At 67.5% G+C, this 111,784-nt stretch carries 108 protein-coding genes, 4 tRNA genes and 3 rRNA genes (2 of these 115 cut by a window edge); 62 read left to right on the forward strand and 53 right to left on the reverse strand.

Annotation, left to right across the window (positions count from 1 at the left end; all coding sequences use genetic code 11):
* The 3 genes from hemL to hemB all read right to left on the reverse strand — a co-directional run.
* Positions 1–859, reverse strand: the 5' portion of a protein-coding gene (gene hemL / locus DU502_RS01405) for a glutamate-1-semialdehyde 2,1-aminomutase (RefSeq protein ID WP_121921052.1). The gene continues 476 nt to the left of window position 1, outside the view; the window shows 859 of its 1,335 coding nt (coding positions 1–859); the start codon lies at positions 857–859; its stop codon lies off the left edge, out of view.
* Between the two features lie 97 nt (positions 860–956).
* Positions 957–2,600 carry an ammonium transporter gene (locus DU502_RS01410; protein ID WP_121921051.1) on the reverse strand — a complete coding sequence of 548 codons (1,644 nt, stop codon included), beginning with the start codon at positions 2,598–2,600 and terminating at the stop codon, positions 957–959.
* 329 nt (positions 2,601–2,929) lie between these two features.
* Positions 2,930–3,910: a porphobilinogen synthase gene (hemB, locus tag DU502_RS01415; RefSeq protein WP_121921050.1), complete on the reverse strand. Its 981-nt coding sequence runs from the start codon at positions 3,908–3,910 to the stop codon at positions 2,930–2,932.
* Between the two features lie 86 nt (positions 3,911–3,996).
* On the opposite strand from hemB, the gene DU502_RS01420 reads away from it, so the two are divergent.
* Positions 3,997–4,518 carry a DedA family protein gene (locus tag DU502_RS01420; RefSeq protein WP_121921049.1) on the forward strand — a complete coding sequence of 174 codons (522 nt, stop codon included), beginning with the start codon at positions 3,997–3,999 and terminating at the stop codon, positions 4,516–4,518.
* 18 nt (positions 4,519–4,536) lie between these two features.
* Here DU502_RS01420 and DU502_RS18035 read toward each other — a convergent pair whose 3' ends face one another.
* Positions 4,537–4,701, reverse strand: a complete 165-nt coding sequence (locus DU502_RS18035; protein ID WP_166033601.1) for a DUF6757 family protein — start codon at positions 4,699–4,701, stop codon at positions 4,537–4,539.
* Positions 4,702–4,726: 25 nt separating this feature from the next.
* Positions 4,727–5,518, reverse strand: coding sequence for a PHP domain-containing protein (locus tag DU502_RS01425; protein WP_121921048.1), 792 nt, complete (start codon positions 5,516–5,518; stop codon positions 4,727–4,729).
* Between the two features lie 144 nt (positions 5,519–5,662).
* Between DU502_RS01425 and DU502_RS01430 the strand changes: the two genes are divergently transcribed.
* The gene (locus DU502_RS01430; RefSeq protein ID WP_121921047.1) at positions 5,663–5,947 is read left to right on the forward strand and encodes a DUF5789 family protein; all 285 of its coding nucleotides are present in this window, start codon (positions 5,663–5,665) and stop codon (positions 5,945–5,947) included.
* Between the two features lie 103 nt (positions 5,948–6,050).
* Here DU502_RS01430 and DU502_RS01435 read toward each other — a convergent pair whose 3' ends face one another.
* Positions 6,051–7,052, reverse strand: coding sequence for a DUF5784 family protein (locus tag DU502_RS01435; RefSeq protein WP_121921046.1), 1,002 nt, complete (start codon positions 7,050–7,052; stop codon positions 6,051–6,053).
* A 132-nt stretch (positions 7,053–7,184) separates the two neighbouring features.
* Between DU502_RS01435 and DU502_RS01440 the strand changes: the two genes are divergently transcribed.
* Positions 7,185–8,666 carry an MATE family efflux transporter gene (locus DU502_RS01440; protein ID WP_121921045.1) on the forward strand — a complete coding sequence of 494 codons (1,482 nt, stop codon included), beginning with the start codon at positions 7,185–7,187 and terminating at the stop codon, positions 8,664–8,666.
* Positions 8,667–9,012: 346 nt separating this feature from the next.
* Here the strand turns inward: DU502_RS01440 and DU502_RS01445 are convergent, their stop codons facing one another.
* The gene (locus DU502_RS01445; protein ID WP_121921044.1) at positions 9,013–9,858 is read right to left on the reverse strand and encodes an arsenite methyltransferase; all 846 of its coding nucleotides are present in this window, start codon (positions 9,856–9,858) and stop codon (positions 9,013–9,015) included.
* Positions 9,851–10,210, reverse strand: coding sequence for an ArsR/SmtB family transcription factor (locus tag DU502_RS01450; protein WP_121921043.1), 360 nt, complete (start codon positions 10,208–10,210; stop codon positions 9,851–9,853). Before DU502_RS01450 ends, DU502_RS01445 begins: the two co-directional genes overlap by 8 nt.
* 449 nt (positions 10,211–10,659) lie before the next feature.
* On the opposite strand from DU502_RS01450, the gene DU502_RS01455 reads away from it, so the two are divergent.
* Entirely contained in the window at positions 10,660–12,999 is a 2,340-nt protein-coding gene (locus DU502_RS01455; RefSeq protein WP_124896990.1) for a DEAD/DEAH box helicase, read from the forward strand.
* A 10-nt stretch (positions 13,000–13,009) separates the two neighbouring features.
* Here the strand turns inward: DU502_RS01455 and DU502_RS01460 are convergent, their stop codons facing one another.
* The gene (locus tag DU502_RS01460; protein ID WP_121921041.1) at positions 13,010–13,648 is read right to left on the reverse strand and encodes an HAD family hydrolase; all 639 of its coding nucleotides are present in this window, start codon (positions 13,646–13,648) and stop codon (positions 13,010–13,012) included.
* A gap of 75 nt (positions 13,649–13,723) precedes the next feature.
* On the opposite strand from DU502_RS01460, the gene DU502_RS01465 reads away from it, so the two are divergent.
* The 7 genes from DU502_RS01465 (at position 13,724) to DU502_RS01500 (ending at position 23,975) form a co-directional block, all read left to right on the forward strand.
* Entirely contained in the window at positions 13,724–14,443 is a 720-nt protein-coding gene (locus tag DU502_RS01465) for a topoisomerase DNA-binding C4 zinc finger domain-containing protein (protein ID WP_121921040.1), read from the forward strand.
* A gap of 75 nt (positions 14,444–14,518) precedes the next feature.
* Positions 14,519–15,565 carry a tRNA-intron lyase gene (gene endA / locus DU502_RS01470; RefSeq protein ID WP_121921039.1) on the forward strand — a complete coding sequence of 349 codons (1,047 nt, stop codon included), beginning with the start codon at positions 14,519–14,521 and terminating at the stop codon, positions 15,563–15,565.
* Between the two features lies 1 nt (position 15,566).
* Positions 15,567–17,168: a tryptophan--tRNA ligase gene (locus DU502_RS01475; RefSeq protein ID WP_121921038.1), complete on the forward strand. Its 1,602-nt coding sequence runs from the start codon at positions 15,567–15,569 to the stop codon at positions 17,166–17,168.
* 254 nt (positions 17,169–17,422) lie between these two features.
* On the forward strand, positions 17,423–18,928 hold the full coding sequence (pheS, locus tag DU502_RS01480) for a phenylalanine--tRNA ligase subunit alpha (RefSeq protein WP_121921037.1): 1,506 nt from the start codon (positions 17,423–17,425) through the stop codon (positions 18,926–18,928).
* Positions 18,928–20,646, forward strand: coding sequence for a phenylalanine--tRNA ligase subunit beta (gene pheT, locus DU502_RS01485; RefSeq protein ID WP_121921036.1), 1,719 nt, complete (start codon positions 18,928–18,930; stop codon positions 20,644–20,646). Before pheS ends, pheT begins: the two co-directional genes overlap by 1 nt.
* A gap of 246 nt (positions 20,647–20,892) precedes the next feature.
* The gene (locus tag DU502_RS01490; RefSeq protein WP_121921035.1) at positions 20,893–23,505 is read left to right on the forward strand and encodes a valine--tRNA ligase; all 2,613 of its coding nucleotides are present in this window, start codon (positions 20,893–20,895) and stop codon (positions 23,503–23,505) included.
* Positions 23,506–23,684: 179 nt separating this feature from the next.
* A complete protein-coding gene (locus DU502_RS01500; RefSeq protein WP_121921033.1) occupies positions 23,685–23,975 on the forward strand; it encodes a universal stress protein in 291 nt (96 codons plus the stop codon).
* Here DU502_RS01500 and DU502_RS01505 read toward each other — a convergent pair whose 3' ends face one another.
* Together DU502_RS01505 and DU502_RS01510 are read right to left on the reverse strand one after the other, a co-directional pair.
* The gene (locus DU502_RS01505) at positions 23,976–25,031 is read right to left on the reverse strand and encodes a quinone-dependent dihydroorotate dehydrogenase (protein ID WP_121921032.1); all 1,056 of its coding nucleotides are present in this window, start codon (positions 25,029–25,031) and stop codon (positions 23,976–23,978) included. It abuts the gene before it with no gap.
* A gap of 65 nt (positions 25,032–25,096) precedes the next feature.
* Positions 25,097–25,294, reverse strand: a complete 198-nt coding sequence (locus tag DU502_RS01510; RefSeq protein WP_049937926.1) for a hypothetical protein — start codon at positions 25,292–25,294, stop codon at positions 25,097–25,099.
* A gap of 202 nt (positions 25,295–25,496) precedes the next feature.
* Between DU502_RS01510 and DU502_RS01515 the strand changes: the two genes are divergently transcribed.
* The 6 genes from DU502_RS01515 to DU502_RS01540 all read left to right on the forward strand — a co-directional run bounded on the left by DU502_RS01515 (position 25,497) and on the right by DU502_RS01540 (position 31,810).
* Complete coding sequence (locus DU502_RS01515) at positions 25,497–25,808, forward strand: non-histone chromosomal MC1 family protein (RefSeq protein WP_121921031.1); 312 nt, start codon at positions 25,497–25,499, stop codon at positions 25,806–25,808.
* A gap of 736 nt (positions 25,809–26,544) precedes the next feature.
* Positions 26,545–28,015, forward strand: a 16S ribosomal RNA gene (locus DU502_RS01520).
* A gap of 145 nt (positions 28,016–28,160) precedes the next feature.
* Positions 28,161–28,232: transfer RNA gene (locus DU502_RS01525), tRNA-Ala, on the forward strand.
* A 210-nt stretch (positions 28,233–28,442) separates the two neighbouring features.
* Positions 28,443–31,358 (forward strand): 23S ribosomal RNA (locus DU502_RS01530).
* Positions 31,359–31,481: 123 nt separating this feature from the next.
* Positions 31,482–31,603 (forward strand): 5S ribosomal RNA (gene rrf / locus DU502_RS01535).
* Together the 16S, 23S and 5S rRNA genes with 2 tRNA genes alongside form the textbook arrangement of a ribosomal RNA operon.
* 131 nt (positions 31,604–31,734) lie before the next feature.
* A tRNA-Cys gene (locus DU502_RS01540) sits at positions 31,735–31,810 on the forward strand.
* Between the two features lie 129 nt (positions 31,811–31,939).
* Here the strand turns inward: DU502_RS01540 and DU502_RS01545 are convergent.
* On the reverse strand, positions 31,940–33,013 hold the full coding sequence (locus DU502_RS01545; protein ID WP_121922189.1) for a succinylglutamate desuccinylase/aspartoacylase family protein: 1,074 nt from the start codon (positions 33,011–33,013) through the stop codon (positions 31,940–31,942).
* 69 nt (positions 33,014–33,082) lie between these two features.
* On the opposite strand from DU502_RS01545, the gene DU502_RS01550 reads away from it, so the two are divergent.
* Positions 33,083–33,403 carry a hypothetical protein gene (locus tag DU502_RS01550; RefSeq protein ID WP_124896991.1) on the forward strand — a complete coding sequence of 107 codons (321 nt, stop codon included), beginning with the start codon at positions 33,083–33,085 and terminating at the stop codon, positions 33,401–33,403.
* A gap of 5 nt (positions 33,404–33,408) precedes the next feature.
* On the opposite strand, the gene DU502_RS01555 is transcribed toward DU502_RS01550, so the two are convergent.
* The 3 genes from DU502_RS01555 to DU502_RS01565 all read right to left on the reverse strand — a co-directional run bounded on the left by DU502_RS01555 (position 33,409) and on the right by DU502_RS01565 (position 37,174).
* Positions 33,409–33,726: a hypothetical protein gene (locus DU502_RS01555; protein ID WP_121922187.1), complete on the reverse strand. Its 318-nt coding sequence runs from the start codon at positions 33,724–33,726 to the stop codon at positions 33,409–33,411.
* A gap of 75 nt (positions 33,727–33,801) precedes the next feature.
* Positions 33,802–35,694 carry an ABC transporter ATP-binding protein gene (locus tag DU502_RS01560; RefSeq protein WP_121922186.1) on the reverse strand — a complete coding sequence of 631 codons (1,893 nt, stop codon included), beginning with the start codon at positions 35,692–35,694 and terminating at the stop codon, positions 33,802–33,804.
* A 46-nt stretch (positions 35,695–35,740) separates the two neighbouring features.
* Positions 35,741–37,174 carry a PAS domain-containing protein gene (locus DU502_RS01565; protein ID WP_124896992.1) on the reverse strand — a complete coding sequence of 478 codons (1,434 nt, stop codon included), beginning with the start codon at positions 37,172–37,174 and terminating at the stop codon, positions 35,741–35,743.
* A 143-nt stretch (positions 37,175–37,317) separates the two neighbouring features.
* Between DU502_RS01565 and DU502_RS01570 the strand changes: the two genes are divergently transcribed.
* From DU502_RS01570 to DU502_RS01580, 3 genes are all read left to right on the forward strand, one after another.
* A complete protein-coding gene (locus DU502_RS01570) occupies positions 37,318–38,325 on the forward strand; it encodes an alcohol dehydrogenase (protein ID WP_121922190.1) in 1,008 nt (335 codons plus the stop codon).
* Between the two features lie 157 nt (positions 38,326–38,482).
* The gene (locus DU502_RS01575) at positions 38,483–39,946 is read left to right on the forward strand and encodes a methyl-accepting chemotaxis protein (RefSeq protein WP_121922184.1); all 1,464 of its coding nucleotides are present in this window, start codon (positions 38,483–38,485) and stop codon (positions 39,944–39,946) included.
* A gap of 58 nt (positions 39,947–40,004) precedes the next feature.
* Positions 40,005–40,202 carry a hypothetical protein gene (locus tag DU502_RS01580; protein ID WP_124896993.1) on the forward strand — a complete coding sequence of 66 codons (198 nt, stop codon included), beginning with the start codon at positions 40,005–40,007 and terminating at the stop codon, positions 40,200–40,202.
* Here the strand turns inward: DU502_RS01580 and DU502_RS01585 are convergent.
* The 4 genes from DU502_RS01585 to DU502_RS01600 all read right to left on the reverse strand — a co-directional run bounded on the left by DU502_RS01585 (position 40,178) and on the right by DU502_RS01600 (position 44,995).
* A complete protein-coding gene (locus tag DU502_RS01585) occupies positions 40,178–40,624 on the reverse strand; it encodes a dCTP deaminase/dUTPase family protein (protein ID WP_121922183.1) in 447 nt (148 codons plus the stop codon). The two genes, DU502_RS01580 and DU502_RS01585, sit on opposite strands and share 25 nt — an antisense overlap.
* A gap of 40 nt (positions 40,625–40,664) precedes the next feature.
* A complete protein-coding gene (locus tag DU502_RS01590) occupies positions 40,665–42,029 on the reverse strand; it encodes an ATP-binding protein (RefSeq protein ID WP_121922182.1) in 1,365 nt (454 codons plus the stop codon).
* Between the two features lie 79 nt (positions 42,030–42,108).
* Entirely contained in the window at positions 42,109–43,977 is a 1,869-nt protein-coding gene (locus tag DU502_RS01595) for a cation:proton antiporter domain-containing protein (RefSeq protein WP_199722796.1), read from the reverse strand.
* A gap of 121 nt (positions 43,978–44,098) precedes the next feature.
* Positions 44,099–44,995: an MBL fold metallo-hydrolase gene (locus DU502_RS01600; RefSeq protein WP_121920104.1), complete on the reverse strand. Its 897-nt coding sequence runs from the start codon at positions 44,993–44,995 to the stop codon at positions 44,099–44,101.
* Between the two features lie 83 nt (positions 44,996–45,078).
* On the opposite strand from DU502_RS01600, the gene serS reads away from it, so the two are divergent.
* The gene (gene serS / locus DU502_RS01605) at positions 45,079–46,464 is read left to right on the forward strand and encodes a serine--tRNA ligase (protein WP_121920103.1); all 1,386 of its coding nucleotides are present in this window, start codon (positions 45,079–45,081) and stop codon (positions 46,462–46,464) included.
* A 386-nt stretch (positions 46,465–46,850) separates the two neighbouring features.
* Complete coding sequence (locus DU502_RS01610) at positions 46,851–47,144, forward strand: amphi-Trp domain-containing protein (protein ID WP_121920102.1); 294 nt, start codon at positions 46,851–46,853, stop codon at positions 47,142–47,144.
* Here the strand turns inward: DU502_RS01610 and DU502_RS01615 are convergent.
* The gene (locus DU502_RS01615; RefSeq protein WP_121920101.1) at positions 47,141–47,473 is read right to left on the reverse strand and encodes a nuclear transport factor 2 family protein; all 333 of its coding nucleotides are present in this window, start codon (positions 47,471–47,473) and stop codon (positions 47,141–47,143) included. The two genes, DU502_RS01610 and DU502_RS01615, sit on opposite strands and share 4 nt — an antisense overlap.
* Before the next feature lie 83 nt (positions 47,474–47,556).
* On the opposite strand from DU502_RS01615, the gene DU502_RS01620 reads away from it, so the two are divergent.
* From DU502_RS01620 to DU502_RS01635, 4 genes are all read left to right on the forward strand, one after another.
* Positions 47,557–48,660, forward strand: coding sequence for a patatin-like phospholipase family protein (locus DU502_RS01620; protein WP_121920100.1), 1,104 nt, complete (start codon positions 47,557–47,559; stop codon positions 48,658–48,660).
* A 41-nt stretch (positions 48,661–48,701) separates the two neighbouring features.
* Positions 48,702–49,196, forward strand: coding sequence for a DUF367 family protein (locus tag DU502_RS01625; protein ID WP_121920099.1), 495 nt, complete (start codon positions 48,702–48,704; stop codon positions 49,194–49,196).
* Between the two features lie 41 nt (positions 49,197–49,237).
* Complete coding sequence (locus DU502_RS01630) at positions 49,238–49,711, forward strand: hypothetical protein (RefSeq protein WP_121920098.1); 474 nt, start codon at positions 49,238–49,240, stop codon at positions 49,709–49,711.
* Between the two features lie 94 nt (positions 49,712–49,805).
* Positions 49,806–50,810 carry an NOG1 family protein gene (locus tag DU502_RS01635; RefSeq protein WP_121920097.1) on the forward strand — a complete coding sequence of 335 codons (1,005 nt, stop codon included), beginning with the start codon at positions 49,806–49,808 and terminating at the stop codon, positions 50,808–50,810.
* Here DU502_RS01635 and DU502_RS01640 read toward each other — a convergent pair.
* Positions 50,807–51,508, reverse strand: coding sequence for an SIMPL domain-containing protein (locus DU502_RS01640; RefSeq protein ID WP_121920096.1), 702 nt, complete (start codon positions 51,506–51,508; stop codon positions 50,807–50,809). The genes DU502_RS01635 and DU502_RS01640 overlap by 4 nt on opposite strands.
* Positions 51,509–51,693: 185 nt before the next feature.
* Positions 51,694–52,398, reverse strand: coding sequence for a 5-formyltetrahydrofolate cyclo-ligase (locus tag DU502_RS01645; RefSeq protein WP_121920095.1), 705 nt, complete (start codon positions 52,396–52,398; stop codon positions 51,694–51,696).
* Positions 52,399–52,477: 79 nt separating this feature from the next.
* Between DU502_RS01645 and engB the strand changes: the two genes are divergently transcribed.
* Positions 52,478–53,092, forward strand: coding sequence for a GTP-binding protein EngB (gene engB / locus DU502_RS01650; RefSeq protein WP_121920094.1), 615 nt, complete (start codon positions 52,478–52,480; stop codon positions 53,090–53,092).
* Between the two features lie 18 nt (positions 53,093–53,110).
* Here the strand turns inward: engB and ddh are convergent, their stop codons facing one another.
* From ddh to DU502_RS01665, 3 genes are all read right to left on the reverse strand, one after another.
* Positions 53,111–54,046, reverse strand: coding sequence for a D-2-hydroxyacid dehydrogenase (gene ddh / locus DU502_RS01655; RefSeq protein ID WP_121920093.1), 936 nt, complete (start codon positions 54,044–54,046; stop codon positions 53,111–53,113).
* Positions 54,047–54,206: 160 nt separating this feature from the next.
* On the reverse strand, positions 54,207–54,794 hold the full coding sequence (locus DU502_RS01660; protein ID WP_121920092.1) for an NADPH-dependent FMN reductase: 588 nt from the start codon (positions 54,792–54,794) through the stop codon (positions 54,207–54,209).
* Positions 54,795–54,870: 76 nt separating this feature from the next.
* Positions 54,871–55,791, reverse strand: a complete 921-nt coding sequence (locus tag DU502_RS01665) for a winged helix-turn-helix domain-containing protein (protein ID WP_121920091.1) — start codon at positions 55,789–55,791, stop codon at positions 54,871–54,873.
* A gap of 250 nt (positions 55,792–56,041) precedes the next feature.
* Between DU502_RS01665 and DU502_RS18040 the strand changes: the two genes are divergently transcribed.
* Positions 56,042–56,473: a hypothetical protein gene (locus DU502_RS18040; RefSeq protein ID WP_133412383.1), complete on the forward strand. Its 432-nt coding sequence runs from the start codon at positions 56,042–56,044 to the stop codon at positions 56,471–56,473.
* A 3-nt stretch (positions 56,474–56,476) separates the two neighbouring features.
* Entirely contained in the window at positions 56,477–56,644 is a 168-nt protein-coding gene (locus DU502_RS18045) for a hypothetical protein (protein WP_158601153.1), read from the forward strand.
* Here the strand turns inward: DU502_RS18045 and DU502_RS01675 are convergent.
* Positions 56,624–57,874 carry an NUDIX domain-containing protein gene (locus DU502_RS01675; RefSeq protein ID WP_121920089.1) on the reverse strand — a complete coding sequence of 417 codons (1,251 nt, stop codon included), beginning with the start codon at positions 57,872–57,874 and terminating at the stop codon, positions 56,624–56,626. The genes DU502_RS18045 and DU502_RS01675 overlap by 21 nt on opposite strands.
* 157 nt (positions 57,875–58,031) lie before the next feature.
* Between DU502_RS01675 and DU502_RS01680 the strand changes: the two genes are divergently transcribed.
* The 4 genes from DU502_RS01680 to DU502_RS01695 all read left to right on the forward strand — a co-directional run bounded on the left by DU502_RS01680 (position 58,032) and on the right by DU502_RS01695 (position 60,638).
* Positions 58,032–58,535, forward strand: a complete 504-nt coding sequence (locus DU502_RS01680; RefSeq protein WP_121920088.1) for a metallophosphoesterase family protein — start codon at positions 58,032–58,034, stop codon at positions 58,533–58,535.
* An 8-nt stretch (positions 58,536–58,543) separates the two neighbouring features.
* A complete protein-coding gene (locus DU502_RS01685) occupies positions 58,544–59,296 on the forward strand; it encodes a coenzyme F420-0:L-glutamate ligase (RefSeq protein WP_121920142.1) in 753 nt (250 codons plus the stop codon).
* A 107-nt stretch (positions 59,297–59,403) separates the two neighbouring features.
* Positions 59,404–60,384: a 5,10-methylenetetrahydromethanopterin reductase gene (locus DU502_RS01690; RefSeq protein WP_121920087.1), complete on the forward strand. Its 981-nt coding sequence runs from the start codon at positions 59,404–59,406 to the stop codon at positions 60,382–60,384.
* A gap of 29 nt (positions 60,385–60,413) precedes the next feature.
* Positions 60,414–60,638, forward strand: coding sequence for a DUF7573 domain-containing protein (locus DU502_RS01695; RefSeq protein ID WP_121920086.1), 225 nt, complete (start codon positions 60,414–60,416; stop codon positions 60,636–60,638).
* A gap of 14 nt (positions 60,639–60,652) precedes the next feature.
* On the opposite strand, the gene mutL is transcribed toward DU502_RS01695, so the two are convergent.
* The 5 genes from mutL to DU502_RS01720 all read right to left on the reverse strand — a co-directional run bounded on the left by mutL (position 60,653) and on the right by DU502_RS01720 (position 68,316).
* Positions 60,653–62,302 carry a DNA mismatch repair endonuclease MutL gene (gene mutL / locus DU502_RS01700; RefSeq protein ID WP_121920085.1) on the reverse strand — a complete coding sequence of 550 codons (1,650 nt, stop codon included), beginning with the start codon at positions 62,300–62,302 and terminating at the stop codon, positions 60,653–60,655.
* A 79-nt stretch (positions 62,303–62,381) separates the two neighbouring features.
* Positions 62,382–65,090, reverse strand: a complete 2,709-nt coding sequence (gene mutS, locus DU502_RS01705; RefSeq protein ID WP_121920084.1) for a DNA mismatch repair protein MutS — start codon at positions 65,088–65,090, stop codon at positions 62,382–62,384.
* A gap of 38 nt (positions 65,091–65,128) precedes the next feature.
* Positions 65,129–67,357, reverse strand: a complete 2,229-nt coding sequence (locus DU502_RS01710) for an amino acid permease (RefSeq protein WP_121920083.1) — start codon at positions 67,355–67,357, stop codon at positions 65,129–65,131.
* Positions 67,354–67,815: a universal stress protein gene (locus tag DU502_RS01715; protein WP_121920082.1), complete on the reverse strand. Its 462-nt coding sequence runs from the start codon at positions 67,813–67,815 to the stop codon at positions 67,354–67,356. The genes DU502_RS01710 and DU502_RS01715 overlap by 4 nt, the downstream gene beginning before the upstream one ends.
* A gap of 84 nt (positions 67,816–67,899) precedes the next feature.
* On the reverse strand, positions 67,900–68,316 hold the full coding sequence (locus tag DU502_RS01720) for a hypothetical protein (RefSeq protein WP_121920081.1): 417 nt from the start codon (positions 68,314–68,316) through the stop codon (positions 67,900–67,902).
* 109 nt (positions 68,317–68,425) lie between these two features.
* On the opposite strand from DU502_RS01720, the gene DU502_RS01725 reads away from it, so the two are divergent.
* Together DU502_RS01725 and DU502_RS01730 are read left to right on the forward strand one after the other, a co-directional pair.
* Complete coding sequence (locus DU502_RS01725; protein ID WP_121920080.1) at positions 68,426–69,118, forward strand: type 1 glutamine amidotransferase domain-containing protein; 693 nt, start codon at positions 68,426–68,428, stop codon at positions 69,116–69,118.
* Between the two features lie 101 nt (positions 69,119–69,219).
* On the forward strand, positions 69,220–71,001 hold the full coding sequence (locus DU502_RS01730; RefSeq protein WP_121920079.1) for a site-2 protease family protein: 1,782 nt from the start codon (positions 69,220–69,222) through the stop codon (positions 70,999–71,001).
* 70 nt (positions 71,002–71,071) lie between these two features.
* On the opposite strand, the gene DU502_RS01735 is transcribed toward DU502_RS01730, so the two are convergent.
* Positions 71,072–71,314, reverse strand: coding sequence for a zinc ribbon domain-containing protein (locus DU502_RS01735; protein ID WP_121920078.1), 243 nt, complete (start codon positions 71,312–71,314; stop codon positions 71,072–71,074).
* Between the two features lie 97 nt (positions 71,315–71,411).
* Between DU502_RS01735 and DU502_RS01740 the strand changes: the two genes are divergently transcribed.
* The 5 genes from DU502_RS01740 to DU502_RS01760 all read left to right on the forward strand — a co-directional run bounded on the left by DU502_RS01740 (position 71,412) and on the right by DU502_RS01760 (position 76,617).
* Positions 71,412–72,884: a heme-binding protein gene (locus DU502_RS01740; protein WP_121920077.1), complete on the forward strand. Its 1,473-nt coding sequence runs from the start codon at positions 71,412–71,414 to the stop codon at positions 72,882–72,884.
* An 86-nt stretch (positions 72,885–72,970) separates the two neighbouring features.
* Entirely contained in the window at positions 72,971–73,870 is a 900-nt protein-coding gene (locus DU502_RS01745; RefSeq protein ID WP_121920076.1) for an acyltransferase, read from the forward strand.
* Positions 73,871–73,900: 30 nt separating this feature from the next.
* Positions 73,901–74,986 (forward strand): PQQ-dependent sugar dehydrogenase, encoded by a 1,086-nt coding sequence (locus tag DU502_RS01750; RefSeq protein ID WP_121920075.1) that lies wholly within the window; start codon positions 73,901–73,903, stop codon positions 74,984–74,986.
* On the forward strand, positions 74,983–75,705 hold the full coding sequence (locus DU502_RS01755; RefSeq protein ID WP_121920074.1) for an Nmad3 family putative nucleotide modification protein: 723 nt from the start codon (positions 74,983–74,985) through the stop codon (positions 75,703–75,705). The genes DU502_RS01750 and DU502_RS01755 overlap by 4 nt, the downstream gene beginning before the upstream one ends.
* A 141-nt stretch (positions 75,706–75,846) precedes the next feature.
* Positions 75,847–76,617, forward strand: coding sequence for a response regulator (locus tag DU502_RS01760; RefSeq protein ID WP_121920073.1), 771 nt, complete (start codon positions 75,847–75,849; stop codon positions 76,615–76,617).
* Positions 76,618–76,885: 268 nt separating this feature from the next.
* Here the strand turns inward: DU502_RS01760 and DU502_RS01765 are convergent.
* Positions 76,886–76,956 (reverse strand) — tRNA-Gly (locus tag DU502_RS01765).
* Between the two features lie 109 nt (positions 76,957–77,065).
* Between DU502_RS01765 and DU502_RS01770 the strand changes: the two genes are divergently transcribed.
* From DU502_RS01770 to DU502_RS01790, 5 genes are all read left to right on the forward strand, one after another.
* Positions 77,066–77,488 (forward strand): hypothetical protein, encoded by a 423-nt coding sequence (locus DU502_RS01770; protein WP_121920072.1) that lies wholly within the window; start codon positions 77,066–77,068, stop codon positions 77,486–77,488.
* A gap of 50 nt (positions 77,489–77,538) precedes the next feature.
* Positions 77,539–77,847, forward strand: coding sequence for a hypothetical protein (locus tag DU502_RS01775; RefSeq protein WP_121920071.1), 309 nt, complete (start codon positions 77,539–77,541; stop codon positions 77,845–77,847).
* Positions 77,848–77,952: 105 nt separating this feature from the next.
* Positions 77,953–78,810, forward strand: a complete 858-nt coding sequence (locus DU502_RS01780) for an NAD+ synthase (RefSeq protein ID WP_121920070.1) — start codon at positions 77,953–77,955, stop codon at positions 78,808–78,810.
* 108 nt (positions 78,811–78,918) lie between these two features.
* The gene (locus DU502_RS01785) at positions 78,919–79,578 is read left to right on the forward strand and encodes a DUF7114 family protein (RefSeq protein WP_121920069.1); all 660 of its coding nucleotides are present in this window, start codon (positions 78,919–78,921) and stop codon (positions 79,576–79,578) included.
* 43 nt (positions 79,579–79,621) lie between these two features.
* Positions 79,622–79,693, forward strand: a tRNA-Thr gene (locus tag DU502_RS01790).
* Positions 79,694–79,881: 188 nt separating this feature from the next.
* On the opposite strand, the gene DU502_RS01795 is transcribed toward DU502_RS01790, so the two are convergent.
* Positions 79,882–80,367 (reverse strand): hypothetical protein, encoded by a 486-nt coding sequence (locus tag DU502_RS01795; RefSeq protein ID WP_121920068.1) that lies wholly within the window; start codon positions 80,365–80,367, stop codon positions 79,882–79,884.
* A complete protein-coding gene (locus tag DU502_RS01800; protein ID WP_241966789.1) occupies positions 80,368–80,556 on the reverse strand; it encodes a UPF0175 family protein in 189 nt (62 codons plus the stop codon). It lies immediately after the preceding gene.
* A 109-nt stretch (positions 80,557–80,665) separates the two neighbouring features.
* On the opposite strand from DU502_RS01800, the gene DU502_RS01805 reads away from it, so the two are divergent.
* From DU502_RS01805 to DU502_RS01815, 3 genes are all read left to right on the forward strand, one after another.
* Entirely contained in the window at positions 80,666–81,748 is a 1,083-nt protein-coding gene (locus DU502_RS01805; protein ID WP_121920066.1) for a hypothetical protein, read from the forward strand.
* A gap of 360 nt (positions 81,749–82,108) precedes the next feature.
* Positions 82,109–82,669, forward strand: coding sequence for a hypothetical protein (locus tag DU502_RS01810; RefSeq protein ID WP_121920065.1), 561 nt, complete (start codon positions 82,109–82,111; stop codon positions 82,667–82,669).
* Positions 82,670–83,065: 396 nt separating this feature from the next.
* Complete coding sequence (locus DU502_RS01815) at positions 83,066–83,536, forward strand: DUF7384 family protein (protein WP_121920064.1); 471 nt, start codon at positions 83,066–83,068, stop codon at positions 83,534–83,536.
* Between the two features lie 21 nt (positions 83,537–83,557).
* Here DU502_RS01815 and DU502_RS01820 read toward each other — a convergent pair whose 3' ends face one another.
* Both DU502_RS01820 and DU502_RS01825 read right to left on the reverse strand, forming a co-directional pair.
* Entirely contained in the window at positions 83,558–84,148 is a 591-nt protein-coding gene (locus DU502_RS01820; RefSeq protein ID WP_121920063.1) for a hypothetical protein, read from the reverse strand.
* A gap of 40 nt (positions 84,149–84,188) precedes the next feature.
* Positions 84,189–84,863, reverse strand: coding sequence for a non-canonical purine NTP pyrophosphatase (locus DU502_RS01825; protein WP_121920062.1), 675 nt, complete (start codon positions 84,861–84,863; stop codon positions 84,189–84,191).
* A gap of 103 nt (positions 84,864–84,966) precedes the next feature.
* Between DU502_RS01825 and DU502_RS01830 the strand changes: the two genes are divergently transcribed.
* The 7 genes from DU502_RS01830 to DU502_RS01860 all read left to right on the forward strand — a co-directional run bounded on the left by DU502_RS01830 (position 84,967) and on the right by DU502_RS01860 (position 89,935).
* Positions 84,967–86,199, forward strand: coding sequence for a translation initiation factor IF-2 subunit gamma (locus tag DU502_RS01830; RefSeq protein WP_121920061.1), 1,233 nt, complete (start codon positions 84,967–84,969; stop codon positions 86,197–86,199).
* 17 nt (positions 86,200–86,216) lie between these two features.
* Positions 86,217–86,582 carry a DUF188 domain-containing protein gene (locus DU502_RS01835; RefSeq protein WP_121920060.1) on the forward strand — a complete coding sequence of 122 codons (366 nt, stop codon included), beginning with the start codon at positions 86,217–86,219 and terminating at the stop codon, positions 86,580–86,582.
* Position 86,583: 1 nt separating this feature from the next.
* On the forward strand, positions 86,584–87,156 hold the full coding sequence (locus tag DU502_RS01840; RefSeq protein WP_121920059.1) for a DNA-directed RNA polymerase: 573 nt from the start codon (positions 86,584–86,586) through the stop codon (positions 87,154–87,156).
* Positions 87,156–87,353: a transcription elongation factor subunit Spt4 gene (gene spt4, locus DU502_RS01845; RefSeq protein ID WP_121920058.1), complete on the forward strand. Its 198-nt coding sequence runs from the start codon at positions 87,156–87,158 to the stop codon at positions 87,351–87,353. The genes DU502_RS01840 and spt4 overlap by 1 nt, the downstream gene beginning before the upstream one ends.
* 2 nt (positions 87,354–87,355) lie before the next feature.
* A complete protein-coding gene (locus DU502_RS01850; protein WP_121920057.1) occupies positions 87,356–87,886 on the forward strand; it encodes a GTP-dependent dephospho-CoA kinase family protein in 531 nt (176 codons plus the stop codon).
* A 73-nt stretch (positions 87,887–87,959) separates the two neighbouring features.
* Entirely contained in the window at positions 87,960–88,286 is a 327-nt protein-coding gene (locus tag DU502_RS01855; protein ID WP_121920056.1) for a 30S ribosomal protein S24e, read from the forward strand.
* Between the two features lie 14 nt (positions 88,287–88,300).
* A complete protein-coding gene (locus tag DU502_RS01860; protein ID WP_121920055.1) occupies positions 88,301–89,935 on the forward strand; it encodes a bifunctional N(6)-L-threonylcarbamoyladenine synthase/serine/threonine protein kinase in 1,635 nt (544 codons plus the stop codon).
* On the opposite strand, the gene DU502_RS01865 is transcribed toward DU502_RS01860, so the two are convergent.
* The gene (locus DU502_RS01865; protein ID WP_121920054.1) at positions 89,932–90,249 is read right to left on the reverse strand and encodes a hypothetical protein; all 318 of its coding nucleotides are present in this window, start codon (positions 90,247–90,249) and stop codon (positions 89,932–89,934) included. The two genes, DU502_RS01860 and DU502_RS01865, sit on opposite strands and share 4 nt — an antisense overlap.
* Before the next feature lie 130 nt (positions 90,250–90,379).
* Here DU502_RS01865 and DU502_RS01870 point away from each other — a divergent pair, with 130 nt between their 5' ends.
* A complete protein-coding gene (locus tag DU502_RS01870; protein ID WP_121920141.1) occupies positions 90,380–91,345 on the forward strand; it encodes an AAA family ATPase in 966 nt (321 codons plus the stop codon).
* On the opposite strand, the gene DU502_RS01875 is transcribed toward DU502_RS01870, so the two are convergent.
* The 4 genes from DU502_RS01875 to DU502_RS01890 form a co-directional block, all read right to left on the reverse strand.
* Entirely contained in the window at positions 91,342–92,874 is a 1,533-nt protein-coding gene (locus DU502_RS01875; RefSeq protein WP_121920053.1) for a hypothetical protein, read from the reverse strand. The two genes, DU502_RS01870 and DU502_RS01875, sit on opposite strands and share 4 nt — an antisense overlap.
* Positions 92,875–92,986: 112 nt before the next feature.
* Positions 92,987–94,309 carry a DUF58 domain-containing protein gene (locus tag DU502_RS01880; RefSeq protein WP_124896994.1) on the reverse strand — a complete coding sequence of 441 codons (1,323 nt, stop codon included), beginning with the start codon at positions 94,307–94,309 and terminating at the stop codon, positions 92,987–92,989.
* Positions 94,306–94,974 carry a DUF7269 family protein gene (locus DU502_RS01885; RefSeq protein WP_449271753.1) on the reverse strand — a complete coding sequence of 223 codons (669 nt, stop codon included), beginning with the start codon at positions 94,972–94,974 and terminating at the stop codon, positions 94,306–94,308. The genes DU502_RS01880 and DU502_RS01885 overlap by 4 nt, the downstream gene beginning before the upstream one ends.
* Positions 94,975–94,979: 5 nt before the next feature.
* Positions 94,980–97,670, reverse strand: coding sequence for a transglutaminase domain-containing protein (locus DU502_RS01890; RefSeq protein WP_121920051.1), 2,691 nt, complete (start codon positions 97,668–97,670; stop codon positions 94,980–94,982).
* Positions 97,671–97,766: 96 nt separating this feature from the next.
* Between DU502_RS01890 and DU502_RS01895 the strand changes: the two genes are divergently transcribed.
* Positions 97,767–98,045, forward strand: a complete 279-nt coding sequence (locus DU502_RS01895) for a DUF5808 domain-containing protein (RefSeq protein ID WP_121920050.1) — start codon at positions 97,767–97,769, stop codon at positions 98,043–98,045.
* Positions 98,046–98,102: 57 nt separating this feature from the next.
* A complete protein-coding gene (locus DU502_RS01900) occupies positions 98,103–99,080 on the forward strand; it encodes a DUF5787 family protein (protein ID WP_121920049.1) in 978 nt (325 codons plus the stop codon).
* Here DU502_RS01900 and DU502_RS18050 read toward each other — a convergent pair.
* From DU502_RS18050 to DU502_RS01935, 8 genes are all read right to left on the reverse strand, one after another.
* On the reverse strand, positions 99,073–99,234 hold the full coding sequence (locus tag DU502_RS18050) for a hypothetical protein (protein ID WP_158601152.1): 162 nt from the start codon (positions 99,232–99,234) through the stop codon (positions 99,073–99,075). The two genes, DU502_RS01900 and DU502_RS18050, sit on opposite strands and share 8 nt — an antisense overlap.
* A 22-nt stretch (positions 99,235–99,256) precedes the next feature.
* Positions 99,257–100,081 (reverse strand): MBL fold metallo-hydrolase, encoded by an 825-nt coding sequence (locus DU502_RS01905; protein WP_121920048.1) that lies wholly within the window; start codon positions 100,079–100,081, stop codon positions 99,257–99,259.
* A 55-nt stretch (positions 100,082–100,136) separates the two neighbouring features.
* Entirely contained in the window at positions 100,137–100,364 is a 228-nt protein-coding gene (locus tag DU502_RS01910) for a hypothetical protein (protein WP_121920047.1), read from the reverse strand.
* Between the two features lie 74 nt (positions 100,365–100,438).
* Positions 100,439–101,140, reverse strand: coding sequence for an ABC transporter ATP-binding protein (locus DU502_RS01915; protein ID WP_199722690.1), 702 nt, complete (start codon positions 101,138–101,140; stop codon positions 100,439–100,441).
* A gap of 2 nt (positions 101,141–101,142) precedes the next feature.
* Positions 101,143–101,856, reverse strand: a complete 714-nt coding sequence (locus DU502_RS01920; protein ID WP_199722689.1) for an ATP-binding cassette domain-containing protein — start codon at positions 101,854–101,856, stop codon at positions 101,143–101,145.
* Entirely contained in the window at positions 101,853–102,860 is a 1,008-nt protein-coding gene (locus DU502_RS01925; RefSeq protein ID WP_121920046.1) for a branched-chain amino acid ABC transporter permease, read from the reverse strand. Before DU502_RS01925 ends, DU502_RS01920 begins: the two co-directional genes overlap by 4 nt.
* Positions 102,860–103,720 (reverse strand): branched-chain amino acid ABC transporter permease, encoded by an 861-nt coding sequence (locus tag DU502_RS01930; protein WP_121920045.1) that lies wholly within the window; start codon positions 103,718–103,720, stop codon positions 102,860–102,862. The genes DU502_RS01925 and DU502_RS01930 overlap by 1 nt, the downstream gene beginning before the upstream one ends.
* Positions 103,721–103,732: 12 nt before the next feature.
* A complete protein-coding gene (locus DU502_RS01935) occupies positions 103,733–105,070 on the reverse strand; it encodes a substrate-binding protein (RefSeq protein WP_121920044.1) in 1,338 nt (445 codons plus the stop codon).
* A 69-nt stretch (positions 105,071–105,139) separates the two neighbouring features.
* Between DU502_RS01935 and DU502_RS01940 the strand changes: the two genes are divergently transcribed.
* Both DU502_RS01940 and DU502_RS01945 read left to right on the forward strand, forming a co-directional pair.
* Positions 105,140–106,399, forward strand: a complete 1,260-nt coding sequence (locus tag DU502_RS01940) for a Zn-dependent hydrolase (protein ID WP_121920043.1) — start codon at positions 105,140–105,142, stop codon at positions 106,397–106,399.
* 48 nt (positions 106,400–106,447) lie between these two features.
* Positions 106,448–107,389 (forward strand): nitrilase family protein, encoded by a 942-nt coding sequence (locus DU502_RS01945; protein WP_121920042.1) that lies wholly within the window; start codon positions 106,448–106,450, stop codon positions 107,387–107,389.
* A gap of 8 nt (positions 107,390–107,397) precedes the next feature.
* Here DU502_RS01945 and DU502_RS01950 read toward each other — a convergent pair whose 3' ends face one another.
* The 3 genes from DU502_RS01950 to DU502_RS01960 are packed head-to-tail and all read right to left on the reverse strand — an operon-like array spanning position 107,398 to position 110,834.
* Complete coding sequence (locus tag DU502_RS01950; protein ID WP_121920041.1) at positions 107,398–109,857, reverse strand: heavy metal translocating P-type ATPase; 2,460 nt, start codon at positions 109,855–109,857, stop codon at positions 107,398–107,400.
* Complete coding sequence (locus DU502_RS01955; protein WP_121920040.1) at positions 109,854–110,651, reverse strand: sulfite exporter TauE/SafE family protein; 798 nt, start codon at positions 110,649–110,651, stop codon at positions 109,854–109,856. Before DU502_RS01955 ends, DU502_RS01950 begins: the two co-directional genes overlap by 4 nt.
* Before the next feature lie 3 nt (positions 110,652–110,654).
* Complete coding sequence (locus DU502_RS01960) at positions 110,655–110,834, reverse strand: hypothetical protein (protein ID WP_121920039.1); 180 nt, start codon at positions 110,832–110,834, stop codon at positions 110,655–110,657.
* A 173-nt stretch (positions 110,835–111,007) separates the two neighbouring features.
* Between DU502_RS01960 and DU502_RS01965 the strand changes: the two genes are divergently transcribed.
* Positions 111,008–111,784, forward strand: partial view of a halocyanin domain-containing protein gene (locus DU502_RS01965; RefSeq protein ID WP_124896996.1) — the 5' portion only. It continues 573 nt past the right edge of the window; 777 of the gene's 1,350 nt are visible here — the first part of the coding sequence; the start codon lies at positions 111,008–111,010; its stop codon lies beyond the right edge, outside the window.

The raw sequence follows: 111,784 nt of genomic DNA on the forward strand, positions 1-111,784 counted from the left end.
CGGGGGTGAGGTGTTCGACGATTTCGGCCCGGCCGCCGACGGCGCCGACGGGGAAGCCACCGCCGACGATCTTCCCCAGCGTCGTCAGGTCGGGTGTGACGCCGAACTCGCTCTGGGCACAGCCGAGGCCGCCGACGCGGAAGCCCGTGATCACCTCGTCGAAGATCAGGAGCGAACCGTGTTCGTCACAGAGTTCGCGGAGCGTCTCGTGGAAGCCGTCGACGGGCATCACGACGCCCATGTTGCCGAGGATGGGTTCGGTGAGGACGGCCGCGATTTCGTCGCCGTGTTCCTCGAACACGTCGGTCACCGTCTCGGGATCGTTGAACGGGACGGGGAGGGTGTGCTCAGCGAAGGAGTCGGGGATGCCGGGCGAGGAGGGCTGGGCGCCCTCCGGTCCGCCTTCGACGAGTGTCGACTCCTGGGCACCGTGGTAGCCGCCCTGCATGACGACGATCTTGTCGCGGCCGGTGTACGCCCTCGCGAGGCGGACCGCCGAGACGGTCGCCTCCGTCCCCGAGTTGACGAAGCGGATCATCTCGACGGATGGGACGTGTCGCGCGACGAACTCGGCGAGGTCGACTTCCACCTCGGTCGGCGCGCCGTACATCGGCCCGGAACTGACGTGTGACTGGACCGCCGCCTCCACCGAGTCGGGGAGGTCGTGGCCGTACAGCAGGGGACCGTAGCCCATCACGTAGTCGAGATAGCGGTTGCCGTCGGCGTCGATAACGTGCGCGCCGTCGCCGCGTTCGACGAAGAAGGGGTACGGCATCGACGCCCGCACCGACGAGTTGACGCCACCGGCGAGCACCGACAGTGCTCGGTCGTACAGCTCCCGCGATTCGTCGTGGCTCATAGCTACCGCTGTGTGCCACTGGGGAAAGAATGTACGGGGTTTCGTCGAAAAAGCCGCGTGGTGCTCCGGGGCCGTATCGCGCCGAGAGGTCCGTCGATCAGACCGCGTCCGGACCCGTCTTGCCCGTGCGGACCTGAATCGCGTCGTCGACGGGCATGATGAAGATCTTGCCGTCGCCGGGTTCGCCAGTGTTGGCGCTCTCGCGGATGGCGTCGGCCACGTCCTCGGCCGGCACGTCCGCGACGACGCACTCGATTTTCACCTTCTGGTGCAGGTCGACGGTGTACTCCTCGCCGCGCCACTGGCCCTTCTTCGCGGGCTGGGAGCCGCGGCCGGAGACGTTCGTCACCGTGATCGAGGGCGCACCGACTTCCGCGATGGCCTGTTTCACGTCACCGAGTTTCTCCGGGCGGAGCATGGCGACGACCATCTTGATGTCGCGCTCGCCGCCGTCCGTGCGGATGATCTGGTTGTCGCCGCCGTCTGCCATCACGTCGGGTTCGCCGAATTCGGGGTAGGTGTTGACACCGTGTTCGGCCACGTCGAGACCTTCACGCTCGTGTTCGGGGTCGACACGAGCCTGACCCAGCATCTTGAGGACGCCGAACACCAGCGCCGTCGCGACGATGGTCCAGCCGGCGATGACCGCGACGCCGGCGATCTGGCCGACGAAGCTGACCGAGTAGCCGGGGATGGCAAAGAGCGGGAAGAGGATCGCACCGAGCACGCCGGCGGAGCCGTGGACCGGGAACACCGCACACACGTCGTCGATCTTGAGGCGCTTCTCGACGAACTCGAAGACGATGGGGAGCTGCGCGCCGGCGAGGCCGCCGATCACGAGGGCACCGACCCACGTGATCGCGTTGGTGTTGCTCGTGATGCCGACGAGGCCGGCGAGCATCCCGTTCGCGACGTACAGCGTGTCGACCTTACCGGTCTTGCCCAGGGCGGCGGTGCCGGCGCCGATGGCGCCTGCGGCCATGCCGAGGGTGGTCGTCAGCGCGACGCGGCCGACCGTGTCGGCGAAGGCGCCGAGGGCGACGGAGCCCTCCTCGACGACGAACACCGAGGCCGCCGTGCCGACGTTGAAGCCGTACCAGCCGAAACAGAGGATGAGCGTCCCCAGCACCGCGAAGGTGAGCGAGTGACCGGGGATGATGTTCACCGAGCCGTCCTCGTTGTAGCGGTCCATCCGGGGGCCGAGCACCCACGCGGCCGTGAGGCCGGCGATGCCGCCCATGCCGTGAACGATCATGCCGCCCGCGAAGTCTTGGAAGCCCGGTCCGATAGTGGTCAGGAAGCCGCCGGCCCAGGTGAGACCGGTGACGACCGGGTAGATGACCGCCGACAGGAGAATGGTGTACGTGACGTACGCGCGGAGTTTCGCGCGTCCCGCCACGGCCCCGCTGACGATGGTCGCCGCCGTCATGGCGAACACCGCACCGAAGAGCCAGCCGATCCACGCGTCGGAGCCGCCGGCGATGTAGCCGAACGGATCGGCGTTGCCGCCGACGATGCTGGAGACGCCCGCACCGACCAGGAAGTAGACGATGACGCCCACGCTCCAGGTCAGCATGTTCTTCGTCAGCTGGTTCGCCACGTTCTTCGAGCGTACCTGCCCCGCCTCGAGCATGGCGAAGCCGGCGTGCATGAAGAAGATCAGGAAGGTGACCGTCAGGACCCAGACGTTGTTGACGCCCGAGGCGAGCGCCGACGGGTCGATCTGGAGCGGCGTCAGCATACGGCCCCCTCCACCGCTACTCCGCTATCGTTACTTGGACAGACGTTCGTGTTTCCGGTTTCTTCTTCCATGTTCGTTCTCCGTGTTGCGATAGAACGTACCGTTACGACATAATATAAGGATTGGCGTTGACAAATGACTAAATAGGCGGCCTACCGTGGATGTTCGTCCGATTTAATAGTAGATAAGGGTTGTATAAGGACGTAAATTGGCCAGCCTCTCGACCAATCCTGCCGGATAAGTGGACGAACGTTGTGTAAAAAATCCAACTATTTCGTTCGGCTGTGCGTCCGGCCGCGCCGCTCGTTCGCGGCGCTCCAGACGGCCGATCAGCAGTTGGGCGCGACGTCTTCGGCGAAGTACGTCACGATCATGTCGGCCCCGGCACGTTTGAGCGCGAGCAGCGATTCCGTCGCTACCGCGTCCAGATCCAGCCACCCTTTCTCCGCCGCGGCGTGGAGCATCGCGTACTCGCCGCTGACGTTGTAGGCCGCCACGGGACGGTCGAACTCCCGGCGGACGGCGCTCACCACGTCGAGGTAGGGGAGGCCGGGTTTCACCATCAGCACGTCCGCGCCCTGTTCCACGTCGAGGCGGACCTCCCGGAGCGCTTCGCGGCCGTTCGCGGGGTCCATCTGGTAGTGTCGGCGGTCACCGAAGGCTGGGGCGCCGTCCGCGGCGTCACGGAACGGGCCGTAGAACGCGCTCTCGTATTTCGCGGCGTAGGACATGATCGCCACGTCCTCGAAGCCGGCGTCGTCGAGGGCGGTCCGGATGGCGCCCACCATCCCGTCGGTCATGCTGGAGGGGGCGACCATATCCGCCCCGGCTTCCGCCTGCGAGACGGCCGTCCGCGCCAACAGGTCGAGCGTCGCGTCGTTGTCGACGGTCAGCGTCGGGTCCTCCCGTGCGTCCGGTTCCAGTACCCCGCAGTGCCCGTGGTCGGTGTACTCGCAGAGACACACGTCGGTGATGACCGTCGCGTCCGTCTCGGCGGTGATGGCGCGGGTCGCTCGCTGGACGACGCCGTTCTCGGCCCACGCGCGTGACCCCTCGGCGTCTTTCGATTCGGGGATGCCGAAGAGGATGATGGCTTCGACGCCCGTCTCGAGCACTTCCTCGACGCGGGCCACCGCGTCGTCGACGGGGACGCGTTCGTGGCCCGGCATCGACTCGATTGGGACGCGTTCGTCGGTCGTCGCGTCGACGAACACGGGGGCGACGAGGTCGGTCGCGCGGAGTTCGGTCTCGCTGACCAGCGAACGCACGCCGTCGCGGCGGAGCCGGCGCGGTCGGTCGGTCGAATGCATACCCTACGCGTCGGCGGGCACGCTCAAAACCCCGTCGTTCCCGCGGATGAGTAACCGATTTGTCCCCACGGGTCGGACGGACGGACGTGCTCTCCCCGCTCCAGGTCTCGCAGCTACCCACCACGCTCCGGGATCTCCTCGCCGCCGACTACGGACTTCTCGTCCTCCTCGGCGTGTTCGTCCTCGAAGGGGCGATGTTGCTGTACGTCGTCCCGAGCGAACTCGTCGTCCCGGGAGCGCTCGCCCTCCTCGGCGGCACTCTCACGAACGCCGTGCTGATCGTCGCCGTCGCCGTCGTCGGCGCGACGATCGGCCAGTACGCGCTCTTCACGGTGGCCAAGCGGGCCGGCCGCGAGCGCCTGCTTCAGTCGCGGTGGTTCCGCGTCAGCGACGACGCCCTCGACCGGTTCGAGGGGTGGTTCGACCGGTGGGGACCGGTGGTCGTCCCGGTGAGCAACACGCTCCTGTTCACGCGTGGGATGGTGACGGTCCCCGCCGGTCTCGCCGGCATGGACGACCGCCGGTTCGTCGTCCTGTCGGCACTCGGCACGCTCTCGTTCGAGTCGATCCTCGCGGGCCTCTATCTCTGGTTCGGGACCGTATTGTAGGGGGGACCGAAGAAGGGACTACTCGGTGCGGTCGATATCGATCTTCTCGCGCAGGGCGGCAAGATCGTCGGATTCCGCGAGTTCCTCCAGACGCTCGCGGAAGTGGCTCTCGCAGAGGCCGACGCGGATGCCCTCCTTCTCGGCGGCGTAGGCGGCCTCGCGATCACAGTAGTGGCAGTTCATAGGTTCACTTGGTACTCCCACCGGTTTAACCCTGCGCATCCGGCAGACGAGACGCGATCCGGGCGTACGCTGCCGCCGAGAGGCCGGTGACGCCAAGCCGTCGGTCGTGCGCGTCACTCCCTCCGGTCGCCAGCAGGTCGTACCGCTCGATCACCGCGTCGAGCCGCGTCTCGTCGACCTCCCGGCCGTACGGATAGTACCGCTCGATGGCGTCGAGGTCGGGCGCGAGCGCCAGCGCCGCGTCGGGGTCGGCGTACCGGAACGGGTGGGCGAGCGAGACGACCGGCGACGCGGCCGACAGGAGATCGATCCCCTGCTCGACGCTCGGCACGTCCCGCGAGACGTAGCAGGGGCCGTCGTCGCCGATGAACCGGTCGAACGCGCCCGCGTAGTCGCAGTCGGCCTCGCTCTCGTCGACGGCGCGGGCGACGTGTGGGCGTCCGACGCCGGGTTCGAACGCCACGTCGAGGTCGACGTCTAGCCGGTCTTCGATCCGGCTGGCCATACGGCGCGCGCGCTCGATCCGGTCGGTCTGGATGCGATCCAGTTCCGCCCGGAGCGCCGGCGTCTCCTCGACGCCGTACGCCAGCAGATCCACCCGCCCCGTCGCCGTCTCCACCTGCAGTTCGACGCCGCGGATCACCGTCACGCCGTCCAGCGTGGTCACCGGCGCGTCCAGCCCCGGATGCAGGCGGTCGTGATCGGTCACGGCGACGACGTCGACACCGCCCCGTCGCGCCGCAGCCGGGAGGTCCGCGAGGGTCAGCCGACCGTCCGAAGCCGTCGTGTGTACGTGCAGGTCGGCCACCACGTCCATACTCGCACCTCACCGCCACCCCCGAAAGACCTTGCGACCACGTCTCGTGTGAGCAATTCTCAATTAAGGATGATTAAAGACTCCTGTCGGACTAAGGTCGTACATGGAAAACCATTATAGTTATCGAACGTGTGGAACCTAGTGATGAAGTTCAACGGCACTGGCGAAATGATCGACGCCCTCGAATTCCCGATTACCACCGACGAAATCATCGCCGACCACGGCGACCACGAACTCGAACTCCAGCGCGGAACCGAGCGCGTCGGCGACGTGCTCGCCCGTCTCGGGACGGAGGAGTTCGAGGGGCCGGAGGACGTGCGTCTCTCCGTTCGCTCCGCCGTCGGTCACAAGGCCATCGGTCGGCGCTTCTACAGCGACCGCGACCCGACGGCCCTCGGCGAGTCCGGTCCGACACCGCTGTCGCTCTGATCGGCCGTCTCGTCGCCAGCCGACGATTTCGAAGCGAGTGTCTCAGCGGTGCGACCCATTTCGCATCCGACAACGACGATTTTCCGCGGCTACCGTTACCGCGTCAGTCGAGAATCGAGCCCAGTTCTAGCGGCACCGAGCCTTTCGTGTACCCGGCGACGTGCCCGTCCGGCCGGACGCGATAGACGACGGCGGGCCGGTGTCCCACGTCCGGCATCGCGTCCCTGACCGCGAACCAGTCGTCGTCCGGGAACGACGAGCAGTCGACGAACAGGACGACCCCGCCGGCGTGGGCGGAAAGCTGACCGTTCGTCTTCGTCTGTGCCGTGTCGCGGACGGCGGCGACGGGCGTCCCCGCCGACCGGCGGTTGGGCGGAAGCGGCCGTGTGACCTCCACCAACGGCTGCTCGCCCTCCCGACTCCGCGCCTGGAAGTCGATAGAGTGTCCGGTCGTCACTTCTACCTCGGGCACCACGTCGTAGCCCGCGTCGTTGAGGAGTTTCGCGGCGTGGAACTCGCCCATCGTCGCCGCCATCCGCGTCAGATCGAGTCGTTCCGAGGTGCCGAGTTTGCCCGCCATCGTCTCGCGATAGTCGTCGAGGACGCCGGCCGACAGGAAGGATTCGTAGAACGCCAGCGCGTCGTCGGCGTCGGCGTCCGGGAAGCCCGCCGCGTGTTCGTCGAAGAACTCGCGGGTGGTCCAGCGGCCGTCCTTCGAGAGGAAGACGGGGAGGAAGAACCACGAGAGATGGGGGTAGGCTTCCAGCCACGGCGACTGTTCGTGGAGTTCCGCGCGGAGTTCGCGTTCGGCCCACTCCGCGACGGGTGTGGGAACCTCGTCGAAGCCGTACTTGTCGGTGCGCCAGAGGCTCGACGGCGTCTCGGTGTTGCCCAGCCAGTACGCCTCGCCGTCGGTCCAGCAGAAGAGTGCGGTGTCGCCGTTGTCCATGTCGAACCGCCGGGAGTCGTAGCCCTCGGGCGGTTTGAACCACGGCTGATTCCAGGTCGCGCCGAGGTTGGCGTCGAGCGGGTCGAACACCTCGGCGCGGACGCGGCCCTCGGTCCAGCGACCGGGGGCGTGTCGAAAACGGAGCGGTCGTGCCACGGCGGCGATAGGCGCCGGGGCGATTTACGCCTTCCGTGTCGGCGGCACCCGACTGGCTGTGGCTTACGGATCGTCCTGCCAGTCACCTCAATCGATACGTCTATGGCCGTGGTTGGTGAACGCACGCCACGGATGAGCGACCGGCGGGAAGCCATCGTCGACGGATCGATTCCGCGGACGCTCGTGGGCCTCGCCCTCCCGCTGGTCGCCCAGAACGTCGTCCGCGTCGCCCAGCAGGTGATCGACACCTTCTGGCTCGGCCGCCTCGGCGAGACGGCCGTCGCCGCCGTCGGCCTCACTATCCCCGTCCTCGGTCTCCTCTTCGCCCTCCTCGTGACGCCCTTCGTCGGCACGCAGATTCTCGTCTCCCAGCGCGTCGGCGCCGACGACGATGCCGGCGCCCGCCGCATGGTCGTCCACGGGTTCGCCCTCGCTGTCGTCGTCGGCGCCCTCGTCGGCGGCGCCGTCGCCCTCGGTGCCGACCCCATCGTCCGCCTCGTCGGCGCCGGTCCCGACGTGGCGCCCGGTGCCGCCCTCTATCTCGGGGTCGTCGCCCTCGGCCTTCCCCTCGCGGGTGCGAGCGACGCGCTCGAAGCCGGCTTCGTCGGCCGCGGTGACTCCCGCGCTTCCCTCTGGATCAACATCGCCACCGTCGCCGTCAACGTCGTCCTCGACCCGTTCCTCATCTTCGGCTGGTGGATCTTCCCGCAGTTGGGTATCGAGGGTGCGGCGCTCGCCACGGTCGCCGGCTACGCCGCCGGCCTCCTCCTCGCACTCGGCCTCGCGCTCGGTCCCCGCATGAACCTCTCGCGTCGCCACCTCTCCCTTACCGCCGCCGACTTCCGCGAACTCCTCTCGGTCGGGGCGCCGATCACGGGCCAACAGGTCGTCAGCCAGAGTGTCCGCGTCCTGCTGGTCGGTGTCGTCGCTATCGCCGGCGGTGCGGCCGGCCTCGCCGCCTACACCGTCGGCGCTCGCGTCGCCAGCGTCGCCGTCCTCCCCTCTCGCGGCCTCGGACAGGCGGCACAGAGCATGGTCGGCCAGAACGTCGGCGCCGACCGCCCGACGCGCGCCCGGCGCACCACCCGCGTCGGCGTCGCCGTCGCCGCCGGCTCGCTCGCCCTCCTCGGCGTCGTCCAGTGGTTCGTCCCCGGTCCAGTCGCCCGCATCTTCGTCCCCGACCTCGCCGGCGACGGCTACGCCCTCACCGTCCAGTATCTCACCATCCTCGCGTACGGTTACCCCGCCATCGGCGCCGTCGACCTCCTGCTCGCGGGGTTCAACGGCGCGGGTCGCACCCGCACGAGTTTCGTCGCCGACCTGCTGAAATACTGGGCGGTGCGCCTGCCCGTCGCCGCCCTCGCCCTCCCCGCGACGGCGTCGGTGTCCGTGCTGGGCGTGGCCGTCGCACCCGGCCTCGACTGGGGGATGCCCGCCATCTTCTGGGCGGTCACGGGATCGAACGTCGTCGCCGCGGTCGGAGTGGGGGCGTACTACGCTGCCGCCGTCCGCGGTGGATTGTTCGCGGACGCGGCAAAGGGCGTGGAGACGGACACGGCCCCGCCCGACGACGCGGACACCGATTCCGACGCCACCGCCGACCCGACCGACTGATACGGATTATTGTAACTGTTTACCGGCGGGTCGCCGGACCGTCTCGGCGACCCGCCGGTAATGACTTACAATAAACCGTATGAGAGGGTCTGATGGCTCCGTTGGATTCCGCAGTCGGTGATCGGTTCCGGATCCCGCGCTGAATAGCCGAGTCCGGCGAGTCTACGGCGCCAGTCTGACCACGTTGGAAGCTGAGACTACAGCGGATTCCGCGGGCGTATCGCGAACTCGCGAAGGACGCAGCATGTCGCCAGTATCGAGACAGCACTCCTCGATGTGCAGGAGTACGTTTAACCGGTCCGTCGGAGTGGTTACGTGGTCGGGACCGCCCGTACCTGTTGGTCAGTCAGGTGTCGTGCGCTGGTTTCCGGGCCTCGATAGTGGCGGAGACGAGGTAGTCACCGAGGTCGCGGTCAGCGTCCCAGTCGCTGATGAACTCGGTGCTCTCGTCCTTGGGCGCTATCTCGATTGCTTCGAAGCCGGCACTGTCGAGCATCGATTCAAGGGCGTCGACGGTTGACGCACCGGCGACACAGCCAGTTAACGAGTCCGGGTCCATCTTGACGTCGTCGGGGAACGGCGCGGTTTGGACGACGTCCGAGATGGCGACGCGGCCGCCGGGCGTGAGGACACGGTAGGCGTCGTCGAACACGCGTTGTTTTTCCGGGGCGAGGTTGACGACGCAGTTCGAGATGACGACGTCGACGGTTGCGTCGGCAACGGGAAGGTGACTGATCTCGCCGAGGCGGAACTCGACGTTGTCGGCGCCGTTCTTCGCCACGTTCTCCCTCGCTCTCGAGACCATCTCTGGTGTCATGTCGACACCGATGACGTCGCCGTCCGGGCCGACCTCCTGTGCAGCGAGGAAGCAGTCGAAGCCCGCACCGGAGCCAAGGTCGAGCACTGTCTCGCCGGGCGCCATCTCGGCGAACGCCTTCGGGTTTCCACACCCGAGGCCGAGGTCTGCACCATCGGCGACCGACGCGACATCGTCCGCGTCGTAGCCGAGGCGTTCGCTTCCGGTCACGTCCGTGTTGCCGTCACAGCATCCACCGTCGTCGGTGACATCGATGCCGACATCGCCACAGCAGTCCAGACCGTCCGAAGCGATAGTCCCGTAGCGTTCGCGCACCATCTTGCGGGTCTCCTCGGGGTCGCGGTCACCGGCCACCGTGTCAGTCTCGTTACTCATGGGTACCTCGCAGGTCGTCGAGTGTTTCGAGGAGGGCCGCGGCCGTTTCAGTCGGTTCGTAGTACCGCCAGGACCCTTCCTTGCGGCGCGTGACCAGCCCTGCGGTGTACAAGCGGGAGAGCGCTTGGCTGACGGCACTCTGACTGACGCCGACTGCGGCTTCGAGATCGCAGACGCAGACGCCGTCGTCGGCGTTCGCGATTCGGCGTAGCAGTTCGTATCGCGTGTCGTTCCCCATCGCGGTCAGCACTTGGAGGTCCGCCGCCATCGCGTCCGAGTTGACGTCACCGGACGGTGCACAGCAGGTCCCAGCGCCTTCCGCAGGTCCGTCGGCGATCGCGTCCTCGTTCATATCAGCATTAGCTTATACAAGTAAATACTAATATGTTTCCCTCGATGGGACCATTCGCAACTTCGGACTCAACCTGAACCCTCAACTCCGCCGCGTTGATCCCCGACTCAGCGCGCTAGAAAAACGAGTACACCGACGAAACTGTCTGCAATGACATCCACGTTCGGGATTGTGTGCTCAATATGTATGCAGTGAGAGTGCCAGTGTCAACGTTAGGACGACGTCCTCCGTAGTCACCATTCGAGTCCTGTCCGTTGCGGAGGGTTTCATCGAAGCCGGTCTGCTGGAACTGAGTCCCGTTCCGCCGCTCGAGCGTGACGGCGACACGCCGGTCCTGACACACCGCAACGACGACCGTCGCCCCCGACGGAAACGCCTTTGACGCCCCGGCCCCGCGACTCTCCTATGCTTCTGTCCGGCGCCCACACTCTCCCGGAGGTGCCGACCGCGTGAAGGTCGCCGACGCCGTCCCGGAATTCGCAGACGCCTTCGACTTCGAGGAGTTCAACGCGATGCAACGGGAGGCGCTGCCCGTCATCGTCGAGACGGATCACAACGTCGTCGCGTCGGCGCCCACCGCCAGCGGCAAGACTGCGCTCGCGGAACTCGCCATCTGCAAGACGCTGAGCGAGGGGGGTACTGCGCTCTTTATCGCCCCCATGCGCGCCCTCACCAACGAGAAGGAGAGCGAGTGGGAGCGGTTCGAGGACCTCGGCTACTCCGTCTACGTCGTCACCGGCGAACGCGACCTGAACCCGCGCCGCGCCCGCCGCGCCGACGTACTGGTGATGACGCCCGAGAAACTCGACTCGGCTACCCGCAAACACGACTCCCGGCGCTACGACTTCGTGACCGACGTGGACTGCGCCGTCATCGACGAAGTCCACCTCCTCGACTCCGAACGCCGCGGCGGGGTGCTGGAGGTCACCGTCTCCCGCCTCCGTCGGCTCTGTGACCCTCGCTTCGTCGCCCTCTCCGCGACCATGCCCAACGTCGAGGACGTGGCGGCGTGGCTCGACGCCCCGCCCGAGGCCACCTTCGCCTTCGGCGACGAGTACCGCCCCGTCGACCTCCAGACCGGCGTCAAGACCTACACGCACGGTGAGAACTCCTTCGCGGACAAGTACCGCCGGCTCTACCGCGCCCTCGATCTCGCCGAACCCCACGTCCGCGAGGACGGGCAGGCGCTCGTCTTCGTCGCCTCCCGACAGGACGCGGTCAGCGCCGCCGCGAAGACCCGCGACGAACTCGCCGAACGCGACGTGCCCGTCGGCGCTCGCGGCGACTACGACTTTCACCAAGTGGCGAAGGAGTTGAGCGACGACCGCCTCCACAAGGCCGTCCTCGACGGGGTCGCCTTCCACCACGCCGGCCTCTCGAAGGACGACCGCGACCGCATCGAGCAGTGGTTCAAGGAGGGGAAGATTGCCGTCCTCTTCTCCACTTCGACGCTCGCGTGGGGCGTCAACCTCCCCGCCCGCTGTGTCATCGTCCGCGACACCAAGTACCACGACCCGCTGGAGGGCGAGGTGGACATCAGCCCCCTCGACCTCCTGCAGATGCTCGGCCGCGCCGGGCGCCCCGGCTACGACGACGTGGGCTACGGCTGGGTCGTCTGCGATCGATCCGACGCCGACCGCTACCGTCGCCTCCTGCGCGAGGGGACCGAAATCGAGTCCCATCTCGCGGCCGACCTCGACGCCCACCTCAACGCCGAAGTCGCGATGGGAACCATCGACGACCTGGACGACGTGCTCTCGTGGCTGGAGACGACGTACTACTACGTCCGCGCCGCCTCCGAACCCGCCGCCTACGACTTCGACGGGCTCCGCGACCGCGTGCGCGACACGCTCGAATCGCTGGTCGACCGGGGATTCGTCGAGATGGGGTCGGATCTCGCCATCGAGTCGACGGCGCTCGGCCGCCTCGCCTCGAAATACTACCTCCGTCTCTCCACGGCCGAAGCGTTTCACGCCCTCGCGGGCCGCGACCGCATCGACGCCGACGCCATCCTCCGGACCGTCGCTGGCGCCGCCGAGTTTCACTCCGTCTCCGCGCGCCAGTCGGAGGCCGACGCCGTCGACGCCGTGTTAGGTAGCGAGGCCGACCAACTCGACGACGGCCCGCGCAAAGTCCTCGCCATCCTTCGTGCCTCGACCAGCGACTCCGTCCCCGCCGACCTGCGCAGCGACGCGTGGATCATCCGCCGGAACGCGCTTCGCCTCCTCGCCGCGCTCCGCGAGTTCCTCGCCCGCTTCGCCGGTCCGCGGGCCGCCAACCTCGCTCGCCGCCTCGAAGCCCGGATCGAACACGGCGTCAGCCGGGACGCCGTCTCGCTCACCGCCGTCGACGGTATCGGCGCCGGTCGCGCGCGAAACCTCGCCGCCGGCGGTCTCTCCCGCCCCGCCGACGTCGTCGACGCCGGCGCGACCGAACTCGAACGCGCCGGCCTCTCGGCGGGTGTTGCGGAACGTGTCGTCTCCGCGGCCGCCGACCTACCCGTCATCTCCGTCGACTGGGGCGACGTGCCCGACGCCGTCGCCGCCGGCGACAGTCAGATGTGCGAGGTCCGGGTGCGAAACACGGGCGGTGGCGCTCGCGTCGGCGTCCACGTCACCGTCAACGGCGTCGAGATGCACGAGAAAGAGACCTATCTCTCCGACGTGACGACGGTGCCGGTCGGAGTCTTTGGGGCAGACGCGGACGAACTCGACTTTCGTGTGGAGGTGACGTTTCCGGAATTGCCGATTCGGGCGTTCGTGGGGGAGCGGACGGTGCGAGTGGAGTAGTCGTCGCGCTTTACTGTTCAGCCATCACCTCGTCGAGTACCCTCCGGAGCGCCTCGGGATCGGCCGCCTCGTGATCCGCCAGATCGACCGCCTCCGGATCACCACCGTAGGCAATCGTCAGAATCCCGGCCCGCGTCGCCGCTCGGACGCCGTTCGGGGAGTCCTCGACGGCCACGCAGTTCTCGGGTGCGGCACCCACACGCTCCGCGGCGATGGCGTACACGTCCGGCGCCGGCTTGCCCGGGCCGTCCACGTCCTCCGTGCTCAACAGCACGTCCACGTCGAGGTCGAATCGCTCGACGACGCGTTCGATCCACTCCCGTGGGCTGGAGGAGACGATGGCGATGCCACAGCCCCGCTCCCGCAGGTCAGCGAGCAAGTCCTCGAACCCCGGCATCAGGTCGGCCGACTCGTAGAGGTCCTCGGCCGCCGACTCGTAGAGGTCGAGAAACTCCTCGCGGCTCAGCACCACCTCGTAGTTGTCGGCGAGGTAGTCGTAGGTCTCGCGGTAGTTGATGCCCCGAATCTCGTCCTGTTCGGGGGGATCATCCGGAACCGCCGCGGGCAGGATCACCTCTCGCTCCCGGGCGCGCCAGAAGTCCTCGGTGTCGACGATCACGCCGTCCATGTCGAACAGCACCGCGTCCATACGCACCGACCGCTCGCCATCGCTGAAAGGGCTTCGTCCGAGACTTTTCACCCGGAGCCGCGGCCACGCCGTCCCATGGCAGACGCCATCCGCGCTTTCGCCGGTGACTGCACCGTCGAGACGGACGACCGCACCCACCGCGGCCGGGTGCTCGTCCTCGTCAAACCCGACCGGACCGTCCTCGTCCACGACGCCGACGGCTACCAGCCCGTCGCGTGGCTCACTCGCGCCGACAGCGTCGCCATCCAGTCCGACGACGGCTTCGGCCTCACTGCCCACCTCGACGACCGCACGCTCCGCGTGACCGCCGACCGCATCCGCCGCTCCGTCTACCCCGTCACCGAGGCGGGCGTCCCCGTCGGGACCAGCCTCGACACCGGCGGACCGCTGATCCGCACCGGCGGCGCGGTGGTCGACCTCGACGCGGGCACGCGCTACCCGCTGGTCGCCGGCGCGACGGTCCTCGACGAGCGCTGTCCGGACTGCGGGCTTCCGAACATGCGCGTCGACCGCGGTGCCGCCTTCGAGGTGTGTATCGACCGCGCCTGCGACCCGCTGGACGACGCAGTGCGCGAGCGGTTCGACCGCGCGTGGGCCTGCCCGGACTGTGGATCGGACCTGCGGATCATCCGCCGACGTGGCCGCCTGCTGGCGGGCTGTGACGCCTATCCCGACTGCGAGACGGCCTTCACGATCCCCGCCGGCGTCGTCGTCGACGACTGTTCCTGTGGACTCCCCGTCTTCGAGACGGCGACGGGACAGCGGTGTCTGGACGGGACCTGTGACCGGCAGTGAGTCTCCCAGCTACCGCCCCGCACCACCCCGAACCGCACCGCAGGCCCTTTACCGCCGCCCCGCCCCCACACGGGTATGCAAGGGACGTTCGAGGGCGGGACCGTCCGGGTCGGTGGCGACGCCCGCCAGCGCTTCTACGACGCCCGCGGCTACGGCCGGCCGCTCGACGGCAACCGGATCGAACTCGCGCCCGTCGAGGCCGCCCACCTCCTCTTCCGGGGTGACCTCGACGCCGTCGTCGACGCCGAGGGCGAGCCGCTGGATTTCCGCGCCTTCCTCGTCGCCACGGACGCCGCCCTCGCGTTCGTCGTCTACAAGGACCTCCGCGACCGGGGCTTCTACCTCTCGCCCGCTCGCGATGGGTGGGTCGACGACCCCGACGGCGCCGACTTCGTCGTCTACCCGCGTGGGAAGGGGCCGGCCGACGACGCGGTCGCCTACCGCGTCCGCGTCGCCGGTGAACGCGAGACCATCGCCGCCGCCGCCCTCGGAGACATCGTCCTCGCCGTCGTCGACGAGGAGGGTGAACTCACCTACTTGGAGACGGAGCGAGTGGGTGTCGAGGGCGAGATGGAGGCCGACGAGGAATCGTACTACGATCCCCCGACCGACCTCGACGCCGCGCTCCTCGCGGACCGGGCGGTGGTGTGGGAGCCGCCGGCCGCCCTCCACGATCGGGGCTTCTACGGCCAGCGACTCCACGGCCGGAACGCCGAGTCCGGCCCGCTCCAGCTATCACTCGTGGAGGCGGCGTATCTCGCCCGTCGGGGCGCGCTCGCACTCGACGAACCTCGCGTCGTCGAGCGCGGACGCGCGGTGGAGGGCGAGCGCTTCGACCGCCGCCTCCGCGCCTACGCGGCGCTCCGGGCGGCGGGTAGCGTCCCCAAGAGCGGGTTCAAGTTCGGCGCCGACTTCCGAACCTACGACACCTTCACCACCGTCTCGGAGATGGACCACTCGACCCGCCTGATCCGCGTCGTCTCGCCCGATCACACCTTCCTCCCGCGGGACCTCTCCCTGGACGTGCGGCTGGCGGGCGGGGTCCGGAAGCGAATGGTTTTTGCGCTGACCGACGTGAACGAGGGGATAGACTGGCTCTCGGTCGAGCGACTCACGCCCTAACATGACACGAGACGACTCAGGAGACGCCGATTCGGCGTCCGACGACGATCCGCGAGACCCGACGACTGTGACCGACGGTGGCAACACTGCCGCCGGCGCCGACGATGTCGCGCTCGACCCGTGGGGCTCCTCGACCGTCTCCGACTACCGCAAACTGTTCGAGGAGTTCGGCATCGAGACGTTCGACGACGTGCTCGACGAGGTGCCCAACCCACACTATCTGATGCGCCGGGGCGTCATCTTCGGCCACCGTGACTACCGCCCCGTCGCACGGGCGCTCCGCGAGGGCGAGGACGCCGCCGTCCTCTCGGGCTTCATGCCCACCGGCGACCCACACATCGGCCACAAACTCGTCTTCGACGAGATCATCTGGCACCAGCAGGAAGGCGCGGACGCCTACGCTCTCATCGCCGACTTGGAGGCCCACAGCGCCCGCGGCCTCTCGTGGGACGAAATCGACGAACACGCCCGCGACTACCTGCTCTCCTTGCTCGCGCTGGGGTTCGACCCCGAGGACGGGGAGCTGTATCGGCAGTCCACGAACCGCGAGGTGCAGGATCTCGCGTTCGAACTCGGGTCGAACGCCCGCTTCGCGGAGTTCGAGGGAATCTACGGCTTCGACGGCGAAACTTCCGTCTCCCACATGCAGTCCGTCGTCACGCAGATGGCTGACATCCTCTATCCCCAGCTCGAGGAGCCGAAGCCGACGGTCATCCCCGTCGGCCCGGATCAGGACCCACACATGCGCCTCGCGCGCGACGTGGCCGCGCGGATGCGCTACTTCAAGGTGACCGAGGCCTACGCGAGCTTCGAGGCCGACGCCGCGGAGCGCGACCACCTCGCGGCCGCCTACGCGGCACTAGAGGACGACCTCGACACCGTGCGCTGTGAGGACGCCGCCGACTGGCTGGAGGCGGAGATGGCGCCCGACGCCGTCCGCGACACGGTGATAGAGAAACTCCGCGCGGCGGGGAAGGAGCCGCTCCGTCCCCGGGTTCGCTTCCTCGACCGCAACGCCACCGACGAGGCCTTCGACGCCCTGATCGACGCCGTGCCGGGCGAGAAGCGCCGCTACGACGAACACATCGACGCGTTCGACATGGACCGCGAGGCGGCCGAGGAGTTGGCCCGCGAGGTGGAGGTCGACCACGGCGGCTACGGTTTCCTCCCGCCCTCTTCCATCTACCACCGGTTCATGACGGGGCTGACGGGTGGGAAGATGTCCTCATCCGTCCCCGCGTCTCACATCTCCCTCCTCGACGACCCCGAGGACGGCTACGACAAGGTGAAGTCCGCGACGACGGGCGGGCGCGAGACGGCGGAGAAACAGCGCGAGTTGGGCGGCGAGGCCGACGAGTGCCCCGTCTACGAACTCTACGCCTACCTCCTCTCCGGCGACGACGACGAGTTCGCCACCGAGGTGTACGAGGAGTGTGTCGGCGGCGAGCGCCTCTGTGGCGGCTGCAAAGAGCAGGCGGCGGAACTCATGCGCGAATTTCTGGAGGAACACCAGGAGAAACGCGACGAGATGGCGGAAGTGCTGGACGACCTGGATATCGACCTCGACTCGGATCGCCGAGGCGTGCCCGGTAGTGGGCACTAGGGGTTGCAGAACGCTTTTTTGCCACCGCACGAATCGAACCCACATGGCGACCGAACCCGCCACGACCGACTCGCTCGCCCGCGAAGCGACCGCGTTCGGGTTCGGCTTCGGTTTCTTTTCCCACCGTTAGGTCGGCGGACTCCGCCCGCGGCGGGCGGACGAAATCGACCCGCTCGGCCGGCCACGCGGCGGGCGTGGCCGGAAGCCTTCGGAACTGCTAACTGGCCAGCTTGGATGAACGTGGACAAGAGAGAATGCGACTCCCGGAATCACAGGTCGCGGTGTTGGAAGCCGCGAGCGCGACGGAGGAACGGACGATCGAACAGTTGAGCGACGACACGGGCCTGAAACCCGAGACGGTGACGGGCGCGGCCTTCGATCTCGAAGACGAGGGATTGGTGTCGGTGTCGGCCGCCGAGACGGTATCCTACGCCGTCACGGACGAGGGCGAGACGTACGCCGACGCGGGCCTGCCCGAGGTGCGCCTCTACCGCGCCGCCGTCGACGCCGGCGCCGACGATGCCCCCGTCTCGATGGGCGAAGTCATCGGCGCGGCCGACCTCGGTGGCCCCGCGGTGGACATCGCCCTCGCCAACTACGCCCGGAAGGGGTACGGCGAGGTGAAGTCGGGACAGATTACCGCCGACCCCGACGCGGACCCCGACGCAGACCCCGAGGCGGCGGCGCTGGCTGCGCTGGTCGACGGTGAGGACGGCGCGGACGAGGACGCCCTCGACGAACTCGTCCGCCGTGGGCTCGTCGAACGGAGCGAGGGCGCCGTCCGCTCGGTGACGCTCACCGACGCGGGCGTGACCGCCCTGATGGAGGGCGTCGAGGTGGCGGCAACGGTCGACCGCCTCACGCCCGAGATGCTCGCTTCCGGCGAGTGGCAGGACGTAGAGTTCGCGGCGTACAACGTCGAGGCCGACGCGCCGGAGACCCGCGGCGGCAAGGTCCACATCCTGCGCCAGACCGCCGAGCGCGTGAAGGACACGCTCGTCGGCATGGGCTTCCGGGAGATGGATGGCCCCCACGCCGACTCGGAGTTCTGGATCAACGACTGCCTGTTCATGCCGCAGGATCACCCGGCGCGCACCCACTGGGACCAGTTCGCGCTCGACGTGCCGCCGATGCGGGACATTCCGGAAGACCTGCTGGATCGCGTCCGCTCGGCCCACCTCGACGGCGTCGGCGAGGACGGCGACGGCTACCACTCGCCGTGGACCGAGGCGGTGGCCCGCGAGGTGGACCTCCGGGGTCACACCACGTCGCTCTCGATGCGCTACCTCTCCGGGCACGAAATCGGGGAGCTCGAACCCCCGGAACGCTTCTTCAGCGTCGAGAAGGTGTACCGCAACGACACGCTCGATCCGACGCACCTGCTGGAGTTCTTCCAGATCGAGGGGTGGGTGATGGCCGAGGATCTCTCCGTCCGTGACCTGATGGGCACGTTCGAGGAGTTCTACGAGCAGTTCGGCATCACCGACCTGCAGTTCAAGCCCCACTACAACCCCTACACCGAGCCGTCGTTCGAACTGTTCGGCACGCACCCCGAGACGGGTGAGTTGATCGAAATCGGTAACAGCGGCATGTTCCGCGAGGAAGTCCTCCGCCCGCTCGGCGTCGAGTGCAACGTGATGGCGTGGGGACTGGCGCTCGAACGACTCCTGATGCTCATGTACGGCTTCGACGACATCCGCGACGTGCACGGGACGCTGTGTGATCTGGACCTCCTGCGGGAGACGGAGGTGCTTCACTGATGCCCGTCGTCGACGTCGACCCCGACGAACTCCGGCGGCTGACGGGCCACGAGGAGAAAGACGACGACGAGTTGATCGACGACCTGTTCGCGCTCGGCCTCGAATTCGAGGGCGAGACGGAAGAGGGCGAACTCCAGTTGGAGTTCGGCCCCGACCGACTGGACCGCCTCTCCGTCGAGGGCGTCGCCCGCTCCCTGCGGTACCAGTACGGCGACGACCGGGGCGTCTACGTCCCCAACACGAACGACCCCGACTGGACCATCGAGGTGGACGAGTCGGTGCCCGACGAGCGGCCGTACGTCACCGGCGCGGTGATCCGCGGCGTCGACCTCGACGAGACGGCGCTCGACTCGCTGATCCAGTTGCAGGAGAAACTCCACGCGACGATGGGGCGGAAACGAGAGAAAGGCGCCATCGGGATTCACGACCTCACGATGCTGAAAGGCGAGGTGCTGAGCGAGGACGCCCGGGACGGCCACGCCATCACTTACCGCGGCGTCGACCCCGAAGGCGACCGGTTCGTCCCGCTCGACTCGGACCAGGAGATGACGCCCGCACAGGTGCTGGACGAGCACCCGACCGGCGAGACGTACGCGCCCATCGTCCGCGACTACGAGCGCTACCCCGCCATCTACGACGAAATCGGGCTGTTCTCGTTCCCGCCGGTCATCAACGGCCGCCGGACCGAGGTGTCGACCGATTCGCGTGACCTGTTCGTCGAGTTGACTGGCACCGACCAGTGGACCATCGACCGGATGTGTAACGTCATCTGCTACGCCCTCGACGCCCGCGGTGCGACCATCGAGGATGTCGAGGTGGTCTACCCCGACGGGACGCTCCCGCGTCCCGACTTCGAGGTGGAGACGAAGACCGTCTCTCACGAGCGTATCGAGGGGATGCTCGGTGTCGATCTGGATATCGAGGAGACGGTCGACCTGTTCGAACGGTCGGGGTTGGACACCGACGTGGACACGGGCGGCGACGCCATCACCTACGAGGTGTCGATCCCGCCGTACCGCACCGACGTGCTCCACCCCCTCGACCTGGTGGACGACGTGGGTCGCGCCTACGGATTCAACGACCTCGAACCCCGGTATCCTGACGTGGCCACCGTGGGCGGGCGGCACGACCGCTCGAAACTCGAGGCGGCGGCCCGCACGTCGCTCGTCGGCCTCGGCTTCGAGGACCTGCTCAACTTCCACATGATCTCGGAGGACGAGAACTACGAGCGGATGGGTGTCGAGCCCGGTACCCCCGTGGTCGGCGGCGGCGACCCCGTGACGATCACCGAACCTTACAGCGAGGACTACACCATGCTGCGGACGTGGGCGCTCCCCTCCCTGCTGATGGTGCTGGAGAACAACACTCACCGGGCGTATCCGCAGGACCTCGCGGAGATTGGGCTCGCCGCCGAGGCGGACGACGACGAGAACACGGGCGTCGCGGAACACCGCACCGTCGCGGGCGTGGTGGCGCGTCACGACGCCACCTACGAGGACGCCAAGTCGCGGCTGGCGGCGCTGTGTCACGACTTCGATGTCGACCTCGAAACCCCCGCGACCGACCACCCGACGTTCATCGACGGCCGCGCGGCCGAGGTGGTGATCGACGGTCAGTCCGTGGGCGTGATCGGCGAGGTGCATCCCCGGGTGCTGGTCGAACACGACCTCGAACTGCCGGTGGCGGCGTTCGAATTCCGGCTGGACGCGCTGGAGTAATCGGCCGGCGCGCTACGCCCCCTGCACGTCATCGGAGTGGTCGAATTTCTCGTGCCGTCGCTCCTCGACCGCCTTTCGGAGCGCGTCGGCTTCCTCGGAGAGCCGGATGCGCTTCGACATATGTATGCGGTCGTACGTGGGACGACGAGACATTTTTTGCGGCTATCGTCCGCAAGCCGTGGTTTCGCGCTCTCCCCGCTAACCGAGTCGTTTAACATCGGTCCCTCCGGTAGCGTCAGGCGAGCAATGCCGAGCGGAGAATACGACCCGGAGACGGTCGAACGACAGTGGCAGGAGCGGTGGGTCGAGGAGGATCTGTACGCCTACGGAGATGGGGCTGTAGATCCGGACACCGTCTTCTCCATCGACTCGCCCCCGCCGACGGTGTCGGGGAGTCTCCACTGGGGCCACGTCTACGGCTTCACCCTGCAGGACTTCGTCGCCCGGTACAACCGGATGCAGGACAAGGACGTGTTCTTCCCGTTCGGCTACGACGACAACGGCATCGCCTCCGAACGCCTCACGGAGGACGAACTCGACATCCGCCACCAGGACTACGGGCGCCGGGAGTTCCAGGAGAAATGTCGTGAGGTCTGCGCTCGGTACGAGGAGGAGTTCACCGAGAAGATGCAGAACCTCGGCATCTCCATCGACTGGTCGGAGACCTACCAGACCATCTCACCGGAGGTCCAGCGAACCTCCCAGCTCTCCTTCGTCGACCTCTACGAACAGGGGCGGGAGTACCGCCAGCGTGCGCCCGCCATCTGGTGTCCGGAGTGCGAGACGGCCATCTCGCAGGTCGAGACCGAGGACGACGAACAGGACAGTCACTTCCACGACATCGCCTTCGAGGTGGTCGAGGACGACGAGCACCTCCCGGAGACGTTCACCATCTCGACGACGCGACCCGAACTCCTCCCGGCCTGCGTCTCGGTGTTCGTCCACCCCGACGACGACGCGAACGAGCACCTCGTCGGCAACCACGCACGGATTCCCCTGTTCGGACAGGAGGTGCCCATCATCGAGGACGAACGCGTCGACATGGAGACGGGATCGGGCGTCGTGATGTGCTGTACCTTCGGAGACCAGACCGACATCGAGTGGTACCAGGCGCACGACCTCGACCTGCGCATCGCCATCGACGAGTCGGGGACGCTGACCGACGTGGCGGGGGAGTACGAGGGACTCGACCGCGACGAAGCCCGCGAGGCCATCGTCGAGGACCTCGACGACGCGGGTGCCCTGCTCGACCGGCGGGCGATCACCCACACCGTCAACGTCCACGAACGCTGCGGTTCGAGCATCGAGTTCCTCGTCACGGAACAGTGGTACATCGAACTGCTCGACAAGAAAGAGGAGTACCTCGAAGCGGGCCGGCAGATGGAGTGGTATCCGGAGAAGATGTTCACGCGGTACCGCAACTGGATCGAGGGGCTCCAGTGGGACTGGTCCATCTCCCGCCAGCGCTCCTCGGGCATCCCCTTCCCGGTCTGGTACTGCGCCGAGTGCGACGCGGAAATCGTCGCCGACCGCGAGCAACTGCCGGTCGACCCGCTCTCGGACGACCCGCCCGTGGATCACTGTCCCGCGTGCGGCCACGACGAGTTCGTCCCCGAAGACGACGTGTTCGACACGTGGGCCACCTCGTCGCTGACGCCGCTAATCAACGCGGGGTGGGACTGGGACGCCGAGGCCGAGGAGATGGTGATCGAACGGCCGGAACTCTATCCGATGGATATGCGCCCCCAGGGCCACGACATCATCTCGTTCTGGCTGTTCCACACCGTCGTCAAGTGTTACGAGCACACCGACGAGGTGCCGTTCGACAGCGTGATGATCAACGGGATGGTCCTCGACGAGAACCGGGTGAAGATGTCGAAGTCACTCGGGAACATCGTCACGCCCGACGAGGTGCTGGAGAAGTACCCCGTCGACGCCGCGCGCTACTGGGCCGCCGGGAGCGCCGTCGGCGACGACCTGCCGTACAAGGAGAAGGGCCTGCGCGCGGGCGAGCGCCTGATGCGTAAACTCTGGAACGCCTCGAAACTTGTCGACGACCTCACGCCGGAGAAACGGCTCTCGCAGCCCGAACTCCGCGAAATCGACCGCTGGATGCTCGCGGAACTCGACGATCAGGTCGAAACCGTCACCGGCTACTTCGAGAATCGGGAGTTCTCGAAGGCGCGTGACAGCCTCCGCTCTTTCTTCTGGCACACGTTCTGTGACGACTACCTCGAAATCGCCAAACAGCGCCTCCGCGACGGCGACGACCCGTCGGCGGCCTACACGCTCCAGACGGCCCACCGGCGCTTCTGTAAGCTGTTCGCGCCCATCCTCGCCCACGTCACCGAGGAACTCTGGCGGGATATGTACAGCGACGGGAGCGTCCACACGGCCGACTGGCCCGACCCGCTCGGTATCGAGGCGGACCTCCCGGCCGGCGAGCGGGCGATGGACGTGGTCGGCGCGCTCCGGAAGTACAAGACGGATCACCAGCTCTCGATGAACGCCGATGTGGACGCCGTGCGGGTGTACGGCGACGTGTCCGCGTTCGCCGACGACATCGAGCGCGTGATGCACGTCGACGAACTGGAGTCGGTCGACGAGGAACCGCCCGTGGAGTCCGTCGTGACCGGCGTCGACCTCGACTACTCGCTGGTCGGCCCCGAGTTCGGCAGTCAGGTGGGCGACATCGAGGCCGCTATCGGTTCGGGTGACTACGAAGTGGTCGACGGCCGCCTCCACGTCGCGGACGTGGAACTCGACGCCGAGATGTTCGAAATCGAGGAGGAACGGCGGTACACCGGCGATGGCGAGATGGTCGAAGCGGGCGATACCGTCGTCATCGTGCGGAACTGAGCGCAGGCACACTTATCATTTCAGCGAACTAAGGTGTCCTGTGCCACGACACCTTCTCGTCCCGTTCGACGACTCGGAGCTGTCGGACCGGGCGCTGACGTTCGCCTGTTCGACGTTTCCCGAGGACCGCATCACGGTCATGTACGTCATCGACTCCCACTCCGACGACACGGCGGCGATTGGGGGGGAACACGACCGACCAGTACGAACGCTGGATCGCGTCCCGACGCGAGTTCGCGGACGAACTGCTCGATCACGCCCACGCCATCGCCGACGAACACGGCGTCACGCTCGACACCGCTGTCGCCTTCGGAAAGCTGACCGATACCATCCGGGAGTACTGTGAGCGGGAAGCGATCGATACGGTCATCCTCGGCAGCACCGACCGCGGCGCGTTCAGCTCGTACGTCGTCGACGACGACGTGACGCGGATCGCCAACACCGCACCGGTCCCGGTCGTCGTCGTCTGATCACAGATCCGCGCCGACCGCCGCTTCAACCGACTCGAAGCCATCGCGCTCCAGCAAGTCGAGCAGGCCGCGGTTGATGTCGCGCGCGAGGCTCGGCCCCTCGTAGACGAGGCCCGTGTACAACTGGACGATACTCGCCCCTGCGCGAATCTTGCGGTAGGCGCCCGCAGCGTCCGTGATACCGCCGACGCCGACGACGGGCACGTCGGTACGTTCGGCGATGAACTTGATCGTCCCAGTCGCGCGTTCCTCGATGGGCTTGCCCGAGAGGCCGCCGCGTTCCGCCCGGTTCGGGTTCCGGAGTCCGGATGGGCGCTCGACCGTGGTGTTGGTGGCGACGACGCCGTCGAGATCGAGGTCGTCGACGACGGCGAGGGCCTCCTCGATGGCCGGCGCGGCGAGGTCCGGCGAGAGTTTGACCAGGAGTGGGTCGGCACCGGCGTCGACGAGGCCACCGAGAATGCGCTCCAGCGACTCGCGGTTCTGGAGTTCGCGCAGGCCCGGCGTGTTCGGGCTGGAGACGTTCACGACGAAGTAGTCGCCGGCGTCGGCCACGCGGTCGTAGGTGTAGCGGTAGTCGTTCGGTGCCTCGTCCAGGGGTGTGGATTTCGACTTGCCGATGTTGATGCCGACGGGCGCGTCCGGGAGGTCGGCGTCGTTGAGGCGGGCGCCGATCCGGTCGGCGCCCTCGTTGTTGAAGCCCATCCGGTTGATGAGCGCGCCGTCCTCGGGGAGGCGGAAGAGTCGTGGGCGCGGGTTGCCCGGTTGGCGTTCCGCGGTGACGCCGCCGACTTCGACGTGGCCGAAGCCGAGTGCGGTGAGGACGGTGGGGAGTTCGGCGTTCTTGTCGAAGCCCGCGGCGACGCCGACGGGGTTGTCGAACTGGTGGCCGAACGCCTCGGTGCGGAGGCGGTCGTCGTCGACGGTGTACCGGTTGCGGAGGTAGTCCTCGACGGGTGTGTGCTGGACGCTCTGGAGGAGACGGTGGGTGGCCCGGTGGGCCGTCTCGGCGGGGAGCGCGAACAGGAACGGCTTACAGAGGTCGTAGCCGTTCATCGGGTGCGCTCCGAGCGGCCGTGACGCATCCGTTCGTCCCCCTCGCGGTCGCGGACGGTCATCGGTTAGAAGTCGTGTTCGACGTCGTCTGGGTCGGCTTTCTGGATGATGATCTTCCCGTCGCGCACTCGGACGAACACCTCGTCGCCGATATCCATCCCGGCCACGGCGAGTTCGTCTTCGTGCAGATTCACGTGGACGTTGTGGTATTCGCCGTTTTCGTCCTTGGCGCCGCTTGGACTGAGCTTCTTTTTCCGGACCATCGGGGGTGTCTAGCCGTGTTTCGCCCTAGGACACACATAAGGTTGTCTACTGTCGAACGCGTGTACTTCTCCGACCGTCATTCACGTTGGTGGTATTGCGCCGCGCTGTCGCTCATTTATAGGTTTTCGGCCAACTGAGCCCTCGTTTTGCCGATATATTTATGTTGTGCCATGTGTTCGATTCGCATAGAGGTGCAAAATCATGGTACGAGAGGACGGTAAGCGGAACTTCGTGATGCGCGAGGACGGTGACGAGGACAGCGTGTTCTCGGGGAACATGCCACGGCAGGCTGCGCTCAAGGCGGCCCGTCGGCTGGACCCGGATAGTTCGGAGAGCGAGGCCGAATCGAACCCGACGGAGATCCGGCTCCGGGAGAAGGGGACGGACAAGGTCCACATCTTCGACGCGTGGGCGTGGGAGGAGGAGGCACCGAACGACAAACCCGACTGGATGGGTAACCAGATCACGAAAGGCAACGTCTCGAAGAAAGGAATCGAACACCTCGAGGAGTGATACGGACTGTTGTAACCGTGTCCCGGCCGTTCCCGTTCCCGAGGCCCGCGATGGCCGGTACCGGCTTACAACGATCCGTATGACGCCCGCCCCCGCTGGGGTGCACCGCTGATCAGTGCCGACAGGGCTTTGTCCGTTCGCAGGCCACGTTCGCCTGCGCGGCCGCTCCCCGGCGAGACCGACCGTGCGAGCGAGGGATGATCGACCGGCCTCCAGCCGCGCGACACCGTTCTCTCGACCTGTAACCGTCTCCCGTGGAATCCATTGACGTGGGGCGTTCTACTTCGACGGCCTTATCTATCATACCGGCCTGCGTTGTAGTACACGCGTCGCCGGCGCCGAGAGGTGCCAACCGGACCCAGTTCGGTTGGTGTCAAATCGACGGCCGGCGACGGGACGCTTCCGACGCCCTTAAGTAAACGAGGGCGTTCGGTGGTAATGCGAACGCGGCGAGGGCGACGATGCCCTCGGCGTCCCGGACCACACGCTCCGATGGGAGATCCCCCGGGCCCGATCAACGGGCTTATATGGGTCGCTCTCGTCGGTTCAAGTCCGGACGAAACATGAGGATTCCCCCCCTGCGGTCCGCCGTAAGACGGAATCTGATGTGAGCCTCGGTGGGTCGGTGTCACCCGGTCGCTCGGGTGGACCGATCCACCACCTTGGACCTCAGTGGTCTTTACGACGCGGAAACATTACGTTTCCCGCCACCCCTCACTCCCTCTGGAGTGAGCCCATTCCGGTTGATCCTGCCGGAGGCCATTGCTATCGGGGTCCGATTTAGCCATGCTAGTTGTACGAGTTTACACTCGTAGCAAATAGCTCCGTAACACGTGGCCAAACTACCCTACAGAGAACGATAACCTCGGGAAACTGAGGCTAATAGTTCATATCCGTCCCAAGCTGGAATGCTGGGACGTGTAAACGCTCCGGCGCTGTAGGACGTGGCTGCGGCCGATTAGGTAGACGGTGGGGTAACGGCCCACCGTGCCGATAATCGGTACGGGTTGTGAGAGCAAGAACCCGGAGACGGAATCTGAGACAAGATTCCGGGCCCTACGGGGCGCAGCAGGCGCGAAACCTTTACACTGCACGCAAGTGCGATAAGGGGACCCCGAGTGCGAGGGCATACAGTCCTCGCTTTTCACCACCGTAAGGTGGTGGTGGAATAAGAGCTGGGCAAGACCGGTGCCAGCCGCCGCGGTAATACCGGCAGCTCGAGTGATGGCCGATTTTATTGGGCCTAAAGCGTCCGTAGCCGGCCACACAAGTCCATCGGGAAATCCGCCAGCCTAACTGGCGGGCGTCCGGTGGAAACTGTGTGGCTTGGGACCGGAAGACCCAACAGGTACGTCTTGGGTAGGAGTGAAATCCCGTAATCCTGGACGGACCACCGATAGCGAAAGCATGTTGGGAAGACGGATCCGACGGTGAGGGACGAAAGCCAGGGTCTCGAACCGGATTAGATACCCGGGTAGTCCTGGCCGTAAACGATGTCTGCTAGGTGTGACTCCCACTACGAGTGGGTGTTGTGCCGTAGGGAAGCCGCTAAGCAGACCGCCTGGGAAGTACGTCCGCAAGGATGAAACTTAAAGGAATTGGCGGGGGAGCACTACAACCGGAGGAGCCTGCGGTTTAATTGGACTCAACGCCGGACATCTCACCAGCATCGACAACAGCAATGACGACCAGGTTGATGACCTTGTCAGAGCTGTTGAGAGGAGGTGCATGGCCGCCGTCAGCTCGTACCGTGAGGCGTCCTGTTAAGTCAGGCAACGAGCGAGACCCGCACTCCTAATTGCCAGCACCGGCTTCGGCCGGGTGGGTACATTAGGAGGACTGCCGTGGCTAACACGGAGGAAGGAACGGGCAACGGTAGGTCAGTATGCCCCGAATGTGCTGGGCTACACGCGGGCTACAATGGCCAAGACAATGGGTTCCCACCTCGAGAGAGGGCGGTAATCTCCTAAACTTGGTCGTAGTTCGGATTGAGGGTTGAAACTCACCCTCATGAAGCTGGATTCGGTAGTAATCGCGTGTCAGCAGCGCGCGGTGAATACGTCCCTGCTCCTTGCACACACCGCCCGTCAAAGCACCCGAGTGGGGTCCGGATGAGGCTTGGTCACCCAAGTCGAATCTGGGCTCCGCAAGGGGGCTTAAGTCGTAACAAGGTAGCCGTAGGGGAATCTGCGGCTGGATCACCTCCTACTGACCGGGACCTCCCGCTTCCACACGGGAGGCCCACCACGTAGCGACCACTCGTCCAAGGAATCGGATCGCCCACTCGAACGACCGGGCACCTACGACCCACCGAGGCTCACACACCATCACCCAGCGTCCCACTTTGGGACCGGGCCCGTAGCTCAGCGGTAGAGCACCTCCTTTGCAAGGAGGACGCCCTGGGTTCAAATCCCAGCGGGTCCATGCCAGCCCACCGTCGCCGAAACGCACTGCTTAAGTGCATGACGGCGCTCGGTTGGGCTACGCAAGACCGATGCACCATCCCGTGTGAACGCGGATGGGAAGGGTCGAACGCCCTCGCGTCCACGAGAGCGTAATGACACCGTATGTACGTGCGATCCAGGCGTCCACTGGACCCGAACAGTCATATCCGGGTCACTAGTGTGACAACCATCAATCTGGCTACTGTGCCAGCTGGTGAATGGCTCGGCTCGAGAGCCGAAGACGGACGTGCCAAGCTGCGATAAGCCTCAGGGACCCGCATGGAGGGAAAGAACTGAGGATCTCCGAATGGGAATCCCCTCGCAATTGCTTCGCGCAATGGGGAACGCTCCGAATTGAAACATCTCAGTAGGAGCAGGAAGAGAACGCAAATCGCGATCCCGTTAGTAACCGCGAGTGAACGCGGGCCAGCCCAAACCGAATCTCTCACGAGACATGTGGTGTAGGCTGACGATCAGCGTCCGACCCGTCCCGAGAAGTCTCCTGAAACGGAGCGCGATACAGGGTGACAGCCCCGTATCGGGATGCAGTACGACGTGAGTCAGTTCAAGAGTAGCGGGGATTGGATATTCCTCGTGAACGTCCCGGGCATCAACCGGGAAGGCTAAACACTCCTCGAGACCGATAGCGAACAAGTAGCGTGAGCGAACGCTGAAAAGTATCCCGAGAAGGGAACTGAAATAGAGCCTGAACTCAGTTGGCGATCGAGCGACGGGGCATACAAGGTCCTTCGACAAACGACCGCGGGGCGACCCGCTAGTAGGACTCGAAGGAAGCCGATGTTCCGTCGTGCGTTTTGAAAAACGAACCAGGGAGTGCACTTGCTTGGCAAGCCTAACTCGACTATCGAGGAAGGCACAGGGAAACCGATACGGCCGCAGTCTTACGACCAGGGCCACCGTGTTCAAGCGCGGGGAGTCAAGCGGGTGCGACCCGAAACCGGGTGATCTACGCGTGGGCAGGGTGAAGCGTGGCGAAAGCCACGTGGAGGCCCGTTAGGGGTGGTGTCCTACAATACCCTCCCGTGACCTATGCGTAGGGGTGAAAGGCCCATCGAACCCGGCAACAGCTGGTTCCAGCCGAAACATGTCGAAGCATGACCTCTTCTGAGGTAGTCCGCGAGGTAGAGCTACCGATTGGAAGACCCGCCTCCGAGAGGAGTCGGCCTTCCTGTCGAACTCCGAACTTGCGGACGCCGTAGACGAAGGGAGTCCGGTGTGCGGGGTAAGCCTGTGCACCGTAAGGGAGACAACCCAGCGGTAGGTTAAGGTCCCCAAGTGTAGATTAAGTGCGATCGAAGGTGGTCCCGAGCCCTAGACAGCCGGGAGGTGAGCTTAGAAGCAGCTACCCTCTAAGAAAAGCGTAACAGCTTACCGGCCGAGGTTCGGGGCGCCCAAAATGATCGGGGCTCAAATCTACCACCGAGACCTACCCGTGTCCTTCACCGGACAATCGCGTAGGCTGGCACTCCGTTCGGACGGAAGCGCGGGCGAGAGTTCGTGTGGACCGAGCGGTGACGATAATCCTGGTCATAGTAGCAGCGAGAGTCGGGTGTGACCCCCGACGGCCTTACGAGCAAGGGTTCCTCGGCACTGCCAATCAGCCGAGGGTTAGTCGATCCTAAGTCTCGCCGTAATTCGACCGAGACAACAGGGAAGCTGGTTAATATTCCAGCACCACTACTCATTGAAAGTTGACGCTTTGGGGACAGCCGAGCCGGGCCTTCGCCCGGTCGAATCAGGTACCGCCGTGGAAGCCGTAATGGCAGGAAGCGGCCAAATCCTGAGATAGCGCAAGTCGGCCGTACCTAGAGCCCGTGAAAAGACGAGAGTAGTGATCGTACCGAGATCCGACACAGGTGCTCTGCCGGCGAAAGGCAAGGCCCGTCGGGAGCAACCGGCGTTAGGGAATTCGGCAAGTTAGTCCCGTACGTTCGCAATAAGGGATGCCTGCCTCGGAGAGAGGCAGGTCGCAGTGACTCGGGCGCTCCGACTGTCTAGTAACAACATAGGTGACCGCAAATCCGCAAGGACTCGTACGGTCACTGAATCCTGCCCAGTGCGGGTATCTGAACACCTCGTACAAGAGGACGAAGGACCCGTCAACGGCGGGGGTAACTATGACCCTCTTAAGGTAGCGTAGTACCTTGCCGCTTCAGTAGCGGCTTGCATGAATGGATCAACGAGAGCGCCACTGTCCCAACGCTGGGCCCGGTGAACTGTACGTTCCAGTGCGGAGTCTGGAGACCCCCAAGGGGAAGCGAAGACCCTATAGAGCTTTACTGCAGGCTGTCGCTGAGACGTGGTCGCTACTGTGCAGCATAGGTAGGAGGCATTACACAGGTACCCGCGCTAGCGGGCCACCGAGCCACCATTGAAATACTACCCGGTAGTGACTGCGACTCTCACTCCTGGCGGAGGACACCGGTAGCCGGGCAGTTTGACTGGGGCGGTACGCGCTCGAAAAGATATCGAGCGCGCCCGATGGTCTCCTCATCCGGGTCGGGAACCCGGAAGAGAGCGCAAGAGCACAAGGAGGCCTGACAGTGATCTTCCCAACGAGGATCGCTGACGCGAAAGCGTGGTCTAGCGAACCCACGAGGTTCATTAATGGGACCCGTGGATGACAGAAAAGCTACCTTAGGGATAACAGAGTCGTCACTCGCAAGAGCACATATCGACCGAGTGGCTTGCTACCTCGATGTCGGTTCCCTCCATCCTGCCCGTGCAGAAGCGGGCAAGGGTGAGGTTGTTCGCCTATTAAAGGAGGTCGTGAGCTGGGTTTAGACCGTCGTGAGACAGGTCGGCTGCTATCTATTGGGGGTGTTGAGGTACCTGACGGGAACAAGCGTATAGTACGAGAGGAACTCCGCTTGGGTGCCACTGGTGTACCGGTTGTTCGAGAGAGCAGATGCCGGGCAGCCACGCACCACGGGGTAAGAGCTGAACGCATCTAAGCTCGAAACCCACCTGGAAAAGAGGTACCACCGAGGACACTCGTAGAAGACGAGTTCGATAGACTCGGGGTGTACGCGTCGAGGCAACGAGACGTTCAGCCCGCGAGCACTAACAGTCCAAGCCACATTCATCTGATTCGCACTGTGACCTGATCTGACTGATCGGGTCCAGGCGTTAACTGGATCGCACGTACATACGGTAGTTCGACCCACCGACAGTGGTCTGATGACGGTTCGATTCCGTCGGTCGGCATGAAGGCGGCCAGAGCGGCAGGGACACACCCGTACCCATCCCGAACACGGACGTTAAGCCTGTCTGCGTATCGGCCAGTACTGGAGTGCGCGAGCCTCTGGGAGACCCGATTCGCCGCCTCACCATTCATACTTCATTTCATTCACTCGGCGAGCGACGGCCATCCGTCCACTCGTCGCCGTTCAGCACCCGCGAGCGACGGCGTCATCGCCGACCGCTAGGCTTAAGCGCCGGACACCGATACTATCGAACGCGCCAAGGTGGCAGAGTTCGGCCTAACGCAGCGGCCTGCAGAGCCGCCCATCGCCGGTTCAAATCCGGCCCTTGGCTCTTCTGTTCGAGCAACACGAGAACGAAGAGCCATCCGGCTGCGATTTGAAGCGGGGAACGGAGCGGAGTGGCGTGACCGAGGTTCGAATCCAGTCCGTTGATCGATGAGCGATGTCACCGCAGGCGACCCTACTCCGCGTCTCCCTCGTCTGCCATCCACCGTTGCCCGTAGGAGCGGTAGCCGTCGAACTCTCCGCGAGAAATCTCGCGCTCGATCTCCTCGCGTGTCTCGTCGCTGATGCGGACGAGGTGGCAGATCGGGTGCCCGGGTAGCGCGACCGGGTTTTCGAGGACGCCGACGATGAGGCCGGTAAAGGGTGCCTCGACGACGCGTTCCTCCGTATTGAAGTGATCCGTGATCGTACAGATCGCCTCGCCGTCGTGAACGAGGGGGTTCGGTCCCCACTCCATCTCGACGAGGCCGCCGGTGTCCGCCCGGAGCCAGCGTTTCTCCTCGCCGGGACCCATCACTTTCCGCCACTCGGGCTCGATCACCGTCCCTTCAGGGTAGACGCCGTACTCCGCGAGAACGCTCTCGACGCCGGTCCGCGCCTTCTCGATCAGGCCGGGCTGGAAGCGGTGCGCTTTCCCCATCTCGACGGTGATGGTCGGAATCCCGTTCCGGGAGGCGACAGCGCGGAGCGATCCGGCGTCGCCCTCGCCCGAGAGGATCACGTTCGTTCCGAACGCCTCCGCGAGACGCTCCGTTTCGGGGTTGCCGATGTCGGCGCGGGCGTGGTACATCGTCGTCCGGTTGCGGGTCGAGGTGTGGAAGTCGAGACCGAGGTCGCACTGGCTCACGAACCGGGTGTACACTTGGTGGGCCATCCGCTCGGCTGTGTTCGACCGCTCCTTGCCCGGGAACGAGCGGTTGAGGTCCTGATCGTAGATGGGGAGATAGCGCTGCTGCGCCTGATAGCCGGGGACGTTCACGACGTGGAGGCAGACGAGCGTCCCGTGGATATCGCTTGGCCGGTAGCGGTCCGCGACCTCCTGTAACACCTTGACCCCGTTGAGCTCGTCGCCGTGGAGTGCCGCCGTCAGGCAGACTCGGGGACCGTCCGCCTCGCCGTTGATGATCGTCACCGGGATCTCCACCGGATCGCCGAGGTACGTTTCGCTCACCTCGTACCGGAACTGTCGTTTCTCACCGGGGTCGACGTCGGCGTCGAGTCGGAACGGACGGGGCTGGTCGTCGGCCATGGTCGCGATTGCGCCGCCGGGCAGTTAATCTCCCCCGACGCTATGGTGACGCCCGCCGAACGGGCGCATATGTCGACGCCGACTCGACGAGTAGCTGTCCGTCCCGCCCTCGTCGGCTCGCTCCTGCTCGTCCTCCTCGGACTGGTCGTCTCGACGGTCGCCACGTCGCTCGCGCTCGACGCCGGTGAACCACCTGCAACCGTCCTTCCGGGTCGGCTGGGGCTCGGCCTCGCCGCTATCGTATTCGTTCGCATCGCGGGTGTCTGCCTGTTGTGGGGCGTGGCGACGCGCTGGCGTCCTCGTGCCCGGGTGCCGTTGCTCGCCGCTGCCGGCGTGTTCTGGGTGCTGTGGGGGCTCTGGCAGGCGTGGCTCCTGTTGGCGCGAACGTGAGCCGCTCAGGCGGCATTCTCCGCTGCGGCCTGCTCGATTGCCGCCGTGACGGCCTCGCCCTCGTCGGCCCCGTCGTCGACGGCTGCCTCGAACGCTGCTGTGAAGGAGTCCATCACGTCTTTGGCCAGTTCGCGCACGTCGGTCTCGGTGGGCTGGACGTTCTCGACGCGAGTCGACTCCTCGCGTTCCTCGTCGACGATCCACACCTCGAAGTTGCCGTCCCGTTCCGGCGTGGGCTGGAACTTCACCTCGACCTCGACGCTCCGGTTTTCGTACTCGCGGCGCCCGGTTTTCAGCCAGCCGTCTGGAACTGCTCGGCTCATGAATCCTACTCTGTCGGTGATCGAAATAAGCGTGTTCGTCAGGCGGATCGTGGTGCCGACTCACAACGGGCCGCATCAGTCGTCCACGATCCGCTGGGCGTCGGCTTGAGCGTTCCAGAGGGCGGCGTAGTCGCCGTCGTCCGCCAGCAGGTCGGCGTGCGTTCCCGACTCGACGATTTCGCCGTCCTCCAGCACGACGATGCGATCCGCGTCCCGAATCGTCGAGAGGCGGTGGGCGATGACGAAGGCGGTCCGATCCTCGATGAGGCGGTCGAGACTCTCCTGGATCAGTTCCTCCGTCTCCGTGTCCACGTCGCTCGTCGCCTCGTCGAAGACGATGATCGCGGGGTCGTTGAGGAGGGCGCGAGCGATGGCGAGGCGCTGACGCTGGCCGCCCGAGAGTTTGACGCCGCGTTCGCCGACGAACGTGTCGTAGCCGTCGGGCAGGTCGGTGACGAAGCCGTGGGCCTCGGCCGCGCTGGCGGCCTCGATCACGCGGTCACGCGCCGCGTCGTCGTCGCGGCGTTCGGCTGCCAGCGCGTCCCGGTCGCCGTAGGCGATGTTCTCCGCGACGGTGCCCGAGAACAGGTAGGGGTTCTGCTCGACGATGGCGATCTCCTCCCGGAGCGCGTCGAGGTCGTACTCGCGCACGTCGACGCCGTCGATGCGGACGCTCCCCGAATCCACACCGTGAAACCGGGGTACGAGTTTCAGGAGCGTCGACTTCCCCGCGCCGGTCGCCCCAGCGAGGCCGACGGTGGTGCCCGCGGGTACGTCGAGCGAGACGTTTCGAACCACCGGCTCCCGGTCGCCGTAGCTGAAGGTCACGTCGTCGAAGGTCACGTCGCCGTCGACGCCGTCGGGCCGATAGGGATCGTCGGGTGACGTGATCGTCGGCTCCCGACCCAGCAGACCGAACACGCGCTCGGCGCTCGATTTCGCGAGCTGATACTTGTTCGCGGACTTGCCGACGCGGCGCATCGGGGAGTAGAGTCGCCGCAGGTAGAGAAAGAAGAGCGCGAAACTGCCCGCGGTGAGCGCTCCTTCGACGCCGAGGATGTTGTCCATGCCGCCGACGTAGAGGACGAGGACGAACACGACGCCGGTGAGGAGGCGGAGCGCGGCGAAGAAGGCCCGGCGGATGCGCAGGGCGGCCACCTTCTCGTCGTGGTAGTCCTGACTCCGCTCGGCCACCCGGTCGCGCTCGAACCCGTAGCGGTTGAACGTCTTGATCACCGCTGCCCCGCCGAGGTTGTTCTCCAGCCGGGTATTGAGGCGGGCGACGGCTTCCCGAATCGACTTGTACCGCGGTTCGATCCACGTGAGAAAGCGGCCGCTGGCGACGCCGATGATGGGGACGGGCGCGAGCGCGATGGCCGCGAGTTTCGGCGAGTACGTCCAGAGGACGACGGCGATGCCGCCAACGGTGGCGACGACCCGAATCAGTTGCCTGAACTCGGTGTTGAGGAACTGTTCTAACCTGTTGATGTCGCTGTTCAGCACCGACATCATGCCGCCGGTCTGGTGGTCGACGAAGAAGTCCATCGAGAGATGTTGGAGGTGGTCGTAGGTGTCGTTTCGCAGGTCACGTTGGATCTTCTGCGCGGCTGACTGGAGGAGGTAGCGGGAGCCAAAGCGGGTCAGGGAGCGGACGACGTACGCGAGCGCCGCGATAGCGACGAGGCGTTCGAGGAGGGCGGTGCGGGCCGCGGCGCCGACGATGGGTTCGGCGGGGAGGAGGCGGACTCGCGCCAGTAGGCCCGGCTCGGCCGGCCCGTTGATGATCCGGTCGATGGCCGTCGCGACGAGAATCGGGGGCACGAGACGGGCAAACCGCGTACAGAACGCGGCGGCGACGCCCAGCGACACGCGTGGCCAGTAGGGACGGGCGTAGGCGAGCAGACTCACCATCGGATGCCCGTCCAGCGTCTCCCGTACGTCCTCGAAACCGCCGTGGTCGTCCGGCATCTGGGTCTGGACGCCCTAATCGAGGCAGGCTAAAGTAACGTGTGTTTCATACGGCCCGCCGTAGCTCGACACAGAAGACGGCGCCGCTCGGCTCGTTGTCTTCGATCCAGACGCGGCCGCCGTACGTCTCGACGAGGTTGTCGACGAGGTAGAGACCGAGGCCGCTCCCGGGGCTTTCCAGTCCCTTCTCCCCGCGGCCGAACACTTCGCGCTTGCGCGAGTCGGGGATGCCCGGGCCGTTGTCGGCGATGCGGACGACGGCCGTCTCCTCCCGCACCGTCACGTCCACGTCGATCTCGATGTCCGCCTTGTCGTTGTGGAAGACGGCGTTGTCGAGGAGGTTGCCGAACACCGAGGAGAGAATGGAGGTCGCCAGCACGTCCACGTCGGGCAGGTCGTCGTCGCCGCGAATCTCGATCTCCTCGGATCGGTAATCGAAGTTGGACCGAACGCGCTCGATCTCCTTCCCGAGGATGTCGTCGAGGCCGATGGGTTCGAGTTCGGGATCGATCGTCCCGAGGATCTTGGCGAGGTCACCAACCGCCTCGGTGAGTTCCTTCGTGTGCGTCGCGGCGGTCATGACGCGTTCGAACGCCGCCACGTCCTCCTCGGGGATGCGGTCGGTGAGTTCGCCACCCCAGCCGAGGGCGACGGCCATGTCGTTACGGATGTCGTGGCGGACGATCTGATTGAGGAGGGCGAGGCGGTCGCGTTCGGTTTCGAGGGCTTCCTCGGCTTCCTTGCGATCGGTCACGTCCTGTTGGAAGCCGACGTAGTGGGAGGGTTCGTCATCCTCGTCGTAGATGGGGGCGATGGTCACTTGGTTCCAGAACTCCTCGCCGTTGCGCCGGTAGTTGCGGACCTCGACGGTCACCGGCTCCAAGTTGTCGACGGCGCGGCGCATCTTCGCCACCGTCTCGGGATCGGTGTCCGGCCCTTGCAGGAACCGGCAGTTCCGCCCGATGACTTGCTCGACCGGATACCCCGTGATCCGTTCGAAGGCGGCGTTGGCGTAGATAACCGGATTGTCCTCCAGATCGGGGTCGGAGATAGTGATCCCGACCGGCGCTTCGTCCATCACCCGCTCCTTGAGGCGGAGGTCCGCCGCCACCTCGGTTCGGCCGACTCGGGCGGTGTGTGTCACGACCGCGTAGCGATTTCCCTCGTGGTCGAGTGTGGTGTACCGAACGATCAGCGCCTCGCCGTCCACGTCGGCGTGGTAGGGGTACTCGCCGCTCTCGTCGCCGTCGCCTTCCAACAGCGCCTGTAGTCGGTTCCCCACGGCGATCGCCTGTTCGTTCGACGACTGCAACAGCGCGTCGACGTACGGGCGGTCGGCGTCCGGAACGAGCGGGTGATCGTGTTCGGCCACGAACGCGTCCCACGACGCGTTCGATTCGACGATCCGGCCCGTCTCGTCGATCACCGCGATCCGACCCACGAGTGTATCGAGGACCGCGCCGGTTAGTCCCGGTGCCATACTAATGCCGTCACGACCCACCACTTGGGGGCCATCGTAATAGACTTGTTCGCTCCCGCGACGGCGTGCGAACTGGTGGCTCCCCCGTGAAAGCCCGGATTTTTGTCTCGCCGTCCGTTGCGCTCACACGCATGACCGACACGATGCGTGCAGCCGTCGTTCCCGAAGCGGGTGCCGACTTCGAACTCGTCGAGCGACCGGTACCGGCCCCCGACCCGTCCGAGGTCAGGGTCGCGGTCGACGCCTGTGGCATCTGTCACAGCGACGTGTTCGTCGTCGAAGGGACGTTCCCCGGCGTGAGCTACCCCCGGACGCCGGGTCACGAGGTGGTCGGCCGGGTCGACGCCGTCGGCGAGGACGTAACGTCGTGGAGCGAGGGCGACCGCGTCGGCGCCGGGTGGCACGGCGGCCACTGTTTCACCTGCGACCCCTGCCGCCGTGGCGACTTCCTCCAGTGTGAGAACGCGGAGATTACGGGGCTCACGTTCGACGGCGGCTACGCCGAGTACGCGACCGTTCCTGCCGAGGCGCTGGCGGCCGTGCCCGACGACCTCGACGCCGTCGACGCCGCGCCCCTCCTCTGTGCCGGCGTCACCACGTACAACGCCCTCCGAAACAGCGACGCCCGCCCCGGCGACGTGGTGGCCGTCGTCGGCGTCGGCGGCCTCGGCCACCTCGGCATCCAGTACGCCCACGCCGCCGGCTTCGAGACCGTCGCCATCTCGCGGAGCCCGGAGAAACGCGACCTCGCGCTCGATCTCGGCGCTGACCACTTCGTCGACGCGAGCGAGGACGACCCCGCCGAGGCGTTGCAGGACTTGGGCGGCGCGCGAGTCGTCCTCACGACGGCGCCGTCGGCGGACGCCATCGAGTCGGTTGTCGGTGGCCTCGGTACCGACGGCGAGGTGGTCGTCGTCGGCATCCCCGGCGAACCGGTTCCGGTCGACGTGCAGCATCTCGTCGGCACCCGGAGCGCCGTTTCGGGATGGGGCTCCGGCCACGCCCGCGACTCGCAGGACACCCTCGAGTTCAGCGATCTTCGCGACATTACGCCCGTCGTCGAACGGTTCGCCCTCGACGAGGTCGACGAGGCGTACCAGCGGATGCTCGACAACGACGCCCGCTTCCGGGCCGTCCTCGACATCTCGTAGCGGTCGTCAGCGACCGATCCGTTCGGCCGATCACACGAGACCCGCTCTGTTGGCTCCTCGCCCCCCTACGGGCCCGCTCTTCCAGTATCACCCGAGATAATTCGTGCAATAGATATATACGGATCAAACCGAGTCTCGGCAGTAGTTACCGAGACCCATGACAGTATCCCAACAGTCTGGACGGCCGGCGGACGAGTTTTCTCTCTCGTTCGACCGGATCATCGGCCGTATCGGCGCCCCTATCTTCATCCTTGATGCCGATCACGAGGTGGTCCTCTGGAACGGGGGAATGGAGGCGCTGACGGGGAGCAGCGAGGCCGACGCTCGTGCAGCCGATTCCGTCGGCGAGGCGTGGTACCAGGACGGTCGGCGGGCGAAGACGCTCGCGGACAAGGTGCTCGAAGCTCCGGAAGACGCCCACCGCGAGTTCGACGTCGACCGCATCGACGACGGTGATCACCCCGAGTATCGTGATCGGAGTACGTTCACCGACGCACGCGGCGACACGCGGCACATCGAGTTCAGCGCGTCGCCGCTGTACGAGAACGGCGAACTCGCCGGCGTGGTCGAACTCGTCAAGGACCGCACCGAGGACGTGCGCCGCCGCCAGCGGGTCGAGGATCTGGTCGAGGAAGTCACCGCCACCATGCACGCGATTCAGCGCGGCGAACTCGGTGCGCGCGCTAACTTCGACGCCGACGAGTACGTGGACGAGGAACTGCTGACGGTCGTCGACTCGCTGAACGAGATGGGGGCGACGCTCGACGGCCTCGTCGCCGACGTCGACGAACAGACCCGCGAACTCCGGGAGATCACGCAGGAGGTCGCGGACAGCGCGACCAAGATGGAGGAAATCGCCGACGAACAGGCCGACCGCACCGAGGAGGTGGCGGGCGAGGTGTCGAACCTCAGTGCGACCATCGAGGAAGTCGCCTCCACGGCCGACTCCGTTGCCGACACGAGTCGGCAGGCGCGCGACCACGCCGAGGGCGGGCGCGAAGTCAGCGCCGAGGCCCGCGACGTGATGTCGTCGGTCCGAACGTCGAGTCAGGAGGTGCGCTCCGACGTCGACGACCTCAGCGACACCGTCGACGAAATCGACGAAGTGATCGAGGTGATCAACGACATCGCGGATCAGACGAACCTGCTCGCGCTGAACGCCAACATCGAGGCGGCGCGCGCCGACCGCGACAGCGACGGGTTCGCCGTCGTCGCCAACGAGATCAAGTCGCTGGCTCAGCAGGCCCAGGACCAGGCCGGCGAGATCGAGTCGATGATCGTCGACGTGCAACAGCGCACGGACCAGACGGTCGACAGCCTCGAGACGACCGAGGATCAGATCGACGACGGCGTCGCGGAGGTCGAAGCCGGGATGCAGAAACTCGACGAGATCGTCGAGGCCGTCGGCGAGGCCGTGGCGGGCATCCAGGAGGTGTCGACGGCGACGGACGAACAGGCCGCGAGCGCCGAGGAGATCGCTGCCATGGTCGACGACGCCCGCGACCGCGCCGACCGGGTCGCCGAGGAGGTCCGGCAGGTCGCACAGGCCGCCCAGCGCCAGACCGAGAAAGTCGAAGAGATCGAACGCAGCGTCGGCCAGCTGCGCGGTGACTCCTCCTGAACGATCTGCCGCCTCCGAAACGAATTTACTGACGAACGTTACTCAGATTCGACTGACCATGAACCGGAGAGCAACCCTCGGTATGTCGTTCGCGGAGTTGGTGATGGTGCGGATCGGCCACGCCGTCGGCCTGCTGTGCCTCCTGTTCATCCTGCCGATCCTCCCCTTCATCGCCGTCGCAGCCGCCGTCTCGGCGCTCGTCCGACCCGACGCCGAGACGCCCGAGCCGACCTATCGCCCGGACTGGGCGGAGTAGGGGCGCAGCGTCGACACCCGCGCGTTCTCCTTCAGGTAGAGGCCGCCGTCGCTCACCGAGAGCGGCATCCGCGGGAGCGACGTGACAACCCGCGTCGGGTGTGACGCTCCCCGTTCCAGCACCGCCTCGCGGGTCTGGAGGAGGAGTGGCCGATCCGTCGCCAGCGATTCGTTGTAGGTGAGCAGGTACGTCCCGCTATCGAGGTGCCACCACTCGTAGTCGTCTTCGGGCCGCCGCTTGCGGGTCTCGTGGGACCGCATCCGCGCGGGTTCGAGTTCGCCGCCCCCGAAGTCGACTCGCCCCGCCTCGTCGACGACGGACACCTCGCTCACGGTGAGATCGATCCCCGTGTCGTGGACCTGCGTCTCCTCGTGCAGGAGGCCGTCGACCGCGGTCAGCAGGTCGGTACTGGCGTCGCTCATGGGGGGCTAGTGGGTCGCAGGTGACAAAAATCCCGGCTCGCTAGTGGTCGTGATCGTGGTCGGCGTGCCCGCCGTCGCCAGCCACCAGCGCGTCGGAGTCGCCGTCGATCATGTCCATGTTCTTCAGGTTGTCCCGTTCCTCGAAGTCCTCGACGGCGTCGAGGACGTCCTCCTGAGTGAGCGTCGTGCGCTCCTCGGTGAGCGCTTCCAGCACCGCCTCGCGGAGGACCATCCGGAGGTCGCTCCCAGTGAGCCCCTCGGTCCGGTCGGCCACTTCGTCCGGGTCGAACTCGGCGATGTCCATCCGTCGCGTGATGACGTGGAGGATGTCGGAGCGCATCCCCCGGTCCGGCTTGGGGAAGTTGACGATTTCGTCGAAGCGGCGCCACGCCGCGGCGTCGAGTTGATCGGGGTGGTTGGTCGCGCCGATCAGGAGCACCTCGTCCCGGATGAGGCTGATGTCGTCGATGCTCTTGAGCAGCGTGTTGACCGCGCGCTTGAGCGCCGCGTGTTCGTCCGAGCGGCGGGTCTTGGCGACGGAGTCGAACTCGTCGATAAAGAGGATACACGGCGAGAGCCGCTTGGCCACCTCGAAGGTCTTCTCGACGTTTTTCGCCGTCTCGCCGAGGTACTGGCTGGTGATCATCGATAGCTTCACCTCGACGAACGGCAGGCCAAGTTCGTGCGCGAGCGCGCGAGAGGCGGTCGTTTTGCCCGTCCCCGGCGGCCCGACGAAGAGGAGTTTGCCGATCTCACGAAGGCCGATCTCCGCGAGGTACTCGCGGTGTTCGATGGCCTTGACGATCTTCTGAATCTCCCCTTCCTGATCCGCGGTGAGGACGAGGTCGTCGAGCGTCATCTCGATCTCCTCGGGGGCGCGAACCTGCACGAGATCGAGCATCTCGGCGTCGTCGTCCTCGTCGAAGTAGGCGTCGAGCAGGCTGTCGATCCAGACGCGGTCGGCGTGGATCGGGCGGGTCTGTTCGCGCGCCTCCGCGAGCGTCACGTCCACGTCGTCGCGGTCCTCGACCACCGACGCGAGCGTGGGGTTGGTCGCCAGTCGGTCGCGGTCGGCCCGTTCGACCACCCAGTCGATCGCCATGTCGGGCTGGGTGAGGGAGATGCGGCCGGAGAAGTTCTCCTTCTCGGTAAAGAGCAGGTCGGAGATCGCCTCCCAGGGGTGTTCGACGCCCGTCGCCTGTCGGGCGGTGCGCTCGGTCACGACGAGGGGGCGCTCGATCCCGCCCGCGACCTCGTCGTCCTCGGTTTCGGTTTCGTCGTCTTCGTCGGCCCAGAACACGCGCCGATAGCGTGGCGGCAGATCGTTCTCGTCGAGGCTCCGATCGTCCGTGTAGACGTGCGCAGTCAGCAGGAACTCGACGACTTCGAGAGCCGGGTCACTCATCCCTCCGCTATTCTCGTGGCAACCGTTTAAGACCGTCGGATTCGGGGACGACTCCGCTGTGGACGACGGCTGCCGCTCCTCACTCCTCGGGATGGGCGAACGACAGCGCCTCCATCACGGACTCGTTGTCGCCGATGAAGGTGATGCGATCGCCGCGTTCGAGCGTACAACTCCCGTCCGGCACGATGGTCTCGTCGTTCCGGGTGACCAGCGCGATCAGACATCGCGGCGGGAGTTTCGGACCGATCTCCGAGATGCTCTTCCCGACGAGTTCGTCGGACGTGACTTCGATCTCCTGCACTTCGCCCTCGTGACCGATCTCGCTCATCCAGTTGACGAGCGACGGCCGCTCGATGTAGTCGTCGAAGGCCATCGCCGTCGCGTCGACGGAGGAGATGGCGCGGACGCCGAGGTCCTCGAACGCGTCGACGTTGTCGGGGTTGTTCACGCGGGCGAGGATGGTCTCGGGCGAGAACTTCGAGTCGGCGAGCTGTGCCACGAGGAGGTTCACGTCGTCGTCGCCGGTGGTCGTGGCGACGATCTTGGCGTTCTCCGCCCCCGCCGAGCGCAACACCTCCGTGTCGGTGCCGTCGCCGTGGTGGACGGTCAGCCCTGCGTTGCGGGCCTTCTCTACGATGTTCACGTCCTGCTCGATGAGGACGACGTTCTCTCCGCGGTCTTCGAGGCGCCGGGCGAGGGTTCGACCCACGTTCCCGGAGCCGATGATGATTATACGCATGGGTATCACGTCGAGGAATTCGGCGATCTGTCTGGCGAATCCGGCTTCGAGTGCGACGGTCAGGAAGATGACGAGGAAGACGGTGCCCACGAGGACGTTCGCCACCTCGGGCATCCCTTCGGCCCGGAACTCGACGGCGAACAGCGTCGCGACGGAGGCGGGGATGATTCCGCGCGGGCCGACGAAGCTCATGAACAGCCGTTCCTCGCGGGTGAACCGGCCGCCGTGGGTGCTGACGAACACGAGGAGCGGACGGATGACGAGGGCGACGACGGCAGCGACGATCAGGCCGCCAAGCCCCAGTCCGATCAGATACTCGAACTGGAGCAGTGCCGCGAGGGCGATGAAGACGAACGAGAGGACGATCAGCGTCACGTCGCCCTTGAAATCCGTAATCTCGTCCTCGTAGGGCACGTCCGCGTTGCCGAGCAGGATGCCCGCGGTGGCGACGGCGGCGATGCCGGCCTCCGTGGCGACGGCGTCGGCAGCCCCGTAGGCGACGAGGGCGCCCCCGAGGACGAGCAACCGGGCGTTCTGGGGGGCGTTGCCCGGCGAGAGGTCGACGTAGCGGAGGGCGTAGACGACGATGGCCGCGACGGCGAGGCCGACGACGATGCCCGTTCCCAGCCGCTGGGTGAACAGCGCGAACAGTTCGCCCGGTGCGTTGACGTCTTCGATGATGGCCTCGAAGATGACGACCGCGAGAATCGCGGCCGTCACGTCGTTGACGATCCCTTCCGTTTCGAGGGCGGTGCCGACGCGATTCCGAACCGGCACCACCTCGAGGATGGGCGTGATGACGGTCGGGCCGGTGGCGACCAGCAACGCGCCGATCAGCGCGGCGACCGCCCACCCCGTTCCGAGGGCGTAGCGGACGGCGACTGTGGTGCCGATCAGCGCGATGGCCGCCCCGAGCGTCACCAGTTTGAACGTCGCCGCCGGGGCTTCGCGCAGGCGGTCGATCCGCAGGTGGAACGCCCCCTCGAAGACGATGATCGCGACCGAGAGGCCGACGATGGCCGAGAGCGCGTTCCCGAACGAGTCGGGACCCACGACGCCGAGCACTTCCGGGCCGAGGACGACACCCGACGCCAGTAGAAAGACGACGCTCGGGATGCGGAAGCGATCCGAGAGAATCTGTGCGACGACGCCGACCCCGATCAGGGCGGCGACCAGCGTGATGAGATTTCCGCCGCCGGCGGCCATCAGGGCACCTCCATACGTCCTCGACGATGAGGGCGATACCGATAAAACCAGCCGTTTCGTCCCCGGATTACGGACAAAAAATAGCCGAAACGTCTCTTTTATCGGAGATTAATCTGTCGAACAGTCAGTTCTGTTCGTCGAGGTAGCCGAGCACACCCTTGACGTTCAGCCGGTTCTCGTCCCGGGTCTTGCGCTCGCCCCACGGTTCGACGGTCTCGGCCGTCTCCGCGAAGTGTTCGATCACCGCCTCGTCGTCGTCGAGTTCGTCCCGTTTCTCGCGCACCTGCGTCACCCAGTCCGAGAGCACGCGCTCGTACTCGGACATCAGAGCGGGCGTGAAGGGCTCGTGGCCGAAGTGGCCGAAACAGATGTACTCGGGGTCGCGGTCCGCGATTGTCTCCGCGTCGGCGAGACAGCCCTCCAGATCGAAGTTGACGGGCGGCGAGGTGGGGAAGAGCTGGTCGGCGCCCGGCGGTCGGATGCCCCCGGCGTCGCCCGAGAAGAGCAGGTCGTCCTCGCGGTCGTGGAACACGACCTGATGGGGGGCGTGGCCCGGTGCGTGGATCACGTCTACCGTGCGGTCGCCGAGGTCGATCTCGTCGCCGCCTTCGAGCGCGTCGATCCGCTCCTCGGGAATCGGTTTCGGCTCGACGTAGAACTGCCACTGGGAGCCGACGGCGGCTTTCGTCCCCGCGACGAGGCGTGAGGGGTCGACCAGATGTCGGACGCCAATCTCGTGGGTGTACACCGTCGCCTCGGGAAACTCGTCGGCCAGAAAGCCCGCGCCGCCGGCGTGATCGAGGTGGATGTGGGTCGTCAGGATGGCGTCGAGCGCGTCGATGCCAACCTCGTCGAGAGCGTCGAGGACGAGGTCGACGTTCGTCCCGAGGCCGGTGTCGACGACGGCGGGTCGATCCGCATCGAGAATGTACACCGTACCGTAGCCACGAACGTCGTACGCCCCCACGTCAACGTAGTAGAGATCGGTTCCGTCGACGGCAGTGAGATCGCCGATAGCCATGGTTCAAGGCCGGCGGCGGCGGTGAAAAGCGTTCGGTCCCTGTCCCGACACGGTTTTGTCTCGCCCCCGAGAAGGACGCACAAATGCTCAGCAGGCAGTACCTCCGGGAGAACCCGGACGTGGTGCGGCGGAATCTCGAAGACCGGGGGATGGCCGACGACGTGGATCTGGACCGTCTCCTGGAGATCGACGAGGAGTGGCGCTCGCTCAAGAGCGAGGGTGACGACCTGCGCCACGAGCGCAACCAGGTGAGCGACAAAATCGGCCGCCTCAAAGGGGAAGGAAAGGACGAGGAGGCCGAGGAAGCCATCGAGCGCTCCCAGGAACTCAAAGCACGTCTGGAGGAGGTCGAAGCCCGCGCCGACGAGTTGGAGGCCGAACTCGAAGCGGGGTTGATGGAGATTCCGAACGTCCCGCACGACGACGTGCCCGTCGGCGAGGACGAGAGCGACAACGTCGAGAAGCGTCGCCACGGCTTCGACGACCTGCGCGACCTGCCCGACGAGGTGACCCCTCACTACGACCTCGGGGAGGACCTCGACGTGATCGACGAAGCCCGCGGCGCCAAGACGACGGGTGCCGGCTTCTACTTCCTGAAGGGTGACGGCGCCCGCCTCGAACACGCCCTCATCCAGTTCATGATGGACGTGCATCGCGAACAGGGCTACGTCGACCTCTTCCCGCCCATCCCGGTCAAGTCCACGTCGATGGAGGGGACGGGGCAGTTGCCGAAGTTCGCGGAGGACGCCTACCGCATCGGCGGCGAGGAGACCGAGGACTACGACGACGACGACCTGTGGCTCTGCCCCACCGCCGAGGTGCCCGTTACCAACATGTACGCCGACGACATCCTCCTTCGGGAGGATCTGCCGCTGAAGCATCAGGCGTACACGCCCAACTTCCGGCGCGAGGCAGGCGAACACGGCACCGAGACTCGCGGTATCGTCCGCGTCCACCAGTTCAACAAGGTGGAACTCGTCAACTTCGTCGAACCCGAGGACAGCTACGACCGCCTCGAAGCCCTCGTCGACGAGGCCGAGGAGGTTCTCCGACGCCTCGACCTTCCCTATCGCATCCTCTCGCTGTGTACCGGCGACCTGACCTTCGCGTCCGCGAAGACCTACGACATCGAGGTGTGGGCGCCGGGTACCGAGGCCGACGACGGTCCCGAACGGGGTGGCCGGTGGCTCGAAGTCTCCAGCGCCTCGAACTTCGAGGACTTCCAGTCGCGGCGGGCGGGCCTGCGCTACCGCCCCGAGCGTCACGAGTCGGCCGAGTACCTCCACACGCTCAACGCCTCCGGGACTGCGGTGGGGCGCGTGATGGTCGCCATTCTGGAGTACTACCAGAACGAGGACGGCACCGTCACCGTGCCCGAAGCGCTCCGGCCGTACATGGGCGGCACGGAAGTCATCGAGGGGCACGAGAAGGTGGGAGAGAGCGCCGTCGGCGCGGGCGACCGGGACTGAGTAGGTTCGGGCTGTCGGCGGTTTTCGAGACCGTGGCGACGGCGGTGGCCGTCGGCGCGGGCGACCGGGACTGAGTAGGTTCGGGCTGTCGGCGGTTTTCGAGGCCGTGGCGACGGCGGTGGCCGTCGGCGCGGGCGACCGGGACTGAGTAGGTTCGGGCTGTCGGCGGTTTTCGAGGCCGTGGCGACGGCGGTGGCCGTCGGCGCGGGCGACCGGGACTGAGTAGGTTCGGGCTGTCGGCGGTTTTCGAGGCCGTGGCGACGGCGGTGGCCGTCGGCGCGGGCGACCGGGACTGAGTGGATCCGGGTCGTTCGTGGTGCGGTTCGAACAGTGGCTACCCAGTAACGTCTCTATACTTACGTCGTCGGGCCGACGACGGTCGACTCATGCCAGAGTCTCCCACGCCCGACGACGACCGGACGACCATCTCCGATGAGGACTTCGCGGAGGAGTATCACGTCAGCGCCGCCGAGGCCGGCAAGTTCCTGACCGCCGTCGGCGAGCGTCTGCAGGCGGGCGACGACGTGACGCTCTCTGGCGACGACTGGGAACTCGACTTCGCCTACCGCGAACCGGTCGAACTCGAAGTCGAACACGTCGGCGGCGCCGATCCGGAACTCGAAATCGAACTCGAACTGTCCGCCGCGGGCGACAGCGACTCGACTCCCAACATCGGCTAGTCGGTGTACGTCGCCAGCGATTCGATCCCCTCCGCACCGACGCGGTGGACATCGACGAAGCCGAACAGGGTCTCGCCGTCGCCGCCGAGGAGGCGCCCGCGAGCGAACACCGTCTTTCCGTCGCCCGAGACACCCATCGTCTCGACCACGTGTTCGGTGTCCGTTCGCGGCCGTTCGTCCCGCATGAACCGAACGAACTCGTCCCGGCCGGCGAGCGTCCGGTCCGGCCGCTCCTGTACGAACCCGGGCGCGAGGAGGGCGTGCAGGCGGTCGTAGTCGCCGCCGTCGATGGCGTCGTAATACCCACGTACCGCGTCGCGACTCTCCATACGGCCCCGTCCGTCGCCGACCGCATGAACCGTTCGGCCACACCATGACAACTGTTTAGCACTTTCGACGCGTCAGAGGGTGTATGACCGACGACCGGACGACGGTGGCTATCGCCTGTCAGGGCGGCGGGAGTCACACGGCGTTCACCGCGGGCGTGTTGCGACGACTCCTCGACGAACCGGACGCCGACTATGACCCCGTTGCGTTCACCGGCACCTCCGGCGGCGCGCTCTGCGCACTCTTGGCGTGGTACGGGCTCCGGACCGACGGCCCGGCGGCGGCGCGCGCGTCGCTCGCCGACTTCTGGACCAACATGGCGGCGCGCGGCCCCCTCGATTCGCTCGTCAACTTCGGCGTCGTGAGCGTCGCTCGCCTCCTCGACGCCGGCTTCCCGGTCGCTCAGATCAGCCCGGCCTACAACGCCGGCGCCCGGATGGCACAGCGCCGCCTCCGGAACGCCATCGAAGCCGAGGTCGATCCGGCGGTCCTCGACGACCTCGTCTCGGTGGACGATCCCCCGGCGCCGAAACTCCTCGTGAGCGCCGTCGACGCGACGGACGGCACGTTCGAGATATTCACGGATCGACCGGCGGAGGCGGCCGACGACCTCGATCCCGCGACGGCGTGGCTCGAAGAGCGCCCGAAACCCCTCTCCGTCGACGCCGTCCTCGCCTCCGCGTCGGTGCCGACCATCTTCGAGGGAATCCGGATGGCGGACGAACCCGGCGGCCCGACCCACGAGTACTGGGACGGCCTCTTCTCGCAGAATCCGCCGATTCGGAACCTGCTCGACGGGCCGGACCGCGCGGCAGGCAAACCGGACGAGATCTGGCTGGTCCGCATCAACCCGCGGGTCCAGCGCGGCGACCTCTCGACGCTGGCCGAGATCGCCGACCGGCGCAACGAACTCGCGGGGAGCCTGTCGCTCGCGCAGGAACTCCACTTCGTCGATCAGGTCAACGACTGGATCGACGACGGCGTCCTCCCGCAGGACCGGTACAAGCCCGTCACGGTCCGCGAAATCGCTCTCGACGAGTCGCAACTCGACGGCGACCGCCCCCTCCGCACCGCGTCCAAACTCAACCGTCGATCGGGGTTCATCGAGGACCTGATGGCTCTCGGAGCGCGGCAGGCCGACGAATTCCTCGACGATCCCGCCGCGCACCGTCTGCTGGGGCCGGCGTAGTCGACGACAACCCCTATATTCCGCGACCGCCTGCCCCCGACGTGGACTGTCACGTGCGCTACGCGGGCGACGACGACCCCGACAAGTGTACGGCCCGCAAACTCGCCCGGTTCGACCTCGTCGAGTTACACCGCTCGGACCGGGCGACGCCGTACGGGGTCGTGCTCAATCCTCACGCGGAGCAAGCGCTGTCGCCGGCCGATGCGGCGGACACGGAGACGCTCGTCGCCCTCGACTGCTCGTGGGAGTCGGCCGGCGAGGCGCGATTCTCCCTCCCGGGCAACCACCGCGCGCTCCCGTACCTCGTTGCCGCCAACCCCGTCAACTTCGGGAAGCCGTTCCGCCTGACGACGGTCGAGGCACTGGCCGCGGGGCTGGTCATCCTCGGTCACCGCCCCCATGCCGAACGCCTCCTCTCGAAGTTCACGTGGGGCGAGACGTTCCTCGACCTCAACGACGAACCCTTGCGGCGGTACGCCGCCTGCGACGATTCGGCGGACGTGGTGGCGGTGCAGGGCGAGTATCTGGACCGCTAGCGGGCCAAGCGTTGATAGGACCTCGTTCCGAAGCCGTACGTATGCGACCTCGACGATTGGTCCCCGTCGCGCTCGCGATTGCCGGTCTCGTGGCTATCGTGATCGGCATCCACCAGGGGCTCGTCCACGTGGCACCGGGATACGACGGAACCATCACGACCGGCTGGGGCGGCGACCTCAACCACGAGGAGCGACTGCTCGCTCGCCTCGCCCTCGTCGGCGTCGTGGGGGCGGTCGCCGCCCGCCGGTGGCGACGCCTCGCCGTCGTCCCCGCGGCGACGGGCGGTGTCGTCCTGTTCTACGCGCTCCGGGCCGCACTCCACTACGCCCTCGATCCGGGCCTCTACGTCGAGGTGTCGGCGTACGGCGGGCCGACCAGACTCGTCCTCGGCGCCGAACCGTTCCTGCTCGTCGCCGGCGGTGCGCTTCTCGTCGGCGCCGCCGTCGTCGAGTGGCGCGCTCGCCCCGACGACGCCGACGGCGGGGCGTCCGCTCCCACGCCGTCGGTGCGGTAGTCGACTCGGCGGTCACGGCGGCGTGTGACGGGCGCACACGCTCGCATCGGCGCGAACGGACGCCCTTTTATCTGCGCGTGTCGAAGCGCCGACAATGATTTTCGAAGGCCTGCCGACCACGCCATGGTCGGAGGAACTCATCGACAAGGCGTTCTCGCGGGCCGCGCGCTCCGGCCGTGCGAAGTCGGGGGTGGAAGCCCAGCAGTCTATGCTGCAGACGGCGGGAAACATCCTCTCGGACAATCTGGAGAACGTGGTGACGGAGTGGCCGGATTTCGGCGTCGTCGACCCGTTCTATCGCGAACTCGCGGACGCGGTGTTGCGGCGGGAGATGGGAACCAGAATCGCCGACGACGGCTCCGAACAGGTGGGCATCGACGCCCTCCGCGCCAGCCTCTCGGAGGTGACGTGGGCGAGCCGGCAGGTCGAGGAGATTCAGCGCGAGTACAACCGGAAACTCCGAAAGACCGACGCCGAGACGGCCCGAAAGCATCGCAAGCAGGCGTTCGCGCGGATGGCGGACGTGGTCGAGGAAGTTGCCGACGACCTCCGGCGGATCGGGGAGGCACGCGACGCCCTTCGTGACCTGCCCGACATCCGCCCGGACGAACCGACCATCGTCGTCGCGGGTTACCCCAACGTCGGCAAGTCGTCGTTCGTGAACGCGGTCACCCGCGCCGACAACGAGATCGCGCGCTACCCGTTCACCACCCGCGGCATCCAGATCGGTCACTTCGAGCGCGACCACATCCGCTACCAGATCATCGACACGCCGGGCCTGCTGGACCGCCCCGAGGCGGAACGCAACGACATCGAGAGTCAGGCAGTGAGCGCGCTGGCCCACCTCGCGGACGCCGTCCTCTTCGTCGTCGACGCCAGCGAGTCGTGTGGCTACCCCCTAGAGGCGCAACTCGACCTGCGCGACGCGGTCGTCGACCGTTTCGACGCGCCCGTCCTCACGGTCTGTAACAAGAGCGACCGCTCCCGGGATGTCGAGGCCGACGCGTACATGAGCATCAGCGAGGGTGAGAACGTCGACGACGTGCTGGATCTGGCGGTCGAGACGGTCGACTGGGAACCCGACCTCCCGTCGCGCTAGCGGGCCGAATACGTCACGTCGACGGTAGTGGTCACCGAGACGGGCGCGGGTTGGAGGACCGTCCCGCCCGCGGCGTCCTCGAACCGGGTGGCGGGGTAGGGCGTGAAGTCGGCGCCGGTGGTGACGTGCTGGACGCCGACCACCGAGAGGTCGGCGGCGGCCGCGAGGCCGTCCGCGTCGGTGCGGGCCGAGGCCATTGCGCGGTCGAGCGCCGTCGCTCGGAGGTCCGCCCGGCGTTCGTCGCTCAGCGTGAAGTGGACGCCGTCGATGCGCGTCGCTCCCGCGCCGACGGCGAGGTCGATGATTTCGCCGGCGCGGGCGGGCGTCGCCTCGACGGCCAGCGAGTGGACCGCACGGTAGCCGACGACGCGGCGGTCGCCGTCGGTGAAGTCGTACTCCGGTGCGATACCGAACCCGGTCGTGGTCACGTTCGCGTCGGGGATGTTCGCGTTCGCGAGCGCCGTTCGGACGCTCTCGACGTCACGGGCTACCTGCGCGCGGGCGCCGTCCGCGCTGTCGGCCGTCGTCTCGACGGCAACGCTCACGACCGCGCGGTCGGGATCCGCCGTTGCCGACCCGGTGGCCGACACCGAGATGGTCGAACTACTATCGGCGTCGCTCGCGCCGGTCTGGAGCGGGGCGGTACAGCCGGCGAGGAGGACGACGGCAACGAGTGTCAGGACAATCACACGTTTCATAGGTGAGAGAGGGCGGCGAGCGATATGAACTAGTACGTCTGCCGGGCGATAGCAGGGTACGAGGCATCTATTCTCGCTCCTGCCCGTGCCGTCGCCGCGGGATCGACTGGCGTTTGCCCGCGGGGACCATGACCTGTACGAGTCGCACGGGCGGATACCCATCCGCGCGGGCAAATAGCCTGCCCTCACACCTCCCGCAGTCGCACCAGAATCGGCATCGCCTCGATTCGCTCGTCGTCGAGGGCGTTCCAGTCGATACCCGAGGGCTTGGATCCGCCGACGCTCCGGACCACCCGCTCCGGCGTCACGACCAGATCCATCGGCACGTCGTGCGCCGCGGGCGACGGCACGTCCGCCACGACCTGTCGCTCGTGGACGGTCGTCGCCGTCGTCGTTCCATCGTCCACGAGGTCGAATCCGCGGAGGACCGCGAACTCCAGATCGCTGTACCCCTCACCCTTGCCGACGCGAGCGCCGACCTCGTTCACGGCGACGCTCCCGCTGACGATCAGGTCGATCCGCGCCATCTCCTCGGGGTCGACAGGCGTGCCGTACTCGTCGATGCCGCTGACCGTCGTCGCGGCGTCATAGTCGTCGATTGCGTCGGGGTCGAGCCGACGGAACGGGTGTTCGTCGCGCAGACGTGGCACGGCCACGTACACCGTCTTGCCCGCCCGGAGTGCGGCGCGCCGCACCGGGAGTTGCGGCGCGTCGGGGTTCGATTTGACCGTGTCCGCGGCCTGCCACTCCGCCGTCGCTGTGAGGCGGCCGGCCGCCTCGCTCGCCCCCGCGAAGTTCGGGATACGGCCGTGGGGTGGGAAGGGAAAGCGTGCCTCGCCGCTCTCCTCCAGATCGTCCCACACCCGCTCCCGGAGCGCCTGTTTGTCCATGGAGTCAGTCGCGGCCGGCGGCACATATACCTCGGTCCCGACACGCCGAGTTTAAACGACGCAGCCGTCTATCACACCTATGTTCGAGGATCGCCCGGACCGCGACGAAGTCGTCCTCGTCGGCCGGTCGAACGTGGGCAAGTCGACGCTGATGCGGGAGTTGACGGGCTACTCGGTCTCCACCGGCCGCAAGCCAGGCGTGACCCGCCAGCCCAACCACTTCGACTGGGTGTCGGAGAACTTCATGTTCACCGACCTCCCCGGCTTCGGGTTCATGTCCGGCGTCCCCGAGGAGCAACGCGAGCAGATCAAGACGGACGTGGTGCGGTACATCGAGGCCAACGCCGACGACATCCTCGCCGGCGTCCTCGTCGTCGACGGCAAGAGCGTCATCGACATCATCGACCGCCACAGCGGCGAGGACGAGATTCCACACGACGTGGAACTGTTTCACTTCCTTCGGGAACTGGAGATTCCGACCGTCGTCGCCGTCAACAAGATGGACAAGGTGGACGACCGGGACGAACGGTTGGACGACCTGTGTGATCGGTTGGGAATCCTCCCGCCGTGGCAACAGTGGCAGGACACCATCGCCCCCATCTGTGCCAAGCGCGGCGACATCGACGCCCTCTCCGACGCGCTGGCGACACATTTCCACGAGCAGAAGCGGGACGACCTGCTGAAGTTCCTCTGATCGCCCGCTGGCGATGCACTACACGACGCGATTCGTCAGCGACTCCCCCTCCCGCTGTCGCCGCAGGTTCTCGCGGACGATGGTCGCCACTCGCTCGTAATACTCCTCGTTGAACCCCGCGGCGTGGGGCGTCAGGATCACTTCGTCGCGGTCCCAGAGCGTCGAGTCGGCGGGGAGGGGTTCGGTCTCGAACACGTCGAGGCCGGCACCCGAGATTTCGCTGGCATCGAGGGCGTCGACGAGGGCCGACTGGTCCACGACGGGGCCGCGAGCGACGTTGATCACGTAGGCGTCGTCGCGCATGGCCTCGAACTCCGGGGTAGACATCATCTTCTCGGTGTCGTCGGTCAGCGGCACCGCGAGGGCGACGAACCGAGCGTCCGCGATGGCGTCGTGGAGGTCCTCGGGCGGGTACACCTCGTCGACGCCGTCGACGGGCGTGGGGGTGCGCTTGACGCCGGTCACGTCCATCCCGAGCGCCGAGGCGCGGGTGGCGATACCGCGGCCGAGCGTCCCGAGGCCGACGACGCAGGCCGACTCCCGGCGCAGGGGGAAGGCGTCGTCCCACGCGGGTTTGACCCACTCGCCGCGCTCCTGATTCGACCGGTGGGCGTGCAGGCGGCGGGCAAAGGAGAGCATGAGACCGACCGCCGTCTCACCGACCACGTCGCCGTGGATGCCGGTGCTGTTGGTGAGGGCGATACCGCGCTCCTGCAGGGCGTCGAAGGGGAAGCGGTCGACGCCCGCCTGAATCGAGTGAATCCAGTCGAGGCCGGCGTCGAGGAAGTACTCCTCGTACTCGAACGTGACGAGGGCGTCGAGGGCGGTGAGGTCGTCGTCCGAATCGACGATTTCGACCGACGGGCCGGCGTCCGCGAGGGCGTCGCGGAAGACGGCCGCGGGAAACACCTCGTCGACCGACTCGTGGACGCCGAGTGTCGAAATGTGGGGCATGACGGCGGATTCAGAGCCGTTGCTCAAAAGCCTGTCTGCGAACCGAAGACGGTGGCTCGGGGAAATCCCTCGTCACAAGGGGCTCGGAGGGGGTAACCTTCGTCACGGCCACCGGTGGCCGTTGGTCGCGCGGCGTCAAGAATCCCGCGTCTCGGCCCGATCAGTCCCCCGCTTCCGCCGGCGTTTCGGCCGTCACCGCCACGTCGGCGGCACACGAGGCGACGCCCGCGTAGGCGACGAGGTCCTCGCCCAGCCGTTCGACCCGTTCACGGAGGTCTGAATCGGTCAACTCCCCGTCCGCGAACTGTGCGTGCGAGTCGGGGACTGCGGCCTGGTGCGGGAGCACCCACGCGTCGAGTGCCCGCGCGACGGTCCGCAGGTGATCCAGCGCGGCCGTCGGGAACGCGCCGCCGGCGACGGCAAGCAGGCCGACCGTCGTCTCCTCGAACTCGTCGAACCCGCAGTAGTCGAGCGCCGTCTTCAGCGGCGATGCGACGGAGCCGTGGTACATCGGCGTGGCGAGCAACACGGCGTCGGCCGCCCGCACGCGCCGGCGGAGCATCTCCGCGTCCCCCGCGTCGGGCCGGTCGGGGTCGAAAAGCGGCAGGTCGAGACTCGCGAGGTCGACGTGATCCGTCTCCGCACCCGCCCGCCGTGCCTGCGCCAGTGCGATGTCGACGGCCGTCGCCGTGTGGCTGCCGTCACGCTGACTCCCTGTGATTGCCACAACGTTCGGCTTCTCTATCATTTTCGATCTATTCGAAACCGAGGGCAGGGAGTCAGTTAAGCGATTCGTGGATTCGGTTCCAGTAAGGAATCCGATATTACGTTTCGACCGTGACCGCGAGATCCGTGTCGACGAGCGCGGTCAGGGGGTCGCCGTCCGGCGGGTGCGCGGTGACCGCGACGGTGAGCGGGTGCGCCTCGCGAACCGACACCGCGTCGGCGTCGATTAGGAATCCCAGTTCCCACAGCGGCGTCTCGCGCACGTCGAGGCCGCGCTCCCACAGCCGTCCCGTCACGTGCGGGCGATGCAGGAGGACGACGCCCACGGGAACGAAACTGTAGAAGCTACAGCGTCGGCAGTCGAGCGAGACGACGGCGGGATGGTCGCGAGCGAAGAACTCGTCGTAACGGTCGAGATCCTCCAGCACACCGATACAGAGGCCGGATTCGGTCGTTTCCTCCGCGATCTCCCGTTCGACACGCCCGGCGCAGAAGGGGCAGACGCCGTCGAGTGCGCACCCCCAGACGAGGCGGGTGCGGCGGTCGAACGCCGCGGCCACCTCCCGGGGCGTCCGGTCGGCGACGCTGCCGGGGTCGAACGGCCACTCCAGCACCCGCTCGTCGCAGGCCTCACAGCCGACGCGGCCGATGTAGTCGGTGTCGTACTCGAACGTGAGCGACGCCTCACACTCCAGACAGTCTCCGTCGAGTTCGACGGGACCGACCGTCCCCTGCTGGTGGAAGACCCCGCTCTGGATGGCGTCGAGTACCCGGTGGCCCGGATACTGGAGTTCGTAGCCCGACTCGGTTTCTCCGACGAAGTGCCCGACGAGTTCCGAGAGATGGTACGTGAACGTCCCCGAGTCGCGCTCGTCGACCGCCTTCCGCAACTCCGCGAAGGAGAGCGAAAAACCGGGCGCCTCCCACAGCGCCAGCAGGATTTCGAGGCGGAGGTCGTTGCTCAGCGTCAGGAACGCGTCCTCCGGATCCGTCGGAGCGTCGACGCTGCGTTCGTCCATGCTTCTCGGATCGGGACCGCGGCGCATAAAAGCCGGCGTGGGTCGTCGTCGTCGCGCCGATTCCCGGATCACGCGCCGTTCCTGACATCCCACCGGCCTCGACGGAAGGCCGGTCGATACCCGAGTTCACCCGCGTTGACTCCATTTTATCGACGTTAAAATCGGTTTAAATCCGGTTCAAACCGCCGAAAATCCGGATTGACGGGAATCGGGGTTCAATACCCCCCAGCCACACGCACCGAGCGCAACGATGATCCGAACGAAACTCGTCGCGGTCGTGTTCGTGGCGCTGCTGGTGACCGCCGGTACGGTCGCCGCGGCGCCCGGGAACGCGCCCGTCGATGTCGGTGCGGACGACCAGTACGACGACCACGCGGAGCAGGCCGACGAGAACGCGGACGACGACGCCGAGAACGCCGAAGACGGCGCGGACAACCGTGACGACGCCGCTGACGCCGGCGCCGACAACGCGGCTGACGAGGCGGACGCCGGCGCGTCGAACGCCGAGAACGCCGACCGCCGCGGCCCGCCTGCGGACCTGCCCGCGCAGGTGCCCGATCACGTCGCCCAGATTCACGACCTCATCCGGTCGTTCCTCGGCAGTGATGGCGACGGCTCGCTCGGCGAGTCGGTGAGCGACGCGACGCCGGACGAGGATAACGCCGACGCGAACGCCGCGTAACGCATGCCCCCGATCACCGCACTCGCGCTCGAGGATCGGCTCCTGACGTTCGTCGGGAGCGTCCTGATCGGCGGCGTGGCCATCCACGCTGGCGCCCTGATCGCCTCGGACGCGGAGAGTTATCGTAGTCGGGTGTGCCGTGACCAAACGTTACTCACGATCCCCGACTGACGCTCCATTCCCCCCGTTCCACGTCGCATTTTCTCGGTGTTCCGCCGCCACGTCCCGAATACCGTCGGCGTCGAGGACGCCGCGCTCGGTGAGCACGCCGTCCACCAGATCCGCGGGTGTCCGCTCGAAGATGGGATTCGCGACGGTGACGGGTGCGTCACCGTCGTAGAGAGCGGTCGCGTCGCCCGTCTCACCGTACATCTCCTCGTCCGCCCGCACCTTGTCCACGGCGGCGACGACGTACACCGGCACGTCTTCGCTGGCGGCCGCGAGCGCGAGGCTCCGGGTGCCAACCTTGTTGACGACGCTCCCGTCCGCGAGGACGGCGTCGGCGCCGACGAGGATGCTGTCCACGTCCCGGTCGGCGAGTTCGCTCGCCAGGGCCGCGTCCGTCGTCAGCGTCACGTCTAGCCCCTCGTCGGCCAGCGCTGCCGCCACGTCCGTCCCCTCGCAGGCAGGGCGGGATTCCCCGATCAGGACCGTCGGCTCGGCCTCGCGGAGGGCGGCGAGGACGGTCCCCGATCGCGAGAGCGTGGCGACCGACTCGCCGCACCGCTCGGCCGCGAGCGCCGCGGCGTCGGCGTCGGCGTCGAGCGCCGCTTCGGCCGCCTCGTCGGCCCGTTTCGCCACCGCCTGCGGCGCCCGTTCGCCCGTCGCCATCACCCGGTTCACGCGGTTGGCCAGGGCGGCCATGCTCGGCCGGGCGTCCCGCAACTCGCGGGCGACCGCTTCGACGGCGTCGGTCGAGTCGGTCACGGCCGCCCGATCCCGCAGGATGTCGAGCGCGCGCACCGAGATCCACGCCGAGCCGTGCGTCTCGTCGCTTGCCACCGTCTCGACGGTCGGCGCGACGGCGGCGTAGGCGTCCCAGAGACCGGGGACCGTGGGCCGGTTCAGGATCGCCGGCGGCGACACCCACTCGTGGGCAGCGATTTCCTCGTTCGGCTCGACCGTGCGATCCTCAACGTCGAACAGGAACGGGTGGACCGTCCACGTCCGCTCCCCGTCCACCACGTCGACGGGGTCGCCGGTGCGGACGAGCGTCGCGTCCGTCCGTCCCGTCTCCTCGCGAATCTCTCGGCGGGCGTCCCGTTCGGCGTCGGCGGGGTCGCCCTCGACGTAGCCCGAGACGCCCGCCCAGCGACCGGTGTACGTGCCGACGGCGTCGCTCCGGCGGCCGAGCAGGATCGCCGTCCGGTGGCGGAGGAAACAGGTGACGACGTGGGTCATAGCCGCCGTTCGGGGGCCAGCGACACTAAGAATTGTCGTCCGTGCCGGTCGTCGTCGATTCCGGGGACGGCGACGACCGATACACAGCGACTCCAGCCCGTAACGACGCTCGTGACGATTGGGACAACGATTTCCCGTCTCACGACAACGGACGAGTATGGAGCTGGCGATCATCAGCGACACGCACGTTCCCGGGCGGGCGAGCGGCCTCCCCGACTGGGTGCGCGAGCGGGTCGAAGCGGCCGATTACGTCGTCCACGCCGGCGACTTCGAGACGCCTTCGGTCGTCGATCAGGTCCGGTCGCTCGCCGGCGGCTCGTTCACCGGCGTTCGGGGCAACATCGACGGTACGGACATCGACCTCCCCGAAGTCGCCACCGTCGAGTGCGACGGCGTCGAGTTCGTCGTCACCCACGGCACGGGCGACCGTATCGGCTACGAGGACCGTGTCGCGGCCGCGGTGAAAGAGCACGGTCGCCCCGACGCGGTCGGTATCGCCGGCCACACGCACGAAGCGATGGACGAGGTTCACGACGGCGTCCGCCTCCTGAATCCGGGATCGGCCACGGGTGCCGATCCGGCGACGGAGACGACCATGATGACCGCCACTATCGCCGACGGCGACATCGACGTGACGCTCCACCGCGAGGACGGCTGGTGACGCCGACGATGGAGGTCTTCGCCGTTCCCGACCTCCCGGAGTTCCGGCCGGGCGACTCCATTCCCGACCTGATCGAGGCACGCGCCGACCTCCGCCCCGACGACGTGGTCTGCGTGGCGAGTACGGTCGTCTCGAAGGTCGAAGACCGGGTTGCGGACCTCTCGGACTTCCCGGCGGGGCCGCGCGCCCGCGAAATCGCCGCCCGCCTCGAACGTGCCACGGGCGACGAGAAGGACCCGCGATTCGCGCAGGCGGTGCTGGAGGAGAGCACCGACCTCCTGATGGAGGCGCCCTTTCTCCTCACCGAGACGCGATTCGGTCACGTGACGGTCAACGCGGGCATCGACCGCTCGAACGTGCCCGGTGGCGACCTGTTGCTCTTGCCGCGGCGGCCGAGCGAGAGCGCCGCGCGGATCGAGACGGGACTCACCGCCGACCGCGTGATCGTCACCGATACCTGCGGCCGCCCCTTCCGCCACGGACAGCGCGGCGTCGCTATCGGGTGGGCCGGCACGCCCGCCGCCCGCGACTGGCGGGGCGAGACGGACCGCGAGGGGCGCGAACTCGGCGTGACCGTGCAAGCGGTGGTCGACGAACTCGCCGCCGCGGCCAACCTCGTCGCGGGCGAGGGTGCCGGGGGCACGCCGGTCGTCGTCGTCCGCGACTTCGACTTCGGGGACCACGACGGGAGCGACGCCCTCTTTCGGGACGTGGAGGGTGACTTCGTGCGGCAGGCGCTCCGTGGCTGGTCGTACGAGTAGACACCGGCAGGTACCGCGTACGACGAACGGCTTTTCCCCGTTCGCCCCAACCGACGCACGATGATTCCGACGCGTTCGCCCACTGGCCGGAGGTGCCACCGCCGCTGATGCTCGGCATCGAACTCACGCCCGAGCATCCGCTCGACCGACTGGTCGACCTCGGGACGACCGCCGAGACCGCCGGCTACGACACGATTTTCGTCTCCAGTCACTACAACAACCGCTCGCCCTTCGCCGCGCTCTCGCGTCTCGCCGCGGCGACGGATTCGGTACGACTCGGCCCCGGCGTCGTCAACCCGCTGGAGCGCCACCCCGTCACGCTCGCGGGCGAGGTGGCGACCGTCGCGGAAGCCAGCGACGGCCGCGCGGTGTTCGGCATCGGTCCCGGCGACCCCTCCACACTCGGGAATCTCGGTCTCGCCGACGACCGCGGCCTCCGCCCCGTCCTGGAGGCGTTCAAGGTCGCTCAGCGACTCTGGGACGGCGAACGCGTCACCCACGACGGGACCTTCGAGGCCGAGGACGCCGGCCTCAACTTCGACGTGCCCACCCCCATCCCGACCTACGTCGGCGGCGAGGGGCCGCACATGTGCAAGATGGCCGCGAAACACGCCGACGGCCTGCTCTACAACGGTGCCCACCCCGCGGATCTCCGCTGGGCGCGCGAGCAGGTCGACAAGGGCCTGACGGATCGCCTCGACGGCCTCGGCGACTTCGACCTCGCGGCCTACGCGAGCGTCAGCGTCGCCGCCGACCGTGAGGCCGCCCGCGAGGCCGCCCGGCCCCCGGTCGCGTTCATCGCCGCCGGGTCGCCGCCGCCCGTCCTCGCCCGGCACGATCTCGACCCGGACCGCGCCGACGAGATCGGTGACCGGATCGGCACCGGCGACTTCTCCGAGGCGTTCGACCTCGTGACGCCCGCGATGATCGACGCCTTCTGTGCCGCGGGGACGGTCGACGAGGTGGCCGACCGGCTAGGGAACGTGCTGGAGTACGCCGACAGCGTCGTCGTCGGATCGCCGCTCGGGCCGGACCTCGATGCCGCCATCGACCTCGCGGCGACGGCCCACGAGCGCTCGACCGAATAGCTAAATCCGACGCGTCCGTGGGTGGGGGCGTGTCCGACCGCTCGCTCGACGAGTTCGCGAACGCGAACGCCAACGGGGACGACGAGGACGATGCCGAACCGACGGCCCGACCCCCGGAGCCGTCACCCACACCCGCCACGCCCACGATGCGGTGGTCGACCGACCCCGTCGCCTGCGACGACTGCGGCGCGGCCGTCGCCCGTCGCTGGCGAGATGGTGACTCCTACGTCTGTGCCGACTGCAAGGAGTGGTAATCTGGCGGCCGTAACTACCGCCGATTCGGGTGCCGCTCGAACCCGCGGGCGAGGTGCGCCTCGTCGATGGCCAGTACCGTCGGTCGCCCGTGCGGGCAGGCGAACGGCTGTTCGCACGCCCCCAGCCGTTCGATCAGCGCCGTGGCCTCGTCGTCGTCGAGTTCGTCGCCCGCCTTCAGCGACGGGTGACAGGCCAGATCCGCGAGCAACTCGTCCCGACGCTCCGCCGTCTCGCCGTCCCGCAGGGCGGCGAGCGTCGATTCGAGCGTGTCGGGGTCGGCGACGCGTCCGAGCGGCGCCGGGACAGCCCGCACGCGGACGGTCCCGCCGCCGAACGGTTCGCAGTCGAAGCCGAGGCGGGCGAGGGCGTCGGCGTGGGCCTCGACGGCGGCCACCTCGCCCGGCGAGAGCGAGAGCGTCGCCGGCGGGTCGAGCGTGGCCGACGGAACGCCCTCCGACTCCATCGCTGCCCGCAGGCGCTCGTAGTTGATCCGCTCGTGGGCGGCGTGCTGATCGATCACCAGCAACTCGCCGTCGGCCTCACAGAGCAGGTAGAGGTCACGGAAGCGGCCGACGAACGTGGCATCACCGAGCAGCGACGGTTCGGACTCGACCGGGTCGAGCGCCGCCTCCAGATCCATCGCCACGTCCGCCGACCGCCGGAGGTCGGCCGTCGCGAGCGCGTCCGAAACCGCCGTCTCGACGGCGTCCGCCACGGTGTCGGCCGCCCGGAGCGCGACCGTCTCCTTCGTCGGGTGGACGTTCTGATCGACCACCCACGGCGGGAGCGAGACGAGGAGGGTGGTGACGGGGTGGCGGTCGCCCGGGAGGAGCGACCCGTACCCGCGTTCGACCGCGCGCCGCAGGACCGGCACCGACACCGGCCGGCCGTTGACCGCGATCCGGGTGTGTTCCGTTCCGGCCCGGGTGACCGAGGGGTAGGCGAGCAGACCCCGGACCGACACCGGGGCCGTCCGGTCGCCCACCTCGACACTCGCCTCGGCGTCGAGGGTCGTGCTCTCGCGGGCCACCTCGCGGCCGTACACCGAGAGCGCGGCGTCCACGAACGCGCCGGAACCGGGCGTGGCGAACACCCGCCGGCCGTCGTGGTCGAGGGCGATAGCCACTCCGGGGCGGAGGAGCGCGTAGGTGGCGACGCGGTCGCTTATCCGCTCGAACTCCGTCGCCGGCGCCGCCAGCGACTCCTTCCGCGCCGGGCGGTTGTGGAACAGATCGGTCACCTCGACGGTCGTCCCGCGCCCCCGGCCGGCGGAGTCGACGGTCGCCTCACCGTCCTCGGTTACCTGCACCTGCGTCCCCCGCGCCCCGCCGTCGTTGGTCGTCAGTGTCACGTTGGCCACGTCTGCGATGCTCGCCAGCGCCTCGCCACGGAAGCCGAGCGTGTCGACGGTCGACAGGTTCCCGTCAGGGAGTTTGCTGGTCGTGTGGCGCTCGACCGCCAGTGCCGCCTCCTCGGCGCTCATCCCCTCGCCGTCGTCGACGACACGAATCCGATCGGTGCCGTCCCCGACCACCTCGATTTCGATTCGGTCGGCGCCCGCGTCCAGCGCGTTCTCGACGAGTTCGACGACGACCCGCGCCGGCCGGGTCACGACTTCGCCCGCCGCGATGCGGTCGACCGTCTCGCGGTCCAGTCGTCTCATACGGATCGTTGTAACTGGTTACCGGTGGTTCGCCACGGCGGTCCGGCGAACCTCCGGTACTGACTTACAACTGTTCGTATCATTCTTCGACTCGGTCTTTCAGGTCCGCGAGCAGGTTCAGCGCCTCGATGGGCGTCGTCCGTGCGATATCGGTCTCGCGGAGGCGGGCGGCGAGGTCGGCCTCGGTCGCGTCGTCGCCTGCCGCGGCGTCCTCGGCGTCCGCGTCGACGCCGTCCGCTCCCACCCCGTCCAGCGTCACCTGCACGCCCTCCTCGTGACCGTTCGTCTCGGGGTCGCTCCCGTCGACCAGCGCCCCCGCTCGTTCGACCACGGGGTCGGGCACGCCGGCCATCCGCGCCACCTCGACGCCGTACGAGGAGGAGGCTGGACCCTCCGCGACGTGGTGGAGGAAGGTCACGTCTACGTCGGCCGTAGGCCGACTCTCCGAGGAGCGTGGCTCCTCGCCCGCCCGCTCCGCTGCGAAATGCAGGTTGCGCACCCGGTCGTACTCGTCGGCCAGTCCCGTCAGGTCGTGGTAGTGGGTGGCAAACAGTGTCGCCGCCCCCACCTCGTCGTGGAGGAACTCGGCGGTGGCGCGGGCGATGGCGCGGCCGTCGGCGGTGCTCGTGCCGCGCCCTACCTCGTCCAGTAACACGAGAGAGTCCGGCGTCGCCTCGTGGAGGATCGACGTGAGTTCGGCCATCTCGCGCATGAACGTGGACTGGCCGCCCGCGATGTCGTCGCTCGCGCCGACGCGGGTGAAGACCCGGTCGACGACCGGCAGGGTCGCGGCGTCTGCGGGCACGAAACTCCCCACCTGTGCAAGCACGACGATCAGCGCCACCTGCCGCATGTACGTCGACTTCCCGCTCATGTTGGGGCCGGTGACGAGCGTCACGCTCCCCGGCGGAAGGGTGGCGTCGTTCGGGACGAACCGGTCCTGCGTCACCTCGACGACTGGGTGGCGGCCGGCCTCGATATCTACGCTGCCGTCGTGGAACGCCGGCCGCGCGTAGTCGCGGTCGATGGCGACGGCCGCGAGCGTCGCCAACGCGTCCAGTTCCGCGAGCGCGTCCGCGAGGTCCTGCACCCGGTCCGTCTCGGCGGCGACCGACTCGCGCACCTCGCGGAACAGTTCGTACTCCAGTTTGTCCGCCCGCTCGGCCGCGCCGATGATCTCGTCCTCCCGACGCTTGAGTTCCGGCGTGTAGAACCGCTCGGCGTTTTTCAGCGTCTGCCGGCGCGTGTAGTCGTCGGGAACCCGGTCGAGGTTGGCGTCGGTCACCTCGATGTAGTAGCCGTGGACCTGATTGTGGCCGACCGAGAGGGAGTCGATACCCGTCCGTTCCCGCTCGCGGGCTTCGAGGTCGGCCACCCACTCCCGACCCTCGCGTTCGGTCTCCCGAAGTCGGTCGAGTTCGTCGTCGAACCCCTCGCGGATCACGCCGCCCTCGGTGATTTCGACCGGAGGATCGGGCTGAATCGCACGGTCGATCAGATCGCGAACCTCGTCCAGCGGATCGATGCGGTCACCGAGGGCGTCGAGGCGGTCGGCCGCGGCGTCCACGTCGTCGAGACCCGACAGCACCGCGGGCACGGCGTCGAGCGTCGCCTTCAGCGACCGCAGGTCACGGGCGTTCGCCCGTCCCCGCGACACCCGCCCGGCGAGGCGTTCGAGGTCGTACACCTCGCGGAGCGCCTCGCGGACGGTTTCGCGGGCTAGCACGTGTTCGGTCAGCGCCTCGACGGCGTCGAGGCGCGCCTCGATGCGCTCCCGGTCCACGAGTGGTCGACGGAGCCAGCCGTCGAGTTTCCGGCGGCCGAGCGCACAGGCCGTGTCGTCGAGGATGTCGAACAGCGTCTCGCTCGACCCCGCGCCCCGGTTCTCGAAGAGTTCGAGGCTGCGGATGGCCGTCGTGTCGAGGCCGAGCGCCTCCCGCGGGTCGTAGCGCCGGACGCGGGTGACGTATTCGAGGGGGCCGTCGTCGCCCTGCGTCCACTCCGCGTAGGCGAGGACGGCGCCGCAGGCCCGGCGTTCGGCGTCGCTCTCGACCACTGCGTCGGGGGTGGAGACGTACGCCGAGAGCGTCTCCCGTGCTCGCTCGGCGTCCATCTCGGCCGCTTCGTGCTCCGTCACCATCGGTGCGACCGACAGCGACTCGCGGTCGACCGTGGCGTCCGGGCCGACGAGCAGTTCCGCGGGCGCGAGGCGATCGAGTTCCGCCAGCAGGCCGGCCTCGTCGTCGACGCTCGTCACCAGACACGCGCCGGTCGCGGCGTCGACGGCGGCGACGGCGCGGGTCGTTCCTTCCCGTGTCACCGCCGCGACGTAGTTTTTCGTGCCCGAACCCAGCAACTCGTCGTCGACGACCGTGCCCGGTGTGACGACCTGCGTGACCGCGCGGTCGACGAGCCCCGACGCTTCCTCGGGCCGTTCGACCTGTTCCGCGACGGCGACCCGGTAGCCCGCGTCGAGTAGTCGCTCGACGTACGTGGCGGCGTTGTCGACGGGGATACCCGCCATCGGGTAGGTGCCCGTGCTGTCCTCGCGGCGGGTGAGGGTGAGTTCGCACACCCGCGCCACCTCCTCGGCGGCGTCGCAGTAGGTCTGGTAGAAGTCGCCGTTCTGGAAGAGGAGGAGGGCGTCCTCGTACTCGGTACACAGGCCGAAGTACTGACTCAGCATCGGCGTCAGTTCGTCGCGAGCGTCGACCATGCCGTCCGGGGGGCCGGTGACGGCGTCGGCGTCTGTGTCGACGCTCGTGCCCGTGTCCGAATCCGCGTCCATACCCGCTACGGGGCGGTCGAGGGATAAAAACCGTCAGGTTAGCCGAACAGCCGTTCGAGCAGGCCGCGATCCCGTTTCCGCTCGGCCAGCAGGACCGAACACTCCACGTCGTTCACCACGTCGAGGACGAGCGTCCCGCGCACCAGCCGTTCGATCAGGCCGCGTTCGGTCGCGCCGATGATGAGCATCGTCGCGTCGGCGGCCTCCTCTTCGATGATCGCCTCCACGTCGCCCGAGCGGACGACGAGTTCGGCGTCGGAGAGGTCGTTTTCGGCCGCCCACTCTTTGAGGAACGCCTCGCCTTCAGCCACGTCGTCGGCGACGTGGAGGACGCGCACTTCGGCGTCGTTGGTGAGGCGGAGGAGCGCCGACACCTCCGCGGCGAGTTCGGAGTCCGGACCGCCGGCCGTGGGGACGACGATTCGCGACGGGTCGAAGCCCCGATCTCTCAACACCAGCATGTCGCAGGGCAGGGTGTGGACGAGTTCGTCCACCGTGCCCTCGACGCGTCCGGGGGCGCCGTGGGCGCCGGGACTCCAGCCCATCACCACGAGGTCGGCGTCGTGGGTGCGCGCCGCGTCGAAGATCTCCTCGTAGGAGCGGTGCGAGAGGATGGTGTGGGTCTCGATGTCGACGCCGAACGTCTCGGCGTCCTCGCGTGCCCGGTCGAGCAGGAACTTCGACGTCTCGTCGATCTCGTCGGCGCGGTCCCTGGCGCGTTCGAGCGCCGTCTGATCCGGCACGGTGATGATGTGGGTCGCGACGACCGTTCCCCCGTGCTCCTTGGCGATGGTGCTGGCGAGTTCGATCAGGTCCCGTTCGTGTTCGGGGTTGGCCAGCGGCACCATCACCCGATACTCGCCGCCGTCTGGCTGGACGCTCGCGGCGGCGTCGACGGCGGCGTCCGGCATCGTCTCGGCGCGGTCGAGGATGTACTCCGAGAGGATGCCCTGTTTCGTGGCACGGGTCCGGGCGTAGCCGAAGTACCAGACGATAGCCCCGGCGACGAGGACGGCGCTGAGCGCGATCACCAGCGGCGCGATGAAGACGATGAGGCCGAGGGCGGTGAGCGCGCCGAGGATCGGGACGACCGGGTAGAGTGGAATCGTGTAGTCCGGGTCGTACTCCGGCGGCTCCGCCTCCCGCATCACGATCAGCGCGACGTTGAGGAGGGCGTAGATGACCAAATGGAGGACGCTCCCCATCGCGGCCAGCGTCTCGACGGTGCCGGCGGCGATGAACACCAGAATGAGCGCTCCGGTGACCGCGATGGAGCGATACGGCGTCGCGAAGCGCGGATGAATCTCGTTGAGCGACTCGCTCACGATACCGTCTCGCCCCATCGCGAAGTTGATCCGGGAGGAGGCGAGGATGGAGGCGTTGGCGCTGGAAGCCGTCGCCAACAGGCCGCCGAGCAGCATCGCGATGGCGCCGACGGGGCCGAGGAGGAGTCGCGCCACCTCGACGACAGCGATCTGTTCGGTTGGCAGCGAGTTGATGAACCCCTGTTCCACCGCCGCGGCCATCGTCACGAGGACGAGCGCGTAGATGACGGTCACTAGCAGGACGCTCCCGATGACCGCCCGCGGGAGGTTGACGCCGGGATTCTTGATCTCCTCGGCGACGCTCGTGATCTGGACGAAGCCGAGGTAGGAGACGAAGATGATGCCGGTCACGGCCATCGTGTCGCTGAACCCGGCGGCCGGCGGCAGGTTCGCGGGGTCGGCTCGGAGCGCCCCGTACGCCGTGAAGACGGCGAGAATCCCGACCAGTACGATCACGATGACGTTCTGGAGGCGTCCCGTTTCCTTGGCGCCCACGTAGTTGACGCCGACGAAGAACGCCCCGCCGGCGAGGGCGATGAGCTTCACCGGGTCGAGCCCGACCGGGCCGAGACCGACCGTCCCCGTGATCCCGAATATCTGCTGGATGTACTGGCCGAAGCCGACCATGTAGAACGCGGAGGCGAAGGCGAGGCCGAGCCAGTTGGCCCACCCCGCGACCGACCCGAACAGCGGGCCGAGCGCGTGGTTGACGTAGTAGTACGCGCCGCCCGATTTGGGCATCGCCGTCCCGAGTTCGCTCGCGGAGAACGCCGTCAGCAGGGCGATGCCGCCTCCGAGGAGGAAGGCGACGACGGCGAAGGAGCCGGCCTGACTGATCGCCGTTCGCGGGAGGACGAAGATGCCCGCGCCGATCATCGTCCCCACGCCGATGGTGAGGGCAGCGAGCGGACCGAGGTCTTTGGCGAGTTCCTCGTCGCTCACCGGCCGCCCTCCGTGTCTGCGTCCGGCAGGACGACTACCGGCCGGTCGCTCTCCGTCACGAGAGCGTCACGTACGTCTCCCGTCAGGAGGTCGAGCAACCACGACCCGCCGCGAGGGCGGAAGACGATGGCGCTTGCGTCGATGTCGTCGGCCGCCTCGATGATCGTCCCGGCCACGTCGCGACCGTAGCTGATCTTCGTCTCGACATCGAGGCCGTGGTCGGCGGCGCAGTCGCGCACGGCGTCGAACGCCGCCTCGGCCACCGTCTCGCGCTGTTCGACCGACGCTTTGTCGGGCGCGCCGCCCGCCTTCTCGATGATGTGGACGACCACCGGTCGGCCGCCGACAGCGGCGATGCGCGGGAAGGCCGCCCGACAGGTGTCGACCGCGTCCTCCTCGCTCGCGACGGGGACGAGCGGTCGTGAGAGCAGGTCCGGTGGGTCGGCCGCGTCACTCATGGTCCGCCCGCCTCCTCGCTCGTTATCCGGGGCACCCATCCGTTCATACCCGCTTACGGGGACGCGACGACCATTATGCTTCCCCTATATTTGTGTCACCCACGCCCGGTAGTCGTCGTCGAGGCCGTAGGTGACCTGCAGGGCGCGGTCCGCGAACTGCCCGAGTCGATTCGCGTCCGAGCGGGCGGTGATGCGGACGTTCGTCCCCTCTGCCTCCTCGGGGCGTTCGATCTGGTCGATGCGGCACTCGGGAAACTCCGAGAGCAGATCCTTCAGGCGGTCGAGTTCCGCCTCGTCGCAGTCGAGGTTGAACGTCTTCTCCGCGAACTGTATCCACGGGACGGCTACTGGCTCGTCCTCGTCGTCCGCGTCGACGCCCGGCACGTCCGCCGGATCGACTTCGATGGTGAGAAACTGGCTCCCGCGGTTGCGGTGGGCGAGCACCGCCTCCGCGAACAGTTTGCGGCGTTCGGCGGTGTCGGCCGCGTCGAATCGGGTCATGTGTTGAGCTTGGCGTCCAGCGGCAAAAAGCCGCGCGGGTCGTCGCCAGCGCCGGCCGTCACCGCCGCATCACGAACCCCTTTACCGCTCTCCGCCCAACACCCCACACATGCCATCCGCACTGTTCGTCGTCAGCGAGGAAGGGTACTGGGGGGAGGAGTGTATCGAGCCGCTGACCACGCTCGACGCGGCCGGAGTCGACGTAACCGTCGCCACGCCGACGGGCAACCCACCCGTCGTCGACGAGCGGTCGGTCGACCCGGCCAACGTCGGCGAGGAGACGGCCGACCACGTCCGCGAGGTCCACGAGTCCGACGAGCGACTGAACGACCCCGAACAGCTCACCGAAGTCGACGCCGCCGACTTCGACGCCGTCGTCTTCCCCGGCGGCCACGGCACCGAGTGGGACATCAATCAGGACCGCCACGCTCGCGCTCTCCTCCGGGACGCCGTTGAGGGCGAGGGCAAGGCGCTCGTCGTCTGCCACGCCGTCGGCATCCTCGCCTTTACCCGCGACTCCGCCGGCGACTTCCTCGCCGCCGGCCGGAACGTGACCGGCTTCCCGAACGCGTGGGAGGAAGGCATCGTCGACGACCGCGACCTGATGCCCGACGGCCGAAAACTGCCGTACTGGGTCGAGGACGAAGTGAAAGCGGTGGGGGCGAACTGGGACGCCGAACTCGACTCGGACACCTCCGTCACGGTGGACGGTGACCTCGTGACCGCTCGCGGTCCCGGTTCCTCCGCCGAGGCCGCGCGGACGTTGCTGGCGGAACTGGGTATCGAGGCGCCCGGGGCGTAGCATCCCACGGCCATCCCCCGGCGACGACACGGATCCAGCCGACGGCGTAGATTCCGACCGTATCCGAACGCCTTTTGCCGTCGCGGCCTTCGCTCGGATAGATGAACACGCTGCTGTGGGTGCTCGTCGGCGTCCTCGTCTACTCCCTCGTCGCGAAGGCGCTCCAGATCCGGGGCTATCTCCCGGACGCTATCCGCTTGCAGGGTCCCATCGCGACGATTCACACCCGTCGTGGACGCGCCCTCCTCACGCGTCTCGCGCGACCGAAGCGCTTCTGGCGGGCGTACAGCAACGTCGGCGTCGGCGTCGCCTTGGTCATCATGGCCGGGATGTTCGTCCTCCTGCTCTTTCAGGCCCTGACGATCCTGCAGAATCCGCCGGCGCCGTCGGCGGTCAACCAGCCACAGAACTTCCTCGTCGTCCCCGGCGTCAACGACTTCCTCCCCCTCGCCGTCGCGCCCGAAATCCTCTTCGGCCTGCTCATCGGCCTCGTCGTCCACGAGGGCGGCCACGGCCTGCTCTGTCGGGTCGAAAATATCGACATCGAGTCGATGGGCGTCGTCTTCCTGGCGTTCATCCCCATCGGCGCCTTCGTCGAACCCGACGAAGAGAGCCAGTCGGACGCGAACCGCGGCGCCCGAACCCGGATGTTCGCGGCCGGCGTGACCAACAATTTCGTCCTCACCGCCGTCGCCTTCGCGCTCCTCTTTGGCCCCGTTATCGGCGCGGTGGGTGTCGCCCCCGGCGTCGCCGTCGACGGCGCCTACCCGGGATCGCCTGCAGCGACGGCCGGCGTCGACCACGGCGACCGCATCACGGCCGTCGCGGGGACTGAGGTAACGTCCGAGGGCGACCTCGACGACGCGCTCCTCGCCGCCGAGAACCGAACCGTCGCGGTCGAGATCGACGGCGAGCGGACGATCCGCGTCGAGCGCTCGCTGACGGTCGTCGGGAGCGTCGGCAGCAACCCCGCGAACCTGACCGTTGAGGACGACCCCATTCGGGTGCAGGCGGTCAACGGCACGGCGGTCCACACCCGCGGCGAGTTCCGGGACGCGGTGGCCGACAGCACCTTCGCCCGCATCGAGACGACGGCCGGCGAGCGCACCATCCCCGTCGGGGCGTACGTCACGCGCGTCGCTCAGGACGGCCCCCTCGCCAACGCCAGCGCGCCCACGAACGCCTCACTCATCATCACCAGCATCGGCGGTGAGCGCGTCACGTCCTCGACCGATCTGGCTCGCGTGCTCGACGGCTACGACCCGGGCGACCGGGTGCCCGTCCGCACCTATCAGGACGGCGCGTTCGAGACGTACACCGTCACGCTCGGCGAGAACCCGCGGGACGGTAACGGCTTCATCGGCGTCGACATCTTCCCCGGCACGAGCGGCCTGCTGATCACCGACTTCGGCGTCAGCACCTACCCCGCCGGCACCTACCTCGAACTGCTCGGTGGCTCCGACGGCACCGACGGCGGCGCCTTCTCCGGGCTAGTCGACTCGCCGTTCGCGCTGGTCTACGTCGCGCTCGTCCTGCCGCTCGCCTCCGTCGTCCTCGGCATCCCCAACTTCCCCGGATTCACGCCTGCAGTGACCAACTTCTACGTCGTCGAGGGACCGCTCGCCCCGCTGGGCGACGGCGTGTACATCATCGCCAACACCCTCTTCTGGGCGGCGTGGGTCAACCTCCAGCTCGGCCTGTTCAACTGCATCCCCGGCTACCCGCTCGACGGCGGCCGCATCCTGCGGACGTGTACCGAGGCGGTGGTGTCGCGGCTCCCAGTCACCGACTCCGCACGCATCGTGCGCACCATCACGACCAGCATCGGCCTGACGATGCTCGCGTCGCTCATCCTGATGATCTTCGGACCGCAGTTGCTCTAACGGCCCGACCGTTCACCAGCCGACCTTTTACTGCGTTCGCTCGCGGTCGACGACGTTCACCGCAACCGCCTCACTCCGCTCCGCCGTCCAACGGTTCCCCGCAGTACTCGCAGACTTCCTCGTCGACGGCGGTCCGCGCGCCACACGACGGGCAGTTGACGCGACGCTCGTCCGACGCGTCGCCGCCGTACAGCGCCCGAACCTTGGCGAACTGGAGGGCGATGGCCGCGAGGGCGAGGGCGCAGAACGCCAGCAGGAACGCCACGCGGCCGCCGGCGCCGCCAAGTTGCAGTGCGGCGCTCTGGTGTGGCATCAACTCACACGTTCGCCACGGGAACGGATAAATCGCCGTCCCTCCCGACGACACGGAACACGCAACTCCCATACTCCCCCGGTTCCAACGGTCGCCTATGCGCGAGCCACCGCAGACGGACGAGGGCTGGTACGTACTGCACGACTTCCGTCGGATCGACTGGGCGGCGTGGCGTGACGCCCCCAAACGGGAGCGCGACCGGGCCGTCGAGGAGGGCGTGGAGTACCTCGAAACCCACGAGGCAGTCGCGGACGCCGACGACGGCGCCTCCGCCGTCTTCGCCATGGTCGGGCACAAGGCCGACCTGCTGATCGTCCACCTGCGTCCGACGCTCGACGCCCTCTCGACGGCCGAGCGCCGGTTCGACCGGACGGCTCTCGGCGCCTTCACCGAGCAGTCCACCTCCTACGTCTCCGTCACCGAAGTCAGCGGCTACGTCTCCGACGCGTACTTCGCGGAGGACGAGGAGGAGGTCGATCAGGGGCTGAAGCGGTACATCGAGGGGAAACTCGAACCCGACATTCCGGCGGACCAGTACATCAGCTTCTACCCGATGAGTCGCAAGCGGGGCGAGCAGGACAACTGGTACGACCTGCCCTTCGAGCGCCGCCGCGAGATGATGAAAGAACACGGCGAACACGGCCGTGAGTTCGGCGGTCGGGTGAAACAGATCGTCGCCTCCTCCGTCGGCCTCGACGACTGGGAGTGGGGCGTGACGCTCTTCTCCGAGGACCCCACGGACCTCAAGGATATCGTCTACGAGATGCGCTACGACGAGGCGAGCGCCCGCTACAGCGAGTTCGGCCCCTTCTACGTGGGTCGGCGGTTTCCGCCGAGCGACCTGCCCGCGTTCCTCGCGGGAGAGACGGTGCCGACCGGCGAGGACGATGGCGAGGGGCACGCCCACGCACACGGTGAGGGCGGCCATCACGGCGAGGGTGACGGCCACGACCACGGTGACGCCCACGGCGACGACGACACCGACGAGGACGGCATCCGCGGCAAACTCGAGGATCTGAACATCTACGCCGGCAAGCCCCACGGCGAGGACGTGTACGCGACGGTGCTCTACTCGGAGGCCGACGCCGACGACCTGTTCGAGGAAGTCGACGGTCTCCGGTCGAACTTCGACCACTACGACACGCACGTCAAGACCGCGGTGTACGACGCCCTCGAACGCGACCGGCGGGCGGTCGTGAGCATCTGGGACACCGCGAGCGCCGCCGACACCGCCGCGGGCTTCCTGTCGGAACTCCCCGGTATCGTCAGTCGGGCCGGCGAGGAGTCCGGCTTCGGCACGATGGGCATGTTCTACACGGTCAAGCCGGAACACCGCGACGACTTCGTCGAGAAGTTCGAGACGGTCGGCGGTCTGCTTGCGGACATGGAGGGTCACGGCGAGACGGACCTGATGATCAACCGCGAAGACGAGAACGACATGTTCATCGCCAGCCAGTGGCGCTCCCGCGAGGACGCCATGAACTTCTTCCGCTCCGACGAGTTCTCGGACACCGTCTCGTGGGGGCGTGACGTACTCGCGGACCGGCCGCGACACGTTTTCCTCGCGTAGGTGCGTCTCCCTCGCGTCGAGTGGTAGTGCGCGCGCTGCGCGCACACCCGAATCCCTTTGGCTACCCCCGACTTACGACGCCTGCAATGACCAAGCGACACGTCTCGCTCCCCGTCGAGGCCGACGCGGGCGTCGGGGAGTTCGTCGACTACGTGGACGAGCGACTCTCCTCCGACGAGGACACGTGCGAGGTGGTACAGGACGTGCTGATCGACCTGTTCGGTGACCGCGAGGCGTACGAGCGCTGGCAGAACGGCGGCGACGTGTCGCCCACCGAGCGCGTTCGTCTGCAGGGGTACGACCCCTGTAACGCCACGCTCGAGAGCGAGTATTACGCGGAGAAAGACGAGGACCGCTTCCAGCGGTCGAAACACCTCCAGTGGCTCTGGCGGCAGTTCGACGCCACGCCCATGGCCGACAACGTCGAGTTCGCGCTTCGCTTCCGGCAGATGCTCGCCGACCACCTCTTCGCCGAGTGTGGCGACAACTGCCGATTTTTCAAGGGTATCTCCTTCACCTACGGCCACAACATCTCCGTCGGCGACAATGTCGTCATCCACGACGACGTCCACCTCGACGACCGGGGGCAACTGACCATCGGCGACCGCGTCTCCATCTCCGACGGCGTCCACGTCTACAGCCACGACCACGACATCGTCGACCAGACCGAGGTGCGCAACTACCACACCGTCGTCGGCGACGACGCCCGCGTCACCTACGATGCGATGGTGAGCGCGGGGTGCCGTGTGGGCGAGAACGCCGTCGTGGGCGCCCGAGCGGTGGTGCAAGTCGACGTGCCCGACCACCACATCGCCGTCGGCATGCCGGCCAAGAGCGTCCGCGTCAAGCCCGGGTGGGACGAGGTGGCCGCGCCGCTCGACGCCGGCGGCGAGAACCGGAAGGAGGAGCGCCGCATCCACTACGACCTCCCCGACGACCTCGACGTGTTCGACGAGTTCCAGCGCGATCTGACCCCCCCGAAGTAGGCTTTTCCCGCTCCAGTCCTACCCCCCGATATGGACCGCCGACGCTACCTCGTGACCCTCGGGGCCGCCGCCGTACTCGGCGGCTGTGCCGGGCGGTCGGGTTCCGACGGGGACGATACTGCCGCCACCACCACCGACAGCGGCGTCGCCGTCGAGACGCTCGCCACCGACCTCGAGGTTCCGTGGGGGGCTGCCTACCGCGACGGCACGCTCTACCTGACCGAGCGTCCGGGGCGGATCGTCCGTCTCGTCGACGGCGAGGTCGACCCAGTCGTCGATGCCGTCTCCGGTGTCGAACACGTCGGCGAAGGTGGCCTGCTCGGCCTCGCCTTCCACCCTTCGGAGCCGTACGCCTACACCCACCAGACCTACGAGACGGCCGACGGTCTGGCCAACCGCCTCGTCCGTCACGACCTGACCGACGACTGGGCGGGCGACCCGCTCCTCACGGATATTCCCGGCGCCCCGATTCACGACGGCGGTCGCCTCCTCGTCCACGACGACGCTCTCTATATGACCTGCGGCGACGCCTCCGTCGGCTCGAACGCCCAGCAGCGCGACGTACTCGCGGGCTCGGTCCTCCGCGTGACGCTCGACGGCGACCCCCACCCCGACAACCCGTTCGACTCCCCCGTGTTCAGCTACGGCCACCGCAACCCGCAGGGTCTCGTCGTCCGTGACGGGATGCTCTACAGCACCGAACACGGGCCGCGGGTCGCGGACGAGATAAACGTCCTGCGGCCGGGGCGGAACTACGGTTGGCCCGAGGTGCGCGGACAGAGCGACGACGACCGCTTCACCGATCCGATCACCAGTTACTCGCCCACCATCGCGCCCGCGAGCGCGGCGTTCTACGACGGGCCTATCGAGGCGTGGCAGGGCGACTTCTTCTTCGGGACGCTCAAGGCCGAACACGTCCGCCGGATGCGGTTCGAGGGGACGGGCGACGCGGCCACCGTCGTCGAAGGGGAGCGACTGGTCGAGGGCGAGTACGGCCGGATTCGGACGGTGTTCACCGGGCCCGAGGGCCACCTCCACGCCGTGACGAGCAACCGCGACGGCCGGGGGTCGCCCGTCGCGTCCGACGACCGCCTTATTCGGTTCGTGCCCGCATGAGCCCGCAGGGCCGCCCCCGAGCCATCGCCATCAACGTCGGCGCCAACACCACGCTCCCCGGCTTCCGCGGTCCCGTCCGCCCTGACGGCCGGTTCGCGTACGTTCCCATTCCCGAACGCGAACCGACGGCCGAATCGGTGCCGACGTACGGCGACCTCTCCTTTCCGCTCGACGTAGACGTGAGCGAGGTGGCCGACCGGCGAATCCACCTCGACCCCGAGTTCGCGGGTGTCCACGGGTCGACGACCTACACCTACGGCGACGAACACGGCGTGAAGGCCGGGCCGCTGTCGACGCTCGACTCCGGCGACTCCCTCTTTTTCTACGCGACGCTCTCGCTTCGGGGCGACCCCGCCGATGCGCCCGACTTCCCGCCCGAGTGGGGCGCCTACCTGATCGGCGAGTTTCGGGTCGAACGAGCGATCACGGGCGAAACGTACCGGGGCCTCGTCCCTGCGGACCGCGACCGATTTGCGAGCAACGCCCACGTCAAGCGCGAGGATTTCGACGCGAAGGTGCTGGTGGCTGGGAGCGACGAATCCCGACTTCTGGATCGGGCAGTGCCGCTGAGCGCACCCGAGGCGGGTGCGACAGCCGGGACGCTGGTGACCGAGCTATCGAGCGATTCGGGGAAGGGGCCGTGGTGGCGTCGGGTGTTGCGGTACGACGCGGAGGCGACGGAACGGTTGCGGGGCGTGATCGACGAGCGGCAGCCGTAGCGCCAGTGCGTACTTCCCCGACGATGTCCCGCTCGGCACATCGAACGGCGACGAATCTGCTGGCTACTGATGCTGTCGTGTCGCGCCGGGCCGAATCCGTAGAGCCGATAGTTAAATGACATCATAATATGAATTATTAACATGGGTATTCGAGCACGTCCTTCCAACCAGTCTACTGGGTGGCACATTATCGTCGTCGACGACGATCAAGATCTCGTCGATACGACCGCCCTGATGCTCGAACAGCGCGGCCTGGAAGTGACGACTGAAACCGACCCGCAGGCCGTCATCGACGCTCTCGACGATGGGCTGTCGTGTGTGGTCAGCGACTACCAGATGCCCCAGATGGACGGGCTGGAGTTACTCGCGGCAGTTCGAGCCGAGGATCCCGACCTGCCGTTTATCCTGTTCACCGGCCGGGGATCCGAGGAGATTGCGAGCGAGGCCATCGAAGCCGGCGTCACCGACTACCTCCAGAAGGGAGGACAGGAGCAGTACGACCGATTAGCCAACTGTGTCGCATCGGCTATCGAGAACTACCACAATAAACGGGTAGCTAGGAAGCGTCGACGCCAGTTCGAAGCCATCTTCGAGAACGCCTTCGACGGCATCTTTATCCTCGATGTCGCCGACGCCGTGATCGTCGATGCGAATCCTCGGGCCTGTGATCTCCTCGAATATTCCTACGAGGAACTCGTCGGAACCGATATCGCCGAGATTCATCCCGAGGATTACGAGCTGTATCTCGACATCGGCCGCACCTTGATCGATACCGACAGCTGTCGGCGCATCCAGTCGATCTGCTACACCCGTAACGGCGACGCCATCCCCTCCGATATCACGGCAGCCCCGATGGAGTACGACGACGAGACGTTCCTGCTGACCATCATGCGGCCACAATCCCCGCGATAGGGGGCTCTCGTCGGTCGATTTTCTTCCAGCGATTTTCTCGCGTCGCTCGAAAATGCGCCGTCCGGGATTCCCGCGAGTGGAGCGAGCGGGAAGTCGGACGGCAAACGACCGTAGGGAGTGCGCCGTCCGGGAATTGAACCAGAATCAGACGTGCTCGCTCACTCCGTTCGCTGCGCGCGACTGATAGGGTTCAATTCCCGAGTCACGTACTCCTTCCTCACGGCTCGCTCGTCGCTGACGCTCCTCACTCGCAGTGGTCGGAAGGAGATGCGCCGTCCGGGAATTGAACCCGGGCTAGTGGCTTGGGAAGCCACTGTCCTACCACTGGACCAACGGCGCGCGTCGACGTGCGAACAAAGGCCCATGAATCGTATAAATACATCGGATGCGGGACTGCCGGTGCCCCATGCCCGATGACGCTATCTCCGTTGACACGTTATCGTACCACATGAACCTTCGACGGTGGACGCCGCTCACCTTCCTCGCCCCGGATCGCTACGTCGACCGCGACGACTGGTGGCGGACCTTCGATTTCGACGCGTGGTCGCGGTCCGTGTACGAGTGGACGGCGGACGCCTGGAACGGATTCCGGGATTTCGCCCAACAGCCACGCGCGTGTGTCGAGACGGGCCGCGGCGACTGCGAGGATTACGCCCTCGTCGCCCTCGCGTCGGCCGTCGCTCGGGAGCGTCCCGCCGTCGGCATCGCGTTCTGCTGGGAACTTCCGTACCCGTGGCCGACCCACGTCATCGCGTTCGACGACGACTTTGTGTACTCGTCCGGCGATATCGTCGAGACGAGCGTCGACGAGTGGGTGCGCGCGTCCCGGTACTCGTTCGCGGTTCGGCGACGGCTACGGTCCGCGGTCTGACCCCCGCGGCGAACGAATTATATCGCCGCCCATCGTAGCTCGAAACTGACATGACGGCCCAACAATCGTTCGCGGTGTATCTGACCGAGGAGGCGAGCATCGACGACGGCGACCACCTGCAGGCCGACACCATCGACTTCTACGACTCCGGCGTCTGGGTGTCACACGCCGGCGGACGGGACTTCTTCCCGTACGAACGCGTCCTCCGTATCCGGGACGGTGCCGCCGACGCCGACGCTGGCGCCGACACCGCGCCCGATGTCGAATCTGTCGAGGACGACCAGCCGACCGGGGAGCGGCGGGACGCGTCCAGCGGAACGGCCGGTACGGTCGACGACACCCAACTCGACGTGGAGTGAGGTGAACTGTCGGTCCGGTCGGTTTGCTATCTTCTGCGCGAACGCGCGTCCATCGGATTCCCCGAACGCGAGAGTATTTCAAAGCGGCAGCCGTATTAGTGCTCGATGAGCGACGAATCCGTCATTGTGGCAGAGTCGGCACCGCTCGATCTGCGCCTCTCAGAGGACGAACTGGCGGCGACGCGGGAGCACATCACGGCGTTCATCGAGGACGTGGTCGACCGCGCCAGCGCCGAGGGGGCGGTCCTCGGCCTCTCGGGTGGGATCGACAGCACGCTGACGGCACACCTCGCGGTCGAGGCGCTCGGCACCGACCGCGTCCACGGCCTCGTGATGCCGAGCGACGTGAACGCGGCGGACAACATGAGCGACGCCGAACGCGTCGCTCGTGATCTCGACATCGAGTACGACGTGATCGACATCGGCCCGATCTTCGACGCCTTCGTCGACGCCTTCCCCGGCGAGACGACCGACGAACGGGTCGAGACCGACCCGCTCCGGACGGCCGCCGGGAACGTCCGGGTGCGGATTCGGGCCGTCCTCGACTACTTCGTCGCCAACGCGGAGAACCGGGTCGTCCTCGGGACGGGCAACCGGAGCGAGGCGCTCACCGGCTACTTCACGAAGTACGGCGACGGCGCGGTCGACTGCCACCCCATCGGCAACCTCTACAAACAGCAGGTGCGACAGCTCGCCGCCCACCTCGGCGTTGACGACGACCTCGTGCACAAGACGCCCTCCGCGGAGATGTGGCTGGGCCAGACCGACGAGGCCGAGATGGGCGTCGGCTACGACACGCTCGACGCTATCCTCGCGCTCCACGTCGACGGTCCGCTCTCGCTCTCGGCCACGGTCCGCCACCTCGACGTGACCGCCGAGCAGGTCGAACGCGTCGTCGACCTCTACGAGCGGAGCGCACACAAACGCGAGATGCCGCCCGCGCCCGATCCGCTGTACCTGTAAATCGGTGCGTTCGGTGGCGCCCTGTCACCCACACACTCTGCCCCGCTGGCCGACGCGCTGGCCTGCGTTTCCAAAGGTCTTTGGCTCTCCCACCGCTACCAATCGGTAATGGACAACGCCGTACGGGCCCGGCGTGCCGCCTGCGACGCGCTCGCCGACATCGAACCCGAACGGCTCCGCGAGGTGCTTCGCGACCGGCTCGCGGACGCCTCGATGACGCCCAGTGTCCTGACGTTGCTGAGCGCCCACACGCTCGATCCGAGCGTCGACGCCGCCCCCCTCGCCGAACGGGCGGCAGGCGTCCAGCTCATCTACGAAGGCCTCCGGCTCACTCGCACGCTGGCCCACGACGAACCCTGGGCTGACGGCGAGAACGACGCCGCGCGGCAGGCCGACCTCGACATCCTCGCCGCCGACGTGCTCGTCTCCCGGGGGTTCTACCTCCTCGCCCGGACCGAGACGGCCGACCGCGCCGTCGAGGTCGTCCGGGCGTTCGGCCGGAACCAGACGCGTCGTCGCCAGGCCGACACCGACCACGAGACGCTCGACCGCAACCTCGAAGCCGACGTGTTCGCCCTCGCCGTCGCCGCTGGCACGACCGCCGTCGGCGTCGCTCCGGGTGACGAACTCCTCGACTACGCCGATGGCCTCGCTCGCGAGTTCGAGGGCGACCTGCCGCCGCCCGAATCGGCCCTCCCCGACTCGACGGCCGACCGTATCCTCGCGCTCGCCGGTGGCGACCCTGCCCCCTCCGCCGCCGACCCGTAAATCGAAACCAATAAAGACGGCTCCGGCCAAGCGGTGTACGCGTGCCTGGGTAGCTTAGCGGTAAAGCGCGTCCTTGGTAAGGACGAGAGCCCGGGTTCAAATCCCGGCCTAGGCTTTCTGTGAACTCGAACCCCGAGCGACAGCGAGGGTTCCGAGTGAACGAAAGCCGCCCGTGGATTTGAGTCAGTCAGTCGCAGCGCGACCGCAGGGAGCGACCGTCTGACGCTGTTCAAATCCCGGTCTAGGCTTGCGCCTGCGGCGCAGACTGCACACGCTCCTACGATTCCTCGTCCAGTAACTCGTTCACGCTTTCGACCGGCGCGTAGTACCCTCGGCGTTCCCGCCACGTATCGAGCCAGTCGTCAGCAGTTTCGCTGGAACCGTCCCGCATTCGACACCTAGCACGAGCAGTCCAATCGATCCCGTGACGGGAATCTCCCTGTTCTCGGCGACTCGGCGGGCGGCCAGGTCGTCCGTCGCTACCGTTCCACCGTGGGCGAGCACTCCCGGTATCGATTCTGCTTCATCGGCGCCGAGCCGGTCACGGATATCCGAGTCGTCGGCTTCGGACGGTACCTCTCGAACGGGTAGCGACTCGCTGAGGGCATCGACTGCTACGCCGAGATACTCGTATTCGGACCGCGCTCCGCCTTCGATCTCCTTCCGAACGGCTGGTACGACGACCGACGATTCGAGTACTGTCGTGAGAAATCCAATTCCGTCCGTGCTGGCAAAGTTGCTGACGACGGTCGCGTCGAGAAATACCGGACCCGGATACCGTCCAGCCATCTACTCGCCAAGGTTCCGGGCGGTGTCGAGTTCCTCTTCCAGCTGGTCGTCCGTCCGCGGCCCGTACAGCGCGTCGAATCCGGCGTCCCGAAGCACTTCCTCGAACTCCCAGCGGGACATCCCTGCCGCTTCGGCGGCCTTCCCGAGAGAAATCTCGCCGAGGACGTACTGGCCAACAGCAGTCGCCAACTCGTCGGCCGGGATGGTCCGTCAGACCGACCCACCCAGACGTAGTGTCCGTCTTCTGTGAACACTGTGCTGGGTAAAGTTTGAAACCGGGTGCGGAAAATGAGCACGTATGCCGGAGGGGACACAGAATCGGTTCCGTGACCGCCTTCTCACCGAAGCAATCGCTGAGTGGCTTCAGTTCGATGTGCTTGCACGCCGCCTCCCCGGCCCGGACCTTTACCCACCGTACCTTCTCGTCGCAGTCGGCATCGGGATCGAATACGGGATTTTTGATCTCTACAATTACTTTATCTCCGGAAAGAACTCGTTTCTGGTCGAGCCCAATTCGCTGGCAGTCCCAGCGATGGTCATTCTCGCAGTCGTTGGAGGGCGGTATATTCACGATAGCTATGCCAGTGCGATTGCTGCACTCCGAATCGAAGACAGAGACTCGGATATCGACGCCACACCATTCGAGTCGTTGGTCCCCTTTCGGCTCCGTGTCGGTGTCCTGCTGGTGGTTGTGATCGTGAACAACGCGTTCGGGTTCTTCGTCTTAGGCTGGGGGAATTTGATTGCGATCGACGGGATCGGACTGTTCCTCTTCGGAACCCTCGTGACGTTCCCGTTGATTTATTTACCCGCTATCGTTGATTTCGGCCTCTCGTATTTTGCCGTCCACGTGTCGGTCCCGCGGCGATTGCAGCGGGCCGATCTCGGCCTGTTCTTCTATGATCCGCGGAAGATGGGCGGCTTTGGCCCGATCGGTGAGTTGCTCAAACGCTCGTACTACGTCTACACCGGGGCACTGCTGCTGTATTTCGTCCAGACGTACGCACCGGTGCTACTCTCGGAGTTCACGACAACACCCTACGGAACCCCCGGCCCAGTCATTCAACTCACGCTGTCTGTTGCCTGGATTGTGGGTATTCTAACAATTGGGTATTCGATGTCCCGGGTGCACTCGATAATGAAAGCCGAGAAAGACCGGCGAATCCGGGAATTGGAAGATGACCTTCGGAACACGATGGACAAGCCCTTCGACATCCACGAGGCCGAAATCGCCGACGAATCCGAATACGAACGGATCACGACCCGGCTACAGCACGTTCGAGACACGAAGACCTACCCGACGACGTTCACGATGTGGTCGCAAATTTTCATCAGCGTACTGCTGCCACAGGCACTCAATCTTGCGGTCGGCGTTATCTAACCGCTGTTGATTGGCTCGCTGGCCGATGCCCATGGAGTACGTGACGTAGCTGTTGAAACCGACCGGCATTCAGGCCTTCGCGGAACAACTCCGCCAGATCAGCGCAGAGGATTCCGTGCTGAATCACCACGCCGTAGCCGCGTTCGGTCGTCTTCCAATCTTCGAAATCGTGCTTTTCTGCGCCTCGTGGAGGCGCTCGCCCCCGCGTCAGGCATCCAGCGTCGGTCCTTTCCCGAACCCCTGAACGACGGTGTCCCCGCCGCCGACTCCTCGATACTATAGTTTCAAGTCGCCGCCACCGGAACGCTTCGGCGTTCCGTCGTGTTGCCGGTAATCGAGTGGTTCGGGGGTGGGGTGTGGATGTCAGGAGCCGCGGGCTTTCTCGCCGTCGAGCGCGCGTGGCTGGCGTTCGCGCTCAACGCCGTCGGCTTCGTCGCCTGCGGGGCGTTCGTCCGGGTGTGCGGTCGTCGCGTCGTCCGGCGCGAGTTCGGCCGTGCCCACCCGGTACCGGCGAACGTCGTCGACCGGGGCCTCCGGCTAGCCGCCCGACTGATTCTCCCACCGTTGCTCGTCGGGACGTGGATCCTCGCGTTCACGGCAGGGATCCTCGTCCTCGCGCCGACGTTCGACGTGGTCGCCACGGCGCTGGCGTCGCTCGGGATCGCCGTGACCGTCAGAGCGGCGGCCCAGTACAGCGAGGGGTTCGCCGAGACGCTCGCGACGATGCTCCCGTTCGCCCTGCTCGGCCTCGCCGTCCTCGACGGCGTCGTGACGCGCTCGCTGTCGACCGTCGTCGACGTGCTCGACCGCCTCCTCGCCCACTGGCCAATCGCCGTCTACGGATTGGTGGCGCTGGTGCTCGTCGACCTGGCCTTTCGCGCCGTTGGCCTCGCGGTCCGAACGGTTCGTGACGCTGGATAATGGATTCGCACCCCGTCTCGGTACCCGGCCCCGTGAGCGTGTGAACGGAGCTTCGGCTACCCGTCGCCGAAGGCGGCGCCGTGGGGGAACGGCGCCGAGCACCGAGGTGCCAGTGGGGTGTGCCGGGCGCGCGGGTGGGGAGGATGGGAACTGAAGCCGGTGGTGCGCGCCCGGTCGTACACTTGCCAGCCCCCGACTTAAATATGCGTCAGACATGCGGATGCCGTCACGCGATACGCGCCGGGGAAGGCTCTTTGTGGGGGCCCACCGACGCTCACGTGTGACTTGGGCCGACCTCTTCGAACGCGCCGAGCGCTACGATCCGACCGAGTCGGACGTGACCGATACGCTTCGCCGGCACCGCGCGGACGACGCCGACGGCGAGGTTGCCGGCCGATGATCGAGCCGTCGCCCGCCCGCGTCACCGCCGACGCGGACGTACTCGCCGCCGACGTACTCGTCGGCGGGCCGTCGCGGGCGGCGCTCGATCACGTCCGCGAGCACTCGTGGCTGACGCTCGTCGCCAGCGACCACTTGCTCGACGACGCCGAGGCCGTGATCCGCGAACTCGGCGACGCCGCCCTGGCCCGGGACTGGCGCACCCGCATCGAGCGGGAGTGCGAGTTCGTCTCCCACCCCGCCGAGGATCACCCGGCGCTCGCCACGGCCTACCGCGGCGGCGCGATGCACCTCCTGACGCTCGACGACTCGCTGCGATCCGCATCTGCCGGCGCCGCCCTCCGCGGCCGCGTCGAGACCAGTCCCCGTCATCCCCGCGCCTTCGACACGCTGTTCGACGCCGAGAGCCTCTACCGCGAAGTCGTGGGCGGCGAGTACCCGGGGCCGGATCGGGACCCGCGGGCGTGATGCGGGCGAGGCGCCCCGTCGCTACAGCCCACCCAGTCGCCCCCCGAACCGCCAGTACGTCACCGCCGGCGACAGCGCGAGCAGGACACCGAGCCCCGTCGTCGTCGCCGTCGTCCGCCAGTCGAGCGTCACGCCGAGCGTCCGGTACCGCCACAACTGGAGGGTGACGAACGCCCCGCCGGTCAGCAGGCCGCCGACGACGGCGCCGGCCGGCACCACGACCCCACGCGGGAGCGGCAGGCCGGCCAGTTCCGCACCGACGAGGACGCTTCCCACGCACGCGGACGCGACGACGTACCCGAAGCCGACGACGACGTGCCGGACAGCCACCGCGGCCGTGGACGGATTTCCGGTCACCGCCTCCGGCGAGGCGTAGCCCGCGCTCCCGGTCCACACCAGCGGGAACGTCCCGACGGCGACGACCGCCGCGTACGGGGCGCCGTTGAGGACCGCGAGGATCAGGATCGCGACCGTGATGAGGTACGCTTCGACGAGCGACAGGGGTCCCGCCGCCACGGCCGGAACGACGAGCAGAATCGCTGCCGCGAGGCCGACCACGAGGACGGGGACCGAACAGGGAACCGACCGCTCGGAGAGCTGGTGGAGGGCCATACGGACCCGTTGTCCCAGCGGGACCAAGTGCGTTCGGCCGCTATCGCGTCGCGTACCACTCCGAGAACTTCCCGAGCGCCCGGCCGCGGTGCGAGACGGCGTTCTTTTCGGCGGCCGTCATCTCCGCGAACGTCTGTCCCTCGTGTTCGAAGATGGGATCGTAGCCGAAGCCGCCGTCGCCGCGCGGTTCGACGATGCGCCCGCGGACGACGCCCTCGAACAGCTTGACGGGGAGGGTAGTCGCGTCGTCTTCGTCGTCCGCGCTCGCGGCCGCGGCGGCCGCCCGATCCCCGCGGTCGATGGGGTCGGGACTGGCGTCGAAGGGGTCGCCGTCGCAGTAGGCGAGGACACAGCGGAAGGCGGCGCGTGCGGGGTCGGCCGCCTCGTCGGACTGCGTCCGACTGCCCGACACGTCTCCACGAGACGTGTCGCGTGCGAGCTCACCCACGCGTTCGATGCCCAGCGTCTCCTCGGCGTACGAGGAGTAGGGGCCGGGGAAGCCGTCGAGGGCGTCGATAAAGAGACCGGCGTCGTCGACGAGGACGGGTTCGCCGGCGTGGCGGTACGCCTCGCGGGCGCCGCGAGCGGCGATGGGTTCGAGTTCGGGTGACTGGATCTCGGTGTAGTCGAAGTCGAGTTGCGAGACCGATCCGTCCGAGAGGTAGTCGCGGGCTTCGCGGACTTTCCCCGCGTTGGTCGTGACGTACCGGAGCATAGCGGTCGTGGGGTCGGTCGAGGCAAAGAGGCGTCGATACCGGCGTCGGCAAACAGCAAGTTTATCACCGCCAGGGGGCGAAAATCCTCCAAGATTACTCTCAATGGCGACGGAAACACACCAGCAACCGGAGGTGAACATCGGCCTCGTCGGCCACGTCGATCACGGCAAGACGACGCTGGTCCAGGCTCTCAGCGGGTCGTGGACCGACCAGCACTCCGAGGAGATGAAACGCGGTATCTCCATTCGGCTCGGGTACGCGGACGCGACGTTCCGCAAGTGTCCCGGGGTCGACGAACCGGAGGCGTTCACCGTCGACGAGACCTGTCCAGACGGCTCGGAGAGCGACGTGCTCCGGACGGTGTCCTTCGTCGACGCCCCCGGTCACGAGACGCTGATGGCGACGATGCTCTCGGGCGCGGCGCTCATGGACGGGGCGGTGCTGGTCGTGAGCGCGACCGACCCGGTCCCGCAGGCCCAGACTGAAGAACACCTGATGGCGCTCGACATCATCGGCGTCGAGAACATCGTCATCGCCCAGAACAAGATCGACCTCGTCGACCGCGAGCAGGCGGTCCGCAACTACGAGGAGATCGAAGAGTTCGTCGAGGGCACCGTCGCCGAGGACGCCCCCATCGTCCCCATCAGCGCCCAGCAGGAGGTGAACATGGACCTCCTCATCGGCGCCATCGAGGAGGAGATTCCGACGCCGGACCGCGACGAGAGCAATCCGGCGCGGATGTTCGCCGCCCGCAGTTTCGACATCAACCGCCCGGGGACGACGTGGGAAGATCTCAGCGGCGGTGTCGTTGGCGGCAGTCTGGTCGACGGCACGCTCGAAGTCGGCGACGAACTCGAACTCCGCCCTGGCCGCGAAGTCGAGGAGGGGGGTCAGACCGAGTGGCGGCCCATCACGACCGAGGTGCGGTCGCTCCAGGCCGGCGGGCAGTCGGTCGAGGTGGCGCGCCCCGGCGGCCTCCTCGGCGTCGGTACCGGCCTCGATCCGTCGCTCACGAAGGGTGACGCGCTCGCGGGCCAGGTCGCCGGCGAACCCGGGACGCTCCCCCAGACCTACGAGTCCTTCGAGATGGACGTGGAACTCCTCGACCGCGTCGTCGGCGAGGAAGGGGAGGAGATCGAGGAGATCTCGACGGGTGAGCCGCTGATGCTCACCGTCGGCACCGCGACGACGGTCGGCGCCGTGACCAGCGCCCGGTCCGGCGAGTGCGAGGTATCGCTCAAACGGCCCGTCTGTGCGGAGGCCGGCGACCAGATCGCCATCAACCGCCGTGTCGGCGCGCGCTGGCGACTCATCGGCATCGGCACGCTCAAGTGACAGGACCACCCGTCGCCATGGACACCAGCGCGCTCATGATGCCGGTCGAATGCGACGTGCGGCTGTTCGACGAACTCGAACGCCTGCTCGGCGAGGCCGAGTTCATCACGCCGCCCGCGGTGATCGCGGAACTCGACCGGCTGGCGACGGGTGCGAGCGAGGAAGCCACCGCCGCCAGCGTCGGTCGCGATCTGGCCGAGCGGTGCCGCGTGGTGGAGACGGATGCATCGTACGCCGACGACGCGCTCGTCGAACTCGCCGACTGCGGCGAGTGCGAGTACGTCGTGACGAACGACCAACCCCTCCGGGACCGCCTGCTCGAACGCGGCGTTCGGGTAATCGGTTTAAGGGGTCGGAACACACTGAACATAACACAACCTTAGCATGTACAAACGGGTACGACTCAAGGACACGGTCGAGGTGCCCCCGCGGCACCTCGCCGACGTGACGCCCGAGCGGGTGAAGCGCCTGCTCCAGGACAAGCTCGAAGGACGGATGGACGAGGAGGTGGGGAGCGTCGTGAGCGTCATCAACGTCCACGACATCGGCGACGGCGCCGTGTTACCCAACCGCCCCGGTGTCTACTACGAGGCCGAGTTCGACGCCATCACCTTCGACCCACAGATGCAGGAGGTCGTCGACGGGACGGTCGTCGAAGTCGTGGAGTTCGGGGCCTTCGTCGGGATCGGTCCCGTCGACGGTCTGCTCCACGTCTCCCAGATCTCCGACGAATATCTCGCCTACGACGGCGAGAACCAGCAACTCGCCTCGACGCAGACGAACCGGACCCTCGGTGTCGGCGACGAGATTCGGGTACGCATCGTCACCAAGAGCGTCGACGAGCGCAACCCCCGCGACAGCAAGATCGGACTGACGGCGAAACAGCCGGGCCTCGGCAAACACGGCTGGCTCGAAGAGGAGCGACAGGAGCGCGAGGCCCAGATGGAGGGTAACTGATGGCCGAGGACCGCCTCGCCTGCCGTGAGTGTCACTTCATCAACGACCCCGACACGCAGACCTGCGCGAACTGCGGGTCGTCGAGCCTCACGGAGGACTGGGCGGGCTACGTCATCGTCACCCATCCCGAGCGCTCCGAGGTTGCCGACGAGATGAACGTCTCCAACCCCGGCGGCTACGCGCTCAAGGTCCGCTAACCGTGCTCGAACTCCCCGACGACCTCCGGGGAGCGTTCAAGGACCCGCTGGGTTCCGTCTTCACCGACCCGAACGACCTCCTCGCGGCCGACGGCGCCGGCCGACCCCTCGTCGCCGTCGGCGACGTGGTCACGGTCCACCTCCTCGACGCCGGCCACTCCCCCGACGTGGCCCTCGTCGACGGCAAGACCGAACGCGAACGCGTCGACGAGTCGATCAGCCGGCGCCTGCCAGACGCCGACATCGAGGTGGCGAACCCCCCGGCCACCCTCTCGCGGGCGCTCCTCGACGCACTCCTCGACGCGCTCGACCGCGACGAACCCACCGTCATCGAAGTCGACGGCGAGGAGGATCTGGCCGCGCTTCCGGCCATCCTCGCCACGCCCGAGGGCGGCTGTGTCGTCTACGGCCAGCCCGGCGAGGGGATGGTCCTCGTCCCCGTCACCGACGAGACGCGGTCGCTCGCCCGCGACCTCCTCACCCGAATGGACGGCGACGTGGACGCCGCGCTCGCGCTCCTCGACGCTCGTTGAGCCCGCCGCGACGCCTGTCGCACGCTTCGTAATCCTTTTGTCCAGTTCGAGACCACGTATGAGTAACTGAACGATGGATATCGACATCATCGAGGAAGACGAGAACCCCATGTTGCATCGGACGGACGTTCGATTCCAGATCACGCACGACGAAGCGACGCCCTCGCGGCTCTCCGTTCGTGACAGTCTCGCGGCCAAACTGAACAAGGACTCCGCCGAAGTCGTCGTCCACAAACTCGACACGAAGTTCGGGATGCGGAAGACGGTCGGCTACGCCAAGGTGTACGAGAGTCCGGATCACGCTCGCGACGTGGAACAGGATCACATGCTCGACCGAAACAAGATCAGCGCCGACGGCGAGGACGCCGACGAGGCCGACGCGGAAGCCGAAGAGGCCTGATCGGGCCACACGCAATGCGCATCCTCGGCATCGAGGGGACGGCCTGGGCGGCCAGCGCCGCGGTCTTCGAGTACGATCCCGACGACCCCGCGCCCCTCGACGCCGACCAACCCTTCATCGAAACCGACGCCTACCAGCCGGAGAGCGGCGGCATTCACCCGCGCGAGGCCGCCGAACACATGGGCGAGGCCATCCCGGCGGTCGTCGAGTCGGCCCTCGACGCCGCCGACGGCCCCATCGACGCCGTCGCCTTCTCCCGCGGCCCGGGGCTCGGCCCCTGCCTCCGCATCGTCGGTACCGCCGCCCGCGCCCTCGCTGGCACACTGGACGTGCCGCTCGTCGGCGTGAATCACATGGTCGCCCACCTCGAAATCGGACGGTACGGCTCCGGATTCGACTCCCCCGTCTGTCTGAACGCCAGCGGCGCCAACGCCCACTTGCTCGGCTACCACGACGGTCGGTATCGCGTCCTCGGGGAGACGATGGATACTGGCGTCGGCAACGCCATCGACAAGTTCACCCGTCACGTCGGCTGGTCACACCCCGGCGGACCGAAGGTCGAAGAAGCGGCGAAAGACGGCGAGTATGTCGACCTCCCGTACGTCGTCAAGGGGATGGATTTCTCCTTCTCCGGCCTCATGAGCGCCGCCAAGGCCGAGTACGACGAGGGGACGCCCGTCGAGGACGTGTGTTTCTCGCTGCAGGAGACCATCTTCGCCATGCTGACCGAGGTGGCCGAACGCGCCCTCTCACTGACAGGGTCGGACGAACTCGTCCTCGGTGGTGGCGTCGGCCAGAACGAGCGCCTGCGTGAGATGCTCTCGACGATGTGTGCCGACCGCGGTGCCGAGTTCTACGCGCCCGACCCGCGCTACCTCCGCGACAACGCGGGCATGATTGCCGTCCTCGGCGCCAAGATGCTCGCCGCCGGCGACAGCCTGACTATCGAGGAGTCGGCGGTCGATCCCAACTTCCGGCCGGACGAAGTTGACGTGACGTGGCGAGCGGACGAAGCGTCGGTGGCGTTCGAACCCATGGAGACGGCCGAGCGGCAGGGGGCGGAGGCCATCGTCACCGTCGAGAGCGTGGAGCCACGCTCCACGGAGGCCCGGACGCAATCCGGCGCCCGCGTGATCAAGCGCCGCCTGCCGAAGGCGTACCGCCACCCGGCTCTCGACGAACGCCTTCGCCGCGAGCGGACGGTCGCGGAGGCCCGTCTCACCAGTGACGCCCGTCGGCAGGGTGTACCGACGCCGGTCGTCCGCGACGTGGACGTGGCCGAGGCGACGATCACGTTCGACCGCGTCGGCGACCGCGACCTCGGTGCTGCGCTCACGCCCGACCGCGCCCGGATGGTCGGGGCCCACCTCGCACGGCTCCACCGCGCGGGAATCGTCCACGGCGACCCGACCGTTCGGAACGTTCGGGTCGACGACCGATGCTACCTCATCGACTTCGGCCTCGGCTACCACAGCGGGCACGTCGAGGATCACGCCATGGACTGTCACGTCTTCGGCGGGAGCGTCCGCGGGACGGCGGGCGACACGGACGCCGTGCTCTCGGCGTTCGAAGCCGGTTACGCCGAGGCCGGCGACGAGGCCGTCCTCGACCGTCTGCGCGAGGTCGAGGGGCGGGGTCGGTACACCTAACAGTCGCTCTCGGCGGCGGTCGGGCCGTCGGTGAACAGTGTCGTCAACTCCGACCAGTAGCGACTCCAGGCGTCGACACACAACCGGACCGTCGTCGGATCGTCGGCCCCCTCTGCGTCGAGGGGGGTCACGAGGCGGCGGTCGTCGACGACGCTCAGACACTCGGGACAGCGCGTGCGCTGGTGGTTACCGACCGTCCGAACGCGCCAGTCACCGTCGACGGGACTGGCGTGGCCGCAGTCCTGACAGAACAGGACCGTCTTGCGGCCGCGTGCATCGTCGGCCGACGGCGCCGGCAAAGGGGAGGGACTCATCACTCACGATAGGTGCTCGAGCAGGATAATTCTGGCGCTAGACAGTCTAATTCGGTTGATAATGAATGATACGGTGTCGGCGTCAGAGCTTTGTGCGAACGCCTCCTGCCCGACAGTCGTGACCGATTCGATGGGAATCGACGCGGCGACGGACGCGTGTCGTGACATCGTCGACCGCGTCGGCGAGGCCGTCATCGCCGACCGGACGTTCTTGGAGACGGTGGTGACCGGAATGCTCGCCCGCGGCCACGTCCTCGTCGAGGACGTTCCCGGCACGGGCAAGACGTTGACCGCCATCGCGCTCGCGGATGCACTCGGCTTGGAGTTCAACCGCATCCAGTTCACGCCCGACCTCCTGCCCAGCGACATCACGGGCACGCACGTCTACGACGAACACGAGGGCACCTTCCGCTTCCAGCGCGGCCCCGTCTTCGCCAACGTCGTCCTCGCCGACGAGATCAACCGCGCGCCGCCGAAGACCCAATCCGCACTGCTGGAGGCGATGGACGAGGGACAGGTGAGCGCCGACGGCGAGACGTTCGACCTCCCCGAACCTTTCTTCGTCATCGCGACGCAGAATCCCGTCGAACAGGAGGGGACCTTCCGCCTCCCCGAGGCCCAGCGTGACCGCTTCATCGTCAAGGTCTCGATGGGCTATCCCGACCGTTCGGGCGAACTCGAACTCATCGACCGCCGAAGCAACCGGACGACGACGAAACCCCGGGTCGACAGCGTCGTCGACGCGGCGCAGGTGACTGCCCTCCGGCAGGTGCCCGAAACCGTGACCGTCGAGCGCGAGGTGCGTGAGTACCTCGTCGACCTGGCGCGGGCCACCCGCGAAGATGGACGGGTCGAGATCGGCGTCTCACCCCGCGGCATCCAGCGATTCTACGAGGCGGCGCGCGCACACGCCGTCGTCGCCGGGCGATCCTACGTCGCGCCCGACGACGTGAAAGCCGTCGCGCCCGCGGTGCTGACCCACCGCCTCGTGTTGACCTCGGAGGCGTCCATCCGCGACGTGGACCCCGCGAGCGTCGTCGAATCCGTCCTCGACACCGTCGAGGTGCCGGCGGCGACGGCGGAGACGGACGACTAACCCCGCAGGACGCCCAGCAGAATCACCGCTCCTGCGACGGCGGCCACCGCGCCCACGAGGACGCCGTCGGCCATCCCCACCGTGCCGACGACACCGAGCGCTAGCCACGCGATGCCGACGCCGACAGTCGCCACCGCGACGCTCCCGACGGCGCGGACGGCCTCGATCCGTCCCGCTGACTGCGGGCCGAGATCCGCGCGCGCCGCCACCCCCTGATCGCTCGCGTCCCACGCGACGACGCCGAGGCCGACGAGGGCGAACGTCGCGAGCGCCGGCGCCGATCCGACGCCCAGCACCACGCCACACAGCGTCAGGCCCGCGCCGGCCAGCGCCCCACTACTCCCTCGCGTCGGCACGAGACCGACGCCCGCGCAGACGACCAGCGCCAGCAGGGTCGCCGTCAGGCAGCCGAGCGCGACGGTCACCGCCCCGAGCACCACGCCCGCTGGCGAGAGCGTCGCGAGCAATTCGGTCGCGACGAGTCGGGCCGCGGGCGGGAGGCTCTCCACGAGCCCGCGAAGCGCCCCGCCGGCGCCGAACGCCACCAGGAGCACCAGGACGCCGCCGGTCGTCGCCGGGAGCAGCCGACCCAGCACCGGCGCCACCGATCCCGTGACGGCCTGCAGGAGACGACCGACGAGGGCCAGCGTCGCGGCGACGGCGCCGACGAGGAGAAGTAGGACCCGCGGCCCCGTCGGCGCCACCAGCGCCCCGAGACCGACGACCGGCAACGTCTCGCGGACGACCGGAAACACCGTCAGGAGGCTCGCACTCGCCGCGATCACGCCGTACTTCACCGCCACACGCAAGTCCGCGTCGAGGCGCTCGACCGCCCGTCCGACCGCCTCGCGGCGCTCCCGCGGCGCCAGTTCCGTGATCGGGAGCGTCGATAGCGCCGCTCGACCGGCCAGCGCCGTGGCGACGAAGAGGACGAAAACGGAGAGTAGCGACACCGTCGGCCCGCCGGGCGACAGCACCGGATCGAGGAGTGCCCCGAGGTCGACGGCCGGCGCCGGGAGCGCGCCGAGCGCGTCGAATCGCGCGAGGAGGATCGCGCCGAACGCCGTCCCGACGATGGTCGCCGTCGCCAGCGCGGAGCGGTGGACCCGCCGGACCGCCCCCTCCCCGATGCCGTCACCGAGCGTTCCGGTCGCGCCGAACGCCGCTAGTCCGCCGCCGCCGGCGAGGGCGACGGCGGGGAGTACGGCGCCCACGTCGCCGCCCGCGGCCGCCCCGAGGACGCCACGCCCGGCCGCGACGAGGGCGATGCCCGCGACGGCGCCGAGGGCGATCAGTGGCGTCAGCGCGGCTCCCACGGCCGCCCACGCCGGCCCCTCGCGGGCGCGACAGAGCGTCGCGGCACCGAGCGCGACGCCCGTCGCCGCCATCAGCGCCACGCCGGCGGTGGCCCGCCCCGTTGCGGCCGCGACGAGCAATCCCGCGCCGACCGTCAGCGCCACGACCAGACTCGCGGGGCGCGAGGCGCCGGCGCCGAACGGCGTCCGTTCCTCCTGCTCCGCCGCTGTCATCGCACCGCACCTCCCGCCTGCAACGTCCGGGCCAGCGCCACCGGCAACCGCTCCTCCCGATCCCAGTCGACGACGGTCGCCCCGACCGGGGCGCCCGTCGACTCGCCCACCGTCATCGCGTCCCTCCCGCCTGCAACGTCCGGGCCAGCGCCACCGGCAACCGCTCCTCCCGATCCCAGTCGACGACGGTCGCCCCGACCTCTCGCATCCGGTCGAGTCGAATCCCTCGCTCCAGCGCGAGCGTCCGGCCGCCGACCGACTCCGGCGTCACCGCCGGCGAGAGGACGGTCGTTTCGTGGCCGTGGGTGCGGATCGTCTCGACCATCGACGCCACCGCGTCGTCGAGTGCCGGCGTGCAGAGAATCACCTGCGCCGTCGCGGGGAGATGGCCGAGGAAGCGGACGAGGGCGGCGTCGCGTCCGCCGTCGGTCGTCGCTCGCGTCGTCGCCGCCGGCGTCGTCCGCGCGGTCACGGCCTCCTCCGCTCCCGTCGCGGCGGCGTTGCAGACGGCGGCCGCGTGGGCCGCGAAGCCGTCGGCGTCGGGCGGCACCCACGCCGGTCGGCGGCCGGTGATCGGATCGGCCGGCCCGAGCGCCCCGACGCCGACGTGGTGCCCCTCGTCGCGGAGGACGCGCACGGCGAGCGTCCCGGCGTACGCACACAGCGTCGCGCCGGTGGGGAGCGACGCCCCGGCGGCGACGTGGTTCGGGTCGCGCCCGTCGATCAACACCGCCACCCTCGCCGCGCGCTGTTCGCGGTACTCGACCGTCGAGAGCTCGCCCGTCTTGGCGTAGCGCCGCCAGTTGATCCGGCTGACCGGGTCGCCGGCGCGGTAGTCGCGGGTGGCGTGGAACTCGACGCCGACGCCGCCGGTGTCGGTCGCCAGCGACCCCGAGAAGGCGGTGGTCCGGCGCCGAAGCGGCACGTCCTCGGCGTCGATCCGACATTCGAACGCGCCGGGGCCGTCGGCCTCACGGGTCGTCTCCGCGACGACCGTCCCGCTCACGCTCGACGCCCGCAACCGGACCGGCTGGAAGGCGTAGCGACCGCGGTTCGCGGTCAGCGTGTACTCGGCGGTCACCGACTCGCCGGGCCGGAGCGCCGCGCCCGCGCTCGCCGCTCCCTCGCGGATCGCGAGTTCCTCGGGTACGCCGTCCCGCACCCGCAGATCCGGCAGGATCGACGCCCCGACGTTCGTCACCGTCAGCGTCACCTCGACCGGCTGTCCCGGGAGCGGCGTCTCCGGTCGAACCTCGCGCTCGACCCGCACCTGTTCGTCGAGTGGCTGGAGCGTGGACAGCGCCCCCTGCACGACGAACGCGAGCGGCACGATACCCGCGAGCAGGAGCGTCGGCGTGCCCGTGCCGACGCCGACGGAGACGAGCAGGACTGCCGCGGCAACCAGTCCCTGATACCGGCGGACGCGACGGATCACGACGACCCCTCCAGTGCCCGGCGGAGCGCCCGGAGCCGACCACCCCGCGACGACGGCGGCGCCTCGTATCCCGATAGCCGCTCGGCACACGCCTCCTCGACGGCCGCGAGCGTCCGTTCGACCCGCCGCTCGTAGGCGCGGCCGGGATAGAGCCACGCGTACAGGCGGTGGTACCACGGGTAGTCGACGGCAGTGGTAGTGGTGAGGAAGGCGGCCGCGTACCGGTCGTCGGTCCACTCTCCTCGGTCGACGTACGCTTCCGCCGCGTCGTGGTCCTCCTGTTCGTGCCGGTGACTTTCGACGACCACCGCGCGGAGCCGTCGGCGGAGGGGGTCGTCGCCGCCAGCGTCGGGACCGCCGTTCTCGACCGCCCGCTCGTACCGCGCCGAGAGTTCCGCGCCGGCGACGGTGACTGGTCGTCCCGGCGTGTCGTTCGGACCGTCCCCTATCGGCGTCTCGCCGTCCGGCTCGGAGAGCCACGCGTACAGCAGGCCCAGGACGCCGGCGACCGATCCGGCGAACGCCAGTGCGAGGCCGCGGTCGACGCCGAGCGTGTCGAGCGGCTCCCGAACCCCCGCTGGGAGCGTCCCCGGCGCGAACCCGTACCAGACCGCGAAGACGACGCCGCCGACGGCGACGGCGACGGCGAACCGCCGCCACGTCATCCGACTCACGACCGCTCGCCTCCACGGAGCGTTTCGCGAACCCTCCGGACCGCGTCGCGGGCGCGGGCGAGGCGGTCGTCGTCCGGCGCCAGTCGCCCGTATTCGGCGTCACGATACGCGTCCGTCAGGGCACGGATCGGCTCCGCCGGGAGTCCGCGGTCGACGGCGTAGCGGGCGATTTCACCCGGCGTGCGCGTCCGTGCCCGCGGTGGCGCGACGAGGGCGACGAACTCCCGCCAGAGGTCGCGCAGCGTCGCCGTCGACGCCGCGTCGCCCTCGCTCCCGGACGCACTCGCGCCACGCGAGTCGTTCCCGGCCGGCCCGGTCTCCGCTCCCGACTCGCCACGCGACAGGAGGCTGGCCAACCACGCGCGCAGCCACCGGACGAACCGGCGCGGGTGGAGTCCCGAGAGCGCCGACAGCCCGTGGATCGCGAGTTGTCGCGGGAGCGCCGCGAGGTGTACCAGTCCGCGACGGATCGCCTGCCCCGCACGCACGAGGAGGTCGGCCGCGCGGACACAGACGGCGACCGCCCACGCGGCGAGTCGTGCCACCCCCGTCGCGGCCGCGTGTGCCGCGCCCCGACCGGTGAGGCCGCGCCGTCGTCCCTCGCGCCACAGGAGGGTGAGCCCCCCCAGCGCGAGCAGTCCGACGAGCGCCGCGTTGCGACCGAGGGGGAGCGTCGTCCGCGCCGCCGTACTGTCGTGCCGGACGACGACAGCGGCCGATCCCGACATCGGGAGCGACACGTCGAGCGTGCCGTTCTCGGTCGTCGTGCCCACCGCGCGTCCGCCCACCGACACCTGCGCGCCACCGACCGGCGTCCCGTTCCAGGTCGTCCGGATCGTCGCCGGCCCGCCCGGAAGCGGGAGCGAGAGCGGGGCGTCGACCGAGAGGTTCAGCGCCGGCGAGCGGTCGGGGGTCGAAGTCGGTGTCTCGGCCCCCGCCGGGCGGACCTGGAGTGTCGTCGTCGCGCCGACCGACTCGCGCTGCACGGCGAGGCGGTGGCTCCCCGGCGCGACGCCGTCGAGCGAGAAGCCGAGGCGGCCGTCCGCGCCCGTCGTCCCCACGCGTTCGCCGTCGAGGGTCACCGCCGCCTCCCGGACGGGGACGTCACGAATCGTCGCGACGACGGTGACGCCGCCGCCCGCGACGGGCGTCCCCTCGACCGACAGCGTGACGTTCGTGTCGCTGCGGTAGGTCCGCGAGGAGTGGTTCGTCCCGTCGTGGTCGGCGGCTATCGGCGGTCGGTCGGGGCTGGCGTCACGGCGGGCGGGGAGCGCCTCACCGCCGGCCCACAGGTCGGCCGCCGTCGCCGTCGTCTCTCCCTCCTCGCCCTCGTACTTCGTCGCCGCGTCCGGCGGCCGAGCGGTCACGGTGAACTCCGCGGCGTAGGGCAGTTGGGTCGTCACCGTCCCGGCCGCTCCGGTCCAGCCGACCCGCTCGTCGTTGATTTCGACCGGTGCGCCCACGACCGGCGTGTCGTTTTTCTCGACGGTGATCGCCACGTTCGCGCCGGCGACGGCCGAGCGATTCAGCGAGATGTCGTACGGCGGCTGGGGATTTTCGACCGGGAGCCGGCCGGAGCCGGTCGGATCGAAGCGTACCCAGCCCGTATCGGGGAAGAACACCTCGACCCACGCGTGTCCCCGGTCGGCGGTGACGAGATACTGGTTCTCGCCCACGCGCTCGCCCGGCGCGTAGCCGACGACGTACCGCGCCGGAATCCCCTGCGTCCGCAGCATGACGACCATCGACGTGGCGTAATACTGGCAGTAGCCCGACTCCATCTCGAAGATGAACTGGTCGGCCACCGGCTCCCCCGCCTCGTGGCTGGCGTTCAGCGAGTAGGGTTTCTGCTGGAGCCAGTCCCGAATCGTCGTGGCTTCGTCGTACGGCGTCTCGTCGCCCGCGGTCAACTCGTCGGTGAACGCGCCCACTCGTTCGGGAGTCGTCTCGGGAAGCTGTGTGTACCGCCGCTCGATCCGGTCGGGGTAGTCGGTGCCCGCGGCGCGAAGCGTCGCCGAATCGCCGGGCGGCGCCGCGCTCCGGGCCAGATACGTCGTGCCTGCAGGGAGGCGTCGCGTCGCGCGGACGCCACCGACCGACGACGCCTCGACGCCTGCGCTTCCGTTCGCCACCTGGACCTGGCTCGGCTGCCACGCCGTCGGGAGCGACGACGAGGGGACCAGAAGCGTGACGCGGTAGTCCATCGACCGCCCTGCGGCCGTCTGGGCGTCGTTGGGGACGCCTCGGTCGATGGACTGCCACCGCGGCGAACTCGCCCACGTCGATCCGGTGTATCTCGTGTACGCCGTCTGGCGCCAGTACGTGTTCGTCGGTCCCTCGACGACGAACTGCGGGGTCTGTGCCAGCGACCGGCCCATCGACTGCGTGGAGCCGATCTGCGTCTCCGCCGGTGGCTGTGAGAGGGGAACGCCGCTCGGCGACCCACCTCCCAGCGCGCCGCCTGGCGGCGTGCCGCTGCGTCCCTGTTGGCCGGGTGTCGTCGGCGCCTCGGCCGTCGCCGTCCCCCGTTCGCTCGGTTCGCCGCCCGTCCCGCCGAGGCCGGCGCCCGGGAGGAGCGCCGCAGCGACGACGAGCGCCGCGACGACGGCTAGCGCGAGCGCTATCTCGCCGTATTCGACCCCGGTGCCGTCGGAGTCATCCGATCCTGACCCCCCGGATTCACTCATTGCCGATACTACAGGTCGGCCGTCCCCGACAATAACGCTGTTCCCGACCACGCGGGAGCCGAAACGATTTATCCCGGGGAACCGTACGCATCTCCCATGGTCGACAAGCCGCAGTCAGGATCGATTCTCGGTATCCCGTACAACTTCGAACGCCCGAGCCTCGGCCGCCTGCTCTCCGCGCACTGGAAGCCCGGCGAGGGCATGGTCGTCGAGAAGCCCTTCGGCATCGGCTACACGCTCAACCTGGCGAACTGGCGCTCGTGGATCGTCGTCCTCGTCGCCGGCGCCCTCCTCTGGCAGGAACGTGGCGGCCGCGACGGCCTCGACACCGACGACGACACCGACGACCCCGTCGAAGTCATCGTCGACGACTGATCGGGATCGTCGTTCAGTCGGCGGATTCTCGCCGACCTGATCCGGCGAGAATTCCGCATGATTCACGACAATCGCGACAGCGTGTCGGAGTACGCGTTCGAACTCGCGCTCTGTACCCACCTCGAACGAACCCGTGAGTGGGTACTCGGCCGGCAGATCGGCGCCTCGGTCGCCGACCCCGGCGCCCGGATCGTCGACGTCTGTGCGGTGGTCCCCGGCCCTGCGTTCGACCGCCGCGCCGCGATCACGAACGAGACGATTCCGCCGCGAGCCATCGAGAGCGGCGTGGGGCCCGGCCGCGCCGTCGACCCTTCCGACGCCTTCGACTGCGCGCCCGGTCACGCTCGCCGTATCGCCGACCGCGCCGTCGAGGTCGGCTTCTTCGAGGCCGAACGCCGCGGGAGTCGCCGGCACGTCCGCGCGACGACCCGCTACCCCGACTGGTTCGACCGCCTGATCGGCATCGAGAACAAACCCGACCTCGGGCGCCCCGGCGACCTCCAGCGACAACTCCGGTGTGACACCGCGCTCGGTCTCTTCGACATCTCCATCCTCGCGACCGAGAGCTACGTGACCGGCGCGCACCTGAACCGTATCCCGGAGTCGGTGGGCGTCTGGCGGTTCGTCGACGGCGACCTCACCGTCGTCCGCGAACCGACGCCGCTCGATCCGTCGACGCCGGGGATCGAACCGCTCGCGGAGCACCCGCTCCGGACCGACGTGGCGGTCGTCTCGGCGGCCGAAAAGGCGCGGAAGCGCCGCGCCATCGCCGAACGCGCCTACGGCAAGGGATGGCGACCACGCGACTATCCCGGGTGTGCGTCGATGTGTCCGACTGCGGACGGCCGCCCCCACTGTGCCGCGTTCGACCGCGTCGTCGATCCTGCGAGCGAGTGCGGCAAGTCGTGTTCCCGGTTCGACCCCGCCGATCCGCCCGCCGTCGACCGGGCGGCGTTGCGCGACGACCGGACGCCGTGGGTTGCCGATCCCGAAGGCGTCCGGCGCCGACAGACGGGGCTGGATCGGTTCACCTGAGTGCCGTCACCGCCGCCACGAGAACGGCGAGCACGAGGCCGGCGACTGCTGCCCGCTGTGGGTCGGGCGTACCGAGGAAGAGTAGCGAGACGCCGATCCAGACGAGTGCGCCCGCGAGGCCGCTGGCGGCGCCGCGGCCGAGCGTCGAGATCATATCGGCCTATCGCCCCGGGCCCTTAAAGGTCGTACTGCTCGCCGTCGACGGCCAGCGGTTCCTCGAACGCCTCGTCGGCCGGATAGTAGTGTGCGAGGTGGACCAACCGCGTCCGCTCGGCGTCGAGGTCGGCTGCGAGGTCGAGCGCCCCCTCGCGGGTCATGTGTTTCGTCCCGAACGTCCGCGGTACCCCTTCGTCGTCGTGGTGTTTGCCGCCGAACGGGTGGTGTTCGGCCGACGATGCGGGGACGATGGCGTCAGCGAGGAGGAGGTCGGGAGCCGCCAGTGCGTCCCGCGACGCCTCGGGGATGCCGTAACTCGTGTCGCCGGTGAGCGAACATTTCGCGCCCGTCTCGGGGTCCTCGACGACGACGCCGTAACACAGGAGCGGTGGGTGGTCGACGGGGACGAACCGTACGTCCAGCCCACAGACGCGGAAGCGTTCGTTCGGGGCATGATCGTGGACGCTCACCCGGTCGAGGTAGTCGTACTTCCGGCGGATGGTGCCCGCGACGCTCTCGTCGGTCACGGGGTCAACCTCGCCAGTCGCGTGGACGGGCAGGTCGTCGAACAGGCGGTAGGCGTTGCCTAACCCGTCGAGGTGGTCGAAGTGGATGTGCGTCACCAGCGCGGCGTCGGGCAGTGGCACGTCCTGTGTGAGAAACTGGTGGCGGAAGTCGGGGCTGAAGTCGATCAGAAGCGATTCGCCGGTCCGCTCGTTCTCGACGTGGACGGAGAAGCGCGAGCGTTCGACGCCGAGTTCGCGTGCCCGTTCGCAGGTGTCGCAGTCACAACCCACGGTCGGTGTGCCCGTCGTGTCTCCCGTCCCGAGTAGCGTCACCCGCATTCCCTCGGCGATTGCAGTCCGTCTGTCTTATACTGTCCGACGTACCTTCGTCGGCTCAGCGGTCGCGGCGCGACCGGTCGCCCCGGTGGCCGTGTCCGACGACGAGCGCAACGGCGTTACACAGGAGCAGGAGGCCGATCCGGGGCGGCGATGCACCGACGGCGAGCAAGCCGATGGCGGCAAAGGGGAGGGCAACGGCGCTCCAGAAGGCGGTGGCGCGGGCGGCGCCCTCGGCACGGGCGGCGGCCGAGCGAGCACGGGGGGTGGAGACGGAGGGGACCATATTTGTTCGTGTGCTCGACGGTGCAAAAGGGTACGCAAAACGAAAGCCTCTGTTTGAGTCTCAGTCGGTCGCCGTCAGATACCGATGTGCTTCTGGATGAGTCCTTCGTCCTGCAGTCGGCGGATATCGCCCTCTTCGACGATCCGGCCGTTCTCGATGATGTACCCCCGATCGGCGACTGAAGACACGAGTTCGATGTTCTGTTCGACGATGACCACGGGCACGTCTTCCTTTCGGTGAATCTCCGGCAGAATCTCGCCGATCTGCTTGACGATCGACGGCTGGATTCCTTCGGACGGTTCGTCGAGGAGGATGAGTTCGGGGTTCGTCACCAGTCCACGTCCGATGGCCAGCATCTGCTGTTGCCCGCCGCTGAGCGTCCCGCCTTTCTGTTCGAGCCGTTCCTCGAGGATCGGGAAATACTCGTACACTCGCTCGCGGTCGAGCGGTGTTCGGCCGGTAGCGGCGTAGGTTCCCATTTGGAGGTTCTCGTCGACGGTGAGATCCGGGAAGATCTCTCGCCCTTGTGGGATCAGGGTGATCCCGCGCCGTGCACGCTCGTGTGGGGGGCTGTCGGTCACATCCTCACCGTCGAAAGTGATTGTCCCCGAGTCGGATTCGAGGACGCCCGCGATCGCGCGAAGGAGCGTCGTCTTCCCCATCCCGTTGCGTCCGAGCACCGCGAGGATCTCGTCGTCGCTGCAGTTCAGCGAGAGATCGTTGATGATCCGTGTCTCCCCGTACGATACGTTTAGCGCGTCGATTGTAAGCATCATCGTCATCCACTCCCCAAGTACACGTTCTGCACTTCCTCGTTCGATTCGATATCTTCGACGCTACCCTGCGCGAGCACTGACCCCTGATGGAGAACAGTGACCGTCGAGGAGAGTTGGCGGACGAACTCGATGTCGTGTTCGATGGCAATGATGGAGACCCCTTCGGCGTCGTTGATCGAGGTGATCAGATCCGCGGTCTTCATCGTCTCTTCGGTCGTCATTCCGGCTGTCGGCTCGTCGAGGAGGATGAGCTGTGGATCGTTCGCCAGTACCATCCCGATCTCGAGCCACTGTTTCGTGCCGTGATCGAGCTTTCCGGCCGTTTCGTCGACGCGTTCGGTCAGTCCGATCAGATCGAGTAGCTCCGTCAGTCGCTCGTCGGCGTTCGGTGGCTTGTCCTCGCCGAACGCAATTCGGATGTTGCGCCGAACGCTCATTTCGTTGTACACCGAGGGTGTCTGGTACTTCCGGACCATTCCTCGGCGGGCGATTTCGTTGATGCTCTGGCCCGTGATGTCGTCGCCGTCGAAGTAGACGGTGCCGGAGTCGGGCTTGATAGCGCCGGTGATGAGATTGAAAAACGTCGTCTTACCGGCACCGTTCGGACCGATGACACATTCTATGTCGCCCTTTTCCATCTCGTAGTTGAGATTATCCGTCGCGACGACGCCGTCGAACTCCTTGACGAGGTTGTCGGTCTGTAGGATCGTGCTCACAGTTTCTCACCCCAGTCGTAGCGCTCAGCGAGATAGCCGACTACCCCTTTCTTGAACGTCACCACGACCGCGATGAAGATCAGGCCGAGGATGAGGATGTAGCGATCCGCGAGGGCAGAACTCAGCCCGGTCGATGCGGCGTTGACGAGGAGCCCACCGGTTATGGCGCCGAGCAGGAGGTTCCGGCCACCGACCGCGACCCAGATAACAACCTCCGTCGAGAGGACGAATCCGGTCAGCGGCGGCGAGACGAACTGTGACAGTGTTGCGTACAGCGCGCCCGCGATGCCGGCAAGCGCCCCAGAGACGGTGAACACTTGCGTCTTGTAGCGAGCGGTGTTGTAGCCGAGGCTCTTCGTCCGTTCCTCGTTTTCCTTGATGGCGAGGAGCGTCTCCCCGAAGTCGGAGCGGACGATCCGTCGGCAGAGGGCGTATCCACCGACGAGCGCCGCGAAAGCCACGTAGTAGAACACCCGGTCGTTGGCGAGTTGATAGCTGAACACCCCCGGAATCGACACCGCCATCCGGGGGAGGTAGATTCCGTTGAATCCGCCGAAGATGCTCGATACGCTGACCGCCAGCTGTTCGAGAATCACGGACAGTGCGAGGGTGATGATGACGAAGTAGACGTCTTTCACGTCGGAGTAGAACAGGAACCACCCGAGTATGGCGGCGATGGCGCCAGTAACTAGCGGAGCCAACACCAACGCGACGTACGCCGGATTGAGACCCGGGACGAACGTATACTTGAACGACCACGCCATGACGTACGCCCCGAGTCCGAAGAATGCGGCCTGCCCGAAGCTGAGGATACCGACGTACCCCCAGAGGAGGCCGAGGCTCAATGCCATGAGCGAGAACAAGTAGTACTGGGCCGCGAGGAAGGCCAGATATGGCTGGAGTACGACCGGCAGGAAGAGCCCGACGACAGTCGCGCCCAACAACACTTTCTCCGACATCGACGCTTGGTACAATGCCCCTTTCGTTCGATCGATATACGACATTATTGTCCTCCGAACAGTCCCTCGGGTTTGATCCGAATGACGATGATTGCGAACGCGAACACGACCGTCTGTGCGAACGTCTGGGAACTCACGAACGAGAGTGCCGCTGCGGACCCGCCGATGAGACCGGAGCCGCCGAGCGTCCCGGCGAGTAACTGCCCCGTTCCACCGACGATGACCACGAAGAAGGACTGGACGAGATAACCCAACCCAGTCCTCGGGTCGGCGCCCACGATCGGCGAGACGGCTGCCCCGGCGAGCCCCGCCAGCCCGGCTCCGATCATGAACGTCACCATGTAGACGAACCGAACGTCAGTACCGAGCATCCCGGCCATCTCGTCGTTCTGGATCACCGCTCGGGATTTGATGCCGAAATCGGTGTATTTGAACGTCACGTACGTGACCACGAGGAGCACGATGGCCAGTCCGACCAGGAGGATGCGATACTGTGGTAGATTCGCACCGAACACCTCGACCGGTGTGGAGTAGGGGTTCGGAACTGACTGTGCACTCGTCCCGAAGATGACTTTGATCAGTTCTTGGATCACCAGCGCGAATCCCCACGTCGCCAGCAACGTGTCGACCGGGCGCTCGTAGAGGCGATTGATGACTGTCCGCTCCATGATCAGCCCGACGAGCGCGACGACGATCGGTGCAATGACGAACGCGGTCCAGAGGCTGAAGCCTGCATTCGTCACCGTGTACGCGACGTACGCCCCGACAGTTATCAGCGCACCGTGGGCGAGGTTGATCACGCCCATCATCCCGAAGATGATGGCGAGTCCGAGCGCTGCGACGATCAGAATTGACGTGGCGAACAGGGTCTGACTGATGATACTGGCGAAATCGAGCGCGAGCATCGATCGGCCGAGTTAGTTACCCTTTCCGAGCGGGAATTCGCAGTTCGCCGTCTCCGGTGTCACCGACTCCTGCTTGTCGATGATCTCGAACATCCCCTCGAAGTCGTTGGTGTCCGACCAACTCTCGGGCACGCGCGTCAGATACGACGGTAGGACCATCTGATGGTCTTTCTCGCGCATCTTCAACTCGCCCTGTGGCCCGGTGTGCGAGAGTCCTTCGAGGCCGCCGATGATGTCGTCGGTGTTGACCGACCCAACCTCGTTCGCGGCCTTGGCGAACATGTGGCCAGCGTTGTACATCGCGGCGCCAACCGTGTCCATGCCCGCGTTCTCGCCGTACTCCGACTGGACCTTGCTGACGAACTGCTTGTTCAGTTCCGTGTCGATGGTGTGGAAGTAGTCGAAGCTCACGTACGTCCCGTGGGCGGCCTGTGGTCCCTTCCCCTGGGTGGCGAACTCCTCGTCGTCGACCGTCCAGTACGTGAATTCCTCGTTGAGGCCGCGGCTGTAGAACTGCTTGGCGAACGCGATGGTGTCCGTTCCGGTGAGGGTTCCGAACACGATGTCGGCGTCCGAGTTAGAGATGCGCGAGAGCACCGATCCGAAGTCGGAGGTGCCGAGCGGGATGTACTCCTCGCCGACGACGTTGCCGCCGAGTTCTTGGAGGTTGGCTTTCACCCGCTTGTTCGTGAAGCGCGGCCAGACGTAGTCCGACCCGACCATGTAGAAGTTGCTCCCGTGTTCGGAGGTCATGTGGTCCATCCACGGTGCCGCCTGCTGGGAGGGGACGATGCCGAACATGAAGAGCAGGTCGTTACACGTCCCCGGGAAGTTCTCTTGATCCTGACCCTCGTAGAAGGTGGGGTAGAGCAGCACCTTGTCCTCTTGGGTCACGACCGGTGCCGCGGCGTTTCGCGAGGCACTACTGAACGTACCGGCGACCACATCGACGTTGTCCTGTCGGATCACTTTCTGTGCCTTCTCTGTCACCGTCTTGGGGTCGGTCTGGGTGTCCTCGACGATGACCTCCACGTCGCGCCCGTTGATCCCCCCGTTCGCGTTGACTTCATCCATCGCGAGTTCGAAGCCACGGCGGTGAGCCTTCCCGTACACCGTCCACGCGCCGCTCAGCGGTGAGAGTACACCGACCCGTACCGGTCCGGAACTTCCGCCACCACCGCTCCCGCCGAGACACCCGCCCAGTGCAGTCAGTCCAGTTGTCGCCGCTCCGCTCTGTATGAGTCGCCTCCGACTCAATCGCGTTGTCCGATTCTGCCCATCGTCATTACGTGACATACCCTGACGATGTATTACCCACATATACATTTTGCCCACTAGCTGAGACGACATCTGCCCCGTAGAACCACCCCACCGAAACCCACAGATATCCTTTTGCACGCCGCCCGAGCAGTACGACCTGTGACCTCCCAATCTTTCCAGATACGCGCGGACCGACTCCGGACCGACATCGAGACGACGGGAGCGTTCGGTGCCGTCGACGCTTCGGAGGGGCGGGGGCGGACTGTCCTGACCGGATCGACGGCGAACCGGAACGCCCGTGATCGGCTGGTCAAACGCTTCGAAGAGGCGGGTCTCGAGGTTCGTGTCGATGCCGTCGGCAACATCGCCGGCCGCTGGGTGCCGCCAAGCGCCGACCCGACGGCGGCACCCGTAGCAGTCGGAAGCCACCTCGACTCCGTTCCTCGCGGCGGCATCTTCGACGGCCCACTCGGCGTCTACGCCGGCCTCGAAGCCGTCCGAGCCATGCAGGACGCCGCCCGCACTCCCGAGCGACCGATCGAGGTCGTCTCGTTCACCGAGGAGGAGGGTGTCCGGTTCGCCGACGGGCTCCTCGGTTCGTCCGTCGCCAGCGGGCATCGGTCCGTCGAGGACGCGCTGACCCTCACCGACGACGACGGAGTCACCCTCTCCGACGCGCTGGCCGACATCGGCTACCGCGGCGACGGCCATCTCGACGCAAGCGAGTGGGACGCGTGGCTCGAACTCCACGTCGAGCAGTCGACACGTCTGGAGGATGCCGGCGTGCCAGTCGGCGTCGTCACCACTATCGCGGGAGTGACACACGGTGAAGTAACTGTCACGGGCAGCGCGAATCACGCCGGGTCGACGCCGATGGCCGAGCGAACCGACGCGCTGACTGCCGCGAGCGAATTCGTCCTCAGCTTGGAAGCGGCGGTAACCGCCGACGAACGCCCCGAGACGCTGGTCGGGACCGTCGGTCAACTCGACGTCGAGCCCGGCGCCGTGAACGTTATTCCGGGTGCCGTCACCGCCAGCCTCGACGTGCGCGACACCGACGCCGCGGTCATTGAGGACGTGATCGACGGTGTTCGCGCGGAACTCGACCGCCTCGAAGCCGACCGTGGCGTCATCACCGACCTCCACCGGGACTTCACCGCTGCACCGACCGACATGAGTGAGCGACTCCGAGACACGGTCCACGCCGCCGCTGACCGTCTCGGTATCGACACGCTCGATTTACACTCCGGCGCCTTCCACGACACGATGTACGTCGCCGATGTTACTGACGCCGCTCTCCTCTTTGCCCCTTCTCGGGATGGCATTTCGCACAGTCCTCGCGAGTGGACCGACTGGGACGACTGCGCGACGGCGACTGCAGTCTTGGCCGAGACGCTCGCAACGCTGAGCGGTGCCTGAGTTGCTCCGAGGTCAACGCTTTTGCGTTCCGCGTCCGTACGATTTGGTATGTCACACCCTAACGCAGTAGAACGGGACGAACCGACGGTCGACGAACGGGAACCGGGCCGCGAGTCGCTCGTCACTATCGCCTGTGCACAGTTCGAGCCCCGGGTTGGGGATCTGGAGGGCAATCGGGAGAAGTCCTGCGAGTTCATCGAGGACGCCGCGGAGCGTGGTGCGGACTTCATCGTTCTGCCCGAACTCGCTAACTCGGGCTACGTCTTCAACTCCCGCGAGGAGGCGCGCTCGCTCGCCGAACCCATTCCGGAGGGGAAGACGGCCCAGCGGTGGATCGACCTCGCCGAAGAGTACGATGCGTACATCGTTGGTGGCTACTCCGAGCAGGACGGCGACCTGCTGTACAACTCCTCTATCCTCGTCGGTCCGGACGGATACATCGGCACCCACCGGAAGGTTCACCTCTGGAACGAGGAGAAACTCTGGTTCGAACCCGGTGACGAGGTCACGGTGTTCGAAACGAAGATCGGTCGCATCGGGATGCAGATCTGTTACGATCAGTGGTTCCCCGAACTGACGCGCATCCAAGCGGGGAAAGGCGCCGATATCATCGCCGAACCCACCAACTGGGTGCCGATCAACGAGTACGAACAGTCCGGACAGATGGACGAGGACGAACTCGCCCGGGCGAACTACCTCGCCGTGTCGAACGCCCACGTCAATACGGTGTGGTTCGCCTGTGCCGACCGCGTCGGCACCGAACGCGGCCAACCGTTCCTCGGCCGCAGTCTGGTCGTCGATCCCGCGGGCAACCCCATCGCCGGACCGGCAAGCCAAGAAGACGAGGAACTGCTCGTCGTCGAGGACTGCAACCTCATGGACGCCCGAAAAATGAAGACGTGGAACGACCACAACGTCATCCCGCGGGACCGTCGGACCGACCTCTACGACGAACTCTGTGGCTACGAGGACGACCCACACGCCTTCTGACCGTCCGACTACGCGTCGCCTCCGCCGTCGGCGACCGGGGCTGTTGGTCCATCCGTCGTCTCGTGCAGTGTCCCCGACGCCGTCGACCGATCCGTGTCGCACTCGTCAGTCGTCCCCAGCCCCCGCGCCGAGTTCCCGACCACCAGCAGGCTACTCGCGGCCATCGCCACCGCGGCGACGAGGGGGTTGAGCGCGCCCAGCGCGGCCGCCGGCACCGCGAGGGCGTTGTAGAGGAACGCCCACCCGAGATTCTCGCGGATGCGTCGCTTCGTCGCCGCGGTGAGACGGAACACCTCGGGGACGGTGGTCAGATCGTCGGTCGTCACGACGGCGTCGGCGGCGTCGGCCGCGAGGCGGGTTCCGCTCTCCAGCGAGATGCCGAGGTCGGCCGCCGCCAGCGCCGGCGCGTCGTTGCTGCCATCGCCCACCATCACCGTCGTTCCCTCCTCGCGCAGGCGGCCGATCACCTCCGCTTTCGCCTCGGGGGGGACGCCGGCGAACACGTCGTCCACGTCGGGGTGGTCGCGGAAGCGGGCGGCCGCCGCCTCGCCGTCGCCGGTGATGATCACGACTCGCTCCACGTCCGCGGCGACGGCCGAGACGACCCGCCGCCACTCCGGTCGGGGCTGGTCGCCGGCGACGAGGACGCCCCGAACCGTGCCTCCCCGGCCCACGTAGGCGGCGACGCGCCCGGCGTCGACGGCGCGGTCGTAGCGCTCGCGGTAGGTGGCCGGTATCTCGCAGTCCTCGAACAGGTCGGCGCGACCGACGGTCACGCGGTCGCCCTCGACTGTTCCGCTGACGCCCCGTCCGGGGTGGCGCTCGAAGTCGTCGACGGCGAGGTCCGGTACGTCGACGGCCTCGATCACCGCCCGCCCCATCGGGTGATCCGCGAACGTCTCGACGGCGGCGGCCCGGGCGATGGCGTCGCTTTCGCCGGCAGTGTCGTACAGCGTCATCTCCCCCGTCGTGAGCGTCCCCGTCTTGTCGAAGGCGACGATGTCGGCCTCCGTTGCGCGCTCGAACACGTCGCCGTCAGTGATGACGATGCCCGCGGCGAGTGCCTCGCGGACGCCCGCGGCGACGGCGAGCGGCGTCGCCAGCCCCAGCGCGCAGGGACAGGAGACGACGAGGACGGCGAGACCGGTCAGAAAGGCGGCCGTCGGCGACGAACCGAGGGCGAGGTGGACGACGAACGCCCCGAGGGCGAGGAGGACGACGACGGGGACGAAGACGGCGGCGAGGCGGTCGGCGAGGCGCTGGACGCCGGAGCGCGAACTCCGGACACGCCAGAGGTGGGTGACGAGGCGGTCGAGCGTGCTCGTCGCCCCTTCGTCGGCCGCGACGACGATGCCGCCCTCGGTGACGAGGCCGCCGCCGATCACCTCGTCGCCGGCGGTGTGTCGAACGGGGACCGACTCGCCGGTCACGAGCGATTCGTCGACGGCGGCCGTCCCCTCGATCACCGTGCCGTCCACGGGCACGCGCTCGCCAGTGCCGACGACGAGGTCGTCACCAGCCTCGATATCCTCGACTGCAACCGTCTCCTCCCCCGTCGCCGTCCGTCGGCGCGCCTCCTCGACCCGGCTCTCGGTGAGTTCGGTCAACTGCCCCGCGGCGCGCGATTTCAGGCGCGTCTCGTAGTAGCCGCCGAGGGTGACGACGACGACGACGACCGTCGTGATGTCGAAATACACCTCCGTCCCGCCGAGGAGAAGCGTCGCCGTCGAGTAGACGTAGGCGGTGCCGGCCGCGAGCGCGACGAGCAGATCCATGTTGGGTCGGCCGGCTTTGAGGCTGACGTACGCCCCCCGGAGGATGGGGTAGCCGGTGTAGCCGAGGACGATGCTCGTCATCACCCAGACGTTCCAGAGGAGATACTGGCCGGCCGATCCGGTCACGTCGAGGAGGGACACGTCGAGGCCGAGGTAGGTGGGGTAGAGAAAGAGGACGTACCACGCCATCGTCATCATGCCGAAGAAGCCGCCGATGATCAGACGGCCGATGGTCTCGGTGGTGTCGTCCTCGCCCTCCTCGTCGATCGCGCGGGCGCGGTAGCCCGCACCGTCGAGGAGGTCGGGCAGGTCACCCTCGTCCAGTCGGTCCGGGTCGTAGACGAGACGGACGAGATTCGAGGGGTAGGACGCCTCCGCCGTGGCGACGCCGTCGTGGTCGGTCGCGCGCGCCTCCAGAAACGCCTCGCAGGTCGCACAGTGCATGCCATCGACGGCGACGAAGGCGGCGTCGGTGTCGGCGTCCGGTTCCGGGCTCCCCTCGTCGCCGCCGAGCGCCTCGCGCACGCCCTCGGGACCGTCCACGTCCGCGGCCGACGCGCCCTCGATGTCGTCGAGGGTTCGCGCCACTTCCAGACAGCCGCGACAGCAGAAGGTGCCCGTGACACCGTCCGCTGTCACTGGCGGCTCGGGCGTCGGCAGGTCACAGAGTGTGCAGGTGTCGGTGTCGGTCATCCGAGCGGCTGGTAGACGGGGATCGGCGGGTGGGGGATGTGGATTCCGAGGAGCATCAGCCCGTGGGCCAGCGGCAGGTAGCCGAGGGCCACGAAGGCGACGCCGAGAGCCCGGTGGAGGTTCACCCGACTCCCCGTTCCGAGTGACTGGAAGACGGTGCCGTAGGCGAGGAGCGTCGGGACGGTGCCGATGCCGAGGACGGCGAGCGACACCGCCCCGCGGATCGGCGAGCCGACGGCGAACGCGTAGAGGAAGGCGGGGTAGAGCAGTGGGCAGGGGAGGAATCCGTGGAGCGCGCCGAGCGCGATGATCCGGGGGCCGCCGACCCACTCGTCGACGCGGGTCGTCACGGCGGCGTACACTCGCGAGAAGGCGTCACCGACGAACGGAATCCCGACGCCGTGACCGACGGTACCACGGAGGAGATAGCCCGCGCCGGTGAACACGATGAAGCCGCCGGCGAGGATGCCCGTGACGCCCCGAACGTCGGTCGCGAGGGTGGCGACGGCGGCGACGTCGAAGAGTACCGCCCCGAGCGCCCCCATGAGCGCTCCGATGGCGGCGTAACTGAGCGTTCGGCCGGCGTTGAACAGCAGGTGCTGGCGGACGTCGATGGGTCGAACACGTTCGGCCCCGCTTCCAAGCCGGTCGGCGTACAGCGTCACGAGCGGACCACACATGCCGAGACAGTGCGCGCCGCCGAGGACGCCGATGGCGAGGAACACGAGTAGCCCGGGATCGCTCGCTGCGGCGGTCGCAGCCGCCCCGGCGCCCGAACCGGAGAGCGGTATCATCGCTTACGCGGACGCGGCCTTGACGGTCGACTCGCTGGGCAGGAACATCCCGTACACGCTCGCTGCGATGAGCACGACGTTGACCAGCGCCACCACCGCGATGAGCTCGATCGAGAACGCGTACACCGCGACGGGAAGCAGTGCGAGCAACGCGACGATCGGTACTTGCCGGATGGAAACCATACCGATACTGTCGGGGAGTCTTCCTAATAACTGGCGCCGCCATTCCAGCGAATCGAAAATCGGTAGCTCGTATTATAAGGACGAGGTGGCGAGGGGGAATGTATGCTGGTAGACGACGGTAGCGAACGGCTCATCGTGACGTGGTACGGGAGCCACGTCGGGAGGCGACGGCGATGACACGGGACTCCGACGCCGGTGGAGCGCGGTCGCTCACCCGGCGCGCGGCGCTCCGGACGGCCGCGGGAACCGTGGCCGCTGGCATCGCCGCTGGTACTGCTAGTCCCGCCGCCGCGCAGGGCGGCGTCGACTACGGCGGCTGGTTCGGCGGCGGAACTGGCGGTGAGACACAGAACTTCGACGGCACCGTCGATCGGACCGGTCAGGACTCGGTGACGGTCGAGGTCGGTGCCGAGGGCAACGGCGGCCCGTACGCCTTCGCGCCCGCCGCCGTCCGGGTCGATCCGGGCACGACGGTCACCTTCGAGTGGGTCTCCGACACTCACAACATCCTGATCGAGGAACAGCCGTCCGGCGCCGGCTGGGGCGGCGTCCAGAACATCGAGAACTCCGGGTTCTCCCACGAACACACCTTCGAGACCGAAGGAATCTACAAGTACTACTGCCAGCCTCACCTCGCGCTCGGGATGAAAGGCGCCATCGTCGTCGGTGGCGGCGGAAGTGGAGGCGGTGGCGGTGGCGGCGGTGGCGGGGGCGGGGGCGGCGGTGTCCCCGCCGAGTACGGCAACTGGTTCGGTAGCGAGACGGGTGCCGAGACGCAGAACTTCGACGGCACCGCCGACCAGACCGGGCAGGATTCGATTACCATCGACGTCGGTGCCGAAGGCAACGGCGGTCCGTACGCCTTCGAACCGGCCGCCGTCCGGATCGATCCCGGGACGACGGTCACGTTCGAGTGGACGTCGGACACCCACAACATCCTGATCGAGGAA

The sequence above is a fragment of the Haloplanus aerogenes genome, from assembly GCF_003856835.1.
GTDB lineage: Archaea > Halobacteriota > Halobacteria > Halobacteriales > Haloferacaceae > Haloplanus > Haloplanus aerogenes.

Bases quoted from the DNA above. Each gene is read 5' to 3' on its own strand.
- DU502_RS01410 (WP_121921051.1), bottom strand. From the start codon at position 2,600: ATGCTGACGCCGCTCCAGATCGACCCGTCGGCGCTCGCCTCGGGCGTC.
- hemB (WP_121921050.1), bottom strand. From the start codon at position 3,910: ATGCATTCGACCGACCGACCGCGCCGGCTCCGCCGCGACGGCGTGCGT.
- DU502_RS18035 (WP_166033601.1), bottom strand. From the start codon at position 4,701: ATGAACTGCCACTACTGTGATCGCGAGGCCGCCTACGCCGCCGAGAAG.
- DU502_RS01425 (WP_121921048.1), bottom strand. From the start codon at position 5,518: ATGGACGTGGTGGCCGACCTGCACGTACACACGACGGCTTCGGACGGT.
- DU502_RS01430 (WP_121921047.1), top strand. From the start codon at position 5,663: ATGAAGTTCAACGGCACTGGCGAAATGATCGACGCCCTCGAATTCCCG.
- DU502_RS01440 (WP_121921045.1), top strand. From the start codon at position 7,185: ATGAGCGACCGGCGGGAAGCCATCGTCGACGGATCGATTCCGCGGACG.
- DU502_RS01445 (WP_121921044.1), bottom strand. From the start codon at position 9,858: ATGAGTAACGAGACTGACACGGTGGCCGGTGACCGCGACCCCGAGGAG.
- DU502_RS01450 (WP_121921043.1), bottom strand. From the start codon at position 10,210: ATGAACGAGGACGCGATCGCCGACGGACCTGCGGAAGGCGCTGGGACC.
- DU502_RS01460 (WP_121921041.1), bottom strand. From the start codon at position 13,648: ATGGACGCGGTGCTGTTCGACATGGACGGCGTGATCGTCGACACCGAG.
- DU502_RS01465 (WP_121921040.1), top strand. From the start codon at position 13,724: ATGGCAGACGCCATCCGCGCTTTCGCCGGTGACTGCACCGTCGAGACG.
- endA (WP_121921039.1), top strand. From the start codon at position 14,519: ATGCAAGGGACGTTCGAGGGCGGGACCGTCCGGGTCGGTGGCGACGCC.
- DU502_RS01475 (WP_121921038.1), top strand. From the start codon at position 15,567: ATGACACGAGACGACTCAGGAGACGCCGATTCGGCGTCCGACGACGAT.
- pheS (WP_121921037.1), top strand. From the start codon at position 17,423: ATGCGACTCCCGGAATCACAGGTCGCGGTGTTGGAAGCCGCGAGCGCG.
- pheT (WP_121921036.1), top strand. From the start codon at position 18,928: ATGCCCGTCGTCGACGTCGACCCCGACGAACTCCGGCGGCTGACGGGC.
- DU502_RS01490 (WP_121921035.1), top strand. From the start codon at position 20,893: ATGCCGAGCGGAGAATACGACCCGGAGACGGTCGAACGACAGTGGCAG.
- DU502_RS01505 (WP_121921032.1), bottom strand. From the start codon at position 25,031: ATGAACGGCTACGACCTCTGTAAGCCGTTCCTGTTCGCGCTCCCCGCC.
- DU502_RS01510 (WP_049937926.1), bottom strand. From the start codon at position 25,294: ATGGTCCGGAAAAAGAAGCTCAGTCCAAGCGGCGCCAAGGACGAAAAC.
- DU502_RS01515 (WP_121921031.1), top strand. From the start codon at position 25,497: ATGGTACGAGAGGACGGTAAGCGGAACTTCGTGATGCGCGAGGACGGT.
- DU502_RS01545 (WP_121922189.1), bottom strand. From the start codon at position 33,013: ATGGCCGACGACCAGCCCCGTCCGTTCCGACTCGACGCCGACGTCGAC.
- DU502_RS01550 (WP_124896991.1), top strand. From the start codon at position 33,083: ATGTCGACGCCGACTCGACGAGTAGCTGTCCGTCCCGCCCTCGTCGGC.
- DU502_RS01555 (WP_121922187.1), bottom strand. From the start codon at position 33,726: ATGAGCCGAGCAGTTCCAGACGGCTGGCTGAAAACCGGGCGCCGCGAG.
- DU502_RS01560 (WP_121922186.1), bottom strand. From the start codon at position 35,694: ATGCCGGACGACCACGGCGGTTTCGAGGACGTACGGGAGACGCTGGAC.
- DU502_RS01565 (WP_124896992.1), bottom strand. From the start codon at position 37,174: ATGGCACCGGGACTAACCGGCGCGGTCCTCGATACACTCGTGGGTCGG.
- DU502_RS01570 (WP_121922190.1), top strand. From the start codon at position 37,318: ATGCGTGCAGCCGTCGTTCCCGAAGCGGGTGCCGACTTCGAACTCGTC.
- DU502_RS01575 (WP_121922184.1), top strand. From the start codon at position 38,483: ATGACAGTATCCCAACAGTCTGGACGGCCGGCGGACGAGTTTTCTCTC.
- DU502_RS01580 (WP_124896993.1), top strand. From the start codon at position 40,005: ATGAACCGGAGAGCAACCCTCGGTATGTCGTTCGCGGAGTTGGTGATG.
- DU502_RS01585 (WP_121922183.1), bottom strand. From the start codon at position 40,624: ATGAGCGACGCCAGTACCGACCTGCTGACCGCGGTCGACGGCCTCCTG.
- DU502_RS01590 (WP_121922182.1), bottom strand. From the start codon at position 42,029: ATGAGTGACCCGGCTCTCGAAGTCGTCGAGTTCCTGCTGACTGCGCAC.
- DU502_RS01600 (WP_121920104.1), bottom strand. From the start codon at position 44,995: ATGGCTATCGGCGATCTCACTGCCGTCGACGGAACCGATCTCTACTAC.
- serS (WP_121920103.1), top strand. From the start codon at position 45,079: ATGCTCAGCAGGCAGTACCTCCGGGAGAACCCGGACGTGGTGCGGCGG.
- DU502_RS01610 (WP_121920102.1), top strand. From the start codon at position 46,851: ATGCCAGAGTCTCCCACGCCCGACGACGACCGGACGACCATCTCCGAT.
- DU502_RS01615 (WP_121920101.1), bottom strand. From the start codon at position 47,473: ATGGAGAGTCGCGACGCGGTACGTGGGTATTACGACGCCATCGACGGC.
- DU502_RS01620 (WP_121920100.1), top strand. From the start codon at position 47,557: ATGACCGACGACCGGACGACGGTGGCTATCGCCTGTCAGGGCGGCGGG.
- DU502_RS01630 (WP_121920098.1), top strand. From the start codon at position 49,238: ATGCGACCTCGACGATTGGTCCCCGTCGCGCTCGCGATTGCCGGTCTC.
- DU502_RS01635 (WP_121920097.1), top strand. From the start codon at position 49,806: ATGATTTTCGAAGGCCTGCCGACCACGCCATGGTCGGAGGAACTCATC.
- DU502_RS01640 (WP_121920096.1), bottom strand. From the start codon at position 51,508: ATGAAACGTGTGATTGTCCTGACACTCGTTGCCGTCGTCCTCCTCGCC.
- DU502_RS01645 (WP_121920095.1), bottom strand. From the start codon at position 52,398: ATGGACAAACAGGCGCTCCGGGAGCGGGTGTGGGACGATCTGGAGGAG.
- engB (WP_121920094.1), top strand. From the start codon at position 52,478: ATGTTCGAGGATCGCCCGGACCGCGACGAAGTCGTCCTCGTCGGCCGG.
- ddh (WP_121920093.1), bottom strand. From the start codon at position 54,046: ATGCCCCACATTTCGACACTCGGCGTCCACGAGTCGGTCGACGAGGTG.
- DU502_RS01660 (WP_121920092.1), bottom strand. From the start codon at position 54,794: ATGATAGAGAAGCCGAACGTTGTGGCAATCACAGGGAGTCAGCGTGAC.
- DU502_RS01665 (WP_121920091.1), bottom strand. From the start codon at position 55,791: ATGGACGAACGCAGCGTCGACGCTCCGACGGATCCGGAGGACGCGTTC.
- DU502_RS18040 (WP_133412383.1), top strand. From the start codon at position 56,042: ATGATCCGAACGAAACTCGTCGCGGTCGTGTTCGTGGCGCTGCTGGTG.
- DU502_RS18045 (WP_158601153.1), top strand. From the start codon at position 56,477: ATGCCCCCGATCACCGCACTCGCGCTCGAGGATCGGCTCCTGACGTTC.
- DU502_RS01675 (WP_121920089.1), bottom strand. From the start codon at position 57,874: ATGACCCACGTCGTCACCTGTTTCCTCCGCCACCGGACGGCGATCCTG.
- DU502_RS01680 (WP_121920088.1), top strand. From the start codon at position 58,032: ATGGAGCTGGCGATCATCAGCGACACGCACGTTCCCGGGCGGGCGAGC.
- DU502_RS01685 (WP_121920142.1), top strand. From the start codon at position 58,544: ATGGAGGTCTTCGCCGTTCCCGACCTCCCGGAGTTCCGGCCGGGCGAC.
- DU502_RS01690 (WP_121920087.1), top strand. From the start codon at position 59,404: ATGCTCGGCATCGAACTCACGCCCGAGCATCCGCTCGACCGACTGGTC.
- mutL (WP_121920085.1), bottom strand. From the start codon at position 62,302: ATGAGACGACTGGACCGCGAGACGGTCGACCGCATCGCGGCGGGCGAA.
- mutS (WP_121920084.1), bottom strand. From the start codon at position 65,090: ATGGACGCGGATTCGGACACGGGCACGAGCGTCGACACAGACGCCGAC.
- DU502_RS01715 (WP_121920082.1), bottom strand. From the start codon at position 67,815: ATGAGTGACGCGGCCGACCCACCGGACCTGCTCTCACGACCGCTCGTC.
- DU502_RS01720 (WP_121920081.1), bottom strand. From the start codon at position 68,316: ATGACCCGATTCGACGCGGCCGACACCGCCGAACGCCGCAAACTGTTC.
- DU502_RS01725 (WP_121920080.1), top strand. From the start codon at position 68,426: ATGCCATCCGCACTGTTCGTCGTCAGCGAGGAAGGGTACTGGGGGGAG.
- DU502_RS01730 (WP_121920079.1), top strand. From the start codon at position 69,220: ATGAACACGCTGCTGTGGGTGCTCGTCGGCGTCCTCGTCTACTCCCTC.
- DU502_RS01735 (WP_121920078.1), bottom strand. From the start codon at position 71,314: ATGCCACACCAGAGCGCCGCACTGCAACTTGGCGGCGCCGGCGGCCGC.
- DU502_RS01740 (WP_121920077.1), top strand. From the start codon at position 71,412: ATGCGCGAGCCACCGCAGACGGACGAGGGCTGGTACGTACTGCACGAC.
- DU502_RS01745 (WP_121920076.1), top strand. From the start codon at position 72,971: ATGACCAAGCGACACGTCTCGCTCCCCGTCGAGGCCGACGCGGGCGTC.
- DU502_RS01750 (WP_121920075.1), top strand. From the start codon at position 73,901: ATGGACCGCCGACGCTACCTCGTGACCCTCGGGGCCGCCGCCGTACTC.
- DU502_RS01755 (WP_121920074.1), top strand. From the start codon at position 74,983: ATGAGCCCGCAGGGCCGCCCCCGAGCCATCGCCATCAACGTCGGCGCC.
- DU502_RS01760 (WP_121920073.1), top strand. From the start codon at position 75,847: ATGGGTATTCGAGCACGTCCTTCCAACCAGTCTACTGGGTGGCACATT.
- DU502_RS01770 (WP_121920072.1), top strand. From the start codon at position 77,066: ATGAACCTTCGACGGTGGACGCCGCTCACCTTCCTCGCCCCGGATCGC.
- DU502_RS01775 (WP_121920071.1), top strand. From the start codon at position 77,539: ATGACGGCCCAACAATCGTTCGCGGTGTATCTGACCGAGGAGGCGAGC.
- DU502_RS01780 (WP_121920070.1), top strand. From the start codon at position 77,953: ATGAGCGACGAATCCGTCATTGTGGCAGAGTCGGCACCGCTCGATCTG.
- DU502_RS01785 (WP_121920069.1), top strand. From the start codon at position 78,919: ATGGACAACGCCGTACGGGCCCGGCGTGCCGCCTGCGACGCGCTCGCC.
- DU502_RS01795 (WP_121920068.1), bottom strand. From the start codon at position 80,367: ATGGCTGGACGGTATCCGGGTCCGGTATTTCTCGACGCGACCGTCGTC.
- DU502_RS01805 (WP_121920066.1), top strand. From the start codon at position 80,666: ATGCCGGAGGGGACACAGAATCGGTTCCGTGACCGCCTTCTCACCGAA.
- DU502_RS01810 (WP_121920065.1), top strand. From the start codon at position 82,109: ATGTCAGGAGCCGCGGGCTTTCTCGCCGTCGAGCGCGCGTGGCTGGCG.
- DU502_RS01815 (WP_121920064.1), top strand. From the start codon at position 83,066: ATGATCGAGCCGTCGCCCGCCCGCGTCACCGCCGACGCGGACGTACTC.
- DU502_RS01820 (WP_121920063.1), bottom strand. From the start codon at position 84,148: ATGGCCCTCCACCAGCTCTCCGAGCGGTCGGTTCCCTGTTCGGTCCCC.
- DU502_RS01825 (WP_121920062.1), bottom strand. From the start codon at position 84,863: ATGCTCCGGTACGTCACGACCAACGCGGGGAAAGTCCGCGAAGCCCGC.
- DU502_RS01830 (WP_121920061.1), top strand. From the start codon at position 84,967: ATGGCGACGGAAACACACCAGCAACCGGAGGTGAACATCGGCCTCGTC.
- DU502_RS01835 (WP_121920060.1), top strand. From the start codon at position 86,217: ATGGACACCAGCGCGCTCATGATGCCGGTCGAATGCGACGTGCGGCTG.
- DU502_RS01840 (WP_121920059.1), top strand. From the start codon at position 86,584: ATGTACAAACGGGTACGACTCAAGGACACGGTCGAGGTGCCCCCGCGG.
- spt4 (WP_121920058.1), top strand. From the start codon at position 87,156: ATGGCCGAGGACCGCCTCGCCTGCCGTGAGTGTCACTTCATCAACGAC.
- DU502_RS01855 (WP_121920056.1), top strand. From the start codon at position 87,960: ATGGATATCGACATCATCGAGGAAGACGAGAACCCCATGTTGCATCGG.
- DU502_RS01860 (WP_121920055.1), top strand. From the start codon at position 88,301: ATGCGCATCCTCGGCATCGAGGGGACGGCCTGGGCGGCCAGCGCCGCG.
- DU502_RS01865 (WP_121920054.1), bottom strand. From the start codon at position 90,249: ATGAGTCCCTCCCCTTTGCCGGCGCCGTCGGCCGACGATGCACGCGGC.
- DU502_RS01870 (WP_121920141.1), top strand. From the start codon at position 90,380: ATGGGAATCGACGCGGCGACGGACGCGTGTCGTGACATCGTCGACCGC.
- DU502_RS01875 (WP_121920053.1), bottom strand. From the start codon at position 92,874: ATGACAGCGGCGGAGCAGGAGGAACGGACGCCGTTCGGCGCCGGCGCC.
- DU502_RS01885 (WP_449271753.1), bottom strand. From the start codon at position 94,974: ATGACGTGGCGGCGGTTCGCCGTCGCCGTCGCCGTCGGCGGCGTCGTC.
- DU502_RS01890 (WP_121920051.1), bottom strand. From the start codon at position 97,670: ATGAGTGAATCCGGGGGGTCAGGATCGGATGACTCCGACGGCACCGGG.
- DU502_RS01895 (WP_121920050.1), top strand. From the start codon at position 97,767: ATGGTCGACAAGCCGCAGTCAGGATCGATTCTCGGTATCCCGTACAAC.
- DU502_RS01900 (WP_121920049.1), top strand. From the start codon at position 98,103: ATGATTCACGACAATCGCGACAGCGTGTCGGAGTACGCGTTCGAACTC.
- DU502_RS18050 (WP_158601152.1), bottom strand. From the start codon at position 99,234: ATGATCTCGACGCTCGGCCGCGGCGCCGCCAGCGGCCTCGCGGGCGCA.
- DU502_RS01905 (WP_121920048.1), bottom strand. From the start codon at position 100,081: ATGCGGGTGACGCTACTCGGGACGGGAGACACGACGGGCACACCGACC.
- DU502_RS01910 (WP_121920047.1), bottom strand. From the start codon at position 100,364: ATGGTCCCCTCCGTCTCCACCCCCCGTGCTCGCTCGGCCGCCGCCCGT.
- DU502_RS01915 (WP_199722690.1), bottom strand. From the start codon at position 101,140: ATGATGCTTACAATCGACGCGCTAAACGTATCGTACGGGGAGACACGG.
- DU502_RS01925 (WP_121920046.1), bottom strand. From the start codon at position 102,860: ATGTCGTATATCGATCGAACGAAAGGGGCATTGTACCAAGCGTCGATG.
- DU502_RS01930 (WP_121920045.1), bottom strand. From the start codon at position 103,720: ATGCTCGCGCTCGATTTCGCCAGTATCATCAGTCAGACCCTGTTCGCC.
- DU502_RS01935 (WP_121920044.1), bottom strand. From the start codon at position 105,070: ATGTCGTCTCAGCTAGTGGGCAAAATGTATATGTGGGTAATACATCGT.
- DU502_RS01945 (WP_121920042.1), top strand. From the start codon at position 106,448: ATGTCACACCCTAACGCAGTAGAACGGGACGAACCGACGGTCGACGAA.
- DU502_RS01950 (WP_121920041.1), bottom strand. From the start codon at position 109,857: ATGACCGACACCGACACCTGCACACTCTGTGACCTGCCGACGCCCGAG.
- DU502_RS01955 (WP_121920040.1), bottom strand. From the start codon at position 110,651: ATGATACCGCTCTCCGGTTCGGGCGCCGGGGCGGCTGCGACCGCCGCA.
- DU502_RS01960 (WP_121920039.1), bottom strand. From the start codon at position 110,834: ATGGTTTCCATCCGGCAAGTACCGATCGTCGCGTTGCTCGCACTGCTT.